At 24.5% G+C, this 115343-nt stretch carries 170 protein-coding genes, 3 pseudogenes and 1 riboswitch (1 of these 174 running past the window's edge); of the genes and pseudogenes, 122 read left to right on the top strand and 51 right to left on the bottom strand.

Translation table 4 applies throughout. From position 1 onward, the window contains the following. The first annotated feature begins 114 nt into the window (after positions 1-114). Positions 115-390 (top strand): co-chaperone GroES, encoded by a 276-nt coding sequence (locus ACZ91P_RS09220; RefSeq protein WP_465155297.1) that lies wholly within the window; start codon positions 115-117, stop codon positions 388-390. 21 nt (positions 391-411) lie between these two features. Then, positions 412-2025 (top strand): chaperonin GroEL, encoded by a 1614-nt coding sequence (groL, locus tag ACZ91P_RS09215; RefSeq protein ID WP_465155295.1) that lies wholly within the window; start codon positions 412-414, stop codon positions 2023-2025. A 69-nt stretch (positions 2026-2094) separates the two neighbouring features. Here the strand turns inward: groL and ACZ91P_RS09210 are convergent, their stop codons facing one another. After that, a complete protein-coding gene (locus ACZ91P_RS09210) occupies positions 2095-2292 on the bottom strand; it encodes a hypothetical protein (RefSeq protein WP_465155293.1) in 198 nt (65 codons plus the stop codon). Positions 2293-3259: 967 nt separating this feature from the next. Here ACZ91P_RS09210 and ACZ91P_RS09205 point away from each other — a divergent pair. The 7 genes from ACZ91P_RS09205 to ACZ91P_RS09175 all read left to right on the top strand — a co-directional run bounded on the left by ACZ91P_RS09205 (position 3260) and on the right by ACZ91P_RS09175 (position 6718). Further along, on the top strand, positions 3260-3508 hold the full coding sequence (locus ACZ91P_RS09205) for a hypothetical protein (protein ID WP_465155291.1): 249 nt from the start codon (positions 3260-3262) through the stop codon (positions 3506-3508). Positions 3509-3525: 17 nt separating this feature from the next. After that, a complete protein-coding gene (locus ACZ91P_RS09200) occupies positions 3526-3759 on the top strand; it encodes a hypothetical protein (protein ID WP_465155289.1) in 234 nt (77 codons plus the stop codon). 128 nt (positions 3760-3887) lie between these two features. After that, positions 3888-4745 carry a hypothetical protein gene (locus tag ACZ91P_RS09195; RefSeq protein WP_465155287.1) on the top strand — a complete coding sequence of 286 codons (858 nt, stop codon included), beginning with the start codon at positions 3888-3890 and terminating at the stop codon, positions 4743-4745. Between the two features lie 100 nt (positions 4746-4845). After that, on the top strand, positions 4846-5574 hold the full coding sequence (locus ACZ91P_RS09190; protein ID WP_465155285.1) for a hypothetical protein: 729 nt from the start codon (positions 4846-4848) through the stop codon (positions 5572-5574). Positions 5575-5600: 26 nt separating this feature from the next. Further along, on the top strand, positions 5601-6083 hold the full coding sequence (locus ACZ91P_RS09185; protein ID WP_465155283.1) for a hypothetical protein: 483 nt from the start codon (positions 5601-5603) through the stop codon (positions 6081-6083). Then, positions 6071-6382 (top strand): hypothetical protein, encoded by a 312-nt coding sequence (locus ACZ91P_RS09180; protein ID WP_465155281.1) that lies wholly within the window; start codon positions 6071-6073, stop codon positions 6380-6382. The genes ACZ91P_RS09185 and ACZ91P_RS09180 overlap by 13 nt, the downstream gene beginning before the upstream one ends. Positions 6383-6424: 42 nt before the next feature. Further along, positions 6425-6718, top strand: a complete 294-nt coding sequence (locus ACZ91P_RS09175; protein WP_465155279.1) for a hypothetical protein — start codon at positions 6425-6427, stop codon at positions 6716-6718. A gap of 51 nt (positions 6719-6769) precedes the next feature. On the opposite strand, the gene ACZ91P_RS09170 is transcribed toward ACZ91P_RS09175, so the two are convergent. The 9 genes from ACZ91P_RS09170 to ACZ91P_RS09130 form a co-directional block, all read right to left on the bottom strand. Beyond that, the gene (locus tag ACZ91P_RS09170; protein ID WP_465155277.1) at positions 6770-7669 is read right to left on the bottom strand and encodes a hypothetical protein; all 900 of its coding nucleotides are present in this window, start codon (positions 7667-7669) and stop codon (positions 6770-6772) included. Further along, the gene (locus ACZ91P_RS09165) at positions 7585-8289 is read right to left on the bottom strand and encodes a hypothetical protein (protein WP_465155275.1); all 705 of its coding nucleotides are present in this window, start codon (positions 8287-8289) and stop codon (positions 7585-7587) included. Before ACZ91P_RS09165 ends, ACZ91P_RS09170 begins: the two co-directional genes overlap by 85 nt. Before the next feature lie 41 nt (positions 8290-8330). Beyond that, a complete protein-coding gene (locus tag ACZ91P_RS09160) occupies positions 8331-8831 on the bottom strand; it encodes a hypothetical protein (RefSeq protein ID WP_465155273.1) in 501 nt (166 codons plus the stop codon). Between the two features lie 20 nt (positions 8832-8851). Next, positions 8852-9541, bottom strand: a complete 690-nt coding sequence (locus ACZ91P_RS09155) for a hypothetical protein (protein WP_465155271.1) — start codon at positions 9539-9541, stop codon at positions 8852-8854. A gap of 13 nt (positions 9542-9554) precedes the next feature. Continuing rightward, positions 9555-9776, bottom strand: a complete 222-nt coding sequence (locus tag ACZ91P_RS09150) for a hypothetical protein (protein ID WP_465155269.1) — start codon at positions 9774-9776, stop codon at positions 9555-9557. A gap of 61 nt (positions 9777-9837) precedes the next feature. Further along, a complete protein-coding gene (locus tag ACZ91P_RS09145; RefSeq protein WP_465155267.1) occupies positions 9838-10515 on the bottom strand; it encodes a hypothetical protein in 678 nt (225 codons plus the stop codon). Between the two features lie 93 nt (positions 10516-10608). Then, on the bottom strand, positions 10609-10758 hold the full coding sequence (locus ACZ91P_RS09140) for a hypothetical protein (RefSeq protein ID WP_465155265.1): 150 nt from the start codon (positions 10756-10758) through the stop codon (positions 10609-10611). A gap of 304 nt (positions 10759-11062) precedes the next feature. After that, positions 11063-11317, bottom strand: a complete 255-nt coding sequence (locus tag ACZ91P_RS09135; RefSeq protein WP_465155263.1) for a hypothetical protein — start codon at positions 11315-11317, stop codon at positions 11063-11065. Between the two features lie 43 nt (positions 11318-11360). After that, a complete protein-coding gene (locus ACZ91P_RS09130) occupies positions 11361-11576 on the bottom strand; it encodes a lipoprotein (protein ID WP_465155261.1) in 216 nt (71 codons plus the stop codon). Positions 11577-11969: 393 nt separating this feature from the next. Between ACZ91P_RS09130 and ACZ91P_RS09125 the strand changes: the two genes are divergently transcribed. After that, the gene (locus tag ACZ91P_RS09125; protein ID WP_465155259.1) at positions 11970-12146 is read left to right on the top strand and encodes a S1 RNA-binding domain-containing protein; all 177 of its coding nucleotides are present in this window, start codon (positions 11970-11972) and stop codon (positions 12144-12146) included. A gap of 188 nt (positions 12147-12334) precedes the next feature. Here ACZ91P_RS09125 and ACZ91P_RS09120 read toward each other — a convergent pair whose 3' ends face one another. Next, entirely contained in the window at positions 12335-13945 is a 1611-nt protein-coding gene (locus tag ACZ91P_RS09120) for a hypothetical protein (protein ID WP_465155257.1), read from the bottom strand. Positions 13946-14409: 464 nt separating this feature from the next. Here ACZ91P_RS09120 and ACZ91P_RS09115 point away from each other — a divergent pair, with 464 nt between their 5' ends. The 15 genes from ACZ91P_RS09115 (at position 14410) to ACZ91P_RS09045 (ending at position 22650) form a co-directional block, all read left to right on the top strand. Beyond that, entirely contained in the window at positions 14410-14640 is a 231-nt protein-coding gene (locus ACZ91P_RS09115; RefSeq protein WP_465155256.1) for a hypothetical protein, read from the top strand. A 436-nt stretch (positions 14641-15076) separates the two neighbouring features. Then, positions 15077-15409 carry a hypothetical protein gene (locus ACZ91P_RS09110; protein ID WP_465155254.1) on the top strand — a complete coding sequence of 111 codons (333 nt, stop codon included), beginning with the start codon at positions 15077-15079 and terminating at the stop codon, positions 15407-15409. Positions 15410-15771: 362 nt separating this feature from the next. Continuing rightward, positions 15772-16635, top strand: a complete 864-nt coding sequence (locus ACZ91P_RS09105; protein WP_338988684.1) for a formate/nitrite transporter family protein — start codon at positions 15772-15774, stop codon at positions 16633-16635. Positions 16636-16743: 108 nt separating this feature from the next. Continuing rightward, the gene (gene xseA / locus ACZ91P_RS09100; protein ID WP_465155252.1) at positions 16744-18036 is read left to right on the top strand and encodes an exodeoxyribonuclease VII large subunit; all 1293 of its coding nucleotides are present in this window, start codon (positions 16744-16746) and stop codon (positions 18034-18036) included. Further along, the gene (gene xseB / locus ACZ91P_RS09095; RefSeq protein WP_465155250.1) at positions 18026-18247 is read left to right on the top strand and encodes an exodeoxyribonuclease VII small subunit; all 222 of its coding nucleotides are present in this window, start codon (positions 18026-18028) and stop codon (positions 18245-18247) included. Before xseA ends, xseB begins: the two co-directional genes overlap by 11 nt. Before the next feature lie 6 nt (positions 18248-18253). Then, positions 18254-18928 (top strand): hypothetical protein, encoded by a 675-nt coding sequence (locus ACZ91P_RS09090; protein ID WP_465155248.1) that lies wholly within the window; start codon positions 18254-18256, stop codon positions 18926-18928. A 123-nt stretch (positions 18929-19051) separates the two neighbouring features. After that, positions 19052-19288, top strand: coding sequence for a hypothetical protein (locus ACZ91P_RS09085; protein ID WP_338989369.1), 237 nt, complete (start codon positions 19052-19054; stop codon positions 19286-19288). A 520-nt stretch (positions 19289-19808) separates the two neighbouring features. Next, positions 19809-20087, top strand: a complete 279-nt coding sequence (locus ACZ91P_RS09080) for a hypothetical protein (RefSeq protein WP_465155246.1) — start codon at positions 19809-19811, stop codon at positions 20085-20087. Between the two features lie 14 nt (positions 20088-20101). Then, entirely contained in the window at positions 20102-20248 is a 147-nt protein-coding gene (locus ACZ91P_RS09075) for a hypothetical protein (RefSeq protein WP_465155244.1), read from the top strand. A gap of 92 nt (positions 20249-20340) precedes the next feature. Continuing rightward, on the top strand, positions 20341-20529 hold the full coding sequence (locus tag ACZ91P_RS09070; protein WP_465155242.1) for a hypothetical protein: 189 nt from the start codon (positions 20341-20343) through the stop codon (positions 20527-20529). A 3-nt stretch (positions 20530-20532) separates the two neighbouring features. Further along, positions 20533-20694 carry a hypothetical protein gene (locus tag ACZ91P_RS09065; protein WP_465155240.1) on the top strand — a complete coding sequence of 54 codons (162 nt, stop codon included), beginning with the start codon at positions 20533-20535 and terminating at the stop codon, positions 20692-20694. A gap of 1 nt (position 20695) precedes the next feature. Continuing rightward, the gene (locus tag ACZ91P_RS09060) at positions 20696-20833 is read left to right on the top strand and encodes a hypothetical protein (protein ID WP_465155238.1); all 138 of its coding nucleotides are present in this window, start codon (positions 20696-20698) and stop codon (positions 20831-20833) included. 208 nt (positions 20834-21041) lie between these two features. Continuing rightward, on the top strand, positions 21042-21734 hold the full coding sequence (locus ACZ91P_RS09055; RefSeq protein WP_465155236.1) for a hypothetical protein: 693 nt from the start codon (positions 21042-21044) through the stop codon (positions 21732-21734). A gap of 1 nt (position 21735) precedes the next feature. Beyond that, positions 21736-22431: a recombinase RecT gene (locus tag ACZ91P_RS09050; protein WP_465155234.1), complete on the top strand. Its 696-nt coding sequence runs from the start codon at positions 21736-21738 to the stop codon at positions 22429-22431. A 72-nt stretch (positions 22432-22503) separates the two neighbouring features. Continuing rightward, positions 22504-22650 carry a hypothetical protein gene (locus ACZ91P_RS09045; RefSeq protein ID WP_465155232.1) on the top strand — a complete coding sequence of 49 codons (147 nt, stop codon included), beginning with the start codon at positions 22504-22506 and terminating at the stop codon, positions 22648-22650. A 319-nt stretch (positions 22651-22969) separates the two neighbouring features. Here ACZ91P_RS09045 and ACZ91P_RS09040 read toward each other — a convergent pair whose 3' ends face one another. After that, positions 22970-23584: a hypothetical protein gene (locus tag ACZ91P_RS09040; protein ID WP_465155230.1), complete on the bottom strand. Its 615-nt coding sequence runs from the start codon at positions 23582-23584 to the stop codon at positions 22970-22972. A 187-nt stretch (positions 23585-23771) separates the two neighbouring features. On the opposite strand from ACZ91P_RS09040, the gene ACZ91P_RS09035 reads away from it, so the two are divergent. The 12 genes from ACZ91P_RS09035 (at position 23772) to ACZ91P_RS08980 (ending at position 34073) form a co-directional block, all read left to right on the top strand. Then, complete coding sequence (locus ACZ91P_RS09035) at positions 23772-23975, top strand: hypothetical protein (RefSeq protein ID WP_465155227.1); 204 nt, start codon at positions 23772-23774, stop codon at positions 23973-23975. A 771-nt stretch (positions 23976-24746) separates the two neighbouring features. Next, positions 24747-25031, top strand: a complete 285-nt coding sequence (locus tag ACZ91P_RS09030; RefSeq protein ID WP_465155225.1) for a hypothetical protein — start codon at positions 24747-24749, stop codon at positions 25029-25031. Next, positions 24986-25477 (top strand): hypothetical protein, encoded by a 492-nt coding sequence (locus ACZ91P_RS09025; protein WP_465155223.1) that lies wholly within the window; start codon positions 24986-24988, stop codon positions 25475-25477. The genes ACZ91P_RS09030 and ACZ91P_RS09025 overlap by 46 nt, the downstream gene beginning before the upstream one ends. 213 nt (positions 25478-25690) lie before the next feature. Then, a complete protein-coding gene (locus ACZ91P_RS09020) occupies positions 25691-25849 on the top strand; it encodes a hypothetical protein (protein WP_338989005.1) in 159 nt (52 codons plus the stop codon). A gap of 11 nt (positions 25850-25860) precedes the next feature. Next, positions 25861-26319 carry a hypothetical protein gene (locus ACZ91P_RS09015; RefSeq protein ID WP_465155221.1) on the top strand — a complete coding sequence of 153 codons (459 nt, stop codon included), beginning with the start codon at positions 25861-25863 and terminating at the stop codon, positions 26317-26319. 18 nt (positions 26320-26337) lie between these two features. Continuing rightward, positions 26338-27564, top strand: coding sequence for a hypothetical protein (locus tag ACZ91P_RS09010; protein WP_465155219.1), 1227 nt, complete (start codon positions 26338-26340; stop codon positions 27562-27564). 36 nt (positions 27565-27600) lie between these two features. Beyond that, positions 27601-27828 (top strand): hypothetical protein, encoded by a 228-nt coding sequence (locus ACZ91P_RS09005; RefSeq protein ID WP_465155218.1) that lies wholly within the window; start codon positions 27601-27603, stop codon positions 27826-27828. A gap of 53 nt (positions 27829-27881) precedes the next feature. Further along, complete coding sequence (locus tag ACZ91P_RS09000; RefSeq protein ID WP_465155216.1) at positions 27882-29195, top strand: hypothetical protein; 1314 nt, start codon at positions 27882-27884, stop codon at positions 29193-29195. A 12-nt stretch (positions 29196-29207) separates the two neighbouring features. After that, a complete protein-coding gene (locus ACZ91P_RS08995) occupies positions 29208-30101 on the top strand; it encodes a hypothetical protein (RefSeq protein WP_465155214.1) in 894 nt (297 codons plus the stop codon). Between the two features lie 15 nt (positions 30102-30116). Next, the gene (locus ACZ91P_RS08990) at positions 30117-30386 is read left to right on the top strand and encodes a hypothetical protein (protein ID WP_465155212.1); all 270 of its coding nucleotides are present in this window, start codon (positions 30117-30119) and stop codon (positions 30384-30386) included. 13 nt (positions 30387-30399) lie between these two features. Continuing rightward, a complete protein-coding gene (locus ACZ91P_RS08985; RefSeq protein WP_465155209.1) occupies positions 30400-31653 on the top strand; it encodes a hypothetical protein in 1254 nt (417 codons plus the stop codon). Next, positions 31653-34073, top strand: coding sequence for a hypothetical protein (locus tag ACZ91P_RS08980; RefSeq protein ID WP_465155207.1), 2421 nt, complete (start codon positions 31653-31655; stop codon positions 34071-34073). The genes ACZ91P_RS08985 and ACZ91P_RS08980 overlap by 1 nt, the downstream gene beginning before the upstream one ends. Before the next feature lie 14 nt (positions 34074-34087). On the opposite strand, the gene ACZ91P_RS08975 is transcribed toward ACZ91P_RS08980, so the two are convergent. The 4 genes from ACZ91P_RS08975 to ACZ91P_RS08960 all read right to left on the bottom strand — a co-directional run bounded on the left by ACZ91P_RS08975 (position 34088) and on the right by ACZ91P_RS08960 (position 38033). Continuing rightward, positions 34088-34585 (bottom strand): hypothetical protein, encoded by a 498-nt coding sequence (locus ACZ91P_RS08975; protein ID WP_465155205.1) that lies wholly within the window; start codon positions 34583-34585, stop codon positions 34088-34090. Positions 34586-34587: 2 nt separating this feature from the next. Then, positions 34588-34740, bottom strand: a complete 153-nt coding sequence (locus ACZ91P_RS08970; protein WP_465155203.1) for a hypothetical protein — start codon at positions 34738-34740, stop codon at positions 34588-34590. A 600-nt stretch (positions 34741-35340) separates the two neighbouring features. Next, entirely contained in the window at positions 35341-35589 is a 249-nt protein-coding gene (locus tag ACZ91P_RS08965) for a hypothetical protein (protein WP_465155201.1), read from the bottom strand. A 707-nt stretch (positions 35590-36296) separates the two neighbouring features. Beyond that, positions 36297-38033 (bottom strand): hypothetical protein, encoded by a 1737-nt coding sequence (locus ACZ91P_RS08960; RefSeq protein ID WP_465155199.1) that lies wholly within the window; start codon positions 38031-38033, stop codon positions 36297-36299. Between the two features lie 66 nt (positions 38034-38099). Here ACZ91P_RS08960 and ACZ91P_RS08955 point away from each other — a divergent pair, with 66 nt between their 5' ends. Together ACZ91P_RS08955 and ACZ91P_RS08950 are read left to right on the top strand one after the other, a co-directional pair. Further along, complete coding sequence (locus tag ACZ91P_RS08955) at positions 38100-39080, top strand: IS30 family transposase (RefSeq protein WP_465155197.1); 981 nt, start codon at positions 38100-38102, stop codon at positions 39078-39080. 145 nt (positions 39081-39225) lie between these two features. Then, complete coding sequence (locus ACZ91P_RS08950; RefSeq protein WP_465155195.1) at positions 39226-39510, top strand: hypothetical protein; 285 nt, start codon at positions 39226-39228, stop codon at positions 39508-39510. A gap of 158 nt (positions 39511-39668) precedes the next feature. Here ACZ91P_RS08950 and ACZ91P_RS08945 read toward each other — a convergent pair whose 3' ends face one another. Continuing rightward, positions 39669-39905 (bottom strand): hypothetical protein, encoded by a 237-nt coding sequence (locus ACZ91P_RS08945; protein ID WP_465155193.1) that lies wholly within the window; start codon positions 39903-39905, stop codon positions 39669-39671. A gap of 150 nt (positions 39906-40055) precedes the next feature. Continuing rightward, on the bottom strand, positions 40056-40223 hold the full coding sequence (locus tag ACZ91P_RS08940; protein ID WP_465155191.1) for a hypothetical protein: 168 nt from the start codon (positions 40221-40223) through the stop codon (positions 40056-40058). Positions 40224-41052: 829 nt separating this feature from the next. Between ACZ91P_RS08940 and ACZ91P_RS08935 the strand changes: the two genes are divergently transcribed. From ACZ91P_RS08935 to ACZ91P_RS08885, 11 genes are all read left to right on the top strand, one after another. Next, positions 41053-41301: a hypothetical protein gene (locus ACZ91P_RS08935; RefSeq protein ID WP_465155189.1), complete on the top strand. Its 249-nt coding sequence runs from the start codon at positions 41053-41055 to the stop codon at positions 41299-41301. 205 nt (positions 41302-41506) lie between these two features. Next, on the top strand, positions 41507-42199 hold the full coding sequence (locus ACZ91P_RS08930) for a hypothetical protein (protein ID WP_465155187.1): 693 nt from the start codon (positions 41507-41509) through the stop codon (positions 42197-42199). Further along, entirely contained in the window at positions 42178-42486 is a 309-nt protein-coding gene (locus ACZ91P_RS08925) for a hypothetical protein (protein WP_465155185.1), read from the top strand. The genes ACZ91P_RS08930 and ACZ91P_RS08925 overlap by 22 nt, the downstream gene beginning before the upstream one ends. Positions 42487-42580: 94 nt before the next feature. Continuing rightward, a complete protein-coding gene (locus tag ACZ91P_RS08920; protein ID WP_465155183.1) occupies positions 42581-43138 on the top strand; it encodes a hypothetical protein in 558 nt (185 codons plus the stop codon). Positions 43139-43709: 571 nt separating this feature from the next. Continuing rightward, the gene (locus tag ACZ91P_RS08915; protein ID WP_465155180.1) at positions 43710-44021 is read left to right on the top strand and encodes a hypothetical protein; all 312 of its coding nucleotides are present in this window, start codon (positions 43710-43712) and stop codon (positions 44019-44021) included. 12 nt (positions 44022-44033) lie between these two features. After that, entirely contained in the window at positions 44034-44447 is a 414-nt protein-coding gene (locus ACZ91P_RS08910) for a hypothetical protein (RefSeq protein ID WP_465155178.1), read from the top strand. Between the two features lie 13 nt (positions 44448-44460). Continuing rightward, entirely contained in the window at positions 44461-44799 is a 339-nt protein-coding gene (locus ACZ91P_RS08905) for a hypothetical protein (protein ID WP_465155176.1), read from the top strand. 189 nt (positions 44800-44988) lie between these two features. Next, entirely contained in the window at positions 44989-45258 is a 270-nt protein-coding gene (locus ACZ91P_RS08900) for a hypothetical protein (protein ID WP_465155174.1), read from the top strand. A gap of 13 nt (positions 45259-45271) precedes the next feature. Continuing rightward, positions 45272-46420: a hypothetical protein gene (locus ACZ91P_RS08895; RefSeq protein ID WP_465155172.1), complete on the top strand. Its 1149-nt coding sequence runs from the start codon at positions 45272-45274 to the stop codon at positions 46418-46420. Between the two features lie 41 nt (positions 46421-46461). Beyond that, a complete protein-coding gene (locus ACZ91P_RS08890; RefSeq protein ID WP_465155170.1) occupies positions 46462-46650 on the top strand; it encodes a hypothetical protein in 189 nt (62 codons plus the stop codon). Further along, the gene (locus tag ACZ91P_RS08885; protein WP_465155168.1) at positions 46607-47440 is read left to right on the top strand and encodes a hypothetical protein; all 834 of its coding nucleotides are present in this window, start codon (positions 46607-46609) and stop codon (positions 47438-47440) included. Before ACZ91P_RS08890 ends, ACZ91P_RS08885 begins: the two co-directional genes overlap by 44 nt. Here the strand turns inward: ACZ91P_RS08885 and ACZ91P_RS08880 are convergent. The 3 genes from ACZ91P_RS08880 to ACZ91P_RS08870 are packed head-to-tail and all read right to left on the bottom strand — an operon-like array spanning position 47420 to position 48246. Continuing rightward, complete coding sequence (locus ACZ91P_RS08880) at positions 47420-47617, bottom strand: hypothetical protein (RefSeq protein ID WP_465155166.1); 198 nt, start codon at positions 47615-47617, stop codon at positions 47420-47422. The genes ACZ91P_RS08885 and ACZ91P_RS08880 overlap by 21 nt on opposite strands. Beyond that, positions 47592-47744, bottom strand: a complete 153-nt coding sequence (locus tag ACZ91P_RS08875) for a hypothetical protein (protein WP_465155164.1) — start codon at positions 47742-47744, stop codon at positions 47592-47594. Before ACZ91P_RS08875 ends, ACZ91P_RS08880 begins: the two co-directional genes overlap by 26 nt. Next, positions 47710-48246, bottom strand: a complete 537-nt coding sequence (locus ACZ91P_RS08870) for a hypothetical protein (RefSeq protein WP_465155162.1) — start codon at positions 48244-48246, stop codon at positions 47710-47712. Before ACZ91P_RS08870 ends, ACZ91P_RS08875 begins: the two co-directional genes overlap by 35 nt. Before the next feature lie 91 nt (positions 48247-48337). Between ACZ91P_RS08870 and ACZ91P_RS08865 the strand changes: the two genes are divergently transcribed. The 5 genes from ACZ91P_RS08865 to tkt all read left to right on the top strand — a co-directional run bounded on the left by ACZ91P_RS08865 (position 48338) and on the right by tkt (position 51884). Then, positions 48338-48583 carry a hypothetical protein gene (locus ACZ91P_RS08865; protein ID WP_465155160.1) on the top strand — a complete coding sequence of 82 codons (246 nt, stop codon included), beginning with the start codon at positions 48338-48340 and terminating at the stop codon, positions 48581-48583. Positions 48584-48657: 74 nt separating this feature from the next. Beyond that, entirely contained in the window at positions 48658-48888 is a 231-nt protein-coding gene (locus ACZ91P_RS08860; RefSeq protein ID WP_465155158.1) for a hypothetical protein, read from the top strand. Between the two features lie 64 nt (positions 48889-48952). Then, entirely contained in the window at positions 48953-49492 is a 540-nt protein-coding gene (locus tag ACZ91P_RS08855) for a hypothetical protein (RefSeq protein ID WP_465155156.1), read from the top strand. After that, entirely contained in the window at positions 49479-49601 is a 123-nt protein-coding gene (locus ACZ91P_RS08850; RefSeq protein ID WP_465155154.1) for a hypothetical protein, read from the top strand. The genes ACZ91P_RS08855 and ACZ91P_RS08850 overlap by 14 nt, the downstream gene beginning before the upstream one ends. Before the next feature lie 318 nt (positions 49602-49919). Beyond that, positions 49920-51884, top strand: a complete 1965-nt coding sequence (gene tkt / locus ACZ91P_RS08845; protein WP_465155152.1) for a transketolase — start codon at positions 49920-49922, stop codon at positions 51882-51884. A 36-nt stretch (positions 51885-51920) separates the two neighbouring features. Here the strand turns inward: tkt and ACZ91P_RS08840 are convergent, their stop codons facing one another. Further along, positions 51921-52946, bottom strand: a complete 1026-nt coding sequence (locus ACZ91P_RS08840) for an energy-coupled thiamine transporter ThiT (RefSeq protein ID WP_465155150.1) — start codon at positions 52944-52946, stop codon at positions 51921-51923. Between the two features lie 79 nt (positions 52947-53025). After that, a riboswitch (TPP riboswitch) is annotated at positions 53026-53124 on the bottom strand. An 86-nt stretch (positions 53125-53210) separates the two neighbouring features. Between ACZ91P_RS08840 and ACZ91P_RS08835 the strand changes: the two genes are divergently transcribed. The 11 genes and pseudogenes from ACZ91P_RS08835 to ACZ91P_RS08785 all read left to right on the top strand — a co-directional run. Continuing rightward, complete coding sequence (locus tag ACZ91P_RS08835; RefSeq protein WP_465155148.1) at positions 53211-53747, top strand: hypothetical protein; 537 nt, start codon at positions 53211-53213, stop codon at positions 53745-53747. A 241-nt stretch (positions 53748-53988) separates the two neighbouring features. Then, positions 53989-55086: a nicotinate-nucleotide adenylyltransferase gene (locus ACZ91P_RS08830; RefSeq protein ID WP_465155146.1), complete on the top strand. Its 1098-nt coding sequence runs from the start codon at positions 53989-53991 to the stop codon at positions 55084-55086. A 4-nt stretch (positions 55087-55090) separates the two neighbouring features. After that, entirely contained in the window at positions 55091-55771 is a 681-nt protein-coding gene (mtnN, locus tag ACZ91P_RS08825) for a 5'-methylthioadenosine/S-adenosylhomocysteine nucleosidase (RefSeq protein ID WP_465155144.1), read from the top strand. A gap of 163 nt (positions 55772-55934) precedes the next feature. Further along, positions 55935-56672, top strand: coding sequence for a Pr6Pr family membrane protein (locus ACZ91P_RS08820; protein WP_465155142.1), 738 nt, complete (start codon positions 55935-55937; stop codon positions 56670-56672). Between the two features lie 259 nt (positions 56673-56931). Then, the gene (locus tag ACZ91P_RS08815; protein WP_465155140.1) at positions 56932-57111 is read left to right on the top strand and encodes a hypothetical protein; all 180 of its coding nucleotides are present in this window, start codon (positions 56932-56934) and stop codon (positions 57109-57111) included. A 422-nt stretch (positions 57112-57533) separates the two neighbouring features. Then, positions 57534-58043, top strand: a complete 510-nt coding sequence (locus ACZ91P_RS08810) for a DNA adenine methylase (protein ID WP_465155138.1) — start codon at positions 57534-57536, stop codon at positions 58041-58043. A 1-nt stretch (position 58044) separates the two neighbouring features. Beyond that, positions 58045-58317: a DNA adenine methylase gene (locus ACZ91P_RS08805; RefSeq protein ID WP_465155136.1), complete on the top strand. Its 273-nt coding sequence runs from the start codon at positions 58045-58047 to the stop codon at positions 58315-58317. 157 nt (positions 58318-58474) lie between these two features. Continuing rightward, the gene (locus ACZ91P_RS08800) at positions 58475-58906 is read left to right on the top strand and encodes a DUF3627 domain-containing protein (RefSeq protein ID WP_465155134.1); all 432 of its coding nucleotides are present in this window, start codon (positions 58475-58477) and stop codon (positions 58904-58906) included. 152 nt (positions 58907-59058) lie between these two features. After that, positions 59059-59262, top strand: a complete 204-nt coding sequence (locus ACZ91P_RS08795) for a DUF2649 family protein (protein ID WP_465155132.1) — start codon at positions 59059-59061, stop codon at positions 59260-59262. Positions 59263-59614: 352 nt separating this feature from the next. Beyond that, positions 59615-59856: pseudogene (locus tag ACZ91P_RS08790) on the top strand (hypothetical protein); the annotation flags it as partial. Next, a pseudogene (locus tag ACZ91P_RS08785) lies at positions 59855-60424 on the top strand (spiroplasma phage ORF1-like family protein); the annotation flags it as partial. The pseudogenes ACZ91P_RS08790 and ACZ91P_RS08785, both read left to right, overlap by 2 nt. Positions 60425-60444: 20 nt before the next feature. On the opposite strand, the gene ACZ91P_RS08780 reads toward ACZ91P_RS08785, so the two are convergent. Beyond that, the gene (locus tag ACZ91P_RS08780; RefSeq protein WP_465155130.1) at positions 60445-60567 is read right to left on the bottom strand and encodes a spiroplasma phage ORF1-like family protein; all 123 of its coding nucleotides are present in this window, start codon (positions 60565-60567) and stop codon (positions 60445-60447) included. A gap of 228 nt (positions 60568-60795) precedes the next feature. On the opposite strand from ACZ91P_RS08780, the gene ACZ91P_RS08775 reads away from it, so the two are divergent. Next, on the top strand, positions 60796-61569 hold the full coding sequence (locus tag ACZ91P_RS08775) for an Mbov_0401 family ICE element transposase-like protein (protein WP_465155128.1): 774 nt from the start codon (positions 60796-60798) through the stop codon (positions 61567-61569). 181 nt (positions 61570-61750) lie between these two features. Here ACZ91P_RS08775 and ACZ91P_RS08770 read toward each other — a convergent pair whose 3' ends face one another. The 3 genes from ACZ91P_RS08770 to ACZ91P_RS08760 all read right to left on the bottom strand — a co-directional run bounded on the left by ACZ91P_RS08770 (position 61751) and on the right by ACZ91P_RS08760 (position 63081). Continuing rightward, positions 61751-62281: a hypothetical protein gene (locus tag ACZ91P_RS08770; RefSeq protein WP_465155126.1), complete on the bottom strand. Its 531-nt coding sequence runs from the start codon at positions 62279-62281 to the stop codon at positions 61751-61753. Between the two features lie 172 nt (positions 62282-62453). Further along, a complete protein-coding gene (locus ACZ91P_RS08765) occupies positions 62454-62657 on the bottom strand; it encodes a hypothetical protein (protein ID WP_465155124.1) in 204 nt (67 codons plus the stop codon). Beyond that, complete coding sequence (locus ACZ91P_RS08760) at positions 62635-63081, bottom strand: UPF0236 family transposase-like protein (RefSeq protein WP_465155121.1); 447 nt, start codon at positions 63079-63081, stop codon at positions 62635-62637. The genes ACZ91P_RS08765 and ACZ91P_RS08760 overlap by 23 nt, the downstream gene beginning before the upstream one ends. A 492-nt stretch (positions 63082-63573) precedes the next feature. Here ACZ91P_RS08760 and ACZ91P_RS08755 point away from each other — a divergent pair, with 492 nt between their 5' ends. From ACZ91P_RS08755 to ACZ91P_RS08640, 24 genes are all read left to right on the top strand, one after another. Further along, on the top strand, positions 63574-63768 hold the full coding sequence (locus ACZ91P_RS08755) for a hypothetical protein (protein WP_465155119.1): 195 nt from the start codon (positions 63574-63576) through the stop codon (positions 63766-63768). A gap of 330 nt (positions 63769-64098) precedes the next feature. Then, positions 64099-64779 carry a hypothetical protein gene (locus ACZ91P_RS08750; RefSeq protein ID WP_465155117.1) on the top strand — a complete coding sequence of 227 codons (681 nt, stop codon included), beginning with the start codon at positions 64099-64101 and terminating at the stop codon, positions 64777-64779. A 108-nt stretch (positions 64780-64887) separates the two neighbouring features. Beyond that, complete coding sequence (locus ACZ91P_RS08745; protein WP_465155116.1) at positions 64888-65190, top strand: hypothetical protein; 303 nt, start codon at positions 64888-64890, stop codon at positions 65188-65190. A gap of 69 nt (positions 65191-65259) precedes the next feature. Further along, complete coding sequence (locus tag ACZ91P_RS08740; protein WP_465155114.1) at positions 65260-65466, top strand: hypothetical protein; 207 nt, start codon at positions 65260-65262, stop codon at positions 65464-65466. Continuing rightward, positions 65459-65686, top strand: coding sequence for a hypothetical protein (locus ACZ91P_RS08735; protein WP_465155112.1), 228 nt, complete (start codon positions 65459-65461; stop codon positions 65684-65686). Before ACZ91P_RS08740 ends, ACZ91P_RS08735 begins: the two co-directional genes overlap by 8 nt. 15 nt (positions 65687-65701) lie before the next feature. Beyond that, complete coding sequence (locus ACZ91P_RS08730; protein ID WP_465155110.1) at positions 65702-66850, top strand: hypothetical protein; 1149 nt, start codon at positions 65702-65704, stop codon at positions 66848-66850. Positions 66851-66853: 3 nt separating this feature from the next. After that, positions 66854-67534, top strand: coding sequence for a hypothetical protein (locus tag ACZ91P_RS08725; protein ID WP_465155109.1), 681 nt, complete (start codon positions 66854-66856; stop codon positions 67532-67534). Positions 67535-67861: 327 nt separating this feature from the next. Continuing rightward, entirely contained in the window at positions 67862-68029 is a 168-nt protein-coding gene (locus tag ACZ91P_RS08720) for a hypothetical protein (protein ID WP_465155107.1), read from the top strand. A 78-nt stretch (positions 68030-68107) separates the two neighbouring features. Next, entirely contained in the window at positions 68108-69499 is a 1392-nt protein-coding gene (locus tag ACZ91P_RS08715) for a hypothetical protein (protein WP_465155105.1), read from the top strand. 1003 nt (positions 69500-70502) lie between these two features. Next, entirely contained in the window at positions 70503-70787 is a 285-nt protein-coding gene (locus tag ACZ91P_RS08710; protein WP_338992878.1) for a hypothetical protein, read from the top strand. Then, positions 70742-71164 carry a hypothetical protein gene (locus ACZ91P_RS08705; protein ID WP_338989306.1) on the top strand — a complete coding sequence of 141 codons (423 nt, stop codon included), beginning with the start codon at positions 70742-70744 and terminating at the stop codon, positions 71162-71164. The genes ACZ91P_RS08710 and ACZ91P_RS08705 overlap by 46 nt, the downstream gene beginning before the upstream one ends. Before the next feature lie 48 nt (positions 71165-71212). Further along, positions 71213-71473, top strand: a complete 261-nt coding sequence (locus tag ACZ91P_RS08700) for a hypothetical protein (protein WP_465155103.1) — start codon at positions 71213-71215, stop codon at positions 71471-71473. Further along, a complete protein-coding gene (locus ACZ91P_RS08695; protein WP_338989310.1) occupies positions 71473-71871 on the top strand; it encodes a hypothetical protein in 399 nt (132 codons plus the stop codon). The genes ACZ91P_RS08700 and ACZ91P_RS08695 overlap by 1 nt, the downstream gene beginning before the upstream one ends. A gap of 11 nt (positions 71872-71882) precedes the next feature. Beyond that, a complete protein-coding gene (locus ACZ91P_RS08690; RefSeq protein ID WP_465155101.1) occupies positions 71883-72107 on the top strand; it encodes a hypothetical protein in 225 nt (74 codons plus the stop codon). A gap of 251 nt (positions 72108-72358) precedes the next feature. Continuing rightward, positions 72359-73585 carry a hypothetical protein gene (locus ACZ91P_RS08685; RefSeq protein ID WP_465155099.1) on the top strand — a complete coding sequence of 409 codons (1227 nt, stop codon included), beginning with the start codon at positions 72359-72361 and terminating at the stop codon, positions 73583-73585. 98 nt (positions 73586-73683) lie between these two features. Continuing rightward, on the top strand, positions 73684-75219 hold the full coding sequence (locus tag ACZ91P_RS08680; protein ID WP_465155097.1) for a hypothetical protein: 1536 nt from the start codon (positions 73684-73686) through the stop codon (positions 75217-75219). Between the two features lie 12 nt (positions 75220-75231). Then, positions 75232-75690, top strand: a complete 459-nt coding sequence (locus ACZ91P_RS08675; RefSeq protein WP_465155095.1) for a hypothetical protein — start codon at positions 75232-75234, stop codon at positions 75688-75690. Then, complete coding sequence (locus ACZ91P_RS08670) at positions 75654-76091, top strand: hypothetical protein (RefSeq protein ID WP_465155093.1); 438 nt, start codon at positions 75654-75656, stop codon at positions 76089-76091. Before ACZ91P_RS08675 ends, ACZ91P_RS08670 begins: the two co-directional genes overlap by 37 nt. Continuing rightward, positions 76051-76359, top strand: a complete 309-nt coding sequence (locus ACZ91P_RS08665) for a hypothetical protein (RefSeq protein WP_465155092.1) — start codon at positions 76051-76053, stop codon at positions 76357-76359. Before ACZ91P_RS08670 ends, ACZ91P_RS08665 begins: the two co-directional genes overlap by 41 nt. 123 nt (positions 76360-76482) lie before the next feature. Next, complete coding sequence (locus tag ACZ91P_RS08660; protein WP_465155090.1) at positions 76483-76761, top strand: hypothetical protein; 279 nt, start codon at positions 76483-76485, stop codon at positions 76759-76761. Between the two features lie 260 nt (positions 76762-77021). Beyond that, entirely contained in the window at positions 77022-78029 is a 1008-nt protein-coding gene (locus ACZ91P_RS08655; protein WP_465155088.1) for a hypothetical protein, read from the top strand. After that, positions 78029-78979 carry a hypothetical protein gene (locus tag ACZ91P_RS08650; protein WP_465155086.1) on the top strand — a complete coding sequence of 317 codons (951 nt, stop codon included), beginning with the start codon at positions 78029-78031 and terminating at the stop codon, positions 78977-78979. Before ACZ91P_RS08655 ends, ACZ91P_RS08650 begins: the two co-directional genes overlap by 1 nt. A gap of 493 nt (positions 78980-79472) precedes the next feature. Further along, entirely contained in the window at positions 79473-80135 is a 663-nt protein-coding gene (locus ACZ91P_RS08645; RefSeq protein WP_465155084.1) for a hypothetical protein, read from the top strand. 843 nt (positions 80136-80978) lie between these two features. Beyond that, positions 80979-81224, top strand: coding sequence for a S1 RNA-binding domain-containing protein (locus ACZ91P_RS08640; RefSeq protein ID WP_465158973.1), 246 nt, complete (start codon positions 80979-80981; stop codon positions 81222-81224). Between the two features lie 68 nt (positions 81225-81292). Here ACZ91P_RS08640 and ACZ91P_RS08635 read toward each other — a convergent pair whose 3' ends face one another. Next, positions 81293-81838, bottom strand: a complete 546-nt coding sequence (locus ACZ91P_RS08635; RefSeq protein WP_465155082.1) for a hypothetical protein — start codon at positions 81836-81838, stop codon at positions 81293-81295. Between the two features lie 414 nt (positions 81839-82252). Next, entirely contained in the window at positions 82253-82951 is a 699-nt protein-coding gene (locus tag ACZ91P_RS08630; protein WP_465155080.1) for a hypothetical protein, read from the bottom strand. Between the two features lie 91 nt (positions 82952-83042). On the opposite strand from ACZ91P_RS08630, the gene ACZ91P_RS08625 reads away from it, so the two are divergent. Next, positions 83043-83801, top strand: coding sequence for a UPF0236 family transposase-like protein (locus tag ACZ91P_RS08625; RefSeq protein ID WP_465158937.1), 759 nt, complete (start codon positions 83043-83045; stop codon positions 83799-83801). Then, positions 83762-84367: a hypothetical protein gene (locus tag ACZ91P_RS08620; protein ID WP_465158936.1), complete on the top strand. Its 606-nt coding sequence runs from the start codon at positions 83762-83764 to the stop codon at positions 84365-84367. The genes ACZ91P_RS08625 and ACZ91P_RS08620 overlap by 40 nt, the downstream gene beginning before the upstream one ends. Before the next feature lie 820 nt (positions 84368-85187). Here the strand turns inward: ACZ91P_RS08620 and ACZ91P_RS08615 are convergent. Together ACZ91P_RS08615 and ACZ91P_RS08610 are read right to left on the bottom strand one after the other, a co-directional pair. Continuing rightward, on the bottom strand, positions 85188-85706 hold the full coding sequence (locus ACZ91P_RS08615) for a lipoprotein (RefSeq protein ID WP_465158934.1): 519 nt from the start codon (positions 85704-85706) through the stop codon (positions 85188-85190). Positions 85707-85724: 18 nt separating this feature from the next. Then, entirely contained in the window at positions 85725-86828 is a 1104-nt protein-coding gene (locus ACZ91P_RS08610; protein ID WP_465158933.1) for a hypothetical protein, read from the bottom strand. A 583-nt stretch (positions 86829-87411) separates the two neighbouring features. On the opposite strand from ACZ91P_RS08610, the gene ACZ91P_RS08605 reads away from it, so the two are divergent. The 7 genes from ACZ91P_RS08605 (at position 87412) to ACZ91P_RS08575 (ending at position 92192) form a co-directional block, all read left to right on the top strand. Then, positions 87412-87861 (top strand): hypothetical protein, encoded by a 450-nt coding sequence (locus ACZ91P_RS08605; protein ID WP_465158931.1) that lies wholly within the window; start codon positions 87412-87414, stop codon positions 87859-87861. A 30-nt stretch (positions 87862-87891) separates the two neighbouring features. Then, positions 87892-88980, top strand: coding sequence for a hypothetical protein (locus tag ACZ91P_RS08600; protein ID WP_465158930.1), 1089 nt, complete (start codon positions 87892-87894; stop codon positions 88978-88980). A 172-nt stretch (positions 88981-89152) separates the two neighbouring features. Then, positions 89153-89407: a hypothetical protein gene (locus ACZ91P_RS08595; RefSeq protein WP_465158929.1), complete on the top strand. Its 255-nt coding sequence runs from the start codon at positions 89153-89155 to the stop codon at positions 89405-89407. A gap of 254 nt (positions 89408-89661) precedes the next feature. Continuing rightward, a complete protein-coding gene (locus ACZ91P_RS08590; RefSeq protein ID WP_465158928.1) occupies positions 89662-90231 on the top strand; it encodes a hypothetical protein in 570 nt (189 codons plus the stop codon). Positions 90232-90925: 694 nt separating this feature from the next. Further along, positions 90926-91153, top strand: a complete 228-nt coding sequence (locus ACZ91P_RS08585) for a hypothetical protein (protein ID WP_465158926.1) — start codon at positions 90926-90928, stop codon at positions 91151-91153. A gap of 23 nt (positions 91154-91176) precedes the next feature. After that, complete coding sequence (locus ACZ91P_RS08580) at positions 91177-91626, top strand: hypothetical protein (RefSeq protein ID WP_465158924.1); 450 nt, start codon at positions 91177-91179, stop codon at positions 91624-91626. A 278-nt stretch (positions 91627-91904) separates the two neighbouring features. Further along, positions 91905-92192, top strand: coding sequence for a hypothetical protein (locus ACZ91P_RS08575; RefSeq protein WP_465158923.1), 288 nt, complete (start codon positions 91905-91907; stop codon positions 92190-92192). Between the two features lie 157 nt (positions 92193-92349). Here the strand turns inward: ACZ91P_RS08575 and ACZ91P_RS08570 are convergent, their stop codons facing one another. From ACZ91P_RS08570 to ACZ91P_RS08510, 13 genes are all read right to left on the bottom strand, one after another. Next, the gene (locus ACZ91P_RS08570; RefSeq protein ID WP_465158922.1) at positions 92350-92514 is read right to left on the bottom strand and encodes a hypothetical protein; all 165 of its coding nucleotides are present in this window, start codon (positions 92512-92514) and stop codon (positions 92350-92352) included. Continuing rightward, positions 92498-92701, bottom strand: coding sequence for a hypothetical protein (locus ACZ91P_RS08565; RefSeq protein ID WP_465158920.1), 204 nt, complete (start codon positions 92699-92701; stop codon positions 92498-92500). The genes ACZ91P_RS08570 and ACZ91P_RS08565 overlap by 17 nt, the downstream gene beginning before the upstream one ends. Beyond that, positions 92694-92885, bottom strand: a complete 192-nt coding sequence (locus tag ACZ91P_RS08560; protein WP_465158919.1) for a hypothetical protein — start codon at positions 92883-92885, stop codon at positions 92694-92696. The genes ACZ91P_RS08565 and ACZ91P_RS08560 overlap by 8 nt, the downstream gene beginning before the upstream one ends. 4 nt (positions 92886-92889) lie before the next feature. Then, positions 92890-93351 (bottom strand): hypothetical protein, encoded by a 462-nt coding sequence (locus tag ACZ91P_RS08555; RefSeq protein ID WP_465158917.1) that lies wholly within the window; start codon positions 93349-93351, stop codon positions 92890-92892. Continuing rightward, complete coding sequence (locus ACZ91P_RS08550; protein WP_465158972.1) at positions 93351-93950, bottom strand: ERF family protein; 600 nt, start codon at positions 93948-93950, stop codon at positions 93351-93353. Before ACZ91P_RS08550 ends, ACZ91P_RS08555 begins: the two co-directional genes overlap by 1 nt. A 51-nt stretch (positions 93951-94001) precedes the next feature. Beyond that, positions 94002-94655, bottom strand: coding sequence for a hypothetical protein (locus ACZ91P_RS08545; protein WP_465158916.1), 654 nt, complete (start codon positions 94653-94655; stop codon positions 94002-94004). Further along, entirely contained in the window at positions 94646-95062 is a 417-nt protein-coding gene (locus ACZ91P_RS08540) for a single-stranded DNA-binding protein (RefSeq protein WP_465158915.1), read from the bottom strand. Before ACZ91P_RS08540 ends, ACZ91P_RS08545 begins: the two co-directional genes overlap by 10 nt. Positions 95063-95064: 2 nt before the next feature. Continuing rightward, the gene (locus ACZ91P_RS08535; RefSeq protein ID WP_465158914.1) at positions 95065-95202 is read right to left on the bottom strand and encodes a hypothetical protein; all 138 of its coding nucleotides are present in this window, start codon (positions 95200-95202) and stop codon (positions 95065-95067) included. Position 95203: 1 nt separating this feature from the next. Further along, positions 95204-95377 (bottom strand): hypothetical protein, encoded by a 174-nt coding sequence (locus ACZ91P_RS08530; RefSeq protein ID WP_338988935.1) that lies wholly within the window; start codon positions 95375-95377, stop codon positions 95204-95206. Positions 95378-95390: 13 nt separating this feature from the next. Beyond that, the gene (locus ACZ91P_RS08525; RefSeq protein ID WP_338989654.1) at positions 95391-95558 is read right to left on the bottom strand and encodes a hypothetical protein; all 168 of its coding nucleotides are present in this window, start codon (positions 95556-95558) and stop codon (positions 95391-95393) included. Between the two features lie 9 nt (positions 95559-95567). Next, positions 95568-95708 carry a hypothetical protein gene (locus tag ACZ91P_RS08520; RefSeq protein WP_338989719.1) on the bottom strand — a complete coding sequence of 47 codons (141 nt, stop codon included), beginning with the start codon at positions 95706-95708 and terminating at the stop codon, positions 95568-95570. A gap of 9 nt (positions 95709-95717) precedes the next feature. After that, positions 95718-95852: a hypothetical protein gene (locus ACZ91P_RS08515; protein WP_465158912.1), complete on the bottom strand. Its 135-nt coding sequence runs from the start codon at positions 95850-95852 to the stop codon at positions 95718-95720. Positions 95853-96340: 488 nt separating this feature from the next. Further along, positions 96341-96565, bottom strand: coding sequence for a hypothetical protein (locus ACZ91P_RS08510; protein WP_465158911.1), 225 nt, complete (start codon positions 96563-96565; stop codon positions 96341-96343). Between the two features lie 743 nt (positions 96566-97308). Here ACZ91P_RS08510 and ACZ91P_RS08505 point away from each other — a divergent pair. From ACZ91P_RS08505 to ACZ91P_RS08435, 15 genes are all read left to right on the top strand, one after another. After that, positions 97309-97452, top strand: a complete 144-nt coding sequence (locus tag ACZ91P_RS08505; protein WP_465158910.1) for a hypothetical protein — start codon at positions 97309-97311, stop codon at positions 97450-97452. 337 nt (positions 97453-97789) lie between these two features. Then, entirely contained in the window at positions 97790-99046 is a 1257-nt protein-coding gene (hisS, locus tag ACZ91P_RS08500) for a histidine--tRNA ligase (RefSeq protein ID WP_465158909.1), read from the top strand. Further along, a complete protein-coding gene (gene aspS, locus ACZ91P_RS08495) occupies positions 99046-100779 on the top strand; it encodes an aspartate--tRNA ligase (RefSeq protein ID WP_465158908.1) in 1734 nt (577 codons plus the stop codon). Before hisS ends, aspS begins: the two co-directional genes overlap by 1 nt. A 1341-nt stretch (positions 100780-102120) precedes the next feature. Continuing rightward, positions 102121-102255, top strand: a complete 135-nt coding sequence (locus ACZ91P_RS08490; RefSeq protein WP_465158907.1) for a hypothetical protein — start codon at positions 102121-102123, stop codon at positions 102253-102255. Between the two features lie 9 nt (positions 102256-102264). After that, a complete protein-coding gene (locus ACZ91P_RS08485; RefSeq protein WP_465158906.1) occupies positions 102265-102405 on the top strand; it encodes a hypothetical protein in 141 nt (46 codons plus the stop codon). Between the two features lie 9 nt (positions 102406-102414). After that, on the top strand, positions 102415-102582 hold the full coding sequence (locus tag ACZ91P_RS08480; protein ID WP_465158905.1) for a hypothetical protein: 168 nt from the start codon (positions 102415-102417) through the stop codon (positions 102580-102582). Between the two features lie 13 nt (positions 102583-102595). Continuing rightward, entirely contained in the window at positions 102596-102769 is a 174-nt protein-coding gene (locus ACZ91P_RS08475) for a hypothetical protein (protein ID WP_338988935.1), read from the top strand. Between the two features lies 1 nt (position 102770). Continuing rightward, the gene (locus ACZ91P_RS08470; RefSeq protein ID WP_465158904.1) at positions 102771-102917 is read left to right on the top strand and encodes a hypothetical protein; all 147 of its coding nucleotides are present in this window, start codon (positions 102771-102773) and stop codon (positions 102915-102917) included. Then, entirely contained in the window at positions 102910-103326 is a 417-nt protein-coding gene (locus ACZ91P_RS08465) for a single-stranded DNA-binding protein (protein WP_465158903.1), read from the top strand. The genes ACZ91P_RS08470 and ACZ91P_RS08465 overlap by 8 nt, the downstream gene beginning before the upstream one ends. Beyond that, positions 103317-103634: a hypothetical protein gene (locus ACZ91P_RS08460; protein ID WP_465158902.1), complete on the top strand. Its 318-nt coding sequence runs from the start codon at positions 103317-103319 to the stop codon at positions 103632-103634. The genes ACZ91P_RS08465 and ACZ91P_RS08460 overlap by 10 nt, the downstream gene beginning before the upstream one ends. Positions 103635-103661: 27 nt before the next feature. After that, positions 103662-103970 (top strand): hypothetical protein, encoded by a 309-nt coding sequence (locus ACZ91P_RS08455; protein ID WP_465158901.1) that lies wholly within the window; start codon positions 103662-103664, stop codon positions 103968-103970. Further along, a complete protein-coding gene (locus ACZ91P_RS08450) occupies positions 103954-104196 on the top strand; it encodes a hypothetical protein (protein ID WP_465158900.1) in 243 nt (80 codons plus the stop codon). Before ACZ91P_RS08455 ends, ACZ91P_RS08450 begins: the two co-directional genes overlap by 17 nt. Then, a complete protein-coding gene (locus ACZ91P_RS08445; protein WP_465158899.1) occupies positions 104197-104475 on the top strand; it encodes an ERF family protein in 279 nt (92 codons plus the stop codon). It abuts the gene before it with no gap. A gap of 162 nt (positions 104476-104637) precedes the next feature. Further along, positions 104638-105093 carry a hypothetical protein gene (locus tag ACZ91P_RS08440; protein WP_465158898.1) on the top strand — a complete coding sequence of 152 codons (456 nt, stop codon included), beginning with the start codon at positions 104638-104640 and terminating at the stop codon, positions 105091-105093. Between the two features lie 4 nt (positions 105094-105097). Beyond that, positions 105098-105274, top strand: a complete 177-nt coding sequence (locus ACZ91P_RS08435; RefSeq protein WP_465158897.1) for a hypothetical protein — start codon at positions 105098-105100, stop codon at positions 105272-105274. Between the two features lie 25 nt (positions 105275-105299). Here ACZ91P_RS08435 and ACZ91P_RS08430 read toward each other — a convergent pair whose 3' ends face one another. The 6 genes from ACZ91P_RS08430 to ACZ91P_RS08405 form a co-directional block, all read right to left on the bottom strand. Continuing rightward, the gene (locus tag ACZ91P_RS08430) at positions 105300-105587 is read right to left on the bottom strand and encodes a hypothetical protein (protein WP_465158896.1); all 288 of its coding nucleotides are present in this window, start codon (positions 105585-105587) and stop codon (positions 105300-105302) included. A gap of 134 nt (positions 105588-105721) precedes the next feature. Continuing rightward, the gene (locus tag ACZ91P_RS08425) at positions 105722-105889 is read right to left on the bottom strand and encodes a hypothetical protein (RefSeq protein ID WP_465158895.1); all 168 of its coding nucleotides are present in this window, start codon (positions 105887-105889) and stop codon (positions 105722-105724) included. A gap of 30 nt (positions 105890-105919) precedes the next feature. Beyond that, positions 105920-106171: a hypothetical protein gene (locus ACZ91P_RS08420; protein ID WP_465158894.1), complete on the bottom strand. Its 252-nt coding sequence runs from the start codon at positions 106169-106171 to the stop codon at positions 105920-105922. A 214-nt stretch (positions 106172-106385) separates the two neighbouring features. After that, positions 106386-106613: a hypothetical protein gene (locus ACZ91P_RS08415; protein WP_465158893.1), complete on the bottom strand. Its 228-nt coding sequence runs from the start codon at positions 106611-106613 to the stop codon at positions 106386-106388. A 75-nt stretch (positions 106614-106688) separates the two neighbouring features. Continuing rightward, positions 106689-107879, bottom strand: coding sequence for a hypothetical protein (locus tag ACZ91P_RS08410; RefSeq protein WP_465158892.1), 1191 nt, complete (start codon positions 107877-107879; stop codon positions 106689-106691). After that, positions 107869-108039 (bottom strand): hypothetical protein, encoded by a 171-nt coding sequence (locus tag ACZ91P_RS08405; protein WP_465158891.1) that lies wholly within the window; start codon positions 108037-108039, stop codon positions 107869-107871. Before ACZ91P_RS08405 ends, ACZ91P_RS08410 begins: the two co-directional genes overlap by 11 nt. Before the next feature lie 335 nt (positions 108040-108374). On the opposite strand from ACZ91P_RS08405, the gene ACZ91P_RS08400 reads away from it, so the two are divergent. The 3 genes and pseudogenes from ACZ91P_RS08400 to ACZ91P_RS08390 all read left to right on the top strand — a co-directional run bounded on the left by ACZ91P_RS08400 (position 108375) and on the right by ACZ91P_RS08390 (position 111112). After that, the gene (locus ACZ91P_RS08400) at positions 108375-108590 is read left to right on the top strand and encodes a YneF family protein (RefSeq protein ID WP_114564239.1); all 216 of its coding nucleotides are present in this window, start codon (positions 108375-108377) and stop codon (positions 108588-108590) included. A gap of 290 nt (positions 108591-108880) precedes the next feature. Continuing rightward, positions 108881-110697, top strand: a pseudogene (locus tag ACZ91P_RS08395) (PTS transporter subunit IIC). Then, on the top strand, positions 110690-111112 hold the full coding sequence (locus ACZ91P_RS08390; RefSeq protein WP_465158890.1) for a beta/alpha barrel domain-containing protein: 423 nt from the start codon (positions 110690-110692) through the stop codon (positions 111110-111112). The pseudogene ACZ91P_RS08395 and the gene ACZ91P_RS08390 overlap by 8 nt, the downstream one beginning before the upstream one ends. 104 nt (positions 111113-111216) lie before the next feature. On the opposite strand, the gene ACZ91P_RS08385 is transcribed toward ACZ91P_RS08390, so the two are convergent. Further along, positions 111217-111474 carry a hypothetical protein gene (locus ACZ91P_RS08385; RefSeq protein WP_465158889.1) on the bottom strand — a complete coding sequence of 86 codons (258 nt, stop codon included), beginning with the start codon at positions 111472-111474 and terminating at the stop codon, positions 111217-111219. Positions 111475-111570: 96 nt separating this feature from the next. On the opposite strand from ACZ91P_RS08385, the gene ACZ91P_RS08380 reads away from it, so the two are divergent. The 3 genes from ACZ91P_RS08380 (at position 111571) to dinB (ending at position 114054) form a co-directional block, all read left to right on the top strand. Next, positions 111571-111867, top strand: a complete 297-nt coding sequence (locus ACZ91P_RS08380; protein ID WP_465158888.1) for a hypothetical protein — start codon at positions 111571-111573, stop codon at positions 111865-111867. 265 nt (positions 111868-112132) lie between these two features. Further along, positions 112133-112777, top strand: a complete 645-nt coding sequence (locus ACZ91P_RS08375) for a hypothetical protein (RefSeq protein ID WP_465158887.1) — start codon at positions 112133-112135, stop codon at positions 112775-112777. A 20-nt stretch (positions 112778-112797) separates the two neighbouring features. Continuing rightward, complete coding sequence (dinB, locus tag ACZ91P_RS08370; protein ID WP_465158886.1) at positions 112798-114054, top strand: DNA polymerase IV; 1257 nt, start codon at positions 112798-112800, stop codon at positions 114052-114054. A gap of 8 nt (positions 114055-114062) precedes the next feature. Here the strand turns inward: dinB and ACZ91P_RS08365 are convergent, their stop codons facing one another. Continuing rightward, positions 114063-114824, bottom strand: a complete 762-nt coding sequence (locus ACZ91P_RS08365) for a hypothetical protein (RefSeq protein ID WP_465158885.1) — start codon at positions 114822-114824, stop codon at positions 114063-114065. A 147-nt stretch (positions 114825-114971) separates the two neighbouring features. Between ACZ91P_RS08365 and ACZ91P_RS08360 the strand changes: the two genes are divergently transcribed. Next, on the top strand, positions 114972-115343 hold the beginning of the coding sequence (locus ACZ91P_RS08360) for a deoxyribodipyrimidine photo-lyase (protein WP_465158884.1). The gene runs 414 nt beyond the window's last position; 372 of the gene's 786 nt are visible here — the first part of the coding sequence; its start codon is at positions 114972-114974; its stop codon lies beyond the right edge, outside the window.

Here is a 115343-nt window from a genome sequence, read left to right as displayed (position 1 = left end):
TGATTTATATTACTATAAAAATACTTGCATTTTTTAATAAAATTTGTTAAATATATTATTGGCAGTTACATATGCCATTTGCTAATAGTTATGTTAAATAAGGAGGAATATTATATGATTAAACCACTAGGAAAAAATATTGTCTTAGAAAAAGAAGAAAAAAAAGAAACATTTATTAATGGAATTTATTTACCAGAAGATGAAAAAAGCAAAAGCAATATTGGAAAAATAATTGCAATTAGTACTGAAGTTAGTAAAGATGGGACCTTTGAAGGAAAAATAAATAATAAAGTTCTTTATCGCGAATATGCCGGAACTGAAATTGAATTTAATAATAAAAAATTAGTCTTAATTTCTAATGAAGATATTTTAGGCGTAATTGAAGAATAAAATTAAAGGGGGAATAGAAATATGTCAAAATCAATTAAATTTGCTGAAGAAGCAAGAATGAAATTACTTAATGGAATTAATAAATTAACTGATGCAGTAAAAGTGACTTTAGGACCAAAAGGAAAATATGTTTTATTAGAAAAAACTTATGGTTCACCATTAATTACGAATGATGGTGTTACAATTTCAAAGGAAATTGAATTAAGCAATCATTTTGAAAATATGGGAGCTAAGTTAGTTGCTGAAGTTGCTAATAAAACAAATGATGTTGCTGGTGATGGAACAACAACGGCAATTGTTTTAACTCAAGCAATTGTTAAAGAAGGATTAAAAAATATTACTGCTGGTGCAAATGCTGTAGCTATTCGTAATGGAATTGAAAAAACAGTTAAAGCAATTGTGGATTTATTAAAACAATCAGCAAAAGAAATTAAGTCAAAAGAAGAAATTGCACAAGTTGCGAGTGTTAGTTCAAAAGATCCTAAAATTGGTGCCTTAATTGCTGAAATTATGGCTAAAGTTGGTAATGATGGGGTTATTACGATTGAAGAATCAAAAACAATCAATACTGAAACAAGTGTTACTGAAGGATTACAATTTGATAAGGGATATTTATCACAATACATGGTAACTGATAGTGAAAAAATGTTAACAGAATTTGAAAATCCATATATTTTAATTACTGATAAAAAAATTAGTAATATGAAAGAAATTCTACCAATTTTAGAAAAAATTGTTGAAGAAGGACGTCCATTATTAATTATTGCTGATGATGTTGATGGTGATGTTTTACCGACATTATTACTAAACAAAATGCGTGGTGCTTTCAATATTTGTGCTGTTAAAGCACCAGAATTTGGGAATAACCGTAAAGATTTATTGGAAGATATTGCTATGCTAGTAAAAGGTAAATTTGTTAATGGTGATTTAGGAATGGATTTCAAAACTTTAACTTTAGATGATTTAGGAACGGCAAAAAAAGTAATTGTTTCAAAAGATACGACAACAATTATTGAAGGAAAAGCAACACGTGCAGAAATTGAAGATCGTAAAGAATTTATTCGTAATCAAATCAAAAATGAAAAATCAACATTTGAGCAAGTTAAATTGAAAAAAAGATTAGCTAAACTTGCGAATGGTGTTGGAATCATTAAAGTTGGTGCACCAACTGAAACAGAAATGAAAGAGAAAAAATTACGAATTGAAGATGCCTTAAATTCAACTAAAGCTGCTGTTGAAGAAGGTATTGTTGCTGGTGGTGGAACGGCATTAGTACAAGTTGGGAAAAAATTAGCAAATTTAAAATTAAATGATGAAGAAAAATTAGGATTAAATATTGTGTTACGAGCAATTGAAGAACCAGTTCGTCAAATTGCTGCTAACGCTGGTGTTGATGGTTCAATTATTGTTAATAAATTAAAAGAACAAAATGACAATTTTGGTTATAATGCTGCAACAAATACATGAGAAAATATGATTGAGGCAGGAATTGTTGATCCAGTTAAAGTAACACGTTATGCTTTGCAACATGCTGGTAGTGTTAGTGCTTTGTTGTTAACAACAGAAGCTGTTGTAGTAAATAATGATGAAGACAAACAACCAAAAGCACCAAGTTATCCTGACTTAGGAATTTAATTAAAGAAACATTATAAAAAGACTGATTTCAATCAGTCTTTTTATAAATTTATTTTTATTTTATTAGCTTTATAATGTTTTTATGTTCTCAATTTTAATATATTCTGAAACAATTCCTAAGATATCATCTTTAAAATATCAAATTGCAATACAAATTAAAGCAATAATTACTAATAAAATAATTGTATAAATAATTCGTTTAATTTTAAGATATTTAATAATTAAACATAATAAAATAATTACGATAACAGCAATTGTTGATGGCATTTCAATTGAAATAATTTTGTTTCAAATTTCTTGTTATTTTGTTATATTTGTTAAAAATAACATAGTTTTTTACCCTTTCTAAGTTGTAAAATTTATCATTCATTACCTAAACAGGTAAATTATATCAATTTTTTTATAATGAAATTGTAAAACATTTGCCTTAGGGTAATAAAAACGATTTGTAAGAAAATAAGAAGGATTTATGTGATTTACCTTTTTTGTTTTACCGAATTTTTATATATTAAAAATTTTGGGTCTTGTTTGATATGGTGTATGATAAAAACAATTATTGTCAGATAAATGGTAGTCGTAAAAAAGCTTAGTTTTTATAAAAATTATAAATAAAGTAATTAAATACAAATTAAAGTAATCGCTTATTAGAACGATTTTTTTTACCTACAAACTAGTTAATTTTTATAATTTCCTTTCTGTGATTTATTATATTTTTTTGGTTTAACAACTAATAATATCATTTTTAATAAAGGTACTATCTGATGAATAATGCAAATACTAAAACTTAATATTTTGATGCTTAAAGATGGATAACTCATCTATGACACGAAGTCTTAAAGAAAGTGTGAAAGCGATTGGATTTACTCTCCTATTTATTTCTTTAATTCTCGACAAGATTAATCACTTGTGAAATGTCAGAGCATGTGTTTTTTGGCTTGTTTTCATAAAAAGAGTGTTGTTAAACCGAAAAAAACAATATCGGACACTAAAAAACAAGAGGGTTGGAACTCCAAAAGGTTATTTTCTTTATATAAAGTTGTGTAGGGATGGATAAAGCGTAATTAATAACTGGGTAAACTGTTTTTTTATTTCCGTATGGGGGTAAACTCTATCAAAATATCCTATCCGCCCCGGCTAACTCCCCAAAGTGAAGCGGGCGGCGAAGTAATTAAATACTAAAATAAATTACAAGAATTAATAATATGTGCTTATCCAGTAACTCCAAATAATATTAATGATGAAATTTGATCAACAAATAAAAAAAATAAGGAGTATATATAATGACAGAATATATAATGAAGATTTTAAAAATGTTTTATTAAAATCTTATGATATTACTGATGATATTGAAATCATTAAAACACAATTGCAAAGTGTTTATGATGAATTAATTAAGGTACAAACAGTTAATACTGGAGGCGTACCAAAAGTAGTAAACAAAGAAAACAATATTTTAGATACAGACAATGTATTTAATAAATAGAAAAAAGGAATAAAAATATGGATCCAAAAACAATTTTTGGCGATATTGCTAATCAAGCAACACAAAGAGACCCAGAAACATTTGAACAATGATATTTACAAACTTATCAACAAAAATTTAGTTGAGAAGCTTTATTTGCGTGAAAAGAAGCAAATAAATTTGGTTTAACATATAAAAGAAAGAAAAATATTAAATATAATGAAGGTTTGGAAAAGATTGACAAGTATTTAATACCGATGATAATCTTCTAAAATATTTAACAGTAGAATTTGAAGATGGAGTTGTTGAATTAGATACAATTTTAACTTTTGCTCGTAAATTAGACCCTGTAGAAAATGATTTTAATCCTAATCTTTGGGCTGCCGATATTGAGCAAGCAATGGATACTGAGGTTGCTTATAAACGCAATAAAATTTTAGAAATTATTAATAAAGGAACAGTTACAACTATTCAAGGCAAAAAAGCAGATGATAAAAATGCTTTACAAATTCATGATGAAATTATGGATAAAATATATGAAAACGGCTTTACTCCATCAGAAACAATTGTTTTAGGTTCGGCTGATTTTATTCGTGGAATTCGTAATAAATTACAGTTACAACTTGGAGCAAACGACCAAATAAATAGTGTAATCACAACAAGTGGAGCAATGAAAACTGTTGAAGAAACAACATACTATATGGTTCCTAAAAAATTACCAATTATTAATAAAGATGGTTCAGAAGGAACAATTACTCTATTACCAGATGGTGTTAATGCAATTGCCTTTAAGTTTAGTAAAAAATATGACCCTCTTATTTTACGCAAAAAAGATCATACTCCGTTAAGAGTTGGTGCTGCTGCGTTAGGTACTGGTATGGGTAATACTTTGATTATGGAAAGAGTTTTATATTTAGGTGAAGCAGTGGTTGAACCAAAAAGAATTATTAAACATATTGTTTTAAAAATTGATATTAGTAAAATTAATAAATTAGATAAACCAACTATTCATGTTGCAGACCCAACAAAAGCAACAGCCGAAGAGTTAAAACCACAATTTAAAGATGTTGTTTTAAAAGCAGTAAAAGCAGTAAATAGTTCTTTAACTGAAAGTGATTTTGATTACTTTATTGAAAGTGATGGTCTTGATTGACCAATAAATATTACAAATGATACCAAGGTTTTTGTCCAAATTGAAGGTAAAAACAACGCTACTGGTCAAACAAATCCGATTGATGTTAAAATTAAAAATTCTTAATAGTACTAAAAAATAGTACTTTTTCGTTTGATAAATGATATGCCAATTGGAACATCTAAAACACCCCCCTTATTTATGCTGTTAAAAAAATCCAACTAGATTGTCAATCCAACAACAAGAAAAAAGTTTTGGTTTACAGTTATTAGAATTTTTAGGAATTCAAGTTTTAGCTCTTGGTTTATCAGTTTTAACTGGTGGTATTGCTTCGGCTGTTGGTCTTGGTGCGGGATTATCTAATTTTGCCGCAGCATTTATCTCGTTTGGAGTAGAAACAGCAACCGATTTTGCCGTAAATCAAATATATGATAAATTAACATCAGAAGTAACAGCAAAAAGTACCGCCTTAAATTTGTTATCAGCAATTGGTAGAATTGGTAAATTAACGCGTGCTGTTCAAACAACTAGAATTTTAAAATTAGCAAAAGAAATTAAACTACTTGAAAAATTAGGTGTAATAACTGCTAATAATTTAGAAGATGTTGTAAGGCAAGTTACAGGTAAAAAGATTTTATCTTCTAAATTAATATTTGATTTTACAAAGCAGGCTAATAATGAAACTTTATTATATACAATTGGAAAATTAGCTCGAAATGATTTTTATAAAGGTTTTAAAGTTTCTAATTTAGAAACAATTAATAATTTATTAAAAATTAAGAAAAATATTCAAAAAATAAGTCCTAAATTAGTTCAAAAAATACCACGCGTGAATGGAAAAAATGCTAATAAATGATTGTCTGAATATGGATTAAATATTGATAAAATAAGTAAAATTAATACTAATGAGTGATATAACATTATGACTAATCTTCAAAAAAGGTGTTGTTGGTAAAAATCTACTATTAAATGCTAATTTTAATGAGGGGCAGTAAAATATATAATAATAAATTATTAAATATTTTTCGTCAAACACCAATTAAATTAAATAAAATTTTAAATCATTTAAACCCAAATTTTTATATTAAAAAAGTAACTAAAAAATTATTAGCCCCAATTGAAAAACAAATAATTACTATTAAACAAAAAGTAATTAGTAAAATTACTGATAAAACTAAAAAAATATTATCTAAATTTGAAACTAAGGCTATTAAAAAAAGTCAATTATTACCTTTTGTTTATGGTTCTGATGTTTTTTTAGCAGTTAAAATTGTTCCTTTATCAGTTGCGGGTGAAGTTGCTTTAACAATATATTATAAAAATCCTAAATATGTCCCTATTGTCGTTATGACAACTTTAATCAAAGCAGAACAGTTTGTTTTGGCTCCTGAACCGTTTAAATTCTATATGAACAGTGAGTGGTTTATTGGTTGGGGATTTAAAAAACAAGTTTGTTTAATTTAGTTTCTTTTGCCCCACTTGCTTATCAGCAAGTAGTAAAAGATAGTTTTAAAATATATCGGACAATTGCTAAGATATTAAAAATTCAAGAACAATTTAAAAATAACTTTAATAAAGATAAATTGTTAAATACGCTAGAAGATAGTGCAATTACTAGTTTATTGGGTAATGGACTAGTATTTCAAGCATATAAACAACTCAGAACAAAACAAGATTTAAACAAAAAAATTAAAACAAAAATATTACTAAATAGTAAAAAATTTATATTAAAGAAAATATATTCTAAAAAAAGTAAATGATAAGGAGATGATTAAATGTTAAATGAATTATGATAAAATGTTACTTTGGAAAATTATAATAATTTTATTCCAATGACAGGTAAAATTACAAAAGTTCCAGTTCGTTATAATAAGTTCTTTAAAGGTGATGTAGAATTATGATTTAAAACATTTGCTTTAAGAGCCCAAAATATGATTAATTCTTACTTAAACTATCCATTGTTTTTAACATTTACTTTAATTTCATTATCTTTGTTATTATTAACATTTGGTTGTTGTTTTAAATTTCAATCAATAATTTTTCCAGTACTTGAATCAATTAAAGGTTTAAGAGGTTCACCACCTCCATTTCAACGATAAACTGCTTTAAAATTTTGTCCCTTATCTTCATTTCAAAAAATTCATTCTATTTTAGATTGATCATCTATTAATAAATCTTGTTCTTTTGTTTCAAAAACCCATAAAAAGAGATCAATATAATATGGTTTTAATGGATCTCAAGCCTCATTTTTTTCCTTTATTTGTATCATGTTTAAATTTTGATATTTTTCAATAAATAGAATTATTAGGTTTCCATATAGCAAAATATCATTTATTATCCACTTGATTAAATGGTTTTTCTTGTGCTTTAATTTCTTTTCAATAATTTACTGGAATTGGTGGATTAGAACCAATAAAATCAAAATATAATGAATATATTTGTACTTGACAATCTGAAAAATAAAAATATCCTTCTTCTAATCTATTTGGTTTTGAAATTAGTTTGAAATAATAAGGAGAAAATAATTTAATATCATCATTATAACCTTTGTTAATAGCATATTTGCTATATGTGTAATTTGAAAGCATATAGATAATTTGTTTAAATATTTTAATAATTTTATCCTTAATAAGGGTTGGATTATCTAATTTTCAATTTTTAAATAAACCATCAATAACATTTTCGGGTTTTTGTCCTTCAAATTTTTGGCGTAATTCAGCCGCTTTATTAGTAGGATTACCTTTTTCATCGTATTTTACCCCTTGAAATTTACGGTCATAATTATAACGATATGTTAAATAATTCAATAAAACTTTATCTAAACCATTTTTATTTATTAAATCTAAAATATTTTTACCTTGAATATAGTTTTTTGCAATACTTCATGATAAAAAACTTTCGGTAAATCAATATTGAAATACTCTTAAATTAGGGTTTGTTTCAATTGGCATTGATAATAATGGTACTAAACTAGCATTTTCAATATTTGATGATGGATAAGAATAAAGACCATTGATATTGCCTCAACACTTAATATTTCCAAATAACATTGATTTAGGGTATTTAATTTCAATGAATGAATACTATTCTGATTTTTTCACTTAAAATCAGTTATTTTAACTAAGTGGGTAGATTTAATAATATCAATGCCATCAGGTCAATAAGGACGCTTATATTCTTCAATAATATAACATTCATTTTTATTGTTTTCGGTAATTGGTTCATTAATAAAAACTATTTTTAAGTCATAGGATTCTAAAAATTCTTTATCTTGTTTTGAAATATTATTGATTAAAATATCTTTTTCATCAATCATTACATAACTTGTGCTATTATCTTGGACTGTGGTGTTTTGTTGAATTTGTAATTTAAAATTAAAATCACTAATTTCATAACCAGTTATTTTAATATATTCATCTTTGTCAATAAAACCTATTTTAACGCTATTTTGAGAATAGTTTAAGGTTGGTTTTTGTTTTGTCTTAACAAGATTATTAATTTTATAAATATATAAGGTTCTTGCACGGTCTTCAGCAAATAATTGTTCTAAATCAGGGTCGCTGTACTGCGATTGACTAGCAAAATCTAACGGAATACTATCAATTGAATAGTCAATTGGTTCATCATTTTCTGCTAATTGTGCTAACATTTTTTCAGATGGTTTTAACATTATTCTTGTTCTCCTTCTCCATTAGGCATATTGATAATAGTTTAGTTGTTTTTTAATTGTCTGTTTAAAGTAGCATTTACTGGTAAGCGAACATCAACAATTAACTCGTCAATATTTTTAATATTGAATGTTCTACTGTTTAAAATAGCATTATCATATTTAATTAACTTAATAATAAATTCAGTTAATTTAATTTCTCTAATATATATCATTTGTTCGTATGATGCGTTTGTTTGAATATTTACTCCCGCAACTTCTGCCTGAGTTTGTTGTGCGCCCTTAGCAATTGCGGGAACATGATGTCGATTTATTTTATAGTAATTTGTTAATAATCAATCATATATTTTAGTTAATTGTTCACCTTTAAAATTACCAGCAATATAGTCTACTGGTTGAAAATTACTATCAGGGTCTCCTTCAACTAATAACAAGTCATTTTCAATAAATGATGCCAGCATTTTACTAATTTCTTGGTCAACCACACCAGTAACTCCATTAGTATTAATAGTAAATTTACCACTATTTAATAATGGATCTAACATTATCTTTTCAGCAATAATATCTAAAATACTAGCAAATTGTTTCCCATAACGAGCAGAAGGCTCAAAATTAGGGTTATTAGGAATAATTTGAATTGGAATAAAATTAAGTGGTAATATTTCTTCTCTTTGTAAAGTTGTATAGTTATTTCATTTACATCATCAATATATAAGTCGGTAATAGTACTATATAATCGTGTTTTTAACTTTCTAATAACTTTTACTTGTTTAGTTACAGCATCAATTTCTAATTTTTGAGTAATAAAAATATTCTGGTCATTTTTAAGATAAGGGTCATAATCAAAAGTGCAAGATACTAAATTACCTAATTCATCATACTGGTCATTGTAAAAATCAATAGTAATAAAATTAAGTTTTGAATTATTAGCAAAAATAAAATATGCACCTTTACCATTCTTATTAATTTTATATTTGTTATATAAATTCTTATTGGTAAAGTCCTGCATTTTTAAAAAGCTATTAATTAATTTAGTATCTATTTTTTGATTAGTAAGTGGATTATAAATGCTAATTTCTAAATCTCGCGGATTTAAAAAATTAGCATTATCTTGACAAATTCTTTTTTCTAAAATTTCATTATGTTTTTGAACAGTAACATTTTTACGATTAGTAATCGTTGATGCTAAATTAAGATAATAACTATCAATATCATATTCTTTTTTTAATTTCTTTTTTGCTGATAATAATCCCATTTATAACACCTCTTTATTTTGTATCTTCTTTTTTAATAACATATTCAATACTATCTTGTTTTTGTTGTTTGTTATGTGTTTTGATAAATCTAATTGTTTCAATAATCAAAACTATAATTCCAGCTCCGATAAGCATTGCTGAAACAATAACATATGCTGGTCAAGAAATACCTAATGTTTTTTCTCCTATAAAACAAATAATAATTCCTGCAATAAAAAAATGATGAAACTCCAAATATTTTCAAAAACATAATTACATCTTTAACTTCTACTTTTGGCATAATAACATCTCCTTTCTAATTTACCTTTTTTCTTTCAATAAACACAAATCCCAAAGGTCTAAATGTTGCTGGACCATTAACTCCAATATTAATCAATCCATCAGGATTAATAGATAATGCTAAACATGCACTATTAACACCTATTTGATCATATATAACACCTATTGTTTGTCTAAAACTATGCCTTGTTTGCAACATCCCTTGACTTTTTGAATCTCCTTTGATATTTTTTGAGGCTCAAATTCTATAAATATAATTTTCTTTATCAAAATTAGGAATATTATATCCTTTTTGACCAACTTTAAAATCACTAGTATCAATAATTTCTCAATCTGGAACTTTTGGTATAACAATTGATTTTTTTAATTCATCTAAAATTTCTTCTTTTATTTTTGCAAGTTTTTCATCTTTAATTTTTTCTATAACAAGTTTATCTAATAAAGCATCAACTTCTAATTGAATATAATATGTTTCTAAATCAATCATTGTTAAATCAATACCTTCTTCTTGAAAAGTATGAAACATTTTCTTTAAAGTTGTTAAATTAGCCAATGATTTTGCATAGGTAGGCAATAGACCTTGTCATGTTGCCATAGGGTCATTTTGTGAAGAATAATTAATATCACCAACACTCATATTTGCCGAAGTAAAAAACTCAATTGGAATACGGTTAAATGTTCAATGTTCAATCATAATAAACACCATATTAATACAAATTTTCTTTAATAATGGGTCTTTAAATGTTTCAAATTTTAGCTTTGAAAATGATATTTCAGAAAATCCTATTTATCAATTAGAAGCAAATTTTTTTAATTGATTATCATTAACAAATGAATTATAAACAAATAACATTCCTTCTCTTATTCCATCAGAAATTAAATTATCTGATGGTGAATATTGTAAATATTTAACTAATTTAATTGTTTCTAATGACAAAATAGAAGACTATTTAAATTATTTTTTTGAATGATATAAATTACTTTATTCTAAAATAGATTGAATTAATACAATCGAAGATTTAATTGATTATAGTATTAAAATAACTTTTGATAAAAAACTATTTAATTTAAATCAAATTGAAATATCAGGTATATGAGGTTATGGTAATTATGAAATTACAATTTTTACCGAAAAAGTACAAATTAATATTAATAATTTACAACTATTTAATAAAAATAATGAAAAATTATCATTAATTATATTAAAAATATAAAAAGTCATTTATTAAAATGACTTTTTATTATTGATTAACTTTTACATTACCGGTTTTATCAATAATTAAATTAGGTACATTAGTATCTTCTAAATTTCAACGATAAACTGCTTTAAAATTTTGTCCCTTATCTTCATTTCAAAAAATTCGTTCTATTTTACCTTCTGATTGATCATCTATTAATAAATCTTGTTCTTTTGTTTCAAAAACCCATAAAAAGAGATCAATATAATATGGTTTTAATGGATCTCAAGCCTCATTTTTTTCCTTTATTTGTATCATGTTTAAATTTTGATATTTTTCAATAAATAGAATTATTAGGTTTCTATATAGCAAAATATCATTTATTATTCACTTGATTAAATGGTTTTTCTTGTGGTGCTATTCATTCTAAAATACCATCGTTTGTTTTTATATTATTCTTTTCTTTTAAATCTGCTAATTCTTTTTCGCTATATTGTGGTTTATTACAAGCAACTAAATTTGTTGTACTTGTTCCAATTAAAGTGATTGTATTTAAAAGACTTAATATCTTTTTCATTATTATAATTCCTTTCGCTAAATCTTTTTACAATCACAATTATATATACAAGTACTATTTAAGAGTTTAAAAGGAAATTATTTAATTTATTATATGGAAAGGGTCAATCTGGGCTCGCGGTGATTTCCATAAGTTTTGCGAAAAATTACTTAAAGTTTAAAAAAACTTTTGCCGCGCTTTTCAAAATACTTGGGAAAAATTCTAAGCGTTAAGCGAAGAATTTTATAAAGGTTCCCAAATTTGTTTGAAAGAATCTCAAAAATTTTTTAATTTGTAAGTCATTTTATCACAAAAATTTAAGAAAATCAACCGCTCGCCCAATTCCTGCAAATGATTTTTATAGTCTTAATGATATAATTAAAGCATTTAAAGAAAGGAAGTATATTTAATTTTATGTATAAAAAAGGAAATAAAGTTAATGTTAAAATAACAAACATTATACCTTATGGTTCTTTTTGTAGAGCAGAAAAGGCTGATGGTTTAATTCATATTAGTGATATTTCAGATTACTTTGTTAGAGATATTAGAGATTTTTTGATGTTGGTGATGAAATTGAAGTTAAGATACTAGATTTTAATTCAGTTAGAAAACATCTTAAATTAAGTTATAAAAATTGTCATCCTGAACTATTGAAAAATGATGATGGTAATAAAATACAAGAAAAATCACCTAGTTTAGAAAAATCATTAAATACTAATTATTTAATAAATAAAAAGTAAATAAAATTTATAAATTTTAGAAGGTTTTTAAAACCTTTTTTATATTCCCATTTTAAAACGATATGGATAAGAACCATAAAACAAAGCATCATATGGGTCATGATACATTTTATTATCGGGTGTATTTGTTTTGGCATCACTAAATCTTAGTTCACTAATGCACTTATCTAAAAATGGGAAGTTATCTAATATGCCATATATTTTACCTTGAACAAACATTTTTTTATTCAGGTTACGCGATTGATTATACCTGCTTTTAAAAAGAGATGTCTGATGTTTTTTGGCTTTAAACATCTTAATTTTATAGCCTAAATAAGGGTAAATATCTTCTTGTAATTTTTGCATAAAGTCGTGTGCATTAATATCATAATGAAATGTAGCATATTCAAAACCATCAAATTTATCAAATGTATTAATTATTCATTGCCCGTAATGTTCAACTATTTCATTTAAATTCATTGCGTTTTTTGGTGTAACAACATTTTCTTCAATTAAATATTTATCATATTCATTATCTTCATTAATTTTATAACCACTAAATAAAAACACCGTGTGGTCTTCACTACCATTAGCATAATCCACACCAATTGAATAACTATTAAATTGATACTGTTTTGTATTGTAATTATAAAAATCTTGTAAATTATACTCTTTAATATATTTACGATAATTTCGTAAAACATAAATACTGGGGTCATTATCGTTATATTCAAATCCGTAGTATTCAAGTTCAAATAAATCAGGTCGCTCTTGTTTGTTTGTTAAAACAAGTTTTTTAGTAATATCAGGTATTTTATTTCAAACAGCACCCATTGTTAATCGTAAATTAAAAATACCCAAACCATTAAATGCTTGTTTGTTTTCTGAATATACTTGATTGTGTTCTTTTAAAATATTTTTAATTCTTTCATTTAAGGGTAAATATCAGGTTACAAATTTTTCATAAAAGACATGGTATTTATCAAAAGGATTAAAAGTAAATTGATTAGAATATGTTTTATGAAAATATGTTATTACTGTTATGTATTGTTTTGCTATGTTGTCTCATTCTTGAAATGTCCAAGATAATTCTTTTACTGGAATAGGATTATCTAAATTATATTGTTCATTATCATTTTCATCCGTGTATTTTTCATAAGATACTTTTAAGCTTTTTGATCTAAACATGGAAATTCGCAAATTATTATAACGTTTATCTAATTCTTTATCAGTTAAAATTTCTTTTTCTTTAGCATGTATCATTTCATCTGTTCACGCTGATATAATACCACTACCTTTACCAACTTTTCCCATAATTTTATTACCATTAGCATAATCCGCAAAAGCAATTCTCACACCACTAGGAAAAACAATTTCGCCACCTTCTTTAACATTTTTAGGTCAAACAATGCCATTTTCATTGTCGGGTCCTATATCAATCCTATATTTATCGTATAAATAATTACATACATTAATTGTATCGCCAAATGTAGTATCTTCATGGGTATTGGCATATCTTCGTAAAATGTTAGATGAAGCATCAGTAAAATTACAAGCAAAAAATAATTTTTCTGCTATGTGATTTCATGTCTTATTAGTACCACGCCCCGCTGAAACAAACTTAAAAAAAGTTGGTGAAGTAAAATATCGGGCATAACCTATCACCAACAAAGTCTTTAAATACTTCTCAATCAAAACCAAAATTATAGTCACTAAAATTCAAATCATATTTTTTATTTAAATATTTATAACTAGTAATCCGTTTTTTTTGTTATTAATTTTGGTAAAATCCTGCATTTTTAAAAAATGGAATTAAAACAAAATTTATTAGAAGATTATAAAAAAGATAAAATAATAGAAACAAACAATGAAACTAAAAATTTTTTGATTGAAAGAGATAATGAGATATTTAAATTATATTAACAAGGACAAATATTACAAGGATATAAGGTGATATCAAAATTGCCAAAAACAATTAAAACAGAATATGGAGATATTCCTATTAAAAGAAGATTATATGTTAAATATGATGAAAAAAAAAAAAAAAAAAGAAAATATAAATCGTTATCCTTTAGATGAAGAATTAGGTTTAAAAAAAATACGAAAGAATTGAAATAAATTTAAAAAATAAATATATGTCTTTTATAGGTGATGGAAAAAGATATAAAGATATTTTACATACAACAGAGAATGCAAATATTAGTGAAAGAACAATATCTAATATTTTTAAAAATGCCGATTTAGAAGAAACCGATTACATTAGTAATAAAAATAATAATAAAATTAAAATTCTAAATAATGTTTTATATATTCAAATTGACGGAGCTTTTGAACCAATGCGAGAAAATAAAAAAAATTGAAAATAAAATATTTCTTGCGACTATGCATGTTGGTGTTGATCAAGAAAAGTCAACAAAAACCAGAATAAAAATGAAAAAGAAAAAAGGAGTTTTTCAAATGATGAATAAAAATCATAAGAATAAAAATAATAAATTTAATATTGATAATTTTATTGATAAAATTTTTAAATCAATGGATACTTATGATATTAATTAAAATACTAAAATATTAATATTAAGTGATGGTAAAAAACAAATTAAAAAAATTTATAGAGCAGTAAAAGCAAAATATAAAAATAACACTGTATCATATAGTTTAGATAAATTTCATTTATCAAATAGATTTAAACAATTATTCCCAAATCGAAATAGAATCAAAATTCATAGAATAAAATATAAATTAGCAAAAATATATTTCTTTACTGGAAATTATAAATTATTATTAGATTTTTTAATATGTCATTTGCCATATGTTAATGGTAATAAAAAAATATTTTTATTAGAAACCATTGAATTAATTAAAAGTAATGAAGAAGGTATTGTAAATCAATCATTAGAATATAATATTGGTTGTCATGTTGAGGGTGATGTATCGCATTATATTAAGGCTGTTAAAGGGCGTGGCGTAAAAATATATTGTAAAGAAACATTTATCAATATGTTAATTGCTTCTATGTTAAGACTTAATAATCAAATTAATGATGAGAAAGTTGATAAAACTAATAAAAATAAAGAAAAGATTGAATTTAATATATTTAATTTAAATCAATTTCAAAATCAATTTTTATCTTTATAAAAAATAAAAAACCTTTTAAAATTAACAATAACTTTAAAAAGTATTTTTTAGTATGTCAAAATTCATAATTTTCTAAATTATTTTTTCAACTAAAAATTATATATTTAAAAAAAGTTGAATTTTTTATAAATTTTGTTATCATTTAGTCATAAGCGAAACTTAATTTGTTTCTAATTACTTAATTTTATTAAAAACCTAAGAATAATCAATACTACCAGATAAATGACATTAAAAAGTTTCTTTTTTAAAAATACTGGTTATTAATTATTTTAAGTTTAGATTATATTTAGGTTTTTATTTTTTATGATAGAATAATAAAGTATTATTTATAAAGAAATAAAATGTGAAAAAGAGGAGAAAAAATGAGGGACGAAATTAAAAAAGAAGAAAAAGTAGATAATTCCGATAGTTATAGCAATGAGGATAGTTTTGTAAATATTTATAAGTATGCGTTAAAAAAAGGAAATAGTTCATTTTATAAAACCTTTTTAATGGGTTTAGCCGCTGGTTTATTTATTGGATTTGGTTATATTGCTGCAATTACGGCAACAAAGGGAAATTGAGATAATATCCCAATTGGTTTAAAAAGTTTAGTATTTGGTCTTGTCTTTACTGTTGCAATTACAATGATTGTTTTTCTTGGGGGAGAAATGTTTACATCAAATTCTAAAGCATTGATTGTTGTTTTTAAAAAACAATTAAATGTTGGAAGATTTGTTAGTAATTTATTTATTGTTTTAAGTGGTAATTTCCTAGGTTGTTTAGTGATGGCTGGTTTAACAGCGTGAGGTGGTTTTTTAAATCATACGCCTGGTTCTGAAACTGATTTTTATAATAATGCGGTAATCTTAATTAATGGAAAATTAGAACACAAATGATGAGAAAACTTTGGGAGTGCCATTTTATGTAACTTTTTAGTTGCTGGTTCGATTTATGCTGCACATACAACTAAATCAGCCGTTGCTAAATTCTTTGTTGTAAATTTAATTATTATGGCTTTTGCAATTTCTGGATTTTCGCATGTAGTTGCTAATTCATATTTATGATTTTTACAACCATTTTTAAAAATTTTTGGAACAAGTGGTGGTTGAGCAGATTTTGGAAAATTTGCTTACAATGTTCAATTACCAACTTTAATTGGAAATTTCTTAAGTGGAGGAATTTTCTTACCATTTTTATATTATTTTATTTATCGAAAAGATGTAAAAGAAAAATTAACACTTTAATTGCTTTTGAAAAAAAGAAATGTTGTTACTTTAATAACATTTCTTTTTTAATTATTTTATTGTTTCAATGATATTATTAATTGGAAGATATTGATAATGGAGGGGAAAATGAGTAAAAATATTTATACAGTTAGTGAAATTAATTATTATTTAAAAACAATAATTGAACAAGAACAAAATTTAATTAATATTTCTCTACAAGGAGAAATTTCTAATATTACAAATCACTCTTCAGGACATGTTTATTTTACAATCAAAGATGAAAAAGCCCAAATTCGGGCAATTATGTTTGCATTTAATGCAAAAAACTTACAATTTAAATTAAAAGAAGGTTTAAAAATTATTGCAACAGGTTCTATTAAGGTATATGAGCCGCAAGGAACATATAGTTTACAAGTAGTTACTTTATCTTTGCAAGGTGTTGGTACTTTGTTTTTAAAATATGAAGCCTTAAAACAAAAATTAAGTAAAAAAGGTTGGTTTGATCAATCTTTAAAAAAACCAATTCCACGGTTTCCAAATAATATTGGTGTAATAACAGCTCCAACTGGTGCTGCCATTCGTGATATTATTACTACAATTCATCGCCGTTTTACCCAAGCAAACATTTATTTATTTCCAAGTTTAGTGCAAGGAAGTGAGGCAAAACATGATATTCGAGCAAAAATTAAGGCAGCACAGGCATTTACTCCGCAGCTTGATACATTAATTGTTGGTCGTGGTGGGGGCAGTATTGAAGATTTATGAGCTTTTAATGAACTTGAAGTTGTTGAAGCAATTTATCAAGCAACTATACCAGTTATTTCAGCTGTTGGTCATGAAATTGATTTTACTTTAGCTGATTTTGTTAGTGATTTACGAGCACCGACACCAACGGCGGCGGCTGAATTAGCAACACCTGATCAGAAAGAATTAGTTAATTATTTGCAACAACAATGCCGTCATTTAATTAATCTTATTAAAGGCAAAGTTGATAAGATGCAAGATAAACTAAGCGAATTAAAAAATAGTTATGTTTTAACAAAACCCCAAGCATTATATACACAATCTGAACATTCTTATCAATTATTATTAAAGCAGTTTAATGTTTTACAAGAAACATTCTTTATAGCAAATAAAAATATGATTCAAAATTATTATCAAAAATTAGTAAGAACAATTCAACAACAAATTTTAACAATTGAACATAATAAAAATAATTTAATAAGTAAATTAGACTTATTAAGTCCTTTAAAAACATTAATTCGTGGTTATAGTATTACTTACAATGAAAATAAAAATGTGATATCAGCAACCAATAATGTTCAGAATAATGATATAATAATGACACGTGTGCAAGATGGAATTATTCAATCAATTGTACAAGCAATTAATAAGGATGGTGAAAAAAATGACAAATAATAAATCATTTGAACAAATTTTAGAACAATTAAAGCAAATTGTTAATGATTTAGAAAATAATCAATTGCCATTAAATCAAGCAATTGATGCTTTTGAAACGGGCATTAAATTAACAAAATTAGCGGAAACTAAATTACAAGATATTAAAGATAAAGTCACTAAAATTGTTAAGGATAATAACCCAACTGATTTTAAAGTTGATGAAGAATAATTTATTATGGCAGGGCAAATTTTTGAACGTAGTGGCTGAGTTAAAAAAAATAATATTAAAATTTGGAAAAAATTGCATGAGTTAAAATTAAGTCGGGTGATTTTAAAAGATTTTAAAACTTTTGATGAAAAAGATATTTTAATTAAAAATTTTGTTTATTTATTACGATTAAATAATTTAGATGAGCAAGAATATTTTGATAGTATTATTTTAATTAAATTAGTTTTAATTTATTATCATATGCAATATATTCGTCATACCGGTGTAAAACGTGAACAAGAACAAATTTTAAAAGTAATTAAGAAATTAAAAAGCAAAATTTTTGTTAATTACCTCAATGATAATTATGAGCAAACAATTTTTGCAAATAATGACATTACAAATTTAAAAATTAAGATGTATTATAATTTTAATTTACTTTATAATTTTATTGCTAATGTTTTTTTTCAACCTTTTGTTAACCTTTCAAATCATGAATTATATTTTAATTATGGTTATTATCTTGTTTTTTTAATTAATTTAACAGTAATGAGAAAGTTATTAAAGGATAGTAGTAATGTTGAAATTTATAAAATAAAATTAGATGTAACAGCTTACTGTCATTATTTGATTGGAAAAATTACACCATTATATTTCAATAATTTTGTTCAACAAATTAATTATTTTTTACAAAAGTATTAAGTGGGGTTAAAAGATGAAATTACAAGATTATCAGCATGTATAGTGTAAACCAATTAGAACAAAACAACTCTTATTAAAGGGTTGTTTTTTTATTTGAAATAAAACAACTCCTAAAAGGAGGTAATGATAATTAAGCAACAAAAAATATGTGATGTTAATGATTGTTATAAAGTAATATCATTCATTACCGAAGAATTTTTATCAAATAAAGTTTTATGAACTTGTGAAAAACATAAAGATTTATTGAATAAAGTAAAAGATAAAACACAAAAGCGGTTTTATAAACGTTTAGAAAATTCAAAAATTATCTTTGATTGAGAAACTGGGTTTTTAAAACTTAAATTTTACAAAACAACTTAATGCAGAGTGGGACGGTTATTTTAAATAACTAAGTGCTTCCATAAGAACATGAGTTTATACTCATTCTCACAGCCAGCCGAGGCGAGTACTGAAACAGTGTATGAGGAAATATGTAAATCGACGCTGGTTCATTAGAACTAAGCGATAGTCGTGATGTGTCCAAGGCTAACATCAAACGACAATAAATATTGAGATGGTGACACAAACAATTAAATTTGCGTTTAGCATTCGGTCCTTTGCGTGGGTGCGAGTAAATTTAATTTCAAAAACTGAGCGTCAAATCCCAGAGTGAAAGCACAAATGGGCACGGATAAAGGAAGACATATATATGTCTGGCGTCAATATTAAAAAAACAACTGTGTATTATTAAACATTCAAATAATTAACATACCGCCACCGCTCACCCCCCAGTGAAGCGGATGGCGTAGTAAATAAAAAGATAAATACTTATATAACTAATTCTCGCTGGCACTTTCACTTGGGAGTGAGTGCCAGCGAGTTAAAACTAGAAGGAATTATAATGACAGAATATAAAAGTAAATATATTAATAAAACTTGGAATGAAATAACAACATCATTTGATTGAGTTAATTGTCAGCCTATTAATTGTCGTATTTCACATCATAAAAATCATTATGATTTACAATGTTTAGAATGAGCCAAAATGTATTTAAATTTATTTAAAAATAGATGAGATGTTATTGTTTCTTATATGCAACATTACAAAATTAACGATATTTTAGATTTAGTATCAGATGGTTGAAGAATATTACAAATTGACCAAAAAATTAAAGGATAATTTAGGAGGTTTATATGAAAAAGTTAAATAAAAAACCTTTAAAGTTTTTAAGTAAAAAGCAATTACATAAGAAAAAAATTGAGCGTGCTAATGAAAGAACAAGAATAGAAAATAGTAAGGAATTAAATAAATATGAAAAAGTTAAATGAAACTTGTATTAAAAAAAGATATTGAGGTTGTAGTCCAGTATCATTTGAAGATATGACTGATGAGCATTGAGCATTAGGAAAACAAAATTAGGAGAAACTAACCTATGAAATGTCAAAAAATTAATTGTAATAATAAAAATGATTATTTTCGAAATAATTATATTGAAAAAATTGGTAATAAATTAGAGTGAAATTTAGGTTATAAAAAAGAAATTATATTATGTGAAGAACATTGATTAAAAATTTATCAATTAGAAAATTTAATTGTAAATAAAAAGAATTCGGAGGAATAAATTATGACTAAAAGATACTTATTAATTATTAAAAATGAATATTTAACTACATATTCATTTTATACTTTTGAAGAAGCAAAAATAACTGCTAAAAATGAAAAGTATTATCCAACAGTAATTATTGATTTAGAAAATGAAAATATTAAATGAAAAGGATATGAATAATATGTGAAAAGATGAAGATGATAAGGTTTATACCGAAGAAGATTTATTTAATGAAGCATTAGAAGAATGTCATTCAGAAGAAAGTGCTTATGAATATATTGATACTTTAATTGAAGAAAAGAATTTGGAGGAACTTTAAAATGACTATAACAGAATCAATTAAATTTGACAAACTAAAAGAAGAAAATAAAACACTTAAAAAAACTTGCTGAAAAAGATAAAAAAAATGATCAACAACAATTATATAAAGAAGATTTTTACAAAAATCCATATTCAACAGGTTCTATCGATTGAATATTAGTTGACAGTTCAAAATATGACAAATTACTTAGTAAGGAGGATAAATAATGAGTGATATTGTAAAAAATGCAGTAAATAATATTACATTTCCGTTTTATATAAAAGGTTCTGATTTTAAAGAATTAAGTTTAAAAGCATTAACAATTAAAAAATGAATTGATGAAAATTGACAAGAATTAGCAGAATTTATATATCGACAACAAGCTTGATTAATAAATGGAGAATATAAATCACAATCATTAAAAGATTTAAAATTAGTAGTTTCAAAAATTGATTATATTTTTAGAGAACCATTAGAATTAATAAAAAATTTTAAAGATGAATTAAATTTTATTAGAAAAGATATTTTGAATTTAGAAAATAATATTAAAAGTAATCATGATTCTTTTAAAAATAGTGTTATTAATATTCAATTTCAAAAACAAAATGAAATTATTGAAAATCATAAAAAAGAACAATTTTTAGAAATTAAAAGTATAGCAAAACAAGTGCAAGAATTAAAAATTATTATTAGTAATTTTCGTAAAGAAAAATTATTAGTTAAAGATATTGAAATAATTGGAATTGATGATGATTTTGTAGAAAATGCTAATCAATATGAATTAAAACAACTAATTAAATATTTAATTGTTGATGAAAAGTTAGTTAAAAACATAATTAAAGCACAATGAGATATAAATACAGAAAATAAAGTAATTGGTATTAAAGGAATAAATATTCAAATTAAAGGAGTGAAATAAAATGGCAAATATAGTAGAATTTTTAAGAACAGATGTAGCAAATGATTGAATTAAAAGTAAATTTTCAAATGAAAATGAAATTGTAAGATTTAAAAGTAATTTGATAGCAATAACAAATAGTAATGAATTGTTACAAAAAGCAGATCCAAAAACAATTATGACTGCTTGTTATCAAGGAGTATTATTAAACTTACCGATGGAAAAACAATTTGGATATGCTTATGTAGTTCTATATAATACTAAAATAACAAGAATTATTAATGGTCGCAAAATACAAGAATGAGTTATTCAAGCACAATTTCAAATGGGTTATAAAGGTTATATTCAATTAGCCCAAAGAAGCGGTCAATATTTAGATATGTCAGTATTTGATGTCAAAGATGGTGAATTAATAAATTATGATCGTTTAAAAGGAACTAGTTTTAATTGAATACAAAATAAAGATGAACAAGAAAAATTACCAATTATAGGTTATGCAGCATATTTTAAAATGGTTAATGGTTTTGAAAAAACTTTATATATGACAAGAGAACAAATGGAAAATAATTTTATGAAATATTCTAAAACTTATGCTAAAAATAAAAAGTTTATAATTGCTACTTTTGATGAAATGGCATTAAAAACAGTATTAAAATCATTATTAAGAAAATGAGATATTATGTCAGTTGAATTACAACAAGCATATAAATCAGATTAAGCAGTTATTACAACTAATGATGAAAAGATTTATATTGATAATGATAGTAATATCGTTAAAAATCAGGGGCATATGAGCCATGAACCATTATCAAATAATATAAATTTTACCCCATGTAATGATGAAATAACGTACACAAACGATAATGTAGTTAAAGAAGAAGATATCTCTAATGTAGTACCAGCAATTAACAATGATGAGGATGTATACGCATGATAAAAATAGGTATTGACCCTTCTGGATCTGGTACTACGGCTATTGTTCTTTTTGAAAATAATATCTTATTAGATAAACAAGAGTTTATAAATAAAGATTGAAAAAAATTCTAAATTTATTATAAATTATTTAAAAAAAGAAAAACCATTTGGGAAAATATTATCAAATAATCATAAACTAGAATATTTAGTTTTTATAGAAAATTGTTTATATACAAACGCGAATGGCTCAAAAGATAGAGATGATTTATTGAAATTATTAGGTTCGTTAGAAACACAGGGATATATTGCTAATGTTTCACCACGCCATACTAAATTAGTTGTTAAAAATATAGAAAATGAAAGTAAGTATTATGAAAATAAAATTTATTGGGGAATTGATAGTAATTTAACTTATCAATTTGGTCTAAAATTTTAGTATATGCTTTTGTAAATTGAGCAAATGCTGGCATTTCAACATGTACCATTAAATCGTCTTTTTTAGTACCAAACATTAAAGCATTTACTTTTTGTACTAAATTAATTGAAATATCATTAATTTTATAAAATGTTTCTTGTGCTGTATCAGTATCTTTTGGAATAGGTAATTTAATAAATTGACCTGTTGCAATACATGAATCTACAACACCTTGTAAATAAATTGCATTCATATTTGAATATCAATTACGAGTAATTGTTCTCATTCACTCTCCAATTGTAGTAGTTCGTACTTCAACTGGTGATTCCATAAAACGAACAACATCAAATGTAGGAACATCATATTTAAATGTTAACATTTGATCCATCATAACAGTTGCTCTTCGCACTGCTACGGATTGTTGTTCCATTCCAGAATCTTTATCATAATCATTACCCCAAACCATACGCTCTGGGAATACATATTGTCCTGCTTCAAAACCTTCTGCCATAGACACTTGTTGAGCAGTTAACATCATCATTTCAGTAGCATCAATATATTCACTATCTGCTTCTAAAATCTTTTTAATTTGTAAAACAGCAACATCTCCAATTGCTTTTTCTGTTGCAGTATTACCACCAACTTGAAAAACTGTTGGTAATGCAATACTTGATTTTCCACCTAATAAATATATTTATTTAGGTTTATTTGGTTTAAATAAACGTAATTTGTATTTTCATAGTAAAAAAAAGATACATAAAGGGAAAAAATATAAACGTGGTAATTTAAGCAATGATTTTAAAACTATTAAACAAACAAAACATGAAAAAGGTACTTTTGGTTGATTTCAAATGGATACTATTATTGGCGTCCTGTACGGTGAACCGGCAAAAAACAACTCTTGTGAGATTGTTTTTTTATTTTTATATTAAAAAACATAAATTTATTTGCATTATTCATCGGATAGTATCTTTAAATTTAGAACTTTTATCATAAAAAACAGATTAAATTCTGTTTTCCCTACACAAAATAAACGATATTTTTATAAATCCTTTCAATAAAGGTATTATCCGATGAATAATGCGGCACTTAAAATTTAATATTTTGATGCTTAAAGATGAATAACTCATCTATGGCACGAAGCCTTAAAGAAAGTGTGAAAGCGATTGGATTTACTACTCCTATTTATTTCTTTAATTCTCGGCAAGATTAATCACTTGCGAAATGTCAGAGCGCGTGTTTTTTGCTTGTTTTCATAAAAAGAGTGCTGTTAAACCGAAAAAAATAATATCGGACACTAAAAAAACAAGAGGGTTGGAACTCCAAAAGGTTATTTTCTTTATATAAAGTTGTGTAGGGATGGATGAAGCGTAATTAATAACTGGGTAAACTGTTTCTTTGTTTATTTCCGTATGGGGGTAAACTCTATCAAAATATCTTATCCCGCCCCCGCTCACCTTCAAAGTGAAGCGGGCGGCGAAGTAATTAAATACTAAAATAAATTATTTACTAAATATCAAAATATTAACCAATAAAGGAATATTATGTTTTTTTACAGAAAGGAAAATATTTGATGAAAAAATGAAATAAAAAAATTAAAAATAAATTACAAGAATTAATGATACGAGCTTATCTAGTAACGGTAAATGATATTAATGATGAAATTTGAGCAACAAATAAAAATAATTAAGGAGTATAGATAAATGACAGAATATAAAAGTTTGTATATTAATAAAACTTGAAATAAAATAACAACGTCATTTGATTGAGTTAATTGTCAGCCTGTTAATTGTCGTATTTCACATCATAAAAAGCATTATGATTTGCAATGTTTAGAATGAGCCAAAATGTACTTAATTTTATTTGAAAACAATTGAGATGTAATTGCTTCTTATATGCAACATTACAAAATTAACGATATTTTAGATTTAGCATCAGATGGATGAAAAATATTACAAATTGACAAAAAAATAAAACAAATAAATTAAAATATATTATTGCAATTGACCCTGCTGGAATTGGACAAACTGGTATGATTATTTATAATGTTTTGCAAAAGAAAATAATTAATAATATTACTTTTAATTCTAAAAATGAAGAAGAAGCAATAAATAATATGTATTTAATATTAAATGAGTTTAAAAATAAAATTTGTTCTTATTTAAATAAAGTTATTGTAATAATTGAAGATTATCAACTTCATAAGGGTTTAAAAATAAAAAATCCATTATCTACTCCTAAATTTATTGGTGGTTTAAAAGTTTTATGTAAATATCTACTTAATTTAAATTATGTTTTACAATCGCCAGTTGTTAAGAAAAATTATATTTATAAAGGAAATATTAAAATGACAGAGCACGAACACGATGCTTGAAAACATTTACAATATTTTATAACAGAAGGAGTTGATAAAAATGGCACAAATAAAAAGTAATTTACTTAAAAAATCAATAACTAATAAATTTAAAATAAAAAAGTTAATAAATTAGAATTAACTGTTAGATTACATGAAAACCCAATTAAAACTAAAATTAAGGCACTGGTTGCTGGGGGTGTTGAAGTTGATGCTTGTTCTGCTAAATGTCAGTGAGAAGGATTAAATTACTCAACATTATCAATTTATAATCCGTCAGTTGTATCTGCTTTTTTGAAATTAAAAAAAGATGATGAGATAAAAATTAAAGGCTCAGTATTTAATCAGTTAAATATAAAAACTAAACGCTATTTTTTGTCTTTTAGAGTAGATAGTTTTGAAATTATACAAAAAGCGATTAGAAAAAGAACAAATACAAATATTAAAAAATAGGAGGAAAAACAATGGCATTAAAAAATGCAAAATATGTTCTTATAAATGAAAATAATGAACCTATTAAAAATGAAGATGGTAGTTTAGATATTAAAACTGCTGAAATTATTTTAGAAAATACTGTTGAAGTTGAAGAATTTAATGCAAGTAATTTAGAAAATAGTAATCAACAAATCAATGAACTACAAACAAAAAATACTGAATTAACTTCACAAATTGAAGAACAAACAATTCAATTAAAACAAATTGAAGTAATTGATTTTATTAATTCTTTAACTGATAATGAAGATTTTAAAAATGTTTTATTAAAATCTTATGATATTACTGATGATATTGAAATCATTAAAGCACAATTGCAGAGTGTTTATGATGAATTAATTAAGGTACAAACAGTTAATACTGGTGGCGTACCAAAATCAGAAAATAAAGAAAACAATATTTTAGATACAGACAATGTATTTAATAAATAAGAAAGAAGGTATAAAATTATGGCACAAAATCCACAAAGAATATTCGGTGATATTGTTAATCAAGCAACACAAAAAGATTGTGAATCATTTGACCAATGATATTTACAAACTTATCAACAAAAATTTAGCTGAGAGGCATTATTTGCGTGAAAAGAAGCAAATAAGTTTGGTTTAACATATAAAAGAAAGAAAAATATTAAATATAATGAAGGTATAGGAAAAGATGGAAAAGTATTTAATACTGATGACAGTCTTTTAAACTACACTGAAGTAAAGTTTGAAGATGGAACAGTTGAATTAGATACAATTTTAACTTTTGCTCGTAAATTAGACCCCGTAGAAAGTGATTTTAATCCCAATCTTTGGGCGGCTGATATTGAGCAAGCAATGGATACTGAAGTTGCTTATAAACGCAATAAAATTTTAGAAATTATTAATAAAGGAACTGTTACAACTATTCAAGGACAAAAAGCAGATGATACAAATGCTTTACAAATCCACGATGAAATTATGGATAAAATATATGAAAATGGATTTACCTCATCAGAAACAGTAGTCTTGGGTTCGGCTGATTTTATTCGTGGAATTCGTAATAAATTACAGTTACAACTTGGCGCAAATGACCAAATAAATAGCGTAATTGAAACAAGTGGAGCAATGAAAACTGTTGAAGGAACAACATATTATATGGTTCCTAAAAAATTACCAATTATTAATAAAGATGGTTCAGAAGGAACAATTGAATTATTACCAAACGGAGTTAATGCAATTGCCTTTAAATTTAGTAAAAAATATGACCCTCTTATTTTACGTAAAAAAGACCATACTCCGCTAAGGGTTGGTGCTGCTGCGTTAGGTACTGGAATGGGTAATACTTTGATTATGGAAAGAGTTTTATATTTAGGTGGAGCAGTAGTTGAACCTAAAGGAATTATTAAACATATTGTTACAAAAATTGATATTAGTAAAATTAATAAATTAGATAAACCAACTATTCATGTTGCAAATCCAACACAAACAACAGCAGAACAGTTAAAACCACAATTTAAAGATGTTGTTTTAAAAGCAGTTAAAGCCGTAAATAGTTCTTTAACTGAAAGTGATTTTGATTACTTTATTGAAAGTAAAGGTGAAGATTGACCAATTAATATTACAAATGATAAAACTGTTTCTGTTCAAATTGAAGGTAAAAATAACGCTACTGGTCAAACATCTCCGATTGATGTTAAAATGAAAAATTCTTAATAGTACTAAAAAATAGTACTTTTTCGTTTGATAGATATGCCAATCGGAACATCTAAAACAGCTCTTATTTATGCTGTTAAAAAAAATCCAACTAGATTGTCAATCCAACAACAAGAAAAAAATTTTGGTTTACAGTTATTAGAATTTTTAGGAGTTCAAGTTTTAGCTCTTGGTTTATCAGTTTTAACTGGTGGTGTAGCATCCGCCGTTGGCTTGGTGCGGGATTATCTAATTTTGCCGCAGCATTTATCTCATTTGGAGTAGAAACAGCAACTGATTTTGCTGTAAATCAAATATACGATAAATTAACCTCAGAAGTGACAGCAAAAAACACCGCCTTAAATTTGTTACCAGCAATTGGTGGTATTGGAAAATTAACGCGTGCTGCTCGAACAACTAGAATTTTAAAATTAGCAAAAGAAACTAAATTACTTGAAAAATTAGGTGTAATAACTGCTAATAATTTAGAAGATGTTGTAAAACAAGTTAGAGGTAAAAAGATTTTATCTGATAAATTAATATTTGATTTTAAAAAGCAGGCTAATAATGAAACTTTATTATATACATTTGGTAAATTGGCCCGAAATGATTTTTATAAAGGTTTTAAAGTTTCTAATTTAGAAACAATTAATAATTTATTAAAAATTGAGAAAAATATTCAAAAAATAAGCCCTACATTAGTTCAAAAAATACCGCGCGTAAATGAAAAAAATGCTAATAAATTGTTATATGAATATGGATTAAATATTGATAAAATAAGAAAAATTAATACTAATGAGTGATATAACATTATGACTAATCTTCATAAAAAAGGTGTTGGTAAAAATCTACTATTAAATGCTAATTTAATGCGGAGCAGTAAAATATATAATAATAAATTATTAAATATTTTGCACCAAACACCAATTAAATTAAATAAAATTTTAAATCATTTAAACCCAAATTTTTATATTCAAAAAGTAACTAAAAAATTATTAGCCCCAATTGAAAAACAAATAATTACAATTAAACAAAAAGTAATTAATAAAATTACTGATAAAACTAAAAAAATATTGTCTAAATTTGAAACTAAGGCTATTAAAAAAGGCCAATTATTACTTTTTGCTTATGGTTCTGATGTTTTTTTAGCAGTAAAAATTGTTCCTTTATCAGTTGCGGGTGAAGTTGCTTTAACAATATATTATAAAAACCCCCAATATGCCCCTATTGTCGTTATGACAACTTTAATCAAAGCAGAACAGTTTGTTTTGGCTCCTGAACCGTTTAAATTCTATATGAACAGTGAGTGGTTTATTGGTTGGGGATTTAAAAAAACAAGTTTGTTTAATTTAGTTTCTTTTGCCCCACTTGTTTATCAGCAAGTAGTAAAAGATAGTTTTAAAATATATCGGACAATTGCTAAGATATTAAAAATGCAAGAACAATTTAAAAATAACTTTAATAAAGATAAATTGTTAAATACGCTAGGAGATAGTGCGGTTACTAGTTTGTTAGGTAATGGACTAGTATTTCAAGCATATAAACAACTCAGAACAAAACAAGATTTAAACAAAACAATTAAAACAAAAACATTACTAAATAGTAAAAAATTTATATTAAAGAAAATATATTCTAAAAAAAGTAAATGATAAGGAGATTATTAAATGTTAAATGAATTATGACAAAATGTTACTTTGGAAGATTATAATAATTTTATTCCAATGACAGGTAAAATTACACAAGTTCCAGTTCGTTATAATAAGTTCTTTAAAGGTGATGCAGAATTATGATTCAAAACATTTGCTTTAAGAGCCCAAAATATGATTAATTCTTACTTAAACTATCCATTTTCAAAACTAAAGTTTGAAACATTTAAAGATCCGTTATTAAAGAAAATTTGTATTAATATGGTGTTTATTACGATTGAGCATTGAACATTTAATCGTATTCCAATTGAGTTTTTTACTTCGGCAAATATGAGTGTTGGTGATATTAATTATTCTTCACAAAATGACCCTATGGCAACATGACAAGGTCTATTGCCTACTTATGCAAAATCATTGGCTAATTTAACAACTTTAAAGAAAATGTTTCGTACTTTTCAAGAAGAAGGTATTGATTTAACTATGATAGATTTAGAAGCATATTATACCCAGTTAGAAGTTGATGCTTTATTAGATAAACTTGTTATAGAAAAAATTAAAGATGAAAAACTTGCAAAAATAAAAGAAGAAATTTTAGATGAATTAAAAAAATCAATTGTTATACCAGATATAACAGATTGAGAATTGGTTGATACTAGTGATTTTGTATCTTTTTCTAACAAAAAATATAAAATTAAAAATTATGATTCTACAAAATATATATACAAAATATGAATTGGTATTAATGAAAATAATAAAGAAATTATTAATATTATGATTGAAACATATAAAAATCATTATGAATTTAATTTAATTGCTGGTTTTCTCCCTATAGATATTAATAAAAATGGCGAAATAATTTCTGAAAATAATAAATTAATGGCATTACATGTTGAAAGAAAAAAAGTAAGTTAGAAAGGAGATGTTATTATGCCAAAAATAGAAGTTAAAGATGTAATTATGTTTTTGAAAATATTTGGAGTTTCATCATTGTTTTTTATCGCAGGAATTATTATTTGTTTTATAGGAGAAAAAACATTAGGTATTTCTTGACCAGCATATGTTATTGTTTCAGCAATGCTTATCGGAGCTGGAATTATAGTTTTGATTATTGAAACAATTAGATTTATCAAAACACATAACAAAAAACAAAAAGAAGATAGTATTGAAGATGTTATTAAAAAAGAAGAAACAAAATAAAGAGGTGTTATAAATGGGATTGTTGCCAGCAAAAAAGAAATTAAAAAAGAGTTATGATATTGATAGTTATTATCTTAATTTATCATCAACGATTACTAATCGTAAAAATGTTACTGTTCAAAAACATAATGAGATTTTAGAAAAAAGAATTTGTGAAGATAATGCTAATTTTTTAAATCCGCGAGATTTAGAAATTAGCATTTATAATCCACTTACTAATCAAAAAATAGATACTAAATTAATTAATAGCTTTTTAAAAATGCAGGACTTTACCAATAAGAATTGATATAACGAATATAAAATTAATAAGAATGGTAAGGGTGCATATTTTATTTTTGCTAATAATTCAAAACTTAATTTTATTACTATTGATTTTTACAATGACCAATATGATGAATTAGGTAATTTAGTATCTTGCACTTTTGATTATGACCCTTTTCTTAAAAATGACCAAAGTATTTTTATTACTGAAAAATTAGAAATTGATTATGTAACTAAACAAGTAAAAGTTATTAGAAAGTTAAAAACACGATTATATAGTACTATTATTGACTTATATATTGATGATACTAAATGAAATAACTATACAACATTACAAAGAGAAGAAATATTACCACTTAATTTTATTCCAATTCAAATTATTCCTAATAACCCTAATTTTGAACCTTCTGCTCGTTATGGTAAACAATTTGCTAGTATTTTAGATATTATTGCTGAAAAGATAATGTTAGACCCATTATTAAATAGTGGTAAATTTACCATTAATACTAATGGAGTTACTGGTGTTGTTGACCAAGAAATTAGTAAAATGTTGGCTTCATTTATTGAAAATGACTTGTTATTAGTTGAAGGAGACCCTGATAGTAATTTTCAACCAGTAGACTATATTGCGGGTAATTTTAAAGGTGAACAATTAACAAAAATATATGATTGATTACTAACTAATTACTATAAAATAAATCGCCATCATGTTCCCGCAATTGCTAAGGGAGCACAACAAACCCAAGCAGAAGTTGCGGGTGTAAATATTCAAACAAACGCATCATACGAACAAATGATATATATTAGAGAGATTAAATTAACTGAATTTATTATTAAGTTAATTAAATATGATAATGCAATTTTAAATAGTAGAACATTTAATATTAAAAATATTGATGAGTTAATTGTTGATGTTAGATTACCCGTAAATGCTACTTTAAACAGACAACTAAGAAACAATGAAAATATTATCAATATATCTAATGAAGAAGGAGAAAAAAAATAATGTTAAAACCATCTGAAAAAATGTTTGCACAATTATCAGAAAATGATGAACCAATTGACTATTCAATTGATAGTATTCCGTTGGATTTTGCTAATCAATCACAATATAGCGACCCCGACTTAGAACAATTATTTACTGAAGACCGCGCAAGAACCTTATATATTTATAAAATTAATAATCTTGTTAAGACAAAGCAAAAACCAATCTTAAATTACTCTCAAAATAGCGTTAAAATAGGTTTTATTGACAAAGATGAATATATTAAAATAACTGGTTATGAAATTAGTGATTTTAACTTTAAATTACAAATTCAACAAAATACCACAGTCCAAGATGATAGCACAAGTTATGTAATGATTGATGAAAAAGATATTTTAATTAATGATATTTCAAAAAAAGACAAAGAATTTTTAGAATCCTATGACTTAAAAATAGTATCTATTAACGAAACAATTAGTGAAGATAACAAAAATGAATGTTATATCATTGAAGAATACAAACGCCCTTATTCACCCGATGGTGTTAATATTATTAAATCTATGCATTTAGTTAAAATAACTGATTTTAAATGAAAAAACCAAAATAGTATTCATTTAGTATTACAAAAATCATTATCCGAAGACACAGTATTTATTGGGATTGAAATTAAATACCCTAAATCAATGTTATTTGGAAATATTAAGTGTTGAGGCAATGTTAATGGTGTTTATTCTTATCCATCATCAATAGTTGAAAATGCTAGTTTAGTACCGTTGCTATCTATGCCTATTGAAACAGAACCTAATTTAAGAGTATTTCAATATTGATTTACCGAAATTTTTTTACCGTGAAGCATTGCAAAAAACTATATTCAAGGTAAAGATATTTTAGATTTAGTAAATAAGAATGATTTAGATAAAGTTTTATTAAATTTTTTAACATATCGTTATAATTATGATCGAAAATTTCAAGGGGCAAAATACGACGAAAAAGGTAATCCCACTAATAAAGCGGCTGAATTACGCCAAAAATTCGAAGGACAAAAACCCGAAGAAGTAATTGATGGTTTATTTGAAAATTGAAAATTAAATAATCCCACATCTCTTAATGAAAATGCTGTCAAAAGATTTAAACAAATTATTTATATGTTATCAAACTATACATATAGTAAATACGCAATTAATAAAGGTTATAATGATGATATTAAATTAATTGTGCCCTATTATTTTGAATTATTATCAATACCTGATGAAATTGAAGAAAATTATTGAGAATTTAAAAGTTGTATAGTAAAATTAAATTCACTTTATTTTAATTTTTATGGTGGTTTTCCAGAAAATCATTGAAAAATTTTTTATGCAACTAATAAACCCTTTAATATTATTGATGATAAATATTTTTTTGTTATATGACGAGGTAATAAAGAACTTGATTGAAGAATTATTAAATTTCAGAATAATAAAAATATAAGATTAGCGGGTGGTTTTAAATTTGTTCTTGATTATTATGGTAGAGTTGATGATCCTAATAAAATAAATTTAGTTTTTGATGCTAAACTAAATAATTTAAGAGCAAATGACCAAATTTGAACAGATAATAGTATTAATTTTAACTCTGTTTATCGTTGAGAAATATATGGAGAACCAAATACACCAATTATTGATCCAAAAACTGGACAAATTATCGATTGAAATTTAAAACAACAAAATATTATAAACAATAATAATGAAATTAAAGTAACTGTTAAAAACAAAGATATTTCAGAAAATCCTATTTATCAATTAGAAGCAAATTATTTTAATTGGTTATCAATAACAAATGAATTAGAAACAAATAATATTCCTTCTCTTATTCCTTCAGAAATTAAATTGTCAGATGGAGAATATGGTAAGTACTTAACCAATTTAATTATTTCTAATGAAAAAATAGAAGACTATTTAAACTATTTTTCGCAATGATATAGATTACTTTATTCAAAAGCAGTTTGAACAAGTATAAATAAAGATTTAGTTGAAGATATTATTAAAATAATTTTTTATAAACACGAAAAACTATTTAATTTAAATCAAATTGAAATATCGGGTATATGGGGTTATGGTAATTATTACATTTCAATTTTTATTGAAAAACCAAATGAAAAAATTATTGAAGGAAAAGATATTAATTTAGAATTAATTCAAAATACTCCGATCGGAACTAAAGTCAGTGGAAAAGACAGAAATACATATCTTCAGTTAATAAAAGAAGATACATGATATCTTTGAAAAAATGGTGTTGAAGATAAAAAATCATATTCAAATATTGCGGTTGTTAATTTTCTAAAACAATCAAATAGTGTAATATTTTTATATCCACCAATAAAAGAAGAAATTAATATTAATAATTTAGAATTATTTAATAAAAACAATGAAAAATTATCATTAATTACATTAGAAATATAAAAAGTTATTTAGATTTATAAATCTAAATAACTTTTTAATTTATTTTCAACATTTATACTTGGTTCATTATTATTATTTCAACGATAAACAGAGTTAAAATTAATACTATTATCTGTTCAAATTTGGTCATTTGCTCTTAAATTATTTAGTTTAGCATCAAAAACTAAATTTATTTTATTAGGATCATCAACCCTACCATAATAATCAAGAACAAATTTAAAACCACCCGCTAATCTTATATTTTTATTATTCTGAAATTTAATAATTCTTCAATCATTATTTTCATTAGCTCGTCATATAACAAAATAATATTTATTATCAACTTGATTAAATGGTTTTTCTTGTGGTGCTATTCATTCTAAAATATCATCTTTTGTATTTATATTATTTTTCTTTTTTAAATCTGATAATTTTTCTTTTGTATATTCTTGTGGTGTATTACAAGCAACTAAACTGGTTGTACTTGTTCCAATTAAAGTGATTGTACATAAAAAAGTTAATATATTTTTCATTTTTATAAATTAACTATTTTTGTTTCACTGCTAGAATCTTGTTCAAAACCACAAGTATATTTTGTTACAATTTTTCCTGTTCACGTAATTGAATTATCTTGATTATTTATAGTAATTTCTTTTGGCAAAAGATCATTTTTTTTCAATAAAATCATAATTTCTTTAATAGAAATATTTAATGTTTCATAATTATTATTTTTATTAATTAATGCACTAATTGAACCATTAATTTTTTTTGTTAAATTTCAAACATCTTCACAATTATACTTATAAATTTTACTATTATAAATAAGTTTTTTATTAGGGGCAATTGAAATTTGTTGAGATTTAATTGTTTTTTTACTAATTCCTTTTTTTCTTCTTTTCTTATATTTGAAGAATTAAAACTATTTTCTAATGTTATTTCTGTAAAATAAGAACTTTCATTTGAAAAACTATAATCTGTTCTAGTTTCACCAGAAAATCTAAATCCACTTCCAAAAAATTTTGCTTCAGCTTCTAATCCAACAGTTATTCCAAAACTGTCTGTATTTCCTGTTGTTTTAGTTGTTGTTTCTGATTTTCCCTGTGAATACTTAATCCCTTTTGAATTTCAATTGATTTTGTAATTTCTTCACTTATCTCATCGTCTGGAGAATTATAAATTATTTCCTTTTCTGAGGTATTTAATTTTTCTTCGTGATAATTATGAAAGGGCAATAATATTTTTTGTTGTTGTTTTGAAAGTGTTTTAATTGCTTTTGTTTCGATATAATTTAAATTATCTTAATAATATCAGACTCAATTAATTCTAATGGATCATATTCATAAACATTATTATCTTTTGAACCAAAGTACACTTTATTATTTAAGACAACACCAGAAGAATCAACACCCCCATTTGTATTAATAACTATTTTTTGTTGTCCGGTTGCTGGATCATATTCATAAACATTATTATCTCATGAACCAATATTTCTAATTATTAAATTTTCTAAATTATTTTCTTTTTTTTGAAAATACACTTAATAAACTTAAAAGTTTTTTCAATTTTTATAATTTCCTTTCTTATCTTGAAACTTTTTTATCAAGATCCATTGTCATTATATATATACAAGAACTTTTTTAAAATATATTTTAGAAAGGAGGTTAAATATGATTATTATCCTAGTTATATTACACTAATCTGGGCTCGCGGTGATTTTCATAAGTTTGTGAAAAATTACTTAAAGTTTAAAAAAACTTTTGCTGCACTTTTCAAAATACTTGGGAAAAATTCTAAGCGTTAAGCAAAGAATTTTATAAAGGTTCCCAAATTTGTTTGAAAGAATCTCAAAAACTTTTTTAACTTGTAAGTCATTTTATCACAAAAATTTAAGAAAATCAACCACTCGCCCAATAGCAATTATGATAAAATTAAAATAGAGAATATTTTGCTCCAATTTATCAATTAATTATTTGAGGGGGCAATTTTATAATAATAAAACTATATTTTGCTCTCTTTTTAAAAATGGGGGGTGAAATTATGTCAAAGTGTAAAGTAAAAGTTAAATCTTATACTCGTTCATGTCCTAAAACTAAGAAAAAACAAAAAATCTGCTATACAGATTTAATAATAGATAAAAGTCAAACAAAATATTCTCTAATTTTATTTCAATAATATTATAATATATTTTAATTGATTGAAAAATAGTTTTTTTAAAATTTATTTAATAATTTTAAAAAAACTATTTTATATTCCCATTTTAAAACGATATGGATACGAACCATAAAATAAAGCGTCATATGGGTCATGGTACATTTTACTATCGGGTGTGTTTGTTTTGGTGTCACTAAATTTTAATTCACTAATGCACTTATCTAAAAATGGGAAGTTATCTAATATGCCATATATTTTGCCTTGAACAAACATTTTTCTTATTCAGGTTACGCGATTGATTATACCTGCTTCTTTATTAAGAGATGTCTGATGTTTTTTGGCTTTAAACATTTTAATTTTATAGCCTAAATAAGGGTAAATATCTTCTTGTAATTTTTGCATAAAGTCGTGGGCATTAATATCATAATGAAATGTAGCATATTCAAAACCATCAAATTTATCAAATGTATTAATTATTCATTGTCCGTAATATTCAACTATTTCATTTAAATTCATTACGTTTTTTGGGGTAACAACATTTTCTTCAATTAAATATTTATCATATTCATTATTTTCATTAATTTTATAACCACTAAATAAAAACACTGTATGGTCTTCACTACCATTAGCATAATCCACACCAATTGAATAACTATCAAATTGATATTGTTTTGTATTTGGATTATAAAAATCTTGTAAATTATATTCTTTAATATATTTACGATAATTTCGTAAAACATAAATACTGGGGTCATTATCGTTATATTCAAATCCGTAGTATTCAAGTTCAAATAAATCAGGCCGTTCTTCTTTGTTTGTTAAAACAAGTTTTTTAGTAATATTAGGTATTTTATTTCAAACAGCACCCATTGTTAATCGTAAATTAAAAATACCCAAACCATTAAATGCTTGTTTGTTTTCTGAATATACTTGATTGTGTTCTTTTAAAATATTTTTAATTCTTTCATTTAAGGGTAAATATGGAGTTACAAATTTTTCATAAAAGACATGGTATTTATCAAAAGGATTAAAAGTAAATTGATTAGAATATGTTTTATGAAAATATGTTGTTACTGTTATGTATTGTTTTGCTATGTTGTCTCATTCTTGAAATGTCCAAGATAATTCTTTTACTGGAATAGGATTATCTAAATTATATTGTTCATTATCATTTTCATCAGCATATTTTTCATAAGATACTTTTAAACTTTTAGAACGAAACATTGAAACTCTTAAATTATTATATCTTTTATCTAGTTCTTTATCAGTTAAAATTTCTTTTTCTTCAGCATGTATCATTTCATCTGTCCATGCTGATATAATACCACTCCCTTTACCAACTTTTCCCATAATTTTATTACCATTAGCATAACCCGCAAAAGCAATGCGAACACCACTAGGAAAAACAATTTCACCACCTTCTTTAACGTTTTTAGGTCAAACAATACCATTTTCATTGTCGGGTCCTATATCAATCCCATATTTATCATATAAATAGTTACAGACATTAATTGTATCGCCAAATGTAGTATCTTCGTGGGTGTTGGCATATCTTCGTAAAATATTAGATGAAGCATCAGTAAAATTACAAGCAAAAAATAATTTTTCTGCTAGGTGATTTCATGTCTTATTAGTACCACGCCCCGCTGAGACAAACTTAAAAAAACTTGGTGAAGTAAAATATCGGGCATAACTATCACCAACAAAATCTTTAAATATTTCTCAATCAAAACCAAAATTATAGTCACTAAAATTTAAATCATATTTTTTATTTAAATGTTCATAACTAGTAATTCGTTTTTTATTATTAATTTTACTAAATTCTTTCATATTTATTGACCTCTTTATTTTATATATAATACATTATAAGAAAAAATGAAAGGAATTTGTATAAAAATGAGAAAATTTAAACATTTAATATTTGATGAACGAGATTTATTTAAGGATTTATTATTATCTGATACTTGTAAAAAGAAAAATGGCACAATTAATTTATCTGAAATATCAAGACAAATGGGACGCGGAATTAATACCATTAAAAGAGAAATAAATCGATTTAAAAATATACAAGATTATAATCCATATCAAGCACAAAAAGATTATAAGAAAAAGCGTAAAAAATGTATTAAAAAACTACCTGAATTTACAAAAGAGCAATTAGATTTTATTAAAATAAGATTTAATAAATACCACGATACACCCGAACAATTAATTTATCGTTATTTCTTGGAGTTTGGTGTTAAATTTTCTGCTTGTGTTAAAACGTTGTATAAATGAATTCGCTTAGGCGAATTTGGATTAAAAAAAGAAAATTTACCCCATCGTGGTAAAAAATATAAAACAAAAGGAAAACCTGATAATCGTGGTAAATTAACTAACTTTAAATCAATTTGAGATATTGAAAATAAAGTTTCTAATGTTGGATGATTTGAAATGGATACTGTTGTAGGAAAAGACCATCAATCTAGTAATTTAGTTTTAGTAGAACAATCAAGTAAAAATTATTTTGTAATGAAATTAAAAAATAATACCGCTAATGAAGTTTTAGAAAAATTTAAAGATATTGTTAAAAATAATAATTTAATTGGGAAAATTAAAGGAATAATAACTGATAGAGGAAAAGAATTTAGTAAATGAAAAGAAATGGAAATATTTGCTGAAACACAATTTTATTTTTGTGACCCCGGTAAACCACAACAAAAACCATTAATTGAGCATATGAACGGTGAATTTAGATATTGACTTTCTAAGGGAATTGATTTTAATAATATTAGTCAAAAAATGATAGATTGAGTAGTTAATGTTATAAATGATAAACTCCGACCATGTTTAAATTGACTAAGTGCAAAGACAATGTTTTTACAAAATTTTAAATAAATTTATTAGTTAAAATTTAATAAATTATTTTTAGTGTGCTTAAATATGGATAAAATAAGATAAAATTACAAAAATTTAATTTTTTCTGAAAAAGTTGTTGCAATTTATTAAAAATATTTTATTATTAACTTAACAAGATATAAATTTGCCGTTTATATCTACACAGAGCCTTTTAAAAAAACATTTAAAGGGAATTATAACTGATCAAGGAAAAGAATTTTGAAATTGAAAAGATATTGAAAAAGATCTTAAAACAAATGTATATTTTTGTGATAAAGGTAGTCCTACACAAAAACCAATTGTAGAAAGAATGATTAGAATTATTAAACAAGATAAAATAGATTGAATAATTAATACAATTAATGATAAGATAAGACCTTGTTTAAATTGAGAAACACCGACACAGTTATTTAATAAATATATTAAATAAATTTATTAAATAAAAAAACTTAATAAATTATTTTTTAGTGTGCCCAAATATACTAATTTTAAATAAATTAAAAAAATAATTTAAAAATACTTGCAAACTTATTTTTAAGTGCTATTATTTTAATTAATAAGAGTAGGAAATAATTAATTGCATTTACACTATACATGGTTGAAAAAAATTAAACTAAAGTTAATTAATGCTAATAGACTAAAATATCCTTGTAAGGAAATTTTAGCTGTTAATTCTGTTAAAAAGTATTGTATTAAAAAAGGAATTATAATTGTAACAAGACTTCCTAAAATAAAATAAAGACTAGGATTTGTTTTTAATTGATGTTCACGGGTATAACTACGGATAATTTCCATTGAAAAAGGAACCATTCCAGCAACAAACATTCCTGTACAAAAAAGCAGTAAGGGATAAAAATAAATAATTAAATTATTATCAAAAAAATTAACAGTCATTAATAACGAAAGAAAAATAAAAAGAAAAAAACTATTAATTTGAAAGATAAAAGTATTACTTTTTTTCTTTTTAACTTTAGCCTATAATGGGGTAAAAAAGAACATTGCAGTAGGAACTAATAAGAAGAATCAAATTTTTGTTAAACCAAATTTATCAAAAATTGCAAATGGAATAAATGAAAATAGTGCTTCCATCAAGATTCCCTGAATAATTATTATTATTTTTCAATTTCGTAATTTATTTGTCATTTTTATTATCACATCCTTTGCTTTATGGTATTTATCATATTATTGCTTTTTAGTGCAGAGTTTAAAAAATCTTTTCTTTTTTACCTTACTTTTTAAAAAATTAGAGGACGTTATCACGACTTTTAAATAAAGGTAGTCGGAAAAAAGCTTAGTTTTTATAAAAATTATAAATAAAGTAATCGCTTATTAGAACGATTTTTTTATTTGCATTATTCATCAGATAGTATCTTTAAAATTAAAAATTAACCTATTTTACCCTACAAACTAGTTAATTTTTATAATTTTCTTTCTGTGATTTATTATATTTTTTCGGTTTAACAACCTAATAATATCATTTTTAATAAAGGTACTATCTGATGAATAATGCAATACTAAAACTTAATATTTTGATGCTTAAAGATGGATAACTCATCTATGACACGAAGTCTTAAAGAAAGTGTGAAAGCGATTGGATTTACTACTCCTATTTATTTTTTTAATTCTCGGTAAGATTAATCACTTGCGAAATGTCAGAGCATTTGTTTTTTGACTTGTTTTTATAAAAAAAGTGCTGTTAAACCGAAAAAAACAATATCGGACACTAAAAAAACAAGAGGGTTGGAACTCCAAAAGGTTATTTTCTTTGTATAAAGTTGTGTAGGGATGGATGAAGCGTAATTAATAACTGGGTAAACTGTTTTTTTATTTCTGTATGGGGTAAACTCTATCAAAATATCCTATCCGCCCCTGCTCACTCCCCAAAGTGAAGCGGGTGGCGAAGTAATTAAATACTAAAATAAATTACAAGAATTAATGATATGTGCTTATCCAGTAACTGCAAATAATATTAATGATGAAATTTGATCAACAAACAAAAAAATTAAGGAGTATATATAATGACAGAATATATAATGAAGATTTTAAAAATGTTTTATTAAAATCTTATGATATTACTGATGATATTGAAATCATTAAAACACAATTACAAAGTGTTTATGATGAATTAATTAAGGTACAAACAGTTAATACTGGTGGCGTACCAAAAGTAGTAAACAAAGAAAACAATATTTTAGATACAGACAATGTATTTAATAAATAGAAAGAAGGAATAAAAATATGGATCCAAAAACAATTTTTGGCGATATTGCTAATCAAGCAACACAAAGAGACCGAGAAACATTTGAACAATAATATTTACAAACTTATCAACAAAAATTTAGTTGAGAAGCTTTATCTGCGTGAAAAGAAGCAAATAAATTTGGTTTAACATATAAAAGAAAAAAAATATTAAATATAATGAAGGTTTGGGAAAAGATGGACAAGTATTTAATACCGATGATAATCTTCTAAAATATTCAACAGTAGAATTTGAAGATGGAGTTCTTGAATTAGATACAATTTTAACTTTTGCTCGTAAATTAGACCCTGTAGAAAATGATTTTAATCCTAATCTTTGGGCTGCCGATATTGAGCAAGCAATGAATACTGAGGTTGCTTATAAACGCAATAAAATTTTAGAAATTATTAATAAAGGAACAGTTACAACTATTCAAGGCAAAAAAGCAGATGATACAAATGCTTTACAAATTCATAATGAAATTATGGATAAAATATATGAAAACGGCTTTACTCCATCAGAAACAATTGTTTTAGGTTCGGCTGATTTTATTCGTGGAATTCGTAATAAATTACAGTTACAACTTGGAGCAAACGACCAAATAAATAGTGTAATCACAACAAGTGGAGCAATAAAAACTGTTAAAGGAACAACATACTATATCGTTCCTAAAAAATTACCAATTATTAATAAAGATGGTTCAGAAGGAACAATTGAATTATTACCAGATGGTGTTAATGCAATTGCCTTTAAGTTTAGCAAAAAATATGACCCGCTTATTTTACGCAAAAAAGATCATACTCCGTTAAGAGTTGGTGCTGCTGCGTTAGGTACTGGAATGGGGGTAATACTTTGATTATGGAAAGAGTTTTATATTTAGGTGGAGCAGTGGTTGAACCAAAAGGAATTATTAAACATATTGTTTCAAAAATTGATATTAGTAAAATTAATAAATTAGATAAACCAACTATTCATGTTGCAGACCCAACAAAAGCAACAGCCGAACAGTTAAAACCACAATTTAAAGATGTTGTTTTAAAAGCAGTAAAAGCAGTAAATAGTTCCTTTAACTGAAAGTGATTTTGATTACTTTATTGAAAGTGATGGTGTTGATTGACCAATAAATATTACAAATGATACCAAGGTTTTTGTCCAAATTGAAGGTAAAAACAACGCTACTGGTCAAACAAATCCGATTGATGTTAAAATTAAAAATTCTTAATAGTACTAAAAAATAGTACTTTTTCGTTTGATAAATGATATGCCAATTGGAACATCTAAAACAGCCCTTATTTATGCTGTTAATGGTCTTGGTGCGGGATTATCTAATTTTACCGCAGCATTTATCTCGTTTGGAGTAGAAACAGCAATCGATTTTGCCGTAAATCAAATATATGATAAATTAACATCAGAAGTAACAGCAAAAAGTACCGTCTTAAATTTGTTACCAGCAGTTATTACACCTAATTTTTCAAGTAGTTTAATTTCTTTTGCTAATTTTAAAATTCTAGTTGTTCGAACAGCACGCGTTAATTTACCAATTCCACCAATTGCTAATAATTTAGAAGATGTTGTAAGGCAAGTTACAGGTAAAAAGATTTTATCTTCAAAGCAGGCTAATAATGAAACTTTATTATATACAATTGGAAAATTAGCCCGAAATGATTTTTATAAAGGTTTTAAAGTTTCTAATTTAGAAACAATTAATAATTTATTAAAAATTGAGAAAAATATTCAAAAAATAAGTCCTAAATTAGTTCAAAAAATACCACGCGTGAATGAAAAAATGCTAATAAATGATTGCCTGAATATAGATTAAATATTGATAAAATAAGTAAAATTAATACTAATGAGTGATATAACAAATGACTAATCTTCATAAAAAGGTGTTGGTAAAAATCTACTATTAAATGCTAATTTAATGAGGGGCAGTAAAATATATAATAATAAATTATTAAATATTTTTCATCAAACACCAATTAAATTAAATAAAATTTTAAATCATTAAAACCCAAATTTTTATATTCAAAAAGTAACTAAAAAATTATTAGCCCCAATTGAAAAACAAATAATTACTATTAAACAAAAAGTAATTAGTAAAATTACTAATAAAACTAAAAAATATTATCTAAATTTGAAACTAAGGCTATTAAAAAAGGTCAATTATTACCTTTTGCTTATGGTTCTGATGTTTTTTAGCAATTAAAATTCTTCCTTTATCAGTTGCGGGTGAAGTTGCTTTAACAATATATTATAAAAATCCTAAATATGTCCCTATTGTCGTTATGACAACTTTAATCAAAGCAGAACAGTTTGTTTTGGCTCCTGAACCGTTTAAATTCTATATGAACAGTGAATGGTTTATTGGTTTGGGATTTTAAAAAACAAGTTTGTTTAATTTAGTTTCTTTTGCCCTACTTGCTTATCAGCAAGTAGTAAAAGATAGTTTTAAAATATATCGGACAATTGCTAAGATATTAAAAAAGCAAGAACAATTTAAAAATAACTTTAATAAAGATAAATTCTTAAATACGCTAGAAGATAGTGCAATTACTAGTTTATTGGGTAATGGACTAGTATTTCAAGCATATAAACAACTCAGAACAAAACAAGATTTAAACAAAAAAATTAAAACAAAAACATTACTAAATAGTAAAAAATTTATATTAAAGAAAATATATTCTAAAAAAAGTAAATGATAAGGAGATGATTAAATGTTAAATGAATTATGAGAAAATGTTACTTTGGAAAATTATAATAATTTTATTCCAATGACAGGTAAAATTACACAAGTTCCAGTTCGTTATAATAAGTTTTTTAAAGGTGATGTAGAATTATGATTTAAAACATTTGCTTTAAGAGCCCAAAATATGATTAATTCTTACTTAAACTATCCATTTTCAAAGCTAAAATTTGAAACATTTAAAGACCCATTATTAAAGAAAATTTGTATTAATATGGTGTTTATTACAATTGAACATTGAACATTTAACCGTATTCCAATTGAGTTTTTTACTTCGGCAAATATGAGTGTTGGTGATATTAATTATTCTTCACAAAATGACCCTATGGCAACATGACAAGGTCTAGTCTATTGCCTACCTATGCAAAATCATTGGCTAATTTAACAACTTTAAAAAAATGTTTCGTACTTTTCAAGAAGAAGGTATTGATTTAACAATGATTGATTTAGAAGCATATTCTACTCAATTAGAAGTTGATGTTTTATTAGATAAACTTGTTATAGAAAAAATTAAAGATGAAAAACTTGCAAAAATAAAAGAAGAAATTTTAGATGAATTAAAAAAATCAATTGTTATACCAAAAGTTCCAGATTGAGAAATTGTTGATACTAGTGATTTTATAGTTGGTCAAACTGAATATAATATTCCTAATTTTGATAAAGAAAATTATATTTATAGAATTTGAGCCTCAGGAAAAAATATCAAAGGAGATTTAAAAAGTCAAGGGATGTTGTAAACAAGGCATAGTTTTAGACAAACAATAGGTGTTATATATAATCAAATAGGTGTTAATAGTGCATGTTTAGCATTATCTATTAATCCTGATGGATTGATTAATATTGGAGTTAATGGTCCAGCAACATTTAAACCTTTGGGATTTGTGTTTATTGAAAGAAAAAAGGTAAATTAGAAAGGAGATGTTATTATGCCAAAAGTAGAAGTTAAAGATGTAATTATGTTTTTGAAAATATTTGGAGTTTCATCATTGTTTTTTATTGCAGGAATTATTATTTGTTTTATAGGAGAAAAAACATTAGGTATTTCTTGACCAGCATATGTTATTGTTTCAGCAATGCTTATCGGAGCTGGAATTATAGTTTTGATTATTGAAACAATTAGATTTATCAAAACACATAACAAACAACAAAAACAAGATAGTATTGAAGATGTTATTAAAAAAGAAGATACAAAATAAAGAGGTGTTATAAATGGGATTATTACCAGCAAAAAAGAAATTAAAAAAAGAATATGATATTGATAGTTATTATCTTAATTTAGCATCAACGATTACTAATCGTAAAAATGTTACTGTTCAAAAACATAATGAGATTTTAGAAAAAAGAATTTGTGAAGATAATGCTAATTTTTTAAATCCACGAGATTTAGAAATTAGCATTTATAATCCTATTACTAATCAAAAAATAGATACTAAATTAATTAATAGCTTTTTAAAAATGCAGGACTTTACCAATAATAATTCAAAACTTAATTTTATTACTATTGATTTTTACAATGACCAGTATGATGAATTAGGTAATTTAGTATCTTGCACTTTTGATTATGACCCTTTTCTTAAAAATGACCAGAGTATTTTTATTACTGAAAAATTAGAGATTGATGCTGTAACTAAACAAGTTAAAGTTATTAGAAAGTTAAAAACACGATTATATAGTACTATTACCGACTTATATATTGATGATGTTAAATGAAATAACTATACAACTTTACAAAGAGAAGAAATATTACCACTTAATTTTATTCCAATTCAAATTATTCCTAATAACCCTAATTTTGAGCCTTCTGCTCGTTATGGTAAACAATTTGCTAGTATTTTAGATATTATTGCTGAAAAGATAATGTTAGATCCATTATTAAATAGTGGTAAATTTACTATTAATACTAATGGAGTTACTGGTGTGGTTGACCAAGAAATTAGTAAAATGCTGGCATCATTTATTGGAAATGACTTGTTATTAGTTGAAGGAGACCCTGATAGTAATTTTCAACCAGTAGACTATATTGCTGGTAATTTTAAAGGTGAGCAATTAACTAAAATATATGATTGATTATTAACTAATTACTATAAAATAAATCGACATCATGTTCCCGCCATTGCTAAGGGAGCACAACAAACTCAGACAGAAGTTGCTGGTGTAAATATTCAAACAAACGCATCATACGAACAAATGATATATATTAGAGAAATTAAATTAACTGAATTTATTATTAAGTTAATTAAATATGATAATGCTATTTTAAACAGTAGAACATTCAATATTAAAAATATTGACGAGTTAATTGTTGATGTTCGCTTACCAGTAAATGCTACTTTAAACAGACAATTAAAAAACAACTAAACTATTATCAATATGCCTAATGAAGAAGGAGAACAAGAATAATGTTAAAACCATATGAAAAAATGTTAGCACAATTAGCAGAAAATGATGAACCAATTGACTATTCAATTGATAGTATTCCGTTAGATTTTGTTAGTCAATCGCAGTACAGCGACCCTGATTTAGAACAATTATTTACAGAAGCCCGTGCAAGAACCTTATATATTTATAAAATTAATAATTCTTGTTAAGACAAAACAAAAACTAACCTTAAACTATTCTCAAAATAGCGTTAAAATAGGTTTTATTGACAAAGATGAATATATTAAAATAACTGGTTATGAAATTAGTGATTTTAATTTTAAATTACAAATTCAACAAAACACCACAGTCCAAGATAATAGCACAAGTTATGTAATGATTGATGAAAAAGATATTTTAATCAATGATATTTCAAAACAAGATAAAGAATTTTTAGAATCCTATGACTTAAAAATAGTTTCTATTAATGAACCAATTACCGAAAACAATAAAAATGAATATTATATTATTGAAGAATATAAGCGTCCTTATTCACCTGATGGCATTGATATTATTAAATCTACCCACTTAGTTAAAATAACTGATTTTAAGTGAAAAAATCAGAATAGTATTCATTTAGTTTTACAAAAATCATTGCCAAAAGATACAGTATTTACTGGCATTGAAATTAAATACCCTAAATCAATGTTATTTGGAAATATTAAGTGTTGAGGCAATATCAATGGTGTTTATTCTTATCCATCATCAAATATTGAAAATGCTAGTTTAGTACCATTATTATCAATGCCAATTGAAACAAATCCTAATTTAAGAGTATTTCAATATTGATTTACCGAAAGTTTTTTACCATGAAGTATTGCAAAAAACTATATTCAAGGTAAAGATATTTTAGATTTAATAAATAAAAATGGTTTAGATAAAGTTTTATTGAATTATTTAACATATTGTTATAATTATGACCGTAAATTTCAAAATGTATTAATTATTCATTGCCCGTAATCTTCAACTATTATTTTCATTAATTTTATAACCACTAAATAAAAACACCGTCTGGTCTTCACTACCATTAGCAAAATCCACACCAATTGAATAACTAACAAATTGATACTGTTTTGTATTGGAATTATAAAAATCTTGTAAATTATACTCTTTAAAATCCGTAGTATTCAAGTTCAAATAAATCAGGTCGCTCTTGTTTGTTTGTTAAAACAAGTTTTTTAGTAATATCAGGTATTTTATTTCAAACAGCACCCATTGTTAATCGCAAATTAAAAATACCCAAATCACGCTGATATAATACCACTACCTTTACCAACTTTTTCCATAATTTTATTACCATTAGCATAACCCGCAAAAGCAATTCTCACACCACTAGGAAAAACAATTTCGCCACCTTCTTTAACATTTTTAGGTCAAACAATGCCATTTTCATTGTCGGGTCCTATATTAATCCCATATTTATCGTATAAATAATTACATACATTAATTGTATCGCAAAATGTAGTATCTTCATGGGTATTGGCATATCTTCGTAAAATGTTAGATGAAGCATCAGTAAAATTACAAGCAAAAAATAATTTTTCTGCTATGTGATTTCATGTCTTATTAGTACCACGCCCCGCTGAAACAAACTTAAAAAAAGTTGGTGAAGTAAAATATCGGGCATAACTATCACCAACAAAGTCTTTAAATACTTCTCAATCAAAACCAAAATTATAGTCACTAAAATTCAAATCATATTTTTTATTTAAATATTTATAACTAGTAATCCGTTTTTTGTTATTAATTTTGGTAAAATCCTGCATTTTTAAATAGCCTCCTTTTTTTGAAAAGATTATGTGAAGTATTGAGTATCATATTTTAAAATAATTTGTTTATATGAAAGGAAATTATAAAATGGAATTAAAACAAAATTTATTAGAAGATTATAAAAAAGATAAAATAATAGAAACAAACAATGAAACTAAAAATTTCTTGATTAAAAGAGATAATGAGATATTTAAATTATATCAACAAGGACAAATATTACAAGGATATAAGGTGATATCAAAATTGCCAAAAACAATTAAAACAGAATATGGAGATATTCCTATTAAAAGAAGATTATATGTTAAATATGATGAAGAAAAAAAGAAAATATAAATCGTTGTCCTTTATATGAAGAATTAGGTTTAAAAAAATACGAAAGAATTGGAATAAATTTAAAAAATAAATATATGTCTTTTATAGGTGATGGAAAAAGATATAAAGATATTTTACATACAACAGAAAATGCAAATATTAGTGAAAGAACAATATCTAATATTTTTAAAAATGCCGATTTAGAAGAAACCGATTACATTAGTAATAAAAATAACAATAAAATTAAAATTCCAAATAATGTTTTATATATTCAAATTTACGGAGCTTTTAAACCAATGCGAGAAAATAAAAAAAATTGAAAATAAAATATTTCTTGCGACTATGCATGTTGGTGTTAATCAAGAAAAGTCAAAAAAAACCAGAATAAAAATGAAAAAGAAAAAAGGCGTTTTTCAAATGATGAATAAAAATCATAAGAATAAAAATAATAAATCTAATATTGATAATTTTATTGATAAAATTTTTAAATCAATGGATACTTATGATATTAATCAAAATACTAAAATATTAATATTAAGTGATGGTGAAAAACAAATTAAAAAAATTTATAGAGCAGTAAAAGCAAAATATAAAAATAACACTGTATCATATAGAATCAAAATTCATAGAATAAAATATAAATTAGCAAAAATATATTTCTTTACTGGAAATTATAAATTATTATTAGATTTTTTAATATGTCATTTACCATATGTTAATGCTAATAAAAAAATATTTTTATTAGAAACCATTGAATTAATTAAAAGTAATGAAGAAGGTATTGTAAATCAATCATTAGAATATAATATTGGTTGTCATGTTGAGGGTGATGTATCGCATTATATTAAGGCTGTTAAAGGGCGTGGCGCAAAAATATATTGTAAAGAAAACATTTATCAATATGTTAATTGCTTCTATGTTAAGAGTTAATAATCAAATTAATGATGAGAAAGTTGATAAAACTAATAAAAATAAAGAAAAGATTGAATTTAATATATTTAATTTAAATCAATTTCAAAATCAATTTTTATCTTTATAAAAAATAAAAAACCTTTTAAAATTAGCAATAACTTTAAAAAGTATTTTTTAGTATGTCAAAATTCATAATTTTATAAATTATTTTTTCAACTAAAAATTATATTTTTAAAAAAAGTTGAATTTTTTATAAATTTTGTTATAATTTAGTCATAAGCGAAACTTAATTTGTTTCTAATTACTTAATTTTATTAAAAACCTAAGAATAAAGAATACTACCTAAATATTTAACCATTCAAGGGACCACTCTTTTCTATTTAATTCGTTGTACAATGATATTATGAGTATTAATTTATTAGTGTATAAAAAGGAGATAAATAAAATGAAAAAATCAATTGATACAATCAAAATGTTGGGAATTGAAGCAATTAATAAAGCAAATTCAGGTCATCCAGGAATTGTTCTTGGTGCTGCGCCAATGGCATATACTTTATTCACAAGACACTTAGTTGTTAACCCACAAGTGGATAAATGAACAAATCGTGATCGTTTTGTTTTAGCAGCAGGACATGGTAGTGCTTTATTATATTCGTTATTGCATTTATCAGGATTTGATCTTAATATTGATGATTTACGAAATTTTCGTCAAGTTGATTCAATTACGCCTGGTCATCCGGAATCACATTTAACGCCCGGAGTGGATGTGACAACGGGTCCTCTTGGCCAAGGACTTGCAGCAGCAGTTGGTTTAGCGTTAGCAGAAACGCATTTAGCAGCAAGATACAATACCAATAAATATCCTCTTTATGATCATTATACTTATGTTTTATGTGGTGATGGTGATTTACAAGAAGGAGTTACACAAGAAGCAATATCTTTAGCAGGACATTGAAAACTAAATAAATTAATTGTATTATTTGATTCTAATGATGTGCAATTAGATAATATGGTTAATGTTGCACAAAGTGAAAACATTGCTGATCGTTTTAAAGCAGCAAATTGAAATTATCTTTTTGTTAAAGATGGTAATGATATTGAAGCAATTGATCAAGCTATTATAAAAGCAAAAAAAAGTGATAAACCAACATTAATCGAAGTAAAAACAATAATTGGTGATGGGGTAACAAAACAAGGTACACCAGCAGTACATGGTGCGCCGTTAGGAAGTGATATTGAAATAGTTCGTAAAATGTTAAAATGAGATTATAAATCATTTGAAGTTCCTAATGAAGTTTATAAGGATTTTGAAATCAATGTTAAACAACGAGGAATTAAAAAATATCAGAAATGATTAGAAATGTATCAAGGTTTTTGCAAAGAAAATTCTACTTTAGCAAAAGAACTTGATGATGCCGTTTATGGTAATTTTAATTTTAATCCACAAGATTTTCGTGATTTAAAACCAATTAAGCCACAAGCAACACGAATTAGTAGCGGGGCAATCCTTGACCATCTTTCTAATATTATTCCAGCTTTAATTGGTGGTAGTGCTGATTTAAGTGGTAGTACAAAAGCAAAGGGAACTGATGGTGTTTATAGTCCTGAAAATCGATTAGGCCGAAATTTAGCTTATGGAGTGCGTGAATTTGCAATGGCAGCCATTAATAATGGAATTTGTTTACACCGTGGATTAATTTCTTTTGCAAGTGGTTTCTTTGTTTTTGCTGATTATATGAAGCCAGCTATTCGTTTAAGTTCATTAATGGAAATTCCAGCTATTTATATTTTATCGCATGATTCAATTGCTGTTGGTGAAGATGGTCCAACGCACCAACCAATTGAACAATTAGCAATGTTACGTAGTCAGCCAAACTTAAATGTTTTTCGTCCAGCTGATTTTAATGAAACATTAGGAGCTTATCATATCGCTTTACAGTCAAAACATATTCCAAGTGTTATTTTAATTACACGACAAGATTTACCAGAATTAGAACATTCAAATGTTGAGGCAGTGAAAAAAGGAGCTTATCAAGTTTATGGACAAGAAGATAATAATGATGTTGTATTGTTAGCAACTGGTAGTGAAGTTAGCATCGCAATTGCTGTTGCAAACAAATTAGAACATGATAAAAAAATTAAAGTAAAAGTAGTATCAATGCCTTGTTGAGAATTATTTGAGCAACAAGATGCTGCCTATAAACAAAAATTGTTAGAACCAACAGCTTTAATTGCGTCAATTGAATTAGGAGCAACCTTTGGTTGAGAACGTTATACTTCAAATAATGGTTTGAATTTTGGAATTAACACTTTTGGACAATCAGGACCATTTCAAGATGTATTAGAATATTTTGGTTTTAATGTAGAAAACATTGTTAATGCTATTAATAAAAAAATGCAATCATCATAAAAATGATAATTGCATTTTTATTGTTCTCTTGTTTATTTAACTATCATATTTTAAATAACGTTGTCAAAAAATGGGAGCTAAACTACGTAAAATAAAAGGAACAACAATTTGGATAATTGGATATGTAAAAAGAAAACTATGAATAAAGTTATAAACAATGGCATATAATCAATTACTATAACCTGGTCAAACTGAATCAGGGAATAAAGTTGTTCAAATTAAAACACCAACTAATACTTGTGACAAGTAAATAAGAGTAATAATACTAAAACAAATAATAATATAATTAACATAAGTAATATATTTTTTGTTATTATTAACTTTAAAACGCATAAAACCCGTAATTGTTGGAATAATCATTGTAACAAAATAATCTAATAAATATGATCATGGTGAAAGAATAAAATTTGAAGCAATAAATAGCAATGACATCAGGGCACTAATACTCCCAGTTATAAAACCAGCGATTGCTGAGTGTAAAAAAGCAATAACGATAAGTGGAAGATATTTTAAACCAATGCCACCGCCATATGGTAAGTTAGGCAATAATGTTTCTAAATATGCTAAAGCTAAGGTTACTGCTACAAACATCGCAATAATAACAATATCAAATGTTTTTCATTTTCAAATTCCTAAATTAATTAAAAATCGTTTTCGTTTCATAGTATTAGTAAATAATAAATCACTAACCTTTATTTCATAACTATAAATAATAATATTACTAATTAAATTAAGAACATTCAAACTAATAATATTTAAAATAATAAACTGAAACTTATAATTAATATATTCTTCATAATTTGTTAATCAAACACTTATTGCAGATATGATACTAAATATTAAACCAAGTCCACAAGTCGTTAAACAAAAAACTCATATATTTTTAAAATATTGGTCATTATTTAAATGAAATAGTTTACTTAATCTTGATAGTGGTAAAATACTAAGCGTTATTAAAATACCAAGGTATAAACTTATGACAATAAAAATTGTTGCTTTATTGTATCATAAAATAATGTTTTGTTGGTTTAACTTAACCTTAAAAGATGGGGCTGTAACCATATAAAAAATCTCCTTACACAAATAATTTTGTAATTAACTTCTGTGAAAGTGAGCATCAAATTAAATTTATTAAATTAAATAAATAACAAATTTGAACTCCCTACGCTAGTGTTAACTAGATCAGGTTCGAAGAGTATTTCTCAAACTTATGTTTTATAAGTTACCTCTGTCAATTACAATATTATCTTAACATTGTTGGAAAAAACTGCAAGAAATTTTAATAATTTATTATATAATAATGTATATGGAATTAGAGGCAAAGATATGTTTAAATGATGAAAACGAAAAAAAACTGAACAAAAAATAGTAAATTTAGAAACAGCTAGTGCTTTTGATGATGAAATTGAAGCATTTAGTGGGGTTAATTTTAGTGATGAAACAATTGACTTTAAAGTGCCACAATCAACAAAAGTAATGGTAAATAACTCAGAAAATTCTAAAATTAGAAATACTGAAAAACACATCAAACCATCGAACCAAGAGAATGTTAATAATATTCATAGCCTTGTTCAAAATGCACGTCATCAAATTAATAAATACAAAGAAGAATATATTGTTAATGAACATGAAAATGTTTTAGAACGTTTAGAACAATTAAAAAAATTACGTGATAGTTCACAAGTTCAACCAAATGAATTTCAACAAATGCTAAATCAAATTAAAGAACGGAATTTTAATGATCGAATGGCATATATTATGGATCGCATTAAAATTTCTCATCGTGATGATGATAAGTTAGAGTTAGACCATAATGGTGAACCATTAGAAGAGAATCTCCCAAAAGGGGTAAAAAAAAAATAAAGTTACAATTACTGGTAATAAAAATGAAATTAATACTTTTAAACAAAACTTACCAAAAAAAATTGCTAATGATTTAAGTGAAAAAGAAAATGTTACCATTACATTATCTATTAAACAATTTCAAGAAGTTGTGCGTGATACTGTCGAAGATGTTTTAGTTGAATTAGGAATTAAAAATAAAGATGAATAATTTTTATTTTATTTGAATTTGTTGTTATTTTTGGATTGGGAGGAAGAATAAATGAAGATAGCATTATTTGGTGGTAGTTTTGACCCATTTCATACTGACCATTTAGCAATGATTAATCTTGTTAAAACAAAAACAGATATTGATGAAATTTGAATTATTCCAACAAATCAGAATCCTTTTAAAACACGAAAATTATCTCTCCCTACGGATCGTGTCGCAATGATTAATTTAGCAATCGCTGATTTAGTGGATGTTAAAATTAATTTAATTGAATTAGAAAATGCAAGGCCTAGTACAACATATGAAACTGTTTTAAAATTGCAACAGCAATTTCCTCATCATCAGTTTTATTTTATGATTGGTTCTGATCAACTAGCATCGTTAAATAAATGAAACAATATTAATGAATTAGCAAGAATGCAAACTTTTATTGTTTTCCAACGAAATGAACCAATTGATCAAACAATTTTAAAACAATATCAAGCAATGTTACTTCCATTTCATAATAATTTACATTTATCATCAACAATGTTACGAGAAGGAAAAAACATTGCATTACAATTGCCAAATATTACGAATTATATTAATAATAATTTATTATATTTGCCAGAACGACTAGGCCAAAATATGGATAAGGAACGCTATCAACATTGTTTAAATGTTGGCCAAAAAGCGCGGGAATTAGCATTAGTTCATAAGTTAAATCTGCAAAAAGCTTTAATTGCTGGGACTTATCATGATATTACAAAACAATGATTAGAACAAAAACAAAAAGCATATCTAACAAAATATTTACCAACGTTTTTATCAGAGCCAATTGCTACTTGGCATGCTTATACTGGTTATTGCCATTTAAAATATGATTTATTATTTAATGATGAAGATATTTTATCAGCAATTAAATGGCATACTGTTGGTCGACCAGAAATGACTTTATTTGAAATGCTAATTTTTATTGCGGATAAAATTAGTAGTGAACGAAATTATTCAAAAGTTGATTATTATCGAACATTAGCCCAAAAAGATTTAGTAAAGGCATTTCAAGAATTATTAATAGTTCAATTTGAACGAGCAGTCGTGAAGCAAGGCCTTGAGCATTTAGGAAAAAATATACAATTGACTTATCAGCAATGAAAAGAGGATAAATAACGTTATGAATTTAATTATTAGTGCAATGAAAGAGGAATTGGCAGCAACTTTAAATGTTTTAAAACCAACAATAGTTGATAAATATACCCAGATTGAAGTATATCAAAAAGATAATTGATTATTTGCAATTAGCAAAATTGGGTTAGTTAATGCTGCTATGACTTTAACAACCTTACTTAAAGATTATGCAATTAAAACAGTTTATAATCTTGGAACAGTTGGGACTTTAAAACCAAATTTTAAACCATTATCAGTTTTAGCAATTACGGAAGCTTACTATGCTTTTGCTGATGCCCAAGAGTTTGGTTATGCAATGGGGCAAATCCCTGGCGAATTACCTAGTTATTATAGTAATAAAAAATTAATAGCTACAATTACAACAAAAATGCCATACATTCAAACAGCAGTTTTAGGCAGTAGTGATATTTTTATTGATAAAATAGAATATTTTAAGCATATTAAAACTAAATTTAAAAATAAGATTGATGTAGTTGATATGGAAGGTTGTGCTTTTTTTCAAGTTGCTTTAAATTATCAGATTTCAATTGTTAGTATTAAAATTGTTACAGATTATTTACAAGCAAATAAGAAAAGTTCAACAATACAATTTAAACAAAATTTATCACAAGCAGGAATTTTAATTTGTGAATTAATTTCAGCAGAATTATTTAATAATCAAGAATAAAAAATTAAAAATTAAGATATAATTTAAACAATGTTATCAAATAGAAAGAGGGATTAAATGTCGTGACTGACGGTTTTGATTCAAAATAATTATTGCATTAGTTGCTTTATTTGGATTACTAACTAATTATTTAACTAATTTACTGCATTTAGACAAAATGATTGTGACGGACAGTAATAACCAAACAACATATTTATGAGCTGTTTATGATCAAACAGGCGCAATTAGTCATTGAAATTATGCTGGTTACACAATATGATGAATTTCATTTTTTACAACACAATCAATTTTTTTAGTATTAATTTGATTTATAATTGCAATTATTTGCCATCGGCAAGAAGGAATTATTAAACCATTAAAAACATATTTCTCATTATCAGTTGCTGTGTATATTACCGTTACTTGTTTAATTTACAATTTCGTATTATTACCAGCAATCTTAAAAAATAAAGATTTAATGTGAGGGTCTCTACAGTGAACAGAGCAAATTATTCTGCATGCTGTTGTACCAGTATTAACAATTATTTATATTGTTATCTTTGCTAAGCAGTCACCATTAGTTTCAACAAAACAATTTTATCGACAAAAATTAGGGTGATATTTTATTTATCCAATTTTATATTGTGTTTATGGAGTTATTAAAGGAATATTATGTGAATATAGTGGAATGCATCTAAAGATTGCATATCAATATTTCTTTTTACAAATTACAAATCCAAAAGTACAAGGTCTACCTGGTATTGTTTGATTTATAATTGCTATTATTTTAATTTCAGGGATTATTGCTGCTTTTGGAGGCTTATATCATTTTAGTATGTTAAAAGTTACAAAACATATCAACAAGCAAAAAATTTTGGGAGTGTTGCAAAGATACGGGTTGTTAGTTAAAAACAAGATATAATCTTGTTTTTTCTTTTATGTATAGAAAATTTAATTTAAGGAGTTGAAATTATGCAAACAAAACATTATTTTATTTTGCGGTCCTTAGTAATTAAGTATGGAAAAGATAATGTTATTAATACTGTTAATAAGATAGTAACTAATAATGTAAAAGAAAATGAATAAATTATTCGCGTAATTTATTCAATATTGTTTATTTTTGAGCGTAGTGAACACGAGGAGCGTGCCGCGCAAGCTAAATTTTTAGGAGGAATTAAATTATGCCAGTATGGTTAACATGAATATTTAGTATTGTTATTATTTTAGGAATTCTTGCTTGAATTGGTTTAACGATTTATCAAAAAATTCGTCAAATTCGAGGTAAGAAAAAAGAAAAAAAGAAATTGAAAACAAGGAGGATAAAGAATAATGTTAGGTATGTATTTAACAACAGCTGTTAATTTTCTAGCTGCAGATACTCCTACTATTTCAGGTGGAATGGATTCTATTTGAAGCGGTTTGGGACAAGCAATGATGAAAGGTTAAAGATGCTGTTTATGCTGTGTTACCACAATTAATGACCTTTTTAGGTTATGCTTGAATTATTTTAATTCCATTTGGAATTTGAGTAATTATTAAAATATTAAACTTTTTCCGTGTCATGCTTAAAGGCTTTTAATATTTATTATAACTGATCCATTATGGCACACTAGCTTTTATGTTAGTTGATAATTATAAACGTATAATTTTATATTTTAATAGCTATTAGTTAAAACTAAGTAGTTATTTTCAGTGTGCCTTAATTTTTAATTTTATATATTTAACAATGTTTATTACAATACATATACATCATTTAAACATTTTATAGTAAAGGAGGATTAGAATGAAATTTATTAGTCCGTTGTCTTGACCAGGTGGAAAAGCAAAACACTTTGATAAAATTAAAGCATTATTACCGGCTAAATTTGATAAATTTATAGATTTATTTTGTGGCGGTGCTTCAGTTGGATTAAATGTGTTAGACCAGCAGTTATGTAACAAAGTAGTTTTTAATGATTTGCATACTAGTTTAATTGAATTTTGACAATATGGTATTCATTTAATTGAATTGGATTATTTGAAAAAATTAGTATATTCTAATTCAAAAACTATTAATGAATTGAAAGAAAAAATGTTTGATGATTATTGTTTAAATTTTGGTGAAGAATTTTTAATTAAGAACGCATTACCATTTAATGGTGAAAAATGAGGTACTTGAACAGATAAAAGATTACAACAAAATTTTAATGTTAATAAATTATTGAGAATTCAAAATGTTAGAAAACTATTAGTTGATCCTAAAAATAATATTGAGTTCTATAATTTGGACTATAAAAATATTATTAATAAATAATATGGATAAAAATATTGTTTGATATTTAGATCCACCATATTATTATAATAAAGGAAAAGTTTATAAACATTCAAAAATGAACTTTTATGAACTAAAAAATAATATTTTAAAGATTAAAGGTAAATGAATTTTAAGTATTGATAATTCTGAATTTATTAAAGACTTGTTTAAAGAATTTAATATTAATGAATTTGAATGAGTGTATAGTTCTACTAATTGTCATAATAAAAAGCCAAAACTTGGCCAAGAATTAATTATTACAAATTTTAGGTAGTGTGATTAATTATTAAACTTAAATGTCAAATTTGTAATTCTATTTTGAATAAAAAATTTGTTGGTAGTTTGTTTTGAGTAATCTATCATAAACCAAGTTATAAAAGTGGTTTTAATACGGCATTGTGTAAATATAATATGGAAAGTAAGGTGTTTTTATGATTTTTTATAAAAAGAATATTAACGTACAAAATTATTTTATTCGAACAGAATTTATAGTTTTTCAAACTGATAAAGCTTCGTTTATAAATTTACCTAACCACAATAAACATATTGGTTTTTGATTAAATAATAAGTTTATTTATTATAGTGAAAAACATTCTGATCAAGTAGCTATTGGTTTGATTTATGATAATTCTTATCCTATTGTAAAATATGATGAAAATTTAAAACGACATATTTGAAAATATTTAACTGGAACACAAATAATTAATTTGTATAATCAATATAAACAAAATTATTTTACACAAATGAAAAAAGCATTATTCCCTGCTGAACCACAAAAATTAAAAACAACTAAAAATAATTTAACAAATTGAACTGTTGAAAAACAACAAGAATTGATTAATGATTTGAAAGATTTAAATTAAATGAGTTTATATAATTATTGAGTTCAATTTGTAAGTTATATTATTGGTTCAAATGCCCCTGAGTTTTTATATGTTATATCGTTTGTATTATTTATCGTTTTATTTTTTGGTATGTTTTTTAAACTTATTCAAAAAATGTGGAGTTTTTAAATATGCAAAATGATTGAGAAAAATTAAAACAGTTTTTTATTCATGTATTTTTATTTATTGATAAATCTAATGTTAAAAGTATTATAAACTGAACTTTGACTCAAAATGAATATTTAACTTTTATGATTGGTATTTGAATTGTTATTTTATTTTTAACTTGGTTTTTATTGTGAATGGTTTTTAAAATAGTTAGTTATTTTAAATAATTAAGTTTTGTTATTATTATGGTTTTCTCTCCCCACAAAATTTTAAAATCTTTTTTTGAATATAATATATATTTTCATTATGAATTCAGTAATTATTAATATAAAAAATGTTGTAAAAAATATTTTTTTTGCATTTATTTGACTAATATTTTTAAATATTCATTCTACAAAATTAATTGTAGTAATTAATTTTCCGATAGGATTAATTAAAAAGTTTATAATTTTAATAATAGGCAATAATATTAAAATTATTTTTAAAATTTTCTTAATTTTTATCACTCTCCTTTTTGATTTGTGAGGAGAGAAAACCATAATAATATTAGTTTAATTATAAATAACTATTGGAGGTAAAATGAAAAAGTTTGTATTTTTTCTAATAAATTTTTGTTATATTAGTGGTTCAATGGTTTTTTTAGTCTAATTGATTTGTTACTTTGAATAATTTCATTAAATTATACTGGTTTAGTATTTTGACTATTATTTGCTTTACAATGTGTATATTTTGTTTGGTGAGTTTGAAAAAATATTTTTTATCAGTTAAATGTCTTTCGTTTAGTTTACTTTATTTGAGATAATCCGTTATCAGTAATTATTAGATATTAAATTGTATTCAGCGTTTAAAAATCGGTTTTATAATACAAATTATGTAGATGTATTTAATTATGATTTTTCAGTTTCAAATGATTATAATATTAATCAAAATGAAGGTTATGTTTTTAAAGGTGCTTTAAAAGAAAAATATGGTTTAAAATATAAAAAAATTGAAGAACAAAAAATTGGTTATAATGTTTTTGAATTACAAGCACAAAAAGAAAATGATATGTATTGTTATTATGATTTTAATTTTGGTATTTATAACTGACAAGAAATAAATAATGGTGGATTATTTCCCGATGGTCAATTATGACAAGCACAATATGAAAGTTGTAGTTGATATAACTTAGCATGTCATATTCGTAATGCGGCAATTTGAATTGTTAATAATATTCCCGGTGTAAAACAAGTTAATGAATTAGCGAGTGGAGTTGGAAAAATTTTTGAAACAATATATAGTTTTTTTAATCAAACATTTGAGGTATGAAAATTTAGTCCAGCATTATATAATACAATAACAAATATATTTTTATTAATTATTTTTATGAAATTTGTACGATTAATATAAAAAGGACTAATAAAGTCCTTTTATTCTTTTCAATCTGTAATTTTGCCAGTATCCTTATCAATTTCGGGTGTTTGTGCTTCATTAACTCCATCTCAACGATAAAATATTAATTCTATTGGTTTATTATTAAATTGTTGTATCATTCTTTTTCCAAATTTTATAATTTTATAGTTTTCAAAATTATTAATTCTAATTTTATCTTTTTGAGTATATTTTTCTTTTAAAATTATTTGATTTTTATATTTTAATATATATCATTTATTATTTTGTTTTTTAAATTCATTTTCTAAATTATTATAATTAATTAATTTTCAATTACTATTTTCTGGTGGTTGTTGTGGATTATATCTATAAAGAAAGGAAATAATAAAATGTTTAATTTTAATAAATTTAGTGCAAATATTTATGAAAATGCTTTAAATCAGTTAAAAGAAAAGATAGAAAGAATTGATAATATAATTTTTAAAAAACGAGATAAAATAAAATATTTTGTAAAAGAAATAAAAACTAGAAAAATTAAAACAGAATTTGGAATATTAATTTATAAGAGAAGAATTTACAAATATCTTTATAAGGGTAAGTGAAAATATGTTCCTCTTGTTGATAAACAATTTGGAGTTGAAAAATGACAAAGAATAATTAATGATTTAAAATTAAAAATAATTGCTGAAATATTAAAAAATAAAAGATATAGTAATATATTAGATATGTTTAATTGTAAATTGCATTTTTCATCTGTTTCGCGTATTTTACGAAAAGCATTAATAAAAAGAAAAGATAAAAAAATAGATTTAAAAAATTGAGAAAATTTATATATCAATTTGAATGATGCACATGTAACTTTAAAAAATAAAAATAATAAATCTTATTTGCAAACTGTTAGAATAATTTCATTTAATACTGGAAAAGAAAATAATAAATCTTTAAATAAAAAATATTGTTATTTTTTTCTTAATAAGAAAACTCAAGGAGCAGAATTTAATGCTTTATTTATTAAAAAACAAATTCAAAAATTTTTTAAAAATTATGAAAATATTAAATTAATTATTGGTGGGGATAGTGCTAAATGAATTAAAAAAACTGCTAAAATTTTAGATGGTATGTTTATATTTGATAGATTTCATGCAATAAGAGAATTAAAATAATGGCTGTATGTATTATTTAAGGGTTTTAATTAATATCTTAGAAATTGTGGAATAAAAATACCACTTATTTATCTAAGTTATATTACTTTTAATTTTATTGTCAACAATATTTTAACATTTTTTAAATTTTTCCACGACAAAAATACATGTTTATTAAAGTTATTTAATTTATTAGATAAAATTAATAAAAATATAAGTTTGGTTGTAAATTATTATTTACAAAATTATTAACTGAATAATTAATTCTATTTTCTTCTGATGGTTCATTAGTATTAAATAAATTAATTTTATTTTTAAAATTCATCATACTAGTATTTAATTTATTTTTAAGAGTTTTTTCATGATAAGTTGCTTTTTTAACCAAAACACCTTTACAGTAATGTGATATATCACCCTCAATATGACAACCAATATTATTTCATAATGTTTGATTTCTGACACCTTCTTCATTATTTTTAATTAATTTAATTGTCTCTTTTAAGAATTTCATTTTTGATTCTTTTATAAAAGAAGCACTGTTTTCTAAGCGTTCTAATAATTCTTCATATTTACCATTAAAAAAATAATCGACTGCTTTATGGTATGTTTCTCTGTTTTCTTTGTTTTTACTTTGATAAGGATTTAATTTTTTAAATCTACTTGTAAGGTGAAATTTATCTATCGTGTAATGTACTTTATTTTTAGGAAAATATTCTTGAATAAATTTTGCCATATTTTTAATTCAAGGTGCACCATCTCCTAATAGCATAAATTCAATATTGTCATTAATATCATAATAACTTGTAATTAATGTAAGTAATTTACTAACAAAATTAATTAATTTACTATTTTTTTAATATATTCTGGAATATTATCTAGTTCTATAACTCCTAATTTATTTGCAATTACAGGTCTTTTTTTAGTTGATTTTGTTTTATCAAAACCAGTATGAATAGTTGAAAATATACTATATTTTTTTTCCCCTTTTTATTTTCATTTCACATTTTTAAATAAGTTCCATCAATTTGAATATATAAAGTATGGGGTACCTTCATTTTTTTATCAGTTTTATTAATATAATATTCTTTATCAATTTTTGCATTTTTCATAATATTTGAAATTGTTTTTATACAAATTTTTACATGTTCCATAGTATCTAAAATATCTTGATATGTTTTTTTTATTGCCAATAAATGATAATATTTTTTCTTTAACAGAATTATCTATTCTTTGTCATTTTTTAATTCCTAAAAGTTTATCCAAAGGAAAAATATATTCTTCTTTACCTGTTTCTTGATTAATTTTATAATATTTTCTTCTTTTAAAAGTTATTTTCCCATTTAAAATAGTTAATTTTCTTGGCTTTATTTCTTTTACTTTATAATTTTTAAATTCTTTTAAAGTTTCATCAATTTTATAATTTTTAAAAATTCATTCATCACAATCTTCTAAACTTTGTTGAATAATTTCAATACTTTGTATATTTAATAAATTAATAAAATTCTTTAAAAAATTGTTATCAACATTTATCATTTTTATACCCTCTTTTCTATAGTTTAGGACTTTAGCACAAAAATAATGAAAATGCAAAAAAAAGATATTATTTTTTATTTATTGTGTTATAATTAAAATATTAATTATTAGCAAATTAATTTAACTGAAAAAAGTAAATTACTTTACTTTTTTTTATTTTGATGTAAAATATAGGTAATAAAAAAAGAATCAAGTTGGTTCTTTTGTTATATTTTCAGGATTAATTACTCTTTTATTTAATCATATTGTTTAAATAATAGCAATTTTAATATGCAAAAAGGAGTAAAAAATGAAAGAATTTAATCCAAAAAAGCAAGTTTAAGCACATTTAAGCGTAAAATAGAAGAATTTTGAACCGATAAGAAACCCAATCAATTATATTCTGTTAGTCATTTAACCAATAAACTTAATCTTTCTAAGCATTGAAGACAAGAAAATTACCGGAGCGAAAACATAATTCCATTAATTGAAAGAAATATTCAAAAAATAGAAATGGAAATAATAGAGTTTATGATGAAATCACCTGATGGTGCTAAATTATATTGACAACGAGCGTTTAATTATAAGTATTCAATCCAAGAAAAAGAACTTGAACAAGAATTAAACTTAAATAATCAACAACCAATAATTGTTAATTTACAAACGGATATTAGAGATATTAAAAAAGAAAGTGATAATAATTCTTAATCATTTTACTTATTTGTTAGAAATTCCTTATTGGTTATTACAAAATAGTAGGTATTGGTAATAAATATCCATTTGCTAAAAAATATGAGTTAGTTAATGAAATTAATCAAATTGGGACACGATATAGTGGTAAGACTATTTCAAATATAAAAATGTTTGGTGAATTATTAAAAATTAGTTTATTAATTAAAGAACCAATTTGTATTATTGCTAGTATGTATTGGAGTAAAGATTTAAAAGATAGTGTATTTCAAAATATATGAAATATGTTAGATGAAAATAATATACCTTATACTATTAATTTATCAAATTTTATTTTTACTTTATTAAATGGTAGCAAAATATATTGTAAAGGTTTACATTCACCAAGTCGAAAAAAAATTAAAAGCTTTTGATTGAAGAGAAGAATGTGATCAATTTCAACAAAAAGATTTAAGTGATTTAGAATTTGCTATTCGTGGTTATCAAAATAAAATAACAATTAATACCTGTAATCCTGAAAGCTTAAAAAGATATATTGTTGGTTATTGTAATGAATTATTACCTTTTAATGAAGAAATAATGCGTAGTAAATATGAACAAATTAAATATATTAAAAAATGAAATATGAAGATTATTATTCATTATTCTAGTTGAAGACTTAATTATGAATTACCACAAGATAAAATTAATGAGCAATTAAGGTTAGAGCAATTAGATGTTGAAAGATCAAGAGTATGGAGTTGAGGTTTGCCTGGTAATACTAGTGGTTCAATCTTTGCGCGATATATTGATATTATGCATGCAACAGATATTATTCAACCAACTAAATTATTAGGTGGTGTTGATTTAGCAAACTCTACTAGTCCCAAAGGACATACAACAGCGGCGAGCTTTTGAATATATAATTCATTTGATAAAAAAGCATATAAAGTAGCAGAATATACACACTCAAATGCTACACAACAATTTAAAGGACCATTAGAACAAGTAAAAGATATTTTAGAGTTTTACAACAATCAATTAAACTAATATTTTAATTTAATTCAGCAAGGTATATCAATTAATGTTGATGACAGTGCTTATGCAACATTAGAAAGTTTAAATAGAGAAAAATATAATTATTTTTTTGGTCAATATATGCATTTTAAACCAGCACAAAAGCAGAAGTTTAAAATAAAACATCGTGTAGAAGCATTTACAATGTTAATAAATACTAATCAATTAAAATGATTATGAGAAAAATGTCCTGTAAGTAAAACTCAATATGAATTAATTCAATGAGAAGATAAACCAGATTCCAGAGAAGAACGAATCTTAGACTTATACGATGATACATTTGATAGTGATTTTTATGCTTTACATTTTGAATTAATACCAATGGTTAAACATAATAGTTCAGCAGATTATAAATTATGACAACAAAGGGAGTGAATAACTTAATGAAAAAAGATATATATGTAATACATGATGAGCGTGTAATAAATGCAAAAAGACCATATATGTCTGTTTGTGAACAAGTTAAAAAAACTTTGTCAAGAATTTAAAAAAGATAATATAGCAATATGTAAATTAAATTTATATAACGAATATATTAAAAAATATCAAAAAGTTAAAGTATGTGTACAAGTTTTAGCAAATGAACCTAGTTTATTAACAGTAAATATAATTAATTATGCACTTTTCTTAAATTTAAAGGAGCAAAATAACTATGAATAATACTTTCCCTAGTTTACCAAACTTAAATGATATTAATAGTGTTTTAAAATTTTATAATTATGATTGAACTATTAATTTAGCAAATATTATTGCTCGCCATCAAATGCGATTAATAAATGGTAAAGATATTTTATTTAAGTCGCATCGTAAAGATATTTTAGAAAAATTAAATTGATGATATGAAACTTATAAAATAAAAGAAAAATTAGATAAAAATTAATTAACAGCAAGTTTAATGGGTAAAACTATCTTTGGTTTATTAGAAACTAGTGATGGAAATATTGATTTATGAATTAACCCCTTTAACTTTACATCACGCGTAAGTAAAATAAACGAAATTGAACAAGGTGCTGATATTTGATTAAATTATCATCAATCAGATAGTGGTTTTATTTTAAATTTAATTTGTACCAAAGATAAAATAGTTATTAAAGGTTGACCTAAAAATAATGAAGTAGTTGTTGGTCAAAGTAAAACACAAATTAAAGATGATGTTAGACCTGTTTTAGTACAAGAATTTAAAAACAAATTAGGTATAGTCCCCTTTTGAGAAATGATAAATGAACCTAATCCTTCATTTTTATCAACATCAACCACTTTAAATCCATGACCTACAATGGCAAATTGTTATAAATTACAATTTGATTTAGAAGATAGTTTTAATATTAAATCAAAAGAAAGATGAGCAAATCGTACGCATTGATATGGGGTATTAGATGATGATTTAATGACTGCTTATAACAAAGGCAATAAAAAAGTATTACAAGATGCTTTTGATGATATTTTTATTCAATCAGGTCAATCAGCCGTAGATGGTCAATTATCCCAATCTTTACAAGTAGTACAAGGGGCACCAACCTTAGAAACATATACACAAGACCAAAAAGCAATTATTGAACAAGTATATATAGCATGTCATTTTTCTAGTCCTTTTGGTGATGCCTCAGATAGTGAAGAAAATAAAACCCAATTATTAATAAAAAAAACAAAAGATTTAGAAAAACAAGCATATTTACAAGCATATCGTAAACAATATTATACTAAAATGTTTGATACAGTTTTAAAATATTATGGTTTATGAGATGGAAATGGTGAACTCCCTTATGGATTTGATTTTGTTAGTGCTAGTTTAGTAGATCAAATTCGACAAAATGAATTAATTACTGCTAGATTAGATAATGGTACAATGGAACCAATAAGAGCAATTACTGAATATGATAATATTGATGAATTAGAAGCAACCAAATATTTTGAAAAAGTAGAAGCATGACAAGATAAAATGCAAGCCAAAGAAATAGAACATAATAATAAATTACTAGAATATGATGAAACTGGTAATAATCAAAATGCCTTACAAGGTAGAACAGAAATTAAGGAGAATTAACAAATGCAAAAAATTAGTCCAGCAGCTATGCAATGATTAAGAACAGGAGCAGGTGCTACTGCAATAGATATAAGAGAAAGTATAAAAGAACATAGACATTGAATGGTATTTCCTTTTAATGTTTATAGTTCATATATTCCTGATACTGAGACAGGTTGAAAACCTAATAATGCTAAACCAAGTGATTATGGTAGTTATTCAAGAATATTTGATAATATGGAAAGTACTATTGCACAATGACAAGGCAGTTTAAAAATAGTTCAAAAATATAAAGGTGAAGAAATTAATATTTTAACGATTGATGATTTTAAAAATCAACCTATTAATTCCACTATATGAGCCAATAATGAAACACCTTTTGCTATAAAATTAAAAGATGAAAATAATAATGTTTATTGAAAATTAATTGATGGTGAAAACATTTATAATATTAATAGAATGTTAGAATACTTAAATCAATATAAATTAAGTTATTTTATTAATAATGATAATAAATCTGATAACTTTTATACAAAAGAGGTTAAAGTTGGTAAATATTGAGATGCTTATATGGTTGATGATGTAAGTTCTATTAAATTTGGTGATGCTAAATTTGAACAAGTATTTACACAGCAATCAACTGAAAGACAATATACTTTATTAATTTTAGATGAAGATATTACTAAATTAAATATTAATGATTAATATAATTTTTATACTGTATTTAATGACCGTGGTTTAAATATTGGTGGTGGTGATATTAATTCTGCACCCGAAGATAGACAATGATTATATCCATCAAATGTTATTAATTATTATTCCGTAGAAGATGGTGATTTCTTATGACAAGAAATTACTTTTTCAAGTATTAATGACAAAATTAGTAATAGTGGTTTATCAGTACGACAATTTATTCAAACAAGTGCCCCAGGTGAAGGTTATTGTTTTCCTAAAATAACTTATGATAAAAAACTAAATAAAGGTATTGTTGAATTAGATGAGATTTTATTAAAAGACCCAGGTGTTAGAGCAATGGCAGTTAAATTTTATGGTAATCCTATCTTTTTTGATATGCCTGTTATTGGGAGACCAATTATTAAAGGTGAATTTAATAAAAAAGTAATGAATTCTCGTGATTTATTAATGTATAACATGTTTCCTGCACCACCTGATAAAATAAATACTTATGCTTCACCCTAAGTAAGTTGATATAACATTCAAGGTATTCAACCAACTATTATTACTGGATATAAAGATTGAAAAGAACATATTCAATCAATGTCTGATTTTTGAATTGAAAAAAATAATGAGGGTATAATAATAACAGATAAAGCAAGTTCAACAGCAACCAATCCGACTGTTGGAACAACTATTAAGGAAGAAGACAAAAATTCTAAGCCTTATTGGTCTAAAAATTGAATGATTACTCCACCAGATAAAGTAAAAGTAAATAGTGGAACTATTAATAATATTATTAGTACCCAAGCCTCATCATATTTTAGAAGAAAAGATGAATTCGGTAATACAGTTGATAATGTTCAAATTGAATATAATAAAATGGGTAAATGTAATGTTTGAGATATTTTAAATATGATTAATTTTATTAATCGCCAAATTACAGTATTACCTTTAAACTATACGCAAAAATTAGTATTTAATCCTTTTACGATACCTGCTATTGGAAAGTTTTTAAACTTTGTTTCGTTTGGTATTCCTTGGGACTGAATTGGTAATTTAATAATTACACAAGATGATAAATGACCTAATTTTCCATGACTTAATGGTTTTATGAGTGCTAATGTTTATAGTTTTTATAATGATGCCTTTTGAGGTGAAAAGGCTGCTGGTAAAGGTTATTTACCATTTGAAATATTTAGAGAACAAGGAAATGATAAAATTGGTGCTATGATTGGTGCTAATGCTACTAGTTTTAGTTTTACTACTTTATTAACTGATAAAATACAAGGCAATGTTTTTGAAAAAGATGGTAAACCAACAGAACGAATAACTTATTCAACTTATAATTTAAAACAATTAAAGCCTAAAACTAATCGTATTTATTTAATTAATGAATTAGTAAGAGCAGTTGATGCTCAAACACCAGTTAATGATAGTGAAAAAGATAATGATTGCGAATTCTTACAAACACCTGATGGTACAAATTGTAGTTATATATTTGATATGTTTTCAATACAAGCATTATATAAAGGTAATTTTGAAATTATCTTTTATGCTGACAACCCATATACAAATAATGAAGAAGATTATTTACGCTTATCTGTATGGAGTTTCAGAGGTAAAACAAAAAGTGTTTTAAATAATTATTTACGAGATATGACAACTAATTATAAAACTAGTTTCTTATTACCACATGACTATGAAATACCAACATTTAATTATCCAAAATATGTATTGCCTCCAGTACCTTATAACTACAAACCATATACAAAAGATATTATGCCTTCTGATGTAGTATTACCATTATTAACCAAAATTACTGCACGAGCACAATGCAAACGGGCTTCTTCTGATACTCCTAATAGTTTTATTAATTTATTTTCTGATGAATTTAAGAATGCTTATTATGAAATTGAAATTGATTTAAAACAAATTGACCCAACAATTCAAAGATTAGTAAATTTCAAGATGCTTATAAAACTATTGAAATAAGTAATCTGGGTAATTTACAAGTTGAATGTGCACAAGCAAATATAGAGAATTTTATTCCTAATAGAGATATTAATTTATCTGGTGGTCGTAATGCTTGTTATTCTAATTTTGGTTTGTTATCTAAAATAATTGGTAGTCGGAAAAAAGTTGAGGTTTTATAAAAATTATAAATAAAGTAATTAAATACAAATTAAAGTAATCGCTTATTAGAGCGATTTTTTTATTTGCATTATTCATCAGATAGTATCTTTAAAATTAAAAATTAACCTATTTTTTCCCTACAAATTAGTTAATTTTTATAATTTTCTTTCTGTGATTTATTATATTTTTTCGGTTTAACAACTAGTAATATAATTTTTAATAAAGATACTATCTGATGAATAATGCAATCTAAAACTTAATATTTTTTGATGCTTAAAGATGGATAACTCATCTATGGCATGAAGCCTTAAAGAAAGTGTGAAAGCTATTGGATTTACTACTCCTATTTATTTCTTTAATTCTCGGCAAGATTAATCACTTGTGAAATGTCAGAGCATGTGTTTTTTGGTTTGTTTTCATAAAAAAAGTGCTGTTAAACCGAAAAAAACAATATCGGACACTAAAAAACAAGAGGGTTGGAACTCCAAAAGGTTATTTTCTTTATATAAAGTTGTGTAGGGATGGATGAAGCGTAATTAATAACTGGGTAAACTGTTTTGTTTATTTCCGTATGGGGGATAAACTCTATCAAAATATCCTATCCGCCCCCGCCCACCTTCAAAGTGGAGCGGGCGGCCAAGTAATTAAATATTAAAATAAATTATTTACTAAATATCAAAATATTAACCAATAAAGGAATATTATGTTTTTTACAGAAGGAAAAATATTTGATGAAAAAATGAAATAAAAAAATTAAAAATAAATTACAAGAATTAATGATACGAGCTTATCCAGTAACGGTAAATGATATTAATGATGAAATTTGAGCAACAAATAAAAAGAATTAAGGAGTATAGATAAAATGACAGAATATAAAAGCAAATATATTAATAAAACTTGAAATGAAATAACAACATCATTTGATTGAGTTAATTGTCAACCTATTAATTGTCGTATTTCACATCATAAAAAGCATTATGATTTGCAATGTTTAGAATGAGCCAAAATGTACTTAAATTTATTTAAAAACAAGTGAGATGTTATTGTTTCATATATGCAATATTATAAAATTAACGATATTTTAGATTTAGCATCCGATGGATGAAAAATATTACAAATTGACAAAAAAATAAAACAAATAAATTAAAATATATTATTGCAATTGACCCTGCTGGAGTTGGTCAAACTGGTATTATTATTTATAATGTTTTGCAAAAGAAAATAATTAATAATATTACTTTTAATTCTAAAAATGAAGAAGAAGCAATAAATAATATATATTTAATATTAAATCAATTTAAAAATAAAATTTGTTCTTATTTAAATAAAGTTGTTGTAATAATTGAAGATTATCAACTTCATAAAGGTTTAAAAATAAAAAATCCATTATCTACTCCTAAATTCATTGGTGGTTTAAAAGTTTTATGTAAATATCTATTTAATTTAAATTATGTTTTACAATCGCCAGTTGTTAAAAAAATTATATTTATAAAGGAAATATTAAAATGTCAGAGCACGAATTAGATGCTTGAAAACATTTACAATATTTTTTAAAAAAGGAAGTGATAAATAATGACTATAACAGAATCAATTAAATTTAACAAAATTAAAGAAGAAAATGAAACACTTAAAAAAGAACTTACTGAAAAAGATAAAGAAATATCTAAATTAAAACAAGATGTGGCAGATTTAGAATGTAATCAATATACTTTAGAAGCAAAACAATTATATAAAGAAGATTTTTACAAAAATCCATATTCAACAGGTTCTATCGATTGAATATTAGTTGACAGTTCAAAATATGACAAATTATCTAATAAGGATGTTAAATAATGTCTCAAACAAAAAGTAATTTACCTAAAAATTCTAATAACTGTAAACCTAAAATAAAAAATAAAAAAGTTAATAAGTTAGAATTAACTGTTAGATTACATGAAAATCCTATTAAAACAAAAATTAAGGCTCTTGTTGCTGGTGGTGTTGAAGTTGATGCTTGTTCGGCTAAATGTCAGTGAGAAGGATTAAATTACTCAACATTATCAATATATAACCCATCTGTTTTAACTGAGTTTTTGAAATTAAAAAAAGATGATGAGATAAAAATTAAAGGCTCAGTATTTAATCAGTTAAATATAAAAACTAAGCGCTATTTTTTGTCTTTTAGAGTAGATAGTTTTGAAATTATACAAAAAGCGATTAGAAAAAGAATAAATACAAATATTAAAAAATAGAAGGAAAAATAATGGCATTAAAAAATGTAAAATATGTTCTTATTGATGAAAATAGTGAACCTATTAAAAATGAAGATGGTAGTTTAGATATTAAAACTGCTGAAATTATTTTAGAAAATACTGCTGAAGTTCAAGAATTTAATGCAAGTAATTTAGAAAATAATAATCAGCAAATCAACGAACTACAAACAAAAAATACTGAATTAACTTCACAAATTGAACAACAAACAATTTAATTAAAACAAATTGAAATAATTGACTTTATTAATTCTTTAACTGATAATGAAGAATTTAAAAATGTTTTATTAAAGTCTTATGATATTACTGATGATATTGAAATCATTAAAGCACAATTGCAAAGTGTTTATAATGAATTAATTAAGGTACAAACAGTTAATACTGGTGGCGTACCAAAAGTAGAAAACAAAGAAAACAATATTTTAGATACAGACAATGTATTTAATAAATAGAAAGAAGGAAGTAAATTATGGCACAAAACCCACAAAGAATTTTCGGAGATATTGCTAATCAAGCAACAAAACGAGATCGAGAAACATTTGAACAATGATATTTACAAACTTATCAACAAAAATTTAGTTGAGAAGCTTTATTTGCGTGAAAAGAAGCAAATAAATTTGGTTTAACATATAAAAGAAAGAAAAATATTAAATATAATGAAGGTTTGGGAGCAAACGGTCAAGTATTTAATACTGATGATAACCTATTAAAATATTCAACAGTGGAATTTGAAGATGGAATTGTTGAATTAGATACAATTTTAACTTTTGCTCGTAAATTAGATCCCATAGAAAGTGATTTTAATCCTAATCTTTGAGCAGCTGATATTGAACAAGCAATGAATACTGAAGTTGCTTATAAAAGTAATAAAATTTTAGAAATTATTAATAAAGGAACAGTTACAACTATTCAAGGCAAAAAAGCAGATGATACAAATGCTTTACAAATTCATGATGAAATTATGGATAAAATATATGAAAACGGCTTTACTCCATCAGAAACAGTTGTCTTGGGTTCGGCTGATTTTATTCGTGGAATTCGTAATAAATTACAGTTACAACTTGGAGCAAACGACCAAATAAATAGTGTAATCACAACAAGTGGAGCAATGAAAACTGTTAAAGCAACAACATACTATATGGTTCCTAAAAAATTACCAATTATTAATAAAGATGGTTCAGAAGGAACAATTGAATTATTACCAAATGGAGTTAATGCAATTGCCTTTAAGTTTAGCAAAAAATATGACCCGCTTATTTTACGCAAAAAAGATCATACTCCGTTAAGAGTTGGTGCAGCTGCATTGGGTACTGGAATGGGTAATACTTTGATTATGGAAAGAGTTTTATATTTAGGTGGGGCAGTAGTTGAACCTAAGGGAATTATTAAACATATTGTTTCAAAAATTGATATTAGTAAAATTAATAAAATAGATAAACCAACTATACATGTTACAGACCCAACAAAAGCAACAGCCCAACAGTTAAAACCACAATTTAAAGATGTTGTTTTAAAAGCAGTAAAAGCAGTAAATAGTTCTTTAACTGAAAGTGATTTTGATTACTTTATTGAAAGTAAAGGTGAAGACTGACCAATTAATATTACAAATGACAAAACAGTTGCAGTTCAAATTGAAGGTAAAAACAACGCTACTGGTCAAACAAATCCGATTGATGTTAAAATTAAAAATTCTTAATAGTACTAAAAAATAGTACTTTTTCGTTTGATAAATGATATGCCAATTGGAACATCTAAAACAACCCTTATTTATACTGTTAAAAAAATCCAACTAGATTGTCAATCCAACAACAAGAAAAAAGTTTTGGTTTACAGTTATTAGAATTTTTAGGAATTCAAGTTTTAGCTCTTGGTTTATCAGTTTTAACTGGTGGTATTGCTTCGGCTGTTGGTCTTGGTGCGGGATTATCTAATTTTGCCGCAGCATTTATCTCGTTTGGAGTAAAAGCAGCAACCGATTTTGCCGTAAATCAAATATATGATAAATTAACATCAGAAGTAACAGCAAAAAGTACCGCCTTAAATTTGTTACCAGCAATTGGTGGGATTGGTAAATTAACGCGTGCTGTTCGAACAACTAGAATTTTAAAATTAGCAAAAGAAACTAAACTACTTGAAAAATTAGGTGTAATAACTGCTAATAATTTAGAAGATGTTGTAAGGCAAGTTACAGATAAAAAGATTTTATCTTCTAAATTAATATTTGATTTTACAAAGCAGGCTAATAATGAAACTTTATTATATACAATTGGAAAATTAGCCCGAAATGATTTTTATAAAGGTTTTAAAGTTTCTAATTTAGAAACAATTAATAATTTATTAAAAATTGAGAAAAATATTAAAAAAATAAGTCCTAAATTAGTTCAAAAAATACCACGCGTGAATGAAAAAAATGCTAATAAATGATTGTCTGAATATGGATTAAATATTGATAAAATAAGTAAAATTAATACTAATGAGTGATATAATATTATGACTAATCTTCATAAAAAAGGTGTTGGTAAAAATCTACTATTAAATGCTAATTTAATGAGGGGCAGTAAAATATATAATAATAAATTATTAAATATTTTTCTTCAAACACCAATTAAATTAAATAAAATTTTAAATCATTTAAACCCAAATTTTTATATTCAAAAAGTAACTAAAAAATTATTAGCCCCTATTGAAAAACAAATAATTACTATTAAACAAAAAGTAATTAGTAAAATTACTGATAAAACTAAAAAAATATTATCTAAATTTGAAACTAAGGCTATTAAAAAAGGTCAATTATTACCTTTTGCTTATGGTTCTGATCTTTTTTTAGCAGTAAAAATTGTTCCTTTATCAGTTGCGGGTGAAGTTGCTTTAACAATATATTATAAAAATTCTAAATATGTCCCTATTGTCGTTATAACAACTTTAATCAAAGCAGAACAGTTTGTTTTGGCTCTTGAACCGTTTAAATTCTATATAAACAGTGAGTGGTTTATTGGTTGGGGATTTAAAAAAACAAGTTTGTTTAATTTAGTTTCTATTGCCCCACTTGCTTATCAGCAAGTAGTAAAAGATAGTTTTAAAATATATAGGACAATTGCTAAGATATTAAAAATGCAAGAACAATTTAAAAATAACTTTAATAAAGATAAATTGTTAAATACGCTAGAAGATAGTGCAATTACTAGTTTATTGGGTAATGGACTAGTATTTCAAGCATATAAACAACTCAGAACAAAACAAGATTTAAACAAAACAATTAAAACAAAAACACTATCAAGTAGTAAAAAGTTTATCTTAAATAAAATCAAATCAAAAAGAAATAAATGATAAGGAGATGATTAAATGTTAAATGAATTATGACAAAATGTTACTTTGGAAAATTATAATAATTTTATTCCAATGACAGGTAAAATTACAAAAGTTCCAGTTCGTTATAATAAGTTCTTTAAAGGTGATGTAGAATTATGATTTAAAACATTTGCTTTAAGAGCCCAAAATATGATTAATTCTTACTTAAACTATCCATTTTCAAAGCTAAAATTTGAAACATTTAAAGACCCATTATTAAAGAAAATTTGTATTAATATGGTGTTTATTACGATTGAACATTGAACATTTAATCGCATTCCAATTAAATTTTTTACTTCGGCAAATATGAGTGTTGGTGATATTAATTATTCTTCACAAAATGACCCTATGGCAACATGACAAGGTCTATTGCCTAGCTATGCAAAATCATTGGCTAATCTAACAACTTTTAAAAAATGTTTCGTACTTTTCAAAAAGAAGGTATTGATTTAACAATGATAGATTTAGAAGCATATTATACCCAATTTGAAGTTGATGTTTTAATAGAAAAAGAAAAAACTAAGATTGATAATAAAAGTATTATTAAAAATAATAATGGAGAAATTGCGGTTTCAGATTTAAAACAAAATAAAATTACTTTAATGCTAAATGTTAGTAAGCGTAATAATGCTGATTTTAGTGCTGAAACTGGTGAATTAAGAATATGAGACCCAAGCTTCCAAAATAATGACCAAGTTGCAGATTTTAGTGTTGTTAAAACAAACAAAACGCCCGGACTAGAAGCAACAGATGACACATTACCAACTACTAAATACATTAATGAACATTATGCTTTAAAAAAAGTATTGAGCAGTGAAAAGAAGTTGGAGAAAGGTAAACAAAAAAGTAATTAAATATAAATTTATTTTAGGGAAAAAATATAAAGTTCATTTTATTTGAGAACGACCAACCGCAGATTTTGTTATAATAACTTGTTTTGAATGTAAAAATAATGGTGGTGGTTTGCAAACTATTTCAACTAGTTTGGCCTTGGGAAAAGGCGGGGCAACAAGAATTGGTTTTTTAAATGTAGATAATTCTTCTAATAATCATAAAGTAGTAATTTCAATGACGGGTCATGAATATTCGCCAACAATTCTAAAATTAGAAGAGTTACAATAAATTAACGAAGATAATTATGTTTAATAAAAATATTACAATTAAAAATAATAATGAATTAATTACAAATTAATGCTAATTTATTAAAATAAAAAAATAATTTAGAAAGAAAGTAGAGTGTTATAAATGAATTTAAAAGATTATAAATCAGAAATTTTATTATTAATTCGTAAAATATTTATTTGGGGATTAGGGGCAATTTTAATAATAAGTGCAATTTTGTTATTTTTTTGCAAAGCATTTAAAGTAATTGAAATTTCATGACCAGAATATTTTTATATTGATTTATCATTACTTATTAGTGGTGTTTTAGTCTATTTAATTGATAAAATTTTTGAATTTTTTAAGAAAGATAAAAAACAAGATAGTATTGAAGATGTTATTAAAAAAGAAGAAACAAAATAAAGAGGTGTTATAAATGGGATTGTTACCAGCCAAAAAGAAATTAAAAAAAGAATATGATATTGATAGTTATTATCTTAATTTAGCATCAACAATTACTAATCGTAAAAATGTTACTGTTCAAAAACATAATTAGATTTTAGAAAAAAGAATTTGTGAAGATAATGCTAATTTTTTAAATCCACGAGATTTAGAAAATTAGGATTTATAATCCTATTACTAATCAACAAATAAACTCTAAATTAATTAATATCTTTTTAAAAATGCAAGACTTTACTAATAAGAATTGATATAACGAATATAAAATTAATAAAAATGGTAAGGGTGCATATTTTATTTTTGCTAATAATTCAAAACTTAATTTTATTACTATTGATTTTTACAATAACCAGTATGATGAATTAGGTAATTTAGTATCTTGCACTTTTGATTATGACCCTTATATTAAAAATGACCAGAGTATTTTTATTACTAAAAAATTAGAGATTGATTCTGTAACTAAACAAGTAAAAGTTATTAGAAAGTTAAAAACACGATTATATAGTACTATTACCGACTTATATATTGATGATGTTAAATGAAATAACTATACAACTTTACAAAGAGAAGAAATATTGCCACTTAATTTTATTCCAATTGAAATAATTCCTAATAACCCTAATTTTGAATCTTCTGCTCGCTATGGTAAGCAATTTGCTAGTATTTTAGATATTATTGCTGAAAAGATAATGTTAGACCCATTGTTAAATAGTGGTAAATTTACCATTAATACTAATGGAGTTACTGGTGTGGTTGACCAAGAAATTAGTAAAATGCTGGCATCATTTATTGAAAATGACTTGTTATTAGTTGAAGGAGACCCTGATAGTAATTTTCAACCAGTAGACTATATTGCTGGTAATTTTAAAGGTGAACAATTAACCAAAATATATGATTGATTATTAACTAATTACTATAAAATAAATCGCCATCATGTTCCCGCAATCGCCAAGGGAGCCCAACAAATGCAAGCAGAAGTTGCTGGTGTAAATATTCAAACAAATGCATCATACGAACAAATGATATACATTAGAGAGATTAAATTAACTGAATTTATTATTAAGTTAATTAAATATGATAATGCTGTTTTAAATAGTAGAACATTCAATATTAAAAATATTGATGAGTTAATTGTTGATGTTCGCTTACCAGTAAATGCTACTTTAAACAGACAATTAAAAAACAACGAAACTATTATCAATATTCCTAATGAAGAAGGAGAACAAGAATAATGTTAAAACCATCTGAAAAAATGTTAGCACAATTAGCAGAAAATGATGAACCAATTGATTATTCAATTGATAGTATTCCGTTAGATTTTGCTATTCAATCACAGTATAGCGACCCCGATTTAGCACAATTATTTAGTGAAGACCGTGCTAGAACCCTTTATATTTATAAAATTAATAATCTTGTTAAGACAAAGCAAAAACCAATCTTAAACTACTCTCAAAATAGCGTTAAAATAGGTTTTATTGACAAAGATGAATATATTAAAATAACTGGTTATGAAATTAGTGATTTTAATTTTAAATTACAAATTCAACAAAATACCACAGTCCAAGATAATAGCACAAGTTATGTAATGATTGATGAAAAAGATATTTTAATTAATGATATTTCAAAACAAGATAAAGAATTTTTAGAATCCTATGACTTAAAAATAGTATCTATTAATGAACCAATTACCGAAGACAACAAAAATGAATGTTATATCATTGAAGAATACAAACGCCCTTATTCACCTGATGGTGTTGATATTATTAAATCTACTCATTTAGTTAAAATAACTGACTTTAAATGAAAAAATCAAAATAGTATTCATTTAGTATTACATAAATCATTATCCGAAGATACTGTCTTTACTGTAATTGAAATTAAATATCCTAAATCAATGTTATTTGGAAATATTAATTGCTGAGGCAATGTGAATGGTGTTTATTCTTATCCACAATCAATTATTCAAAATGCTAACTTAGTACCCTTACTATCAATGCCAATTGAAACAAAACCTAATGTACGAATATTTCAATATTGATTAGGATATAGTTTTTTATCATGAGTAATTGCATTAAATTATATTGAGGAAAAGGATTGTTTAATTTTAACTAGTATAGATGATTTACCATCTAATAAACAAAAAAAGTATTTAATAATGTTAGAATTGCTAGTGGAAAAATAAATTTTGCTGGAACTAGTGCAACATTTCCTTCAGAAGCCCCAAAACCAAACTGACCAGAAGGTAATCAAATAACTATAAAAGATAATGATTATGTTCAAGTAGCAAATTATTCATTAGGTATTGGTATTAGTACTCGTGATGTTGCAAAATAAGTATCAACAATTGGAAATAATAATGATAATAATTATGGTAATGTTGTTTTAGAATTTAAACAAGCACCTGTAAAAGGTAATTTAGCAGATGTATTGAAAAAAATGCTAACTTATAGATATAATATGATAGAAAATTTGAAGGTGCTAAATATGATGAAAAAGGAAATCCTATAAATAAAATTGCTGAATTACGCCAAAAATTTGAAGGACAAAAACCAGAAAATGTTATTGATGGTTTATTTGAAGAATGAAAATTTAGAAACCCATCTTATCTTAATGATAGGGCAGTAAAAAGATTTAAACAAATTGTATACATGTTCTCAAATTATGTATATAGTAATATGGCAGTAAATAAAGGTTATAATGATGATATTAAATTAATTGCTCCGTATTATTTTGAACTAGTTTCAATACCAAATGAATCAGAAAAAGATTACTGAATATTTGAAGATTGCAGAGTTAAATTAAAATTATCATATTTTAATTTTTCTGATTTAAAAAATATTAATATAGAAAATATAAAATTAAATAATTTAAAAAATATAAATAATAATATTTCAGAAAATAAAGTTTATCAATTAGAAACAAATTTTTTTAATTGATTATCAATAAGAAAGGAATTAGAAACAAATAATATTCCTTCACTTATTCTGGCAGAAATTAAACTATCAGATGGAGAATATGGCAAATACTTAACTAATTTAATTATTTCTAATAATAAATTAGAAATATGTTTAGAAAAACTATTTGATTTTCATAAAGAAAGCATTATATATTCAAAATTAGAATGATTAAATTTAATTAATAATTTTGTTCAAAATAATATTAAAATACTTTTTTCACAAAATATTAATTTTTTAAGCAAAATTGAAATATCAGGAATATGAGGTTATGGAGATTATGATATTACAATTTTTACCGAAAAAGAACAAATTAATATTAATAATTTAGAATTATTTAATAAAAACAATGAAAAATTATCATTAGTTACAATAGAAATGTAAAAAAAGTCATTTATTAAAATGACTTTTTTAATTTATGAAATAATCATCAGGATATTTTCTATCTCATTCTTTTGAATAAAGATCTGAATTTCATGTATCTATATTAAAACTATATAAATTCATTTTTTTTCAAATTTATTGAAAAATCCTCCTAAGGCAATAGAATATAATTTATCAGGGTAACTTCCTTCAACAATTGGATTGTTTGTACAATAAAGTTTTATTGTATATTTTTGTAAATTTTTATTATCTTTTGTTTTGTATCTTATTTTTATTTTTCCAATTTTTTCACCTTTATTACAAACTATTGTAGTATTATCTCTTTCAAAAAAGTTCTATATTTTTTGTCTTTTTCATGAGTAATTGCAGTAAGTGTAACTAATACAATCATGCATAAAATGAAAGTGGTAGATAATATTATATATATTGATATTATTTTATGTTTTTTAACTAATTTCAACAACTTCATAATAATTATCCTTTCAATATTATTTAAAGTTTTTAATCAATCTGGGCTCGCGGAATTTTCATAAGTTTGTGAAAAATGCCTTAAAGTTTAAAAAAACTTTTGCCGTGCTTTTCAAAATACTTGGGAAAAATTCTAAGCGTTAAGCGAAGAATTTTATAAAGGTTCCCAAATTTATTTGAAAAAACCTTAAAACTTTTTTAACTTGTAAGTCATTTTATCACAAAAATTTAAGAAAATCAACCGCTCGCCCAATTCCTGCAAATGATTTTTATAGTCTTAATGATATAATTAAAGCATTTAAAGAAAGGAAGTATATTTAATTTTATGTATAAAAAAGGAAATAAAGTTAATGTTAAAATAACAAACATTATACCTTATGGTTTTTTTGCAGAGCAGAAAAGGCTGATGGTTTAATTCATATTAGTGATATTTCAGATTACTTTGTTAGAGATATTAGAGATTTTTTTGATGTTGGTGATGAAATTGAAGTTGAGATACTAGATTTTAATTCAGTTAGAAAACATCTTAAATTAAGTTATAAAAATTGTCATTCTGAACTATTGAAAAATTATGATGGTAATAAAATACAAGAAAAATCACCTAGTTTAAAAAAACATTAAATACTAATTATTTAATAAATAAAAAGTAAATAAAATTTATAAATTTTAGAAGGTTTTTAAAACCTTTTTTATATTCCCATTTTAAAACGATATGGATAAGAACCATAAAACAAAGCATCATATGGGTCATGGTACATTTTACTATCGGGTGTGTTTGTTTTGGTATCACTAAATCTTAGTTCACTAATGCACTTATCTAAAAATGGGAAGTTATCTAATATGCCATATATTTTACCTTGAACAAACATTTTTCTTATTCAGGTTACGCGATTGATTATACCTGCTTCTTTATTAAGAGATGTCAGATGTTTTTTTGCTTTAAACATCTTAATTTTATAGCCTAAATAAGGGTAAATATCTTCTTGTAATTTTTGCATAAAGTCGTCTGCATTAATATCATAATGAAATGTAGCATATTCAAAATCATCAAATTTATCAAATGTATTAATTATTCATTGCCCGTAATGTTCAACTATTTCATTTAAATTCATTGCGTTTTTTGGTGTAACAACATTTTCTTCAATTAAATATTTATCATATTCATTATTTTCATTAATTTTATAATCACTAAATAAAAGCACCGTGTGGTCTTCACTACCATCAGCATAATCCACACCAATTGAATAACTATCAAATTGATACTGTTTTGTATTGGAATTATAAAAATCTTGTAAATTATACTCTTTAATATATTTACGATAATTTCGTAAAACATAAATACTGGGGTCATTATCATTATATTCAAAACCGTAGTATTCAAGTTCAATAAATCAGGTCGCTCTTGTTTGTTTGTTAAAACAAGTTTTTTAGTAATATCAGGTATTTTATTTCAAACAGCACCCATTGTTAATCGTAAATTAAAAATACCCAAACCATTAAATGCTTGTTTATTTTCTGAATATACTTGATTGTGTTCTTTTAAAATATTTTTAATTCTTTCATTTAAGGGTAAATATGGGGTTACAAATTTTTCATAAAAGACATGGTATTTATCAAAAGGATTAAAAGTAAATTGATTAGAATATGTTTTATGAAAATATGTTATTTAAATTATATTGTTCATTATCATTTTCATCAGTATATTTTTCAAAAGATACTTTTAAGTTTTTTGATCTAAACATCGAAATTCGCAAATTATTATAACGTTTATCTAATTCTTTATCAGTTAAAATTTCTTTTTCTTTAGCATGTATCATTTCATCTGTTCACGCCGATATAATACCACTACCTTTACCAACTTTTCCCATAATTTTATTACCATTAGCATAACCCGCAAAAGCAATGCGAACACCACTAGGAAAAACAATTTCTCCACCTTCTTTAACATTTTTAGGTCAAACAATGCCATTTTCATTGTCGGGTCCTATATCAATCCCATATTTATCATATAAATAGTTACAGACATTAATTGTATCGCCAAATGTAGTATCTTCATGAGTGTTGGCATATCTTCGTAGAATATTAGATGAAGCATCGGTAAAATTACAAGCAAAAAATAATTTTTCTGCTAAATGATTTCATGTTTTATTAGTACCACGCCCCGCTGAAACAAACTTAAAAAAAGTTGGCGAAGTAAAATATCGGGCATAACTATCATCAACAAAATCTTTAAATACTTTTCAATCAAAGCCAAAATTATAGTCACTGAAATTTAAATCATATTTTTTATTTAAATGTTCATAACTAGTAATTCGTTTTTTGTTATTAATTTTAGTAAAATCTTGCATTTTTAATTAGCCTCCTTTTTTTGATAAAATTATTTGAAGTATTAAATATAATAATTTAAAAAATTGTTTAATTACGAAAGGAAATTATAAAATGGAATTAAAACAAAATTTATTAGGAAATTATAAAGAAAATAAAAGAATAGAAACAAAAAATGAAACTAAAAATTTATTGATTGAAAGAGATAATGAGATATTTAAATTATATCAACAAGGACAAATATTACAAGGATATAAGGTTGTATCAAAAATATCAAAAACAATTAGAACAGAAGATGGAGATATACCTTTAAAAAGAAGAAGATATGTTAAATATGATGAAGAAAAAAATGAATATATAAATCGCTATCCTTTGGATCAAGAATTAGGTTTAAAAAAATACCAAAGAAATGAACAAAATTTAATAAATAAAATTACTTCATTTATGGGTGATGGAAAAAGATATAAAGATATTTTAGATACTGTTGAAAACGCTAATCTTAGTGAAAGAACAATATCTAATATTTTTAAAAATGCAGATTTAGAAGAAACCGATTACATTAGTAATAAAAATAACAATAAAATTAAAATTCCAAATAATGTTTTATATATTCAAGTTGACGGGGCTTTTAAACCTATGTTAGAAAATAAAAAAAAGTTGAAAATAAAATATTTCTTTCAACTATGCATGTTGATGTTGATGAAGAAAAGTCAACAAAAACCAGAAAAAAAATGAAAAAGAAAAAAGTCGTTTTTCAAATGATGAATAAAAATCATAAGAATAAAAATGATAAATCTAATATTGATAATTTTATTGATAAAATTTTTAAATCAATGGATACTTATGATATTAATGAAAATACTAAAATATTAATATTAAGTGATGGTGAAAAACAAATTAAAAAAATTTATAGAGCAGTAAAAGCAAAATATAAAAATAAGACTGTATCATATAGTTTAGATAAATTTCATTTATCAAATAGATTTAAACAATTATTCCCAAATCGAAATAGAATCAAAATTCATAGAATAAAATATAAATTAGCAAAAATATATTTCTTTACTGGAAATTATAAATTATTATTAGATTTTTTAATATGTCATTTACCATATGTTATTGATAATAAAAAGAAATTTTTATTAGAGACTATTGAATTAATTAAAAATAATAAAGAAGGAATTGAAAATCAAGCGTTAGAATATAATATTGGTTGTCATGTTGAAGGTGATGTATCACATTATATTAAGGCTGTTAAAGGGCGTGGCGCAAAAATATATTGTAAAGAAACATTTATCAATATTTTAATTGCTTCTATGTTAAAACTTAATAATCAAATTAATGATGAGAAAGTTAATAAAACTAATAAAAATAATAAAGAAAAAATTGAATTTAATATATTTAATTTAAATCAATCTCAAAATCAATTTTTATCTTTATAAAAAATAAAAAACCTGTTAAAATTACAATTAAACCAAGATAAAAAAGAAAAAAGTGGAGTAGGCTGTAAACCACTGAGCCTATTACTTTTAAAATAGGTACCAACTCCACTTTGATTAATTATAATTATAACATTTTTATTTAATTGGTCAATAAATCATATTAATTGTTTTTTCTGTACTATTTTCAAAAGTATTTTTTAGTGTGTCAAAATTTATAATTTTATAAATTATTTCTTAAAATAAAAATTATGTTTTTAAAATAAGCGAAACTTAATTTGTTTCTAATTACTTAATTTTATTAAAAACCTCAAAATAATGTATACCACCAAATAATTTTAAAAGAGAGTGGTTATTCACAAACTGATAAAATTAATTTTGACAATACAATAACTTTATATACTAAAAATATAACTAATAATATTCAAACAGTTGCCACTGGTTATACTAATGGTTTATCAAGTGATAATTATAAAAATAGTTATATAACTGAAAAAGGTAAAAGTAGTGGAGATATTAAATTTTTACTTCAAATAACAAAATTATCTAATAGTGATAATGATAAAATTAAAGAAACATATTTACAAGCATATTATACAAATGATTTAAAATTAAAAATTAGATTTTCAAAATTAATATTTACTCAATTATTTCTGCGTAATAATAATTCTAATTTTCTATTTTTTTATTCTGGTAATGATAAAAATATTATATTGGATGTTTCTAATCCAAATGTATTGGATATTAGAAATAAAAGTGATAACCCTGTTAAAATAACTATTAAACCAAATTAAAAAGAAAAAGAGATTTTACATCTCTTTTTTTATTCTCCATTAACTTTTACATTACCATTATCATCAATAATTAAATTAGGTTCTTGTGTATCTAAATTTCAACGATAAACTGATTTAAAATTATTACTGTTTTTTCCTCAAATTAAAGTTGGTTCATTAATTAATTTAAAAATAATTAAATCAATCTTAGTATCATTATGTGAATAATAGCGTAATTGAATTTTATATTTTTCTTTTTCCTGTAGAAGTTTATATCTATATTCATGCTTTGGAGGTATTATTTTTTCATCATTTTTAAACTTACTAATATTTCAATTTTGACCTTTTCATACTACATAATATGATTTATTATCAACTGTATTAAATGGTTTTTCTTGTGGTGCTATTCATTCTAAAATACCATCTTTTGCTTTTATATTATTCTTTTCTTTTTCTTTTAATAATTCTTCGGGTGTATATACTATTCGTCTATCACAAGCAACTAAACTTATTGTACTTGTTCCAATTAAAGTTATTGTTCCTAAAATACTTAATAATAATCTTTTCATTTTTTAACTTCTTTCTATTTAAATTAATTGTGCAGCAGGTAATTTAAAATTTTTTAAATTTAATGTAGTTGAAATACTGCTAAATCCCTGTGGTTCAAAAAAATGCCAAATATTAAATTTTAAATTAAAACTATTAATTATTTTTTCAGATGATAAATCAATAGGAAAATTTATGCTAGTCATTGTAAAACCTATTATTGGTGTATTTATAGGTTCAGCAATTCTAGTATATTCTGGATTTAATTCTTTTAATTTATCATAAATTTTTAATAATAATGCATTTTTAATTTCTTCTTCTGTAACATTTTTAACATCTTTAGCAATTATTTTTTCTGGTGAATTAATTGTTTTAATTTCATTATTATAATAAACTCATTTTTTTATTTTTATTTTTATTTTTGCATTATTTTTATTATTTTTTTTATCTATAACATTTGCCTCTAATTCAATAATTGTTTTATTTTTTATATCAATTGGAAATGTTTGATTTATAAATTCAATTTTAAAACTATCTTCATTTAAATTAGTATTATCTATTAAAAGAAGCTCTAAAACTTTACTTTTTAATTCTCTATTAATATCATCATTTTCTAAAATATATTTTCTTAATTTAAAATCATCATTTGATAATTTATTTATTATTATTTCTTTATTATTAATTTTTGTAATATCAAAACTATAATTATTAGGATTGGGGCTACCTACAAAAAGTTCATTATTACTAGTATTTTTTTCAATTTTAAAATTAATTGTTTTTTGACCGTTAAAATCAACTATGGTAATTACTGCACTATTTTCAGTAACATTTGTAATATTGATATTTTTTATATCTAACTGCGGATTTAATTTTATTATTTCTTCTTTAATTTGTTGTTCTATTGGTTTGTTAGACCCATTAGTTTTAAATACATGTTGAGATTTATTATTTATTATTGCATTTCTTTTTACTCTATTTATTTTTTTTATACCTAAATTTCCTCAATTTAATTTATTAATATCTTTTTTATCATCTTTTTTTATTTTTTTTTCATTATTTTTATTAGAACAAGAACAAGAAATTTCACTCAACGGAGCAGTTCCACTAACTGTTAATACACTTAATAAGCTTAAAAGTTTTTTCATTTTATATTTTCCTTTCTTTTATCTTGAAACTTTTTTTTCAAGATCTTATTGACTATTATATATATATATATATATATAATCAACGGTAAATTAGTTAATAAAAATAAAAAAGTGACAATAGTAAGCACTTTTCTTGATATTTTGATAAATAATTATTCATAGAAAAGATTACTACAAATATTTTAAAACAAGGTAAGTAATTTAATGAATAAATTACTTAGATAAATTATATACTTTTATTACGCATTTTAAGACCTAAATTAGCAATAAAATATATTAAGTTTAGTATTTTTTATATATAAAAAGTATTGTATTGGTAAAATAGTATGATATTATTATTGCAGTTAAATAAAAAAGAGAATGACCTTACATCATTCTTGCTTTATATTATATACTAATAAATAATTATTTCAATTTCATTATTATACTTTTATATTATTTGTTTAGTATTTGTATACAAAATATATTGTAATTGTGAACTATTGGTATATAATTAAAAGCATAGGTTTAATCTTTTTTCCGTAAAAAAGAGTTTATGCTGACTTGTTAATCGGACAAGAATAAAAAAAGAGAGGTTTATAAAATGGCAATTACAAAAGAACAATTAATTGAACAAGGTTTAAGTGAAGAGATTGCTGAAACTATCTTAAATCAGTTTAATAATGAAGTAAAGCAAATTAGAGAAAGTGTGCAAAAACGTGAAGATGTTATATTAAAAGAAGATTTTATTAAATTATCTAATGAATTAGATGAATTAAAAGCTTTTAAAAATGTTCCATCTACTAAAATTGAAGATATTAAAACTAATTTAAATAAAGTTAGTGGTAGTTCTTTATCTGAAAAAATGCAAACTTTAAAAGAATTAAAACCTGATTTGTTTGTTGAAGAACAACCATCAGTTTCACCAACTAATTTTATTAAAGATATGATTGAAAAATCAACTGAAAATAAAAATGATGAAATTGAAACTATTAAAGAAAAAGGAGCATATACTACTGATGAAATTAAAAAAAATAACTGATTATACACTTAAAAACCTTAGATAATAAGGGAGTGAAATATTATGGCAACAATTAATTTGCCACAAGTACCTTTTACATTACAAGGTAATACAACAGATCAAAAAGCGTATGTTGATATGGTTAATGCTTTATTGTGTGGACCTTTATATAATGAATATGCAAGTATTATGCAGTATGCTACTGCAACCGCAGAACAAGTTGCTTGATTACCTAATGCTGGTCAAGCACTATATAATTTAACTCATCGTGTGGTATGACAAGATGATTATTCATTGCCAAATGGTGGGACAACTCAAACAATGGGATTAACAAGAATTTCAGTTCCTGTTGATAAAAGATTTAATTTAAAATTAATGAATGAAGCTTTTGACTTAGAATTAATAGAACAAAATATTAAAAATGACGTTATTGCTGATGCTATTTCTAGTGTTGTACAGAATAAATTTGTTAATTTAGAATGTGAATTAATTCAGGCTATTTATGATTATTGTTTAGCAGATGGTCAATATGAAGTAATTCCATTTCGTAGTTATACAGCCGAAAATGCAAATGATGCAAATAAAGCATTCTTTACATTAAATGAAACTTTGATTGAATTAACAAATCAAATTAGTAATTTATATTTTGGTTTACCAACAGATAAAATGTTTATGGTTTTAGGTCGAAGATCATATTTAGGATTAACACCTGCTTATTTAAAAGTAATTGGTTCACAAGCACAATTAAAATCGATGGTTAATGGTGAATTATATGAAAATACAGCAATGGGTATTCCAGTATCAAAAAGCTTTCATTTAGAAAAAACATATACAAAAGGACAAGTTAACCGTGATAAAGGTTATAATTTTACTAATGTAAATGGTTTAATTATTAATAAACAAGTATGAGCTTATCCAATTAATATGGATACTATTCAACAAGTTTTAGATAATGATACTGCTAATCCTAAATGAATTGGTAAAGTTCAATATGCAACACCAACTATTTTATATCCTAAAACATGTAAAATTATTTTAGAAAAACAACCAAGCCAAGATGAAATTACTGCCGCTAAAAGTAATCTAAATAAAACTTATCGTGTTCCTATTGATTATGTAATTCCAGCACCTAAAACAAACTCACAAGGTTAATAGAAAATGAATTTACTAATATTACGAGTTTTAACTTTATTAGTATCTAATTTAGAAAATAAACCTTTAATTAAGTAAATTTGTAAATATTAAAAATAGAGAACAATTTAAAAATGAAAATTATTTAAATACTAATTGACAACCTTTAAATAGTAGTTGACTTGATAGTGGTATGTTTAATATTACAAATAAATTAACTTTAACAGGTAATTTAACTATTTTAATATATACAAAAACAGCAAAACATCCGAAATTTTATGGACCTTATGTTTATCCTAGTGTTCCAGTTGAAATATGAAAATTATTAAGTAATGCTCTATCTAATGCAAGAACTTTATTTTGGCGTTATTGATTAAGAAAATGATTACCTAGTCACTTAAGATATTATATTAAAAAACGATTACCACAAGCAATTACAACAAATTAAAAAGTTTATTAATAATTTAAAGATTGGACATTTTAATTTTAATTTTGCTGGTGAAATTAATAATAAAAAATGGTATCGTGAACACCGAAGTGATGTTAAAAATATTAAGAATTTATATAAAACACCAGTTAAAAATATTTTTTACAAAACTAATCAAACTATTAAAAAAATTAAGAAAGCAAAAGCAAGAGTTAATAGTTATAAGCCAAGTAATTTAAAAAATAAATATCGTAATCAATTAAGAGGTGTATTATATGGAAAATAATTTAAGTAATTTATTATTTATAAGAGTTGAAGATGTTAAAGAAAGTAAACTTTGACAACCTATTAATGAAAGAAAACAATCTGCTTATAATGATAATTTAATTTATAATGCTATTTTAAAAACTAGTTTATGAATGGATAGATTATCAGGCGGGACAATTTCCGATAAGATTAATAAAAAAGATTTATTTCCATGAGTAAAAAAAGATAATACTGGTTTAATTGAATATGATAAATGATTAAGTTATATTCAATCTGCTTGTTTATTAGCAGTTATAAATTGATATTTACCAAAAGGAGTTAATGATTTAACTGGTAGTGCTTCATTTTCACAAGGTGGAGTTGCTTATTCACAAACTAATGACCCTGAAGCAAATGAAAATATTACCAGAGATGTTAAAAATGCTTTAAAATTAGCCGGTGAAATAATTGATATTATATCTAGTAAAACAGTATCTAGACCATATAATTATAGTTTAGATAATTATGCTCATCCATGAGAAGAAGAATATAAGCATATTAGTAAAAAACTTTTTATCCAACATTATTATTTTGATTAAAAGAACGATTACAAACAGATAATTCAATAAATATTTTTTATCCAACTGTTAATGATTTTTCTAAAATTGATTATAACGAATATATTAAAATTATTGTTCCGTTTGATAATGACACTATTTATTATGAAAATAATGTTTGAAAAGCAAAACAAAGTGGTGAAATTCCATCAGATGTTATTAAAGATAGTGATTTAAATAAAGATTATATTGAAAAAGTTAATGGTAAATATATTGTAAAAACATCACAAGATTTAAAAAGTAATTATTATAATAAAAATGCAGTTGATAATTTTTAGGAAATAAACAAGATAAATTAATAAGTGGAACAAATATTAAAACTATTAATGGTAATTCATTATTAGGTAGTGGTGATATATCTATTAGTAGTGGCAATGATTGAGAATTAATTAATTATCCAGAAGCAAACGAAAAATTAAGATTTAAAATTCCAGATTATGATTTAACAAAATATTACTATAAAATATCAATTTCAATAACAGATTATGCATCTGCTAATAAATTTGTAACACATTATTTTGAAACAATATCACAAAAATCATTTTTTTCATTTTTAGCAGCTAATTTTTATGAAAGTATAACAATTAAGCAAGATGGATCAATTAAAAATGAAACAAATAATATTGTTATTAAAGATTTAACAATTAAAAGAAAATTAATAAATAATAGTGAATTAATGTCAGATAAACCACATTCTATTTATAATCGTGATATGGATATTGATTTACCAAAAGAAACATCGGATTCTTATGATATATTGATAAGAAAAATAAATAGTGCAACAACTATTAATGAATTAAATTTACTTGAAAAACATCCAATATGAAGAATTATTTTAAATAATAGAAATGATATTAAAAAACTATTCAATAAAAAATGATTAGAATTAAATAAAAATGAATAAAAAATTAAATGAGGTAAATAATTATGAAACAAGATAAAACAACTTGATTAAAGGGTGCCTTACCTTGAAATTGATTTAAAAAAGACCCTATTCCGTCTTATAATTGAACTCATAAAGATATTAGAGAATGAGAAAGAAAATATAAAATTCCTAGTTGAATAGTTAGTTTTTATACAATATTATTTTTATTAATTAATGGTTGGTTAGAATATGGGATGATTAATGGCATTAAAGATGAAATTAATTGATATAATTATGGTCAATATTGAGGTAATGGAATTGCTATATTATTAACACCTTTATTTACTCATGGAATTCAGGGTATATTTGTTGCTAGTAGTAAACCAAAGGTAGATATGAAAATTGATATACCAAGGTTAAAAATATCTAAAATAGGATTAGTATTTACAATATTACCTTTAATTACTTTAATAATTTCTTTAATTATTATTTGGATTGATAAATCAAAATAAAAAAAAGACCATTTACGACATTATTTAGATTGTCGTATTAATCCGCGTGTTATTCAACCAAGAGTAGCAAAACAATGAAATAATTTAGATGGTATAAACAGAAGAAAAATTAAAAAATATACAAAATGAAATTAACAAAGAATTAAATTTAAAATAAACTATATTATTAGGGGCGGTTGATATTTTTGGGTGGTTATATAGTTTAATTTATAAATTATTTTGTTCTGAAAGTATGGATGGCCACTGTTTGAGTAAGGATAAGAAAGGAATTAAATAAAATGAATGAAACATTAATGATTACTTTACTTGTTTTAGCAGGTGCAGGTGGAATGGGTAGTCTTGGTATTCTAGGCTTATCTGCTAAAAAAATTAAAAAATATAAAGCAGAAATTAAAGAATTAAGAACTGCTGTTATTTCTCATGAAAAACATTTACGAGGATCTGGATATGCAACAGAATTAGCATTAAAAACAGGTCAAATTAAAAATGTTAAAAAACAAGTTAAAGTAAACAACAAAAAACAAGCACAAAAAGATGCTATTAGACAACTAACGAATAGTATTTAAAAAAAATAACCCATTAAGGTTATTTTTTATTTAATTGATTATATTTATCTAAATTCATTTGTACTAAAATCTTTGTTCTTGTTTGACTAATTACTTTTAAATCTTCTTTATATAATTTTGGTTGATTATATTCTCTACTTTTACTTGAATAAGTAATTTATTTATTTGCTGTTAATAACAAATCAATTTTTCTATCTTTTTCAGCAAGTGAATCTTCATATTTATTTATTAAATCTTCTAATGTTCTTAGTGATAAAACACTATTACATAATTTAATTTCTTGTTTTATTTTTACAATTAATTCTTTAACTGTTTTTTCCATTATATTTCTCCTTTATTTTTAAAATAATTAAATTCTTTTCACCATATTTATTGATTAAATATTCTCAGTCTCAAGTTAAATTTATATTTACATCTTCTGTATCATTACCAGTTATATATTCACCAAGGACAGTTTTACATGGATGATTACCTTGTTGTGTTTTATAACATAAAATATATTTATTCATGTTCTTCCTTGTCTTTTTTATTGTGTTTTATATAAAAATTAATAAGATATTCTATTTTTTGTGAATAAGTAAAGTTATTAAATTCATTTCAAACTTTTTCTTCATTTTCATTTAAGTAAATACTAACATTACGAATTAATTTAGAATAATATTTTCCTGTTTTTTGATTAAATGAATGTTTCATAATATTAATCCTTATAATGAGCAATAATAATTGCATCGCGTAAATGATTACTTATTTTTTCATTATTATAAAATCAACCTTTATCATATTCATAAGTTAAATTTTCATCTTTACTAAATTCTTGAATACAACCATCATTATGCTTACTTAAATTTTCCATATTTTTAACCACTGATTTAGTATAACGGGGTGATATTCAATTAACATTATTTAATTCGTGTGTATCATATTTAATTACTCCAATTATTTTTAATAAATCATCACGGTCTTTTGAACCATTATCATTTGTATATAAACAATCTTCAATATTAATAATTTCATTTTCATTTAATATACATAAAATAAAATTAGCTTGATAAATTCAATCTTTATTTGTAAATTCTTGTTTTTCAATTAATTTATTATCTTCGTAAACAATAATACCCGTAGTACCAGTTCCTGATGGGTCAATACCTATTTTTATCATTATCTTAAAAATCTTTCTTTAAATTGATAATAAAAATCTTCGCTTTGTTTTCTAATCAGAACTGGTGATAATTTTTCAACATTTAATTCTTCTTTTAATCAATTTTTACCTTTTGAAATAATATCTTGTTCTATTTTTGTATTTGTAATAAAATTTTTAATATTATTGAAATGCTGTTTACTCATTCAATTTGGATTTGAATTGTTAATAATTTCTGTTTGTTCTTTTTCTTGTTTAGAATTAATTTTACTTACTTCACTATTATCGGGGTCTAATTCTTCGGTTGGTAAACCTAATAGTTTGCTTAAAACATATTTAACTTCATAAGTTAATGCTGACCCAATACTTTTAGCGGGGTCAGTATTTTTCCCTGTAAAAAGTCAATAAGTTTTAATTTCTTCTGTTTCTTTACATAAAGTTAATTCCATTTCAAAATATGGTATATCATTAATTACTTTTAAAGTATCTTTCACATAACTCCAAATATATGTAATATGATGCTTTTTAAATTCTTTTTTAACTAATTCTAACACTTGTGCTTCACCAAAATAGTTATAAATTGTTCTACCATTCATTTGCATTGTTTGTTTTTTTTCTAAATATAATGATAAATCGTGTTGTATTTCACCAATACTTGCTATTAATGTTTTTTATTTTCTTGTGGCATTTTCTCATTCCTCTCTTTCTTGTCATATTAAAATTGCTTCTTTAATTTGTTCTAAATTTTGTTTAGTAATATCAACTTTTTCTTTAATTACTATTTTTAATTTTGGATTTATAATTATCATTAATATTTTTTTATTATCTATACAAAAGTCTTTTTCTAATAAATAAAAAAGTTTTAATTGCCAAATATAGCGTTCAATATCTGTTTTCTCATTAGAACTAGTAATTTTTCAATCACATATTATATATTCATTATCAGTTGTTATTCTAATAAAATCAGTTGTCCCACACATTAAAGGACTATAAAGTGTTTTTTCAGTTTCATAATATTTAAATTTAATATCTTTAAAAGTTTCTTGATATAGTTTTGTAAAATTTTTAAATAATTCACGATCTGATTTTATTTTACAATCAATAAATTCAATTAATTCATCATCAAAATTATTTTTTATTCAAACATCAATCATATTATGTAAACATATTCCACGATTTTGTGCTAATTTTAAAATATTCTCATCAATTTGTGAAAAATCTTTTGGCACTAAAATATTAACAATTTTACTTACACTAGGTATTAAAATACTATACTTATGTAATTTATCATTAAAAATATATAAAGGTTTTAAATCTAATCTCATAAAATTGTTTCATCATTACCAATATTTTGATTATCATTATTAAATAATTCTTTTGTCTCAGATGAATTAAATTCTATTTTTTCTTGTGGTTTATCAGATTTTTTTAAATCATTATTTGTATGTAAAAATTCATAATTAGATATTTGAACTATTCATTCAGTTTTATTATCTTTATTTTTAAAAGATTGTAATACACCAGTAATTGCTATTTCACTACCTTTTTGACAATATTTTTGTAAAGTAATTGCTTGTTTATTTCAAACTTGACAAGGAATAAAATCAGTTTCTTTTTGTTTTGAATATGGGCGAGTAATTGCTAAATTAAAAATAGTATATTCTTTTCCATTACTTGTTTTCTTAATTTCAATATCTTTTGTTGTTATACCAATTCCAATAAATTTATTCATTATTAAATTTCCTCCAAATTCTTTTCTTCAATTAAACTATCAATATAGTAATAAGCACTTTCTTCTGAATGACATTCTTCTAATGCTTCATTAAATAAATATTCTTCGGTATAAACTTTTCCATTTTCATCTTTTCACATATTATTCACATCCTTGTCATTTAATATTTTCATTTTCTAAATCAATAATAGTTGTTAATCATTCTTGTTGATTTTCAACATTAGCAGTAGTTTTTGCTTCTTCTAATGTATAAAAACAGCTCGTTTTAAAATCACTATATTTACTTTTCATTACCAATAAGTATCTTTTATTCATAATTTAATTCCTCCTAATTCTTTTTAGTATTTAATGCTCAATGTTCATCTGTAATATCTTCAAATGATACTGAATAACTTTTAAGCATTAATTCACTTAATTTATTTTCTTGATTGCATTCTTTATGAAAACAATAACCTCAATATCTTTTTTTAATACAAGTTTTATTTAACTTTTTCATATATACCTCCTAAATTATTCCTTTGATTTTTTTCTCAAATTGCAATATTTTTCAACCATCAGAAGCTAAATCTAAAATATCGTTAATTTTATAATATTGCATATAAGAAGCAATAACATCTCATTTATCTTTAAATAAATTTAAGTACATTTTGGCTCATTATAAACATTGCAAATCATAATGCTTTTTATGATGTGAAATACGACAATTAATAGGTTGACAATTAACTCAATAAAATGATGTTGTTATTTCATTTCAAGTTTTATTAATATATTTATTTTTATATTTTGTCATTTATTTTTTCCTCCTAGTTTTAACTCGCTGGCACTCACTCCCAAGTGAAAGTACCAAGCGAAAATTAGTTATATAAGTATTTATCTATTTACTTACTACGCCATCCGCCTCACTGGGGTGAGCGGTGGCGATATGTTAATTGTTTGAATGTTTAATAATCCACAGTTGTTTTTTTAATATATTGACGCCAGACATATATATGTCTTCCTTTATACGTGCCCATTTGTGCTTTTGCTCTGGGATTTGACGTTCAGTTTTTAAATTAAAAATTCACTCGCATTTTAAAGGACCAAATGCTATAAAACTCCAACCAACCACACTTTTCGCAAATTTAATTGTAAAGTCACTATCTCTATTTTTATTGTCGTTTGATATTAACCTTGGACTTATCACGACTATCGCTTAGTTCTAATGAACCAGCGCCGATTTACATTTTTCCTCATACACTATTTCAGTACTTGCCTCGGCCGGCTGTGGAATAAAAACACTTAGTTATTAAAAATAACCGTTCTACTCTGCATAAAGATAATTTTTGAATTTTCTAAGCGTTTATAAAACCGCTTTTGTTTTTTAACTTTTGTGTGATTTAATAAATCTTTATGTTTTTCACAAGTTCATAAAACTTTATTTGATAAAAATTCTTCGGTAATGAATGATATTGCTTTATAGCAGTTATCAATATCGCAAATTTGTTGTTGCTTATTAATTTTCATTACTTACTCCTTCCTTTTTATTAAGTTTTTTTATTAGCAAATTAATTAACTGAAACAGAGAAAGGACAACCCCTTAAATTAGGAGAAAAACAGGTACACTTTATAAAGATTTCTAAGATATTTAATAAATGTGTAAACAACTTAAAGAGGGTATCAAAAAGTTGTAATAAAAAGTTTCTATTTTAAGAATTTAAGATGCTGTCCTTTCTCTGAATCAATTAATAATTTTGGTTTTACAAATAAAAAAACAATTTTAGTAAATGATTTATTATTTTTATTCAATTTCTATGTATTTGTTAAAACCCTTCTTTTTTTTTTTTTTTTCATGCGACCTTATAATTTCATTTTTGTTTGCACAATGATGAACAAGTTTACATATATTAATGTTTTCCTCTTATCTTTTTTTATTAAAAAATAGAATTTTGTTTAATATATATAATATATTAACTTTAAATATTATTGGATTTGTTTTGTTTAAAAAAAATAAGAAAAAATCAAAGTAATAATTATTTAGATTTAAACGGTAGTTTTATTTGTAATCCAATAACTAAAAGAAAGCTTATAATTCAATTAATTTTTACAATATTAAATATTTTTTTACTTTTTTTCGCATTTGCTTATATATGGTCATATAAATATTTCAAATATACATTAGTAGTAAAAAATGAATTAATATATTTATCTAATTATAATAAAATTTTATTTTGATATATATAATTAATATTTTAAAAATTCAATTTATTTTGATTGAATGATTAATTACGTTTAAATTATATAACGCAAAAGAACAAGTTTGATGGAGAGAAATAATGCTAAAAGATAGAAAAATAACAATTAAAGAGTTACAAACATTAGTATTAGGTGAATTGTATCAACGTCGGATTTAAAATTAATTAAGGGGAATAAAAACCAGAAATATTTTTAAAAGTCTAACAGGTCTTAAATATGAATGGTTTTTACAAGATAAATTGCTAATTTATTTTACTTTTCTTAAAAAATAGGTATAATTTTAATTGAAAGAAATTATTGTTGACAATAATTGAACAGAAAAATAGTGGCTGGTGGAAACTATTGGAATTTTAAAGCGTAATGACAACATGAAGATAAAATTTAATAGATTTTGACAAGTAAGCGCATTAACTAAAAGATAATGAAATAAGATGGCACCGCGATTTTTCGTTCCTAAACAATCTTTTAGTTTTTTATTTAGAAGGGAAGAAAGTTATGAATATCCAAAAACCACGAGGAACTGAAGATCTTTATTATGAAAAAGCAAGTGAATTAAGTGCCCTAGAATTAATGCTGCGTAGTTTTGTTATGCAATATAACTATCATGAAATTAGAACTCCAATTTTTGAAGCAAAAGATTTATTTGTGCGTTCAGTAGGAGCAGAAACCGATATTGTTAGCAAAGAAATGTTTAAATTATTAGATAAAAAAGAGCGAACATTTGTTTTACGTCCAGAAGGAACCGCACCTGTTATTCGCAGTATTATTGAAAATAAACTATATGGGAAATATGAATTACCATTAAAATTATTTTACCTTGGGAATATGTTTCGTTATGAACGACCTCAACATGGTCGTTTACGTCAATTTAATCAGTTTGGAGTTGAAGTGGTCGGATCTAAGAATTATTTATTAGATGTTGAAGTTATTTTACTTGGTTATAATTTATTAAAAACACTTGGATTAACAAATTTAACATTAAAACTAAATTATTTAACAATTGGTGCAGCACGAACAAAGTATCTTGGTGTGTTAACAGCTTTCTTCCAAGAACAAACATTATGTGCTGATTGTCAAATTCGGGTACAAAAGAATCCATTACGAGTATTAGATTGTATCATTGATCATGATAAATTTAGTAATGCACCAAAGATTTATGATTATTTAACCCCAACAGAAAATGAAGAATTTGTGGCAATTCAAAAGTTGTTAACTAAATTAGGAATTCCTTTTACCTTAGATGCGCAATTAGTACGAGGATTAGATTATTATACTGGCGTTGTTTTTGAAATTGTGATTGAGGAAGTAGAACGAGAATTAACTTTACTAGGTGGCGGACGGTATGACCAATTAGTGCACACCTTTGAACCAAGTTTAGATTATCCAGCGGTAGGCTTTGCCTTAGGATTAGAACGATTGTTATTAAGTTTAGCTGCGAATAATATTGCCCTAGCTGATGAGGCTTATCTTGATGCTTATTTAATTTGTTTATCTGATCATGCGCGTTATTTTGCTGCTTCGTTGTTGTTATTACTTCGAGCAAGTGGTTTTCGTGTTGATTGTGATTATTTAACACGTAGTGTTAAAGCTCAGTTTAAATCATTAGAGCGTTTGAAAGCAAAGAATGCTATTATTATTGGTCATGAAGAATTGAAAAAAAATGTTGTAAAAATTAAGAACCAACAAACAGGAAAAGAACAAGAAGTTAAGTTTGACAAGATTATTACAGTTTTAAGTAAGGAGAAGAAATAATGAAGAGAACACATACTTGTGGTGAATTAACATTAAAAAATGTTAAAGCAAAGGTTGTTTTAAGTGGTTGAGTGGCAAAGAATCGTCGGTTAGGGGGGATTATTTTCTTAGATTTACGTGATCGAACAGGGATTACACAAGTTGTTGTCCAACCAGTGCATCCCCAATATGCGATGATTAATACAATTCGAAATGAATTTGTTATTAGTATTGAAGGTGTAGTAATTGAACGAAAAAGTAAGAATTTAGAATTACCAACCGGGGCAATTGAAATTGCAGCTAAACAAGTCACAATTTTATCAAAAGCCGAAACGCTGCCATTAATTATTAATGATGTCACTGATGCGTTAGAAGATGTTCGAATGAAATATCGTTATTTAGATTTACGTCGACCAATAATGCAACAAAAAATTATGTTACGAAATCAATTAGTGCAAACAATTCGGCAATTTTGTCATGCTCATCAATTTATTGATATTGAAACACCAATTTTAAACAAATCAACACCAGAAGGTGCCCGTGATTTCTTAGTTCCCTCGCGTTTAAATCCCCATAATTTTTATGCGTTACCACAATCACCGCAATTGTTTAAACAGTTATTAATGTTAGCCGGATTTGATAAATATTTTCAAATTGCAAAGTGTTTTCGCGATGAAGACTTACGAAGTGATCGTCAACCAGAATTTACGCAATTAGATTTAGAAATGAGTTTTGTTGAGCGCGATGATATTATCCATTTTGTTGAAACATTATTTCAAACAATTATGCAAGATGTGATGAAAGTTAAAATTAAAACGCCCTTTCTTCGGATGGATTATAATGAAGCAATTGAAAAATATGGCACTGATAAACCAGATACGCGTTATGATTTACAGTTATTTGATGCAAAAGATATTTTTGCGAAAACTGAATTTAGAGTCTTTGCAACAGCGTTAAAAAAGGAGTTGAGTTTAAAAGGGATTTTTCTTCCCCAATTAGTCAGCAAAAAACAAGTTGAAGAATTAACGCGGATTGCCCAACAAAATAAAGCACAAGGGTTAGTATGAGTTAAACAAGAAAAGAATAATTGAGAAGGACCACTTGCAAAAGTACTTAGTGATGCTGAAAAAGCAAAATTATTACAAAAATGTAATAAACAAGCTGGAACATTCTTCTTTGTTAGTGATGAAAAAGCAGTTACTTGCCAAGCTTTAGGAGCAGTCCGAGTAGCATTAGCTAAAATGTTTGCTTTAATTCCACCGAATGAATATCACTTCTTATGAATTATTAATTGACCATTATATGAATGATCAGATGAAAATCAACGTTATGAAGCAGCTCATCATCCTTTTACCGCGTCAACTAGTGAATTTATTGATAATTTTGATCAGAAAATGGCAACTGCGCGTGCTGATGCTTATGACTTAGTTTTAAATGGTTATGAAATTGGGGGAGGAAGCATTCGTATTCACCAAAGTGAAGTTCAAACCCGAATGTTTAAATCATTACAATTATCAAACCAAGAAATTGAGAACAAATTTGGTTGATTTTTAAATGCTTTTAATTATGGTGTTCCACCCCATGGCGGAATTGCATTTGGACTTGATCGGTTAGCAATGATTTTAACGAATAGTGAATCAATTCGGGATGTGATTGCTTTTTCAAAGAATACAACAGGAACTGATCCAATGACAGCTTCGCCAAGTCTAGTTGAGGACAAACAGTTGGATGAATTAAGGATTAAGTTAAAATAATAAATATATAACAATAACTAGCAATATGATTTTTATGAAATATTAAAACTATAGCAAAGGTAATATTCTTTATTGCCTTTTTTTATTTTGAGTGAAGAGATTTATTTTGTTTTTGATTATGGATATTTTTATATATAATTAAATTAAGAAAATAACTAGAAAAAGATATTAAATTATTGATTTAAGAAAAGGAAATAAATAATTTATAATTATGAGTGAATGAAGAACATTGATTAGGCAAATACAAGCAAATAATCAAAGATGAAGAAGAATAGAAAAACAGAAGTATCTTTTAAACAACAGCAAAAAATTTATAAAAAAATCGAAGTTTAATATATAAATTAAAATGTTAAATAGGTAATAAGTGTGGAAAAATATGGAGCAAAAAATATTTCAAATTATATATTGAAATATTTTTATGTGTAAATTGTAAATGCAAATGTAGCACTTTATTGAAAAAGAATAAAGTGCTTTTTATTTTGTAAAAAATACTTATATTTATTGGATTAATTGTTAGATAGTATCTTTTACACTTAATAAAATATGTTTTTTCAGAAAAATCCATCCTTTCTTTTCTTAAAAAATTTTGAATAATTGCTTTATTTAGTTGTTAGTTAATTGTTAAATATAATTACTAAAAAATATATTTAATAAACAAAGAATTAAAAAAGATAATGAGATAAAAAAATAAAGATACTATCTAACGATTAATCCAAAATTCAATCTTTAAAACTTAATATTTTTTGATGCTTAAAGATGGATAACGCATCTATGGCACGAAGCCTTAAAGAAAGTGTGAAAGCAATTGGATTTACTCTCCTATTTATTTCTTTAATTCCCGACAAGATTAATCACTTGTGAAATGTCAGAGCATGTGTTTTTTGGCTTGTTTTCATAAAAAGAGTGTTGTTAAACCGAAAAAAACAATATCGGACACTAAAAAAACAAGAGGGTTGAAACTCCAAAAGGTTATTTTCTTTATATAAAGTTGTGTAGGGATGGATGAAGCGTAATTAATAACTGGGTAAACTGTTTTTTGTTTATTTCCCTATGGGGGTAAACTCTATCAAAATATCCTATCCGCCCCCGCTCACTCCCCAAAGTGGAGCGGGCGGCGAAGTAATTAAATATTAAAATAAATTATTTACTAAATATCAAAATATTAACCAATAAAGGAATATTATGTTTTTTTATAGAAAGGAAAATATTTGATGAAAAAATGAAATAAAAAAATTAAAAATAAATTACAAGAATTAATGATACAAGCTTATCTGGTAACAGTAAATGATATTAATTGTGAAATTTGAGCAACAAATAAAAAGAATTAAGGAGTATAGATAAATGACAGAATATAAAAGTAAATATATTAATAAAACTTGAAATGAAATAACAACATCATTTGATTGAGTTAATTGTCAACTTATTAATTGTCGTATTTCACATCATAAAAAGCATTATGATTTGCAATGTTTATAATGAGACAAAATGTACTTAAATTTATTTAAAGATAAATGAGATGTTATTGCTTCTTATATGCAATATTACAAAATTAACGATATTTTAGATTTAGCTTCTGATGGTTGAAAAATATTGCAATTTGAGAAAAAAATCAAAGGAGTAATTTAGGAGGTTTATATGAAAAAGTTAAATAAAACTTGTATTAAAAAAAGATATTGAGGTTATTGTTTTTATAAAGAATGCAATCAAGAAAATAAATTAAGTGAATTAATGCTTAAAAGTTATTCAGTATCATTTGAAGATATTACAGATAAACATTGAGCATTAAATACTAAAAAGAATTAGGAGGAATTAAATTATGAATAAAAGATACTTATTGGTAATGAAAAGTAAATATAGTGATTTTAAAACGAGCTGTTTTTATACATTAGAAGAAGCAAAAACTACTGCTAATGTTGAAAATCAACAAGAATGATTAACAACTATTATTGATTTAGAAAATGAAAATATTAAATGACAAGGATGTGAATAATATGTGAAAAGATGAAAATGGCAAAGTTTATACCGAAGAAGATTTATTTAATGAAGCATTAGAAGAATGTCATTCAGAAGAAAGTGCTTATGAATATATTGATACTTTAATTGAAAAAAGAATTTGGAGGAAATTTAATAATGAATAAATTTATTGGAATTGGTATAACAACAAAAGATATTGAAATTAAGAAAACAAGTAATGGAAAAGAATATACTATTTTTAATTTAGCAATTACTCGCCCATATTCAAAACAAAAAGAAACTGATTTTATTCCTTGTCAAGTTTGAAATAAACAAGCAATTACTTTACAAAAATATTGTCAAAAAGGTAGTCAAATAGCAATTACTGGTATTTTACAATCTTTTAAAAATAAAGATAATAAAACTGAATGAATAGTTCAAGTATCTAATTATGAATTTTTACATACAAATAATGATTTAAAAAAATCTGATAAACCACAAGAAAAAATAGAATTTAATTCATATGAGACAAAAGAATTATTTAATAATGATAATCAAAATATTGATAATGATGAAAGAATTTTATGAGATTAGATTTAAAACCTTTATATATTTTTAATGATGAATTACATAAGTATAGTATTTTAATACCTAGTCTAAGTAAAATTGTTAATATTTTAGTGCCAAAAGATTTTTCACAAATTGATAAGAATATTTTAAAATTAGCACAAAATCGTGGAATATGTTTACATAATATGATTGATGTTTGAATAAAAAATAATTTTGATGATGAATTAATTGAATTTATTGATTGTGAAATAAAATCACATCGTGAATTATTTAAAAATTTTACAAAACTATATCAAGAAACTTTTAAAGATATTAAATTTAAATATTATTAAACTAAAAAAACACTTTATAGTCCTTTAATGTGTGGGACAACTGATTTTATTTGAATAACAACTGATAATGAATATATAATATGTGATTGAAAAATTACTAGTTCTAATGAGAAAACAGATATTGAACGCTATATTTGGCAATTAAAACTTTATTATTTATTAGAAAAAGACTTTTGTATAGATAATAAAAAAATATTAATGATAATTATAAATCCAAAATTAAAAATAGTAATTAAAGAAAAAGTTGATATTACTAAACAAAATTTAGAACAAATTAAAAAAGCAATTTTAATATGACAAGAAAGAGAGGAATCAGAAAATGCCACAAGAAACTAAAAAAACATTAATAGCAAGTATTGGTGAAATACAACACGATTTATCATTATATTTAGTAGAAAAAAAACAAACAATGCAAATGAATGGTAGAATAATTTATAACTATTTTGGTGAAGCACAAGTATTAGAATTAGTTAAAAAAGAATTTAAAAAGCATCATATTACATATATTTGGAGTTATGTGAAAGATACTTTAAAAGTAATTAATGATATACCATATTTTTAAATGGAATTAACTTTATGTAAAGAAACAGAAGAAATTAAAACTTATTGACCTTTTACAGGGAAAAATACTGACCCCGCTAAAAGTATTAGGTCAGCATTAACTTATGGAGTTAAATATGTTTTAAGCAAACTATTAGGTTTACCAACCGAAGAATTAGACCCCGATAATAGTGAAGTAAGTAAAATTAATTCTAAACAAGAAAAAGAACAAACAGAAATTATTAACAATTCAAATCCAAATTGAATGAGTGAAAAGCATTTCAATAATATTAAAAATTAATATTAAAAATTTTATTACAAATACAAAAATAGAACAAGATATTATTTCAAAAGGTAAAAATTAATTAAAAGAAGAATTAAATGTTGAAAAATTATCACCAGTTCTGATTAGAAAACAAAGCGAAGATTTTTATTATCAATTTAAAGAAAGATTTTTAAGATAATGATAAAAATAGGTATTGACCCATCAGCAACTGGTACTACGGGTATTATTGTTTACGAAGATAATAAATTAATTAAAAAACAAGAATTTACAAATAAAGATTGAATTTATCAAGCTAATTTTATTTTATGTATATTAAATGAAAATGAAATTATTGAAGATTGTTTATATACAAATGCTAATGGTTCAAAAGACAGTAATGATTTATTAAAAATAATTGGAGTAATTAAATATGATACACACGAATTAAATAATGTTAATTGAATATCACCCCGTTATACTAAATCAGTGGTTAAAAATATGGAAAATTTAAGTAAGCATAATGATGATTGTATTCAAGAATTTAGTAAAGATAAAAATTTAACTTATGAATATGGTAAAGGTTGATTTTATAATAATAAAAAAATAAGTAATCATTTACGAGATGCCATTATTATTGCTCATTATAAGGGTTAATATTATGAAACATTCATTTAATCAAAAAACAGGAAAATATTATTCTAAATTAATTCGTAATGTTAATATTTACTTAAATAAAAATGAAGAAAAAGTTTGAAATGAATTTAATGACTTTACTTATTCACAAGGAATTGAACATCTTATTAATTTTTATATAAAACACAATAAAGAAAAATAAAAAATAACCAATTAAGGTTATTTTTTTAAATACTATTTGTTAGTTGTCTAATAGCATCTTTTTGTTCTTGTTTTTTGTTGTTTACTTTAACTTGTTTTTTAACATTTTTAATTTGACCTGTTTTAAGTGCTAATTCTGTTGCATAATCAGATCCTCGTAAATGTTTTTCATGAGAAATAACAGCAGTTCTTAATTCTCTAATTTCTGCTTTATATTTTTTAATTTTTTTAGCAGATAAGCCTAGAATACCAAGACTACCCATTCCACCTGCACCTGCTAACACAAGTAAAGCAATCATTAATGTTTCATTCATTTTATTTAATTCCTTTCTTATCCTTACTCAAACAGTGGCCATCTATCCTTTCAGAACAAAATAATTTATAAATTAAACTATATAACCACCCAAAAATATCAACCGCCCCTATATATAGTCTATTTTAATAAAATTTAATTATTATTGTTTATATTTAATTCTTGTTTATTTTCTTCTTGTTTTTGTTTTTTAATATTTTCATTTTGTATATTTTTTAATTTTTCTTTTGTTATACCATCTAAATTATTTCATTGTTTTGCTATTCGTGGTTGAACGACATGCGGATTAATACGGCAGTTCAAACAATGTCGTAAATGGTCTTTTTTTCATTTTTATTTATCAATTCAAATGATAATTAAAGAAATTATTAAAGTAATTAAAGGTAATATTGTAAATACTAATCCCATTTTAGATATTTTTAATCTTGGTATATCAATTTTCATGTCTACTTTGGGTTTACTACTAGCAACAAATATACCTTGAATTCCGTGTGTAAATAAAAGTGTTAGTAAAATAGCAATTCCATTACCTCAATATTGACCATAATTATATCAATTAATATTATCTTTTATTGCATTAATCATTCCATATTCTAATCAACAATTTAATACTAAAAATATTAATGTATAAAAACTAACTATTCAACTACGAATTTTATATTTTCTTTCTCATTCTCTAATATCTTTATGAGTTCAATTATAAGTCGGAATAGGGTCTTTTTTAAATAAATTTTAAGTAAGGCACCCTTTAATCAAATTGTTTTATCTTGTTTCATAAATATTTACCTCATTTAATTTTTTATTCATTTTTATTTAATTCTAATCATTTTTTATTAAATAATTCTTTAATATCATTTCTATTATTTGAAATAATTCTTCATATTGGATGTTTTTCAATTAAATTTAATTCATTAATAGTTGTTGCATTATTTATTTTTCTTATCACTATATCATAAGAATCCGATGTTTCTTTTGGTAAATCAATATCCATATCACGATTATAAATAGAATGTGGTTCATCTGACATTAATTCGCTATTATTTATTAATTTTCTTTTAATTGTTAAATCTTTAATAACAATATTATTTGTTTCATTTTTAATTTATCCATCTTGCTTAATTATTATGCTTTCATAAGAATTAGCTTCTAAAAATGAAAAAATTGATTTTTGTGATATTGTTTCAAAATAATGTGTTACAAATTTATTAGCAGATGAATAGTCTGTTATTGAAATTGATATTTTATAGTAATATTTTGTTAAATCATAATCTGGAATTTTAAATCTTAATTTTTCGTTTGCTTCTGGATAATTAATTAATTCTCAATCATTGCCACTACTAATAGATATATCACCACTACCTAATAATGAATTACAATTAATAGTTTTAATATTTGTTCCACTTATTAATTTATCTTGTTTATTTCCTAAAAAATTATCAACTGCATTTTTATTATAATAATTATTTTTTAAATCTTGTGATGTTTTTACAATATATTTACCATCAACTTTTTCAATATAATCTTTATTTAAATCACTATCTTTAATAACATCTGATGGAATTTCACCACTTTGTTTTGCTTTTCAAACATTATTTTCATAATAAATAGTGTCTTTATCAAACGGAACAGTAATTTTAATATATTCGTTATAATCAATTTTAGAAAAATCATTAACAGTTGGATAAAAAATATTTATTGAATTATCTGTTTGTAATCGTTCTTTTAATCAAAATAATAATGTTGGATAAAAAGTTTTTTTACTAATATGCTTATATTTTTCTTCTCATGGATGAGCATAATTATCTAAACTATAATTATATGGTCTAGATACTGTTTTACTAGATATAATATCAATTATTTCACCGGCTAATTTTAAAGCATTTTTAACATCTCTGGTAATATTTTCATTTGCTTCAGGGTCATTAGTTTGTGAATAAGCAACTCCACCTTGTGAAAATAAAGCACTACCAGTTAAATCATTAACTCCTTTTGGTAAATATCAATTTATAACTGCTAATAAACAAGCAGATTGAATATAACTTAATCATTTATCATATTCAATTAAACCAGTATTATCTTTTTTTACTCATGGAAATAAATCTTTTTTATTAATTTTATCGGAAATTGTCCCACCTGATAATCTATCCATTCATAAACTAGTTTTTAAAATAGCATTATAAATTAAATTATCATTATAAGCAGATTGTTTTCTATCATTAATAGGTTGTCAAAGTTTACTTTCTTTAACATCTTCAACTGTTATAAATAACAAATTACTTAAATTATTTTCCATATAAAACACCTCTTAATTGATTACGATATTTATTTTTTAAATTACTTGGCTTATCTATTAACTCTTGTTTTTGTTTTCTTAATTGTTTTAATAGTTTGATTAGTTTTGTAAAACATATTTTTAACTGGTGTTTTATATAAATTCTTAATATTTTTAACATCACTTCGGCGTTCACGATACCATTTTTTATTATTAATTTCACCAGCAAAATTAAAATTAAAATGTCCAATCTTTAAATTATTAATAAACTTTTTAATTTGATTTAATTTTTGAACTGTTGGTAATGTTAATTTAGTAGTTCCTTTGGGATATTTTTCTTTTAATGCTTGTGGTAATGGCTTTTTAATATAATTTCTTAAATGTCCATGTTAAATGTAATCGAAGAAAAGCAGATTCTTAAAAACCAGGAAAATAAGACTTATTTTAAAAAATATGTTAAAATATTATAGGAATTATGCTAATAATTACTTATTACAAAAAAGGAGGATAACAAGAATGCCTTGATGAGGAGGACTTATTATTGGGATTGGTTGTTTAGTTATTGGTGGGGTTTTAGGATTTTTAATTACCAAAAAAATTGTGCAAAAACAATTACGTGATAATCCCCCAATTACTGAAAAACAAATTCGAGCAATGTATATGCAAATGGGACGCAAACCGTCGGAAGCAGATATTAAAAAGGTTATGAATTCAATGAAACGTGCAAAATAAGATTGGATTTAATATCTTTTGCTTAAATTAATAATCTAACATGTGTTTTTGTTTTACCAAATAATTAACATTAGAAATACTTTTGCATAAATTTGCAAAAAATTTACAATTTTACTAGTTATTATCAAAAAGAAGAAAACAAATTGCGAAGAAGAAAGAAAAAAATAAAATCAAAATAGACATATGTTACATATGTTATGTTGATTTAAGATGTTAGAAGAAACCTTCGTTATCTTAATACTACAAAGATGATAATTAGCAAGGAGGGAAAAAATGTCGAGTTTTTTTCTTTAACAACTGGCGATTATGTTTTAAATTTCTTTAAAGAATTTATTGGCACACCAGCAATCTTGATTGGTTTATTTGCTCTTGTTGGTTGTTTATTACAATGCAAGAACGGGTTTTTAATTATCGGTGGGGGAGCTGGGATTTTAGCTGGTGCAGTTGATAAATTAGGAAATGCTTTTAATTTATTGTTTGGGATTAATGGGATTATTGTTAATAATGATGTTATATTCCTGGCTTATTTTTAAATAGTTTACAAAAAATTGTGTTAACTGGATCATTAATTATGATTTGTACAATGTTATTAAATATTTTATTAGCACGGATTACCACTTATAAATATATTTATTTAACTGGCCATGTCTTATTTTACTTATCAGTAATGTTTGCTAGTGTTTTAAATTTAGTGGAGTTAAATTTAGCTGAAGATTTACCAATTATTGTTATTACTGGTGCATTATTGGTATCGCTATGAATGATTATTTGGCCAGCATTATTAAATAAATATCTCATTAAAATTACGAAATCCGATACCTTAGCAGTTGGCCATACCGGATCATTATCATACTTGTTTTCTGCTTGAATTGGAATTGTAATTGCAAAAATAAGTCGTAAACCACTTAAATCAACAGAAGAAATTAAGTTTCCAAAAAGATTAAGCTTCTTACGTAATACTAATATTGCAATTGCAATAACAATGTTTTTCTTATACTTAATTATTTACTTTACTGCATGGGGTGTGAAAGGCTATGATGCCTTAGTTAATGCTAACATTCTTAATACTGGTCAAGATGTTTTTGTCCAAGGATTATTACAATCATTTGCCTTTGCTGCTGGGGTTGAAGTATTACTAATTGGGATTCGAATGTTTATTGCCGAAATTGTTCCTTCGTTTAAAGGAATTTCTCAAAAGTTAGTACCAAATGCAAAAGCAGCGTTAGACTGTCTAACAATGTTTCCATATGCCCAAAATGCGGTCTTAATTGGTTTTATTGCCTCATTTCTTGGCGGAATCATTGGTATGGCAATTACAATTATTATTGTTCATCAAATTGATTGACAAGATCATAGTTTTATTGGCTGAGCAATTGTGATTCCAAGTATTGTTCCGCATTTCTTTGTCGGAGCAACCGCTGGTGTCTTTGGGGATGCGTATGGAGGCGTATGAGGAGCAATCTTTGGTCCATTTCTAAATGGGATTTTAATGACTTTTATTCCATTCTTATTTTTTGGTTTAAAATATATTCATACATTAACAAATGCTAATGGTAGTTTAAACGGTTTAACATGAGGAGATAGTGATTTTCTCTTAGGTTTACCAATTGCTGGGTTAGGACAGTTAGTTGGGCGAAAAGTTAGTTTATGATTGTTACCAGTTCTTGCCGTTATCCTGTGACTAATATTACCACTTCTTAATTTAATAACTTTTTTACGAACAAAAAAAGATTACCAAACAAACCCGCTTCCTATTAAAACTAATCTTAATGTACCATCCAAGCAACCTATCATTGCTTCAAACCTGCCACTTAAAACTATCGATCGTAATAAACTTGTTGCTGTTTGCGGACAAGGATTAGGTTCATCATTATTAATTGAAATGAACATTAAAAAGATTGTACAAGAATTAAATTTACCGCACTTAGAAATAACTCATACTAATGTGAATGCTTTTGATGCTACTGATCAACAAATTTTAGCAGTTATTTGTGGTACTGATTTAGCAGATTCAATTCCATATCAGAATAAAATTATGTTAGATAATTTATTAGATGAAACAGAATTAAAAGAAAAACTACTACAATTTTTACAAGAATATGAATAAAACAGTATTGTTAACGCCCCCAATTTATTGTGGTGATATTGCTAATTTAAGTGGTGAAGTAAGAAAATTACAAGCAGTGGGGATTAATTGGATTCATTTTGATGTAATGGATGGTCATTTTGTTTCAAATTATGGGTTGGGTCCAAAAGAACTCAATGATTTAAAAAACCATTATCCGAATTTAACTGTTGATGTTCATATTATAGCCTTTAATATTATGAATCTTCTGCCATTATTTACAAAAGCTGATTATTTAACTTTTCATTGAAATAGTGTTAAAAGTAGGGGAGAAGGGGAGAGGTTAATTACTGCGATAAAACAATATAATTGAATTATTATTGTGGTAATTTGATATACTGCTGGAATGATGTTTTATGATTATTATCAACAACATAAAAAAAGTTCCCATCGTTAATATGTTTAATATCTTATAAGCTTATAATAATTTAAAAAAGTTTACTTATATAAGTAAACTTTTTTAAATTATTTATTTTTAGTCATTTAATGACTTGAGATTTATTATTTATTGATGTGTTCAATAAATTTATTGTATGCGTTAGTACCAAGCGTGGTGCTAATGTTGTTGCTGATGAATTCATTGTCGTTATTTGCTCTGATAATATCATTGATATTTAAGATAGTGCTTTCATTTCGTAAGTATTGTGCGATATCTTTAATTTGGTTTACTGTTTTATTTCACATTAGTGTATTACTGTATGTAATTGGTTCAGAACCGTTAGCAAATTGAACGATAGTATCATTATTTTCTGATTTCATTCATAAGACATCGTTTAGATTGATTGTAGCTGTATTAATAGTAATAATGAAATACCGGTAATTTCAGATGAAATCTTAGACAATGAACCATTAACAATGAACAATATCTTAAAAAATGCTAAAATAAATATTGATGCAAGTAAAAAAGAAGCAATCTTTATTAAAGATGAGGATGTGCTAGAACCCAATAATTTAAATTATGAACAACGTTTGCGTTTATTAAAATTAGCAGCTGACCCCAATAATGAAGAACGAAAAAAATTGTTACAAATGAAATTAAATAATGGTAATTTACTATCCTTATCAGCAATAGTTAAAGAACGATTACAAAAAGTTAAAACTGGGGAGATTGAATTAATTGAGGAAACAACTCTTATAAAAGATAACAATTAGAGTAAAAGGAAAAGAAAAAAATATTTTTTTTAGCACAATAACCTATTAATATTTACACTTTCAAGTTATAATATAAGGAGTATCAGTTTATTTTATTATTTAATAGTAGAGGATGATTACGATGATATTAGGAAATAGTGAAATAGCCTTTATTTTAATTGGATTTTTTATTGCGATTAATATTATTATATTATTTTTTTTAATTCTATCTTACCGAAATATTTTAGTTCCGATTCCAAATTTAAATAATGCTCCAAGTCAATCAATGATTTCATTAGAAGTAATTGATCGCTATTTAACGAAAAAGAAAATTACTGGTTTAAAAGTTGTTCGTAAACCGGGCCAAGTTTTAATTACACATTCTTATAAAAAGAAAACATTTTATATTAATGATTTACAATTATTTAATCAGTCTTATTTTTTATCAGGGATGGGATTAGATTATGTTTTAGGGCGAACATTTTTTGCAACCCAATTATATTTAAAAAATAAACATGTTCAAACAATGCATTTCTTATTATATTTGGCTCCACCATTATTATTGTTATTCTTTCTTATTGTCTCATTATTTACAATTATTTTTATTGCTATTCTAAAAACTAATCCCGCCTTGTTAGACCATAATAATTTCTTTTACTTTATTAATCGCTATGGAGTCTTAAATTTATTATTAATTTTTATTATTGCAGCATATTTAATTTTATTAAGTTTTAATGGCCATTTTAAGCAAAATTTAGAAAATTGATATGAAACAGAAATGCGACCATTTGTTAAAAAACAGTTTCCGGAGTTATATGATGATTGAATTATTGCTCGTAGTTATTCACGGAGTATTCAGTTTACATATATTTTTGGTTATAATTTTATTTTTAAAAAAATTTATAAATATACAGGACCCTTTGGCCTTTAGTAAAATAGGGGAGAGAAAGAATGAAAGTTATTTTTCATATTGATATGAATAGTTTTTTTGCTAGTTGTCATCAAGTTGCTAATCCCCACTTTCAAGGAAAACCACTTGTTGTTGCTAATTCTTCACGGCGAGCAGTTGTAACAACAGCGAATTATGAAGCACGACAATTAGGCATTAATAGTCCAATGCCGTTATATAAGGCAAAAGAAATTTGCCAGGACCTTGAAATTGTTAAGCAAGATTTTGGTTTATACGTTGATTTTGCGCAAAAATTATTTGATTTTATTAGTATGCATTATACTGACAAAATTGAAGTGGCTTCAATTGATGAGTGTTATATTGATGTAACTGATATTTATTTAAAATATGGTTCGGCAATGCAATTAGCGCTTGATATGCAACAAAATGTTTTTCAACAAGTTGGATTACCAAATAGTATTGGTATTTCATATAATAAATCACTAGCAAAAATTGCTAGTGATATGAAAAAACCAATGGGAATTACGTTAATTCGGTCAGAAGATGTTACTGACTTAGTTCAACCATTACCGGTTAATAAAATATTTGGGATTGGTAAACAAGCAACTCATCGTTTAAATGAAATTGGAATTCATACAATTAAAGATTTAGCAGAGTTTGCTGATCTTGCAACATTAGAAACCATTTTAGGCAAACCAGCACATGCTTTTGTTGAACGGGCTAATGGTGATGGTGAACAACAATTAACTTTTGAACATAATAAATTAAAACAAATTGGTAATGAAATAACTTTTGAATATGACTTAATTGATTATAAAGATATTAAGAATAAAATTTATTTATTAGCAAAACATGTTAGTCAACGAGCAGAAAAACGAACAATGGTTGGCAATGTCATTTATGTTACATTTAAAAATGCTAATCGAAAACGTTTTACAAGACAACAAACAATTAAAAAGTATACTAACTTCCTAGATGATATTTATTCAGTGGCAATTATATTATTTGATCAATTTTGATCAGGTCAGCCAATTCGATTAATTGGTGTTGGTTTACGAGGAATTATTAGTAAATATGATTTAAGAGAACAAGTTTCATTTGAAACATTAGAAACCTTACAACCAGATACTGCAACAAATAAATTAATTAAGGAAATTAATAAAAAATACCGCCAAGATGTGTTATTAACTGGTCAAAAATTAGAAGAAATAAAATACTTATTACATAGCCAAACGAAATATATTCAATCAGATCAACGTATTTTAGATGAAACAAAATTAAAAGAAAAGGGGAAGTAAATCTTTTTTTATTCTCCCCTTTTCTTTTTATTATTTTTTTCTTTTGCGATTGCTTTAACAACAGCTTTTTCAATTAAAGCTTCAATTTCTGTTGCAGTTAAGATAATAGTTGGTTCAACTGGTTTATGACTTATTTTTTCCTTAGTAGTAGCTTTTTGTTTCTTTATTTGTGCTGGATTAGGTTTATTATTATTATTGGTTGACTTTTTTTGTTTCAATGCGTTTAAAACGGTTTTTTTTCCTTGGTTAGTTTGCATTTCAACATTTAATTGATCTAAATCACTAATTGTTTCTAGCGGGTCTTCTTCAGATGAACTTTTGATGCGTTCAATGCCACGATTAACTCGATAAACATAATCGATTATTTCTTGCAAGCCAGGATCTTTTTTACTAGTACGAGTAGGGGAAGATAAATTATTATTATCGCTTTCACCTACTTCTTGTTGGTTGGTAACTGCAGCACGTAAACGAGCCATTTTTGCTTTAATATCATTTTCATCAACACCAATCGCTTTTTCATCTTCATTTGGAATTCCTAATTTGTGTTTAATGTTTTCATTATTTTTTTTAGCATTTTCTAAAATATATTGAATTGTTCCCTTTTCAACTACTGCTGGTTTAATAGGTTCATTACTAGTTGTAGTTGGATTTAGCATTCGATTCATTTTTGCTTTAATCTTATTTTCAGTTGCTCTTGAAATAACTTTATTACTATTTTCTGAACATTCATGAATTTTTAAATGAATTGGACAAAATGTTGGTACTCCCATTCTAACTCCCCGCTTCTCTTTAATATCTATATATAATTATAACTTAAATTGAGGTAAATGTGTATTAGATTAAATTTAATCCTTTTTTATGTAACAGCATATTTATAGTATAATGATAAAAAATAAATTAGTAAGTGGTTGTAATTAATGAACATTTTTATTTTTCATCGTGATTTTAGAATTGAAGATAATCTTGGTCTTGCTCAGTTGGCTAATGAAAAAGATAAAATTTATTTATTATTTATTTTTACAAAAGAACAAATAAAAGCAAATAATTATTTTTCACCTCGTAGTTTTCAATCAATGGTTCATTGTTTAAAACAATTAAGGAAAAAGATTCATGTTAATTTTCTAAAAAGTGAAAATGAACAAACCGGAATTAAATTTTTATTAGACCAAGGTTATAAAATTAATAAAATATATACAAACCGTGAAAGTAAAGCAATGCGTCAGTTATCAAAAGAATATAATTTTATTTATCGTGAATTTGATGATTATGTATTAATAGAACCATGAACA

Source organism: Spiroplasma endosymbiont of Halictus nicosiae, from assembly GCF_978018445.1.
Note: the sequence above shows the minus strand (reverse complement) of the source record. Positions and strands in the feature narration are given on the sequence as shown.